91 protein-coding genes, 4 tRNA genes, 1 other RNA gene and 1 pseudogene (2 of these 97 cut by a window edge) are annotated in these 115,343 nt (G+C 69.9%); 47 read left to right on the forward strand and 50 right to left on the reverse strand.

Annotated features, from left to right (window positions below):
- Both Actkin_RS04845 and glnA read right to left on the reverse strand, forming a co-directional pair.
- Nucleotides 1-349: the start of a P-loop NTPase family protein gene (locus Actkin_RS04845; protein WP_189212446.1), read on the reverse strand. It extends 731 nt beyond the left edge of the window; only the first 349 of its 1,080 coding nucleotides appear in the window; it begins with the start codon at nucleotides 347-349; the stop codon falls past the left edge of the window.
- A 192-nt stretch (nucleotides 350-541) separates the two neighbouring features.
- Nucleotides 542-1,966, reverse strand: a complete 1,425-nt coding sequence (gene glnA / locus Actkin_RS04850) for a type I glutamate--ammonia ligase (protein WP_189212445.1) — start codon at nucleotides 1,964-1,966, stop codon at nucleotides 542-544.
- Nucleotides 1,967-2,153: 187 nt separating this feature from the next.
- Here glnA and Actkin_RS04855 point away from each other — a divergent pair, with 187 nt between their 5' ends.
- Complete coding sequence (locus Actkin_RS04855; protein ID WP_189212444.1) at nucleotides 2,154-2,636, forward strand: RDD family protein; 483 nt, start codon at nucleotides 2,154-2,156, stop codon at nucleotides 2,634-2,636.
- Here the strand turns inward: Actkin_RS04855 and Actkin_RS04860 are convergent, their stop codons facing one another.
- Nucleotides 2,637-3,377, reverse strand: coding sequence for a DUF4191 domain-containing protein (locus tag Actkin_RS04860; protein ID WP_189212443.1), 741 nt, complete (start codon nucleotides 3,375-3,377; stop codon nucleotides 2,637-2,639).
- A 62-nt stretch (nucleotides 3,378-3,439) separates the two neighbouring features.
- Here Actkin_RS04860 and Actkin_RS04865 point away from each other — a divergent pair, with 62 nt between their 5' ends.
- The 8 genes from Actkin_RS04865 to Actkin_RS04900 all read left to right on the forward strand — a co-directional run bounded on the left by Actkin_RS04865 (nucleotide 3,440) and on the right by Actkin_RS04900 (nucleotide 9,105).
- The gene (locus tag Actkin_RS04865) at nucleotides 3,440-5,524 is read left to right on the forward strand and encodes an ATP-dependent DNA helicase UvrD2 (protein ID WP_258906113.1); all 2,085 of its coding nucleotides are present in this window, start codon (nucleotides 3,440-3,442) and stop codon (nucleotides 5,522-5,524) included.
- Nucleotides 5,525-5,650: 126 nt separating this feature from the next.
- Nucleotides 5,651-5,851 (forward strand): hypothetical protein, encoded by a 201-nt coding sequence (locus Actkin_RS04870; protein WP_258906115.1) that lies wholly within the window; start codon nucleotides 5,651-5,653, stop codon nucleotides 5,849-5,851.
- Between the two features lie 99 nt (nucleotides 5,852-5,950).
- Nucleotides 5,951-6,340, forward strand: coding sequence for a WhiB family transcriptional regulator (locus tag Actkin_RS04875; RefSeq protein ID WP_373292424.1), 390 nt, complete (start codon nucleotides 5,951-5,953; stop codon nucleotides 6,338-6,340).
- On the forward strand, nucleotides 6,337-6,555 hold the full coding sequence (locus tag Actkin_RS04880) for a hypothetical protein (RefSeq protein ID WP_189212440.1): 219 nt from the start codon (nucleotides 6,337-6,339) through the stop codon (nucleotides 6,553-6,555). The genes Actkin_RS04875 and Actkin_RS04880 overlap by 4 nt, the downstream gene beginning before the upstream one ends.
- Nucleotides 6,556-6,759: 204 nt before the next feature.
- On the forward strand, nucleotides 6,760-6,975 hold the full coding sequence (locus Actkin_RS04885; protein WP_258906116.1) for an alcohol dehydrogenase catalytic domain-containing protein: 216 nt from the start codon (nucleotides 6,760-6,762) through the stop codon (nucleotides 6,973-6,975).
- A 436-nt stretch (nucleotides 6,976-7,411) separates the two neighbouring features.
- Nucleotides 7,412-8,053 (forward strand): DUF742 domain-containing protein, encoded by a 642-nt coding sequence (locus Actkin_RS04890; protein ID WP_258906118.1) that lies wholly within the window; start codon nucleotides 7,412-7,414, stop codon nucleotides 8,051-8,053.
- 18 nt (nucleotides 8,054-8,071) lie between these two features.
- Complete coding sequence (locus Actkin_RS04895; protein WP_189212439.1) at nucleotides 8,072-8,938, forward strand: class I SAM-dependent methyltransferase; 867 nt, start codon at nucleotides 8,072-8,074, stop codon at nucleotides 8,936-8,938.
- Nucleotides 8,935-9,105, forward strand: coding sequence for a hypothetical protein (locus tag Actkin_RS04900; protein ID WP_189212438.1), 171 nt, complete (start codon nucleotides 8,935-8,937; stop codon nucleotides 9,103-9,105). Before Actkin_RS04895 ends, Actkin_RS04900 begins: the two co-directional genes overlap by 4 nt.
- A gap of 10 nt (nucleotides 9,106-9,115) precedes the next feature.
- On the opposite strand, the gene Actkin_RS04905 is transcribed toward Actkin_RS04900, so the two are convergent.
- Nucleotides 9,116-10,420: an ABC1 kinase family protein gene (locus tag Actkin_RS04905; RefSeq protein WP_258907852.1), complete on the reverse strand. Its 1,305-nt coding sequence runs from the start codon at nucleotides 10,418-10,420 to the stop codon at nucleotides 9,116-9,118.
- Nucleotides 10,421-10,794: 374 nt separating this feature from the next.
- Between Actkin_RS04905 and Actkin_RS04910 the strand changes: the two genes are divergently transcribed.
- On the forward strand, nucleotides 10,795-11,322 hold the full coding sequence (locus tag Actkin_RS04910; RefSeq protein ID WP_258906120.1) for a M48 metallopeptidase family protein: 528 nt from the start codon (nucleotides 10,795-10,797) through the stop codon (nucleotides 11,320-11,322).
- Here Actkin_RS04910 and Actkin_RS04915 read toward each other — a convergent pair.
- Both Actkin_RS04915 and Actkin_RS04920 read right to left on the reverse strand, forming a co-directional pair.
- A complete protein-coding gene (locus tag Actkin_RS04915; protein WP_189212437.1) occupies nucleotides 11,309-11,656 on the reverse strand; it encodes a VOC family protein in 348 nt (115 codons plus the stop codon). The genes Actkin_RS04910 and Actkin_RS04915 overlap by 14 nt on opposite strands.
- A complete protein-coding gene (locus tag Actkin_RS04920; RefSeq protein ID WP_258906121.1) occupies nucleotides 11,653-12,933 on the reverse strand; it encodes a zinc-dependent metalloprotease in 1,281 nt (426 codons plus the stop codon). Before Actkin_RS04920 ends, Actkin_RS04915 begins: the two co-directional genes overlap by 4 nt.
- Nucleotides 12,934-13,012: 79 nt before the next feature.
- Between Actkin_RS04920 and Actkin_RS04925 the strand changes: the two genes are divergently transcribed.
- Nucleotides 13,013-14,113, forward strand: a complete 1,101-nt coding sequence (locus Actkin_RS04925) for a YlbL family protein (protein ID WP_229787172.1) — start codon at nucleotides 13,013-13,015, stop codon at nucleotides 14,111-14,113.
- A gap of 11 nt (nucleotides 14,114-14,124) precedes the next feature.
- Here Actkin_RS04925 and Actkin_RS04930 read toward each other — a convergent pair whose 3' ends face one another.
- The gene (locus Actkin_RS04930) at nucleotides 14,125-14,631 is read right to left on the reverse strand and encodes a PPA1309 family protein (protein ID WP_189212435.1); all 507 of its coding nucleotides are present in this window, start codon (nucleotides 14,629-14,631) and stop codon (nucleotides 14,125-14,127) included.
- A gap of 149 nt (nucleotides 14,632-14,780) precedes the next feature.
- On the opposite strand from Actkin_RS04930, the gene Actkin_RS04935 reads away from it, so the two are divergent.
- The 4 genes from Actkin_RS04935 to Actkin_RS04950 all read left to right on the forward strand — a co-directional run bounded on the left by Actkin_RS04935 (nucleotide 14,781) and on the right by Actkin_RS04950 (nucleotide 19,565).
- Complete coding sequence (locus tag Actkin_RS04935) at nucleotides 14,781-17,771, forward strand: UPF0182 family protein (protein ID WP_189212434.1); 2,991 nt, start codon at nucleotides 14,781-14,783, stop codon at nucleotides 17,769-17,771.
- Nucleotides 17,772-17,851: 80 nt separating this feature from the next.
- Nucleotides 17,852-17,925 (forward strand) — tRNA-Met (locus Actkin_RS04940).
- Between the two features lie 943 nt (nucleotides 17,926-18,868).
- Nucleotides 18,869-18,945: transfer RNA gene (locus Actkin_RS04945), tRNA-Met, on the forward strand.
- 86 nt (nucleotides 18,946-19,031) lie between these two features.
- Entirely contained in the window at nucleotides 19,032-19,565 is a 534-nt protein-coding gene (locus Actkin_RS04950; protein WP_258906123.1) for a DUF2087 domain-containing protein, read from the forward strand.
- On the opposite strand, the gene Actkin_RS04955 is transcribed toward Actkin_RS04950, so the two are convergent.
- From Actkin_RS04955 to Actkin_RS04975, 5 genes are read right to left on the reverse strand one after another with little or no spacing between them, the layout of a single operon-like run.
- The gene (locus Actkin_RS04955) at nucleotides 19,562-20,491 is read right to left on the reverse strand and encodes a hypothetical protein (protein WP_258906124.1); all 930 of its coding nucleotides are present in this window, start codon (nucleotides 20,489-20,491) and stop codon (nucleotides 19,562-19,564) included. The two genes, Actkin_RS04950 and Actkin_RS04955, sit on opposite strands and share 4 nt — an antisense overlap.
- Nucleotides 20,492-20,493: 2 nt before the next feature.
- The gene (locus Actkin_RS04960; protein ID WP_258906125.1) at nucleotides 20,494-22,185 is read right to left on the reverse strand and encodes an ABC transporter family substrate-binding protein; all 1,692 of its coding nucleotides are present in this window, start codon (nucleotides 22,183-22,185) and stop codon (nucleotides 20,494-20,496) included.
- A 24-nt stretch (nucleotides 22,186-22,209) separates the two neighbouring features.
- Nucleotides 22,210-24,315, reverse strand: a complete 2,106-nt coding sequence (locus Actkin_RS04965; RefSeq protein WP_258906126.1) for an ABC transporter ATP-binding protein — start codon at nucleotides 24,313-24,315, stop codon at nucleotides 22,210-22,212.
- A complete protein-coding gene (locus tag Actkin_RS04970) occupies nucleotides 24,312-25,271 on the reverse strand; it encodes an ABC transporter permease (RefSeq protein WP_189212431.1) in 960 nt (319 codons plus the stop codon). Before Actkin_RS04970 ends, Actkin_RS04965 begins: the two co-directional genes overlap by 4 nt.
- A 12-nt stretch (nucleotides 25,272-25,283) precedes the next feature.
- Nucleotides 25,284-26,258 (reverse strand): ABC transporter permease, encoded by a 975-nt coding sequence (locus tag Actkin_RS04975; protein ID WP_189212430.1) that lies wholly within the window; start codon nucleotides 26,256-26,258, stop codon nucleotides 25,284-25,286.
- A 454-nt stretch (nucleotides 26,259-26,712) separates the two neighbouring features.
- On the opposite strand from Actkin_RS04975, the gene Actkin_RS04980 reads away from it, so the two are divergent.
- From Actkin_RS04980 to Actkin_RS05015, 8 genes are all read left to right on the forward strand, one after another.
- Nucleotides 26,713-27,213, forward strand: a complete 501-nt coding sequence (locus Actkin_RS04980; RefSeq protein WP_189212429.1) for a PadR family transcriptional regulator — start codon at nucleotides 26,713-26,715, stop codon at nucleotides 27,211-27,213.
- Nucleotides 27,214-27,297: 84 nt separating this feature from the next.
- Complete coding sequence (prfB, locus tag Actkin_RS04985) at nucleotides 27,298-28,395, forward strand: peptide chain release factor 2 (RefSeq protein WP_189212428.1); 1,098 nt, start codon at nucleotides 27,298-27,300, stop codon at nucleotides 28,393-28,395.
- Nucleotides 28,396-28,495: 100 nt separating this feature from the next.
- Nucleotides 28,496-29,185, forward strand: a complete 690-nt coding sequence (ftsE, locus tag Actkin_RS04990) for a cell division ATP-binding protein FtsE (protein ID WP_189212427.1) — start codon at nucleotides 28,496-28,498, stop codon at nucleotides 29,183-29,185.
- Between the two features lie 23 nt (nucleotides 29,186-29,208).
- Entirely contained in the window at nucleotides 29,209-30,111 is a 903-nt protein-coding gene (gene ftsX / locus Actkin_RS04995) for a permease-like cell division protein FtsX (RefSeq protein WP_258906127.1), read from the forward strand.
- Between the two features lie 33 nt (nucleotides 30,112-30,144).
- Nucleotides 30,145-30,633, forward strand: a complete 489-nt coding sequence (gene smpB, locus Actkin_RS05000) for an SsrA-binding protein SmpB (RefSeq protein WP_189212425.1) — start codon at nucleotides 30,145-30,147, stop codon at nucleotides 30,631-30,633.
- Complete coding sequence (locus Actkin_RS05005; protein ID WP_229787168.1) at nucleotides 30,620-31,501, forward strand: amidohydrolase family protein; 882 nt, start codon at nucleotides 30,620-30,622, stop codon at nucleotides 31,499-31,501. The genes smpB and Actkin_RS05005 overlap by 14 nt, the downstream gene beginning before the upstream one ends.
- A gap of 86 nt (nucleotides 31,502-31,587) precedes the next feature.
- Nucleotides 31,588-33,936, forward strand: coding sequence for an endopeptidase La (lon, locus tag Actkin_RS05010; RefSeq protein ID WP_258906128.1), 2,349 nt, complete (start codon nucleotides 31,588-31,590; stop codon nucleotides 33,934-33,936).
- Nucleotides 33,937-34,147: 211 nt separating this feature from the next.
- Nucleotides 34,148-36,598, forward strand: a complete 2,451-nt coding sequence (locus Actkin_RS05015; RefSeq protein WP_258906129.1) for a S8 family peptidase — start codon at nucleotides 34,148-34,150, stop codon at nucleotides 36,596-36,598.
- 56 nt (nucleotides 36,599-36,654) lie between these two features.
- Here Actkin_RS05015 and Actkin_RS05020 read toward each other — a convergent pair whose 3' ends face one another.
- From Actkin_RS05020 to Actkin_RS05030, 3 genes are read right to left on the reverse strand one after another with little or no spacing between them, the layout of a single operon-like run.
- Entirely contained in the window at nucleotides 36,655-37,296 is a 642-nt protein-coding gene (locus Actkin_RS05020; RefSeq protein ID WP_189212423.1) for a response regulator transcription factor, read from the reverse strand.
- Nucleotides 37,284-38,393: a sensor histidine kinase gene (locus tag Actkin_RS05025; protein ID WP_258906130.1), complete on the reverse strand. Its 1,110-nt coding sequence runs from the start codon at nucleotides 38,391-38,393 to the stop codon at nucleotides 37,284-37,286. Before Actkin_RS05025 ends, Actkin_RS05020 begins: the two co-directional genes overlap by 13 nt.
- A complete protein-coding gene (locus tag Actkin_RS05030) occupies nucleotides 38,390-39,046 on the reverse strand; it encodes a sensor domain-containing protein (RefSeq protein ID WP_258906131.1) in 657 nt (218 codons plus the stop codon). The genes Actkin_RS05025 and Actkin_RS05030 overlap by 4 nt, the downstream gene beginning before the upstream one ends.
- Nucleotides 39,047-39,206: 160 nt before the next feature.
- On the opposite strand from Actkin_RS05030, the gene ssrA reads away from it, so the two are divergent.
- Nucleotides 39,207-39,580, forward strand: a transfer-messenger RNA (tmRNA) gene (gene ssrA / locus Actkin_RS05035).
- 474 nt (nucleotides 39,581-40,054) lie between these two features.
- Here the strand turns inward: ssrA and Actkin_RS05040 are convergent.
- Together Actkin_RS05040 and Actkin_RS05045 are read right to left on the reverse strand one after the other, a co-directional pair.
- Nucleotides 40,055-40,972 (reverse strand): hypothetical protein, encoded by a 918-nt coding sequence (locus Actkin_RS05040; protein WP_258906132.1) that lies wholly within the window; start codon nucleotides 40,970-40,972, stop codon nucleotides 40,055-40,057.
- Between the two features lie 93 nt (nucleotides 40,973-41,065).
- Complete coding sequence (locus tag Actkin_RS05045) at nucleotides 41,066-45,310, reverse strand: ExeM/NucH family extracellular endonuclease (RefSeq protein ID WP_258906133.1); 4,245 nt, start codon at nucleotides 45,308-45,310, stop codon at nucleotides 41,066-41,068.
- 330 nt (nucleotides 45,311-45,640) lie between these two features.
- Here Actkin_RS05045 and Actkin_RS05050 point away from each other — a divergent pair, with 330 nt between their 5' ends.
- Complete coding sequence (locus Actkin_RS05050) at nucleotides 45,641-47,167, forward strand: sensor histidine kinase (RefSeq protein WP_189212420.1); 1,527 nt, start codon at nucleotides 45,641-45,643, stop codon at nucleotides 47,165-47,167.
- Nucleotides 47,164-47,820, forward strand: coding sequence for a response regulator (locus Actkin_RS05055; RefSeq protein WP_258906134.1), 657 nt, complete (start codon nucleotides 47,164-47,166; stop codon nucleotides 47,818-47,820). The genes Actkin_RS05050 and Actkin_RS05055 overlap by 4 nt, the downstream gene beginning before the upstream one ends.
- On the opposite strand, the gene Actkin_RS05060 is transcribed toward Actkin_RS05055, so the two are convergent.
- Genes Actkin_RS05060 through Actkin_RS05080 form a run of 5 tightly spaced genes read right to left on the reverse strand, consistent with a single transcriptional unit; the run spans nucleotide 47,817 to nucleotide 51,465 of the window.
- Nucleotides 47,817-48,554 carry an ABC transporter permease gene (locus tag Actkin_RS05060; protein WP_258906135.1) on the reverse strand — a complete coding sequence of 246 codons (738 nt, stop codon included), beginning with the start codon at nucleotides 48,552-48,554 and terminating at the stop codon, nucleotides 47,817-47,819. The two genes, Actkin_RS05055 and Actkin_RS05060, sit on opposite strands and share 4 nt — an antisense overlap.
- Nucleotides 48,551-49,453 (reverse strand): ABC transporter ATP-binding protein, encoded by a 903-nt coding sequence (locus Actkin_RS05065; RefSeq protein ID WP_258906137.1) that lies wholly within the window; start codon nucleotides 49,451-49,453, stop codon nucleotides 48,551-48,553. Before Actkin_RS05065 ends, Actkin_RS05060 begins: the two co-directional genes overlap by 4 nt.
- Nucleotides 49,454-49,507: 54 nt before the next feature.
- On the reverse strand, nucleotides 49,508-49,948 hold the full coding sequence (locus tag Actkin_RS05070; RefSeq protein ID WP_189212416.1) for a DUF2127 domain-containing protein: 441 nt from the start codon (nucleotides 49,946-49,948) through the stop codon (nucleotides 49,508-49,510).
- 9 nt (nucleotides 49,949-49,957) lie between these two features.
- Entirely contained in the window at nucleotides 49,958-50,446 is a 489-nt protein-coding gene (locus Actkin_RS05075) for a GNAT family N-acetyltransferase (RefSeq protein ID WP_396122939.1), read from the reverse strand.
- Nucleotides 50,447-50,487: 41 nt separating this feature from the next.
- Nucleotides 50,488-51,465 carry an aldo/keto reductase gene (locus Actkin_RS05080; protein ID WP_258906138.1) on the reverse strand — a complete coding sequence of 326 codons (978 nt, stop codon included), beginning with the start codon at nucleotides 51,463-51,465 and terminating at the stop codon, nucleotides 50,488-50,490.
- Between the two features lie 566 nt (nucleotides 51,466-52,031).
- On the opposite strand from Actkin_RS05080, the gene Actkin_RS05085 reads away from it, so the two are divergent.
- The 3 genes from Actkin_RS05085 to Actkin_RS05095 all read left to right on the forward strand — a co-directional run bounded on the left by Actkin_RS05085 (nucleotide 52,032) and on the right by Actkin_RS05095 (nucleotide 55,835).
- Nucleotides 52,032-52,322, forward strand: a complete 291-nt coding sequence (locus tag Actkin_RS05085) for a response regulator transcription factor (RefSeq protein ID WP_258906139.1) — start codon at nucleotides 52,032-52,034, stop codon at nucleotides 52,320-52,322.
- A 412-nt stretch (nucleotides 52,323-52,734) separates the two neighbouring features.
- On the forward strand, nucleotides 52,735-53,736 hold the full coding sequence (locus Actkin_RS05090) for a class I SAM-dependent methyltransferase (protein ID WP_258906140.1): 1,002 nt from the start codon (nucleotides 52,735-52,737) through the stop codon (nucleotides 53,734-53,736).
- 377 nt (nucleotides 53,737-54,113) lie between these two features.
- Nucleotides 54,114-55,835, forward strand: coding sequence for an AfsR/SARP family transcriptional regulator (locus Actkin_RS05095; RefSeq protein WP_258906141.1), 1,722 nt, complete (start codon nucleotides 54,114-54,116; stop codon nucleotides 55,833-55,835).
- Here Actkin_RS05095 and Actkin_RS05100 read toward each other — a convergent pair whose 3' ends face one another.
- The 9 genes from Actkin_RS05100 to Actkin_RS05140 form a co-directional block, all read right to left on the reverse strand.
- Entirely contained in the window at nucleotides 55,836-56,498 is a 663-nt protein-coding gene (locus tag Actkin_RS05100) for a GAF domain-containing protein (RefSeq protein WP_189212411.1), read from the reverse strand.
- On the reverse strand, nucleotides 56,428-57,309 hold the full coding sequence (locus Actkin_RS05105) for a S8 family serine peptidase (RefSeq protein ID WP_258906142.1): 882 nt from the start codon (nucleotides 57,307-57,309) through the stop codon (nucleotides 56,428-56,430). The genes Actkin_RS05100 and Actkin_RS05105 overlap by 71 nt, the downstream gene beginning before the upstream one ends.
- The gene (locus tag Actkin_RS05110) at nucleotides 57,306-60,326 is read right to left on the reverse strand and encodes an adenylate/guanylate cyclase domain-containing protein (RefSeq protein WP_258906143.1); all 3,021 of its coding nucleotides are present in this window, start codon (nucleotides 60,324-60,326) and stop codon (nucleotides 57,306-57,308) included. Before Actkin_RS05110 ends, Actkin_RS05105 begins: the two co-directional genes overlap by 4 nt.
- A complete protein-coding gene (locus Actkin_RS05115) occupies nucleotides 60,323-61,705 on the reverse strand; it encodes an MFS transporter (protein WP_258906144.1) in 1,383 nt (460 codons plus the stop codon). The genes Actkin_RS05110 and Actkin_RS05115 overlap by 4 nt, the downstream gene beginning before the upstream one ends.
- Before the next feature lie 4 nt (nucleotides 61,706-61,709).
- The gene (locus tag Actkin_RS05120) at nucleotides 61,710-62,666 is read right to left on the reverse strand and encodes a DUF6895 family protein (RefSeq protein ID WP_258906146.1); all 957 of its coding nucleotides are present in this window, start codon (nucleotides 62,664-62,666) and stop codon (nucleotides 61,710-61,712) included.
- Between the two features lie 21 nt (nucleotides 62,667-62,687).
- On the reverse strand, nucleotides 62,688-63,845 hold the full coding sequence (locus Actkin_RS05125) for a glycosyltransferase (RefSeq protein WP_258906147.1): 1,158 nt from the start codon (nucleotides 63,843-63,845) through the stop codon (nucleotides 62,688-62,690).
- Entirely contained in the window at nucleotides 63,842-65,029 is a 1,188-nt protein-coding gene (locus tag Actkin_RS05130; RefSeq protein WP_258906148.1) for a radical SAM protein, read from the reverse strand. Before Actkin_RS05130 ends, Actkin_RS05125 begins: the two co-directional genes overlap by 4 nt.
- Nucleotides 65,030-65,109: 80 nt before the next feature.
- Complete coding sequence (locus tag Actkin_RS05135; RefSeq protein WP_258906149.1) at nucleotides 65,110-65,232, reverse strand: hypothetical protein; 123 nt, start codon at nucleotides 65,230-65,232, stop codon at nucleotides 65,110-65,112.
- Nucleotides 65,233-65,456: 224 nt separating this feature from the next.
- Complete coding sequence (locus Actkin_RS05140) at nucleotides 65,457-66,473, reverse strand: PucR family transcriptional regulator (protein ID WP_258906150.1); 1,017 nt, start codon at nucleotides 66,471-66,473, stop codon at nucleotides 65,457-65,459.
- 97 nt (nucleotides 66,474-66,570) lie between these two features.
- Between Actkin_RS05140 and Actkin_RS05145 the strand changes: the two genes are divergently transcribed.
- The 5 genes and pseudogenes from Actkin_RS05145 (at nucleotide 66,571) to Actkin_RS05165 (ending at nucleotide 69,330) form a co-directional block, all read left to right on the forward strand.
- Nucleotides 66,571-67,458, forward strand: coding sequence for an alpha/beta hydrolase (locus Actkin_RS05145; RefSeq protein WP_258906151.1), 888 nt, complete (start codon nucleotides 66,571-66,573; stop codon nucleotides 67,456-67,458).
- A 60-nt stretch (nucleotides 67,459-67,518) separates the two neighbouring features.
- Complete coding sequence (locus Actkin_RS05150; protein WP_258906152.1) at nucleotides 67,519-67,857, forward strand: nuclear transport factor 2 family protein; 339 nt, start codon at nucleotides 67,519-67,521, stop codon at nucleotides 67,855-67,857.
- Between the two features lie 35 nt (nucleotides 67,858-67,892).
- Nucleotides 67,893-68,243 (forward strand): hypothetical protein, encoded by a 351-nt coding sequence (locus Actkin_RS05155; protein WP_258906153.1) that lies wholly within the window; start codon nucleotides 67,893-67,895, stop codon nucleotides 68,241-68,243.
- Nucleotides 68,244-68,910: 667 nt separating this feature from the next.
- Nucleotides 68,911-69,141, forward strand: a pseudogene (locus Actkin_RS05160) (amidohydrolase family protein); the annotation flags it as partial.
- 9 nt (nucleotides 69,142-69,150) lie between these two features.
- Nucleotides 69,151-69,330 (forward strand): hypothetical protein, encoded by a 180-nt coding sequence (locus Actkin_RS05165; protein WP_258908101.1) that lies wholly within the window; start codon nucleotides 69,151-69,153, stop codon nucleotides 69,328-69,330.
- A gap of 1,016 nt (nucleotides 69,331-70,346) precedes the next feature.
- On the opposite strand, the gene Actkin_RS05170 is transcribed toward Actkin_RS05165, so the two are convergent.
- The 5 genes from Actkin_RS05170 to Actkin_RS05190 form a co-directional block, all read right to left on the reverse strand.
- Nucleotides 70,347-73,424, reverse strand: a complete 3,078-nt coding sequence (locus Actkin_RS05170) for a type III restriction-modification system endonuclease (protein ID WP_258906154.1) — start codon at nucleotides 73,422-73,424, stop codon at nucleotides 70,347-70,349.
- Between the two features lie 4 nt (nucleotides 73,425-73,428).
- Nucleotides 73,429-75,402: a site-specific DNA-methyltransferase gene (locus Actkin_RS05175; protein WP_258906156.1), complete on the reverse strand. Its 1,974-nt coding sequence runs from the start codon at nucleotides 75,400-75,402 to the stop codon at nucleotides 73,429-73,431.
- Nucleotides 75,403-75,404: 2 nt separating this feature from the next.
- Entirely contained in the window at nucleotides 75,405-76,118 is a 714-nt protein-coding gene (locus Actkin_RS05180) for a DUF4391 domain-containing protein (protein WP_258906158.1), read from the reverse strand.
- On the reverse strand, nucleotides 76,115-79,381 hold the full coding sequence (locus tag Actkin_RS05185) for a helicase-related protein (protein WP_258906160.1): 3,267 nt from the start codon (nucleotides 79,379-79,381) through the stop codon (nucleotides 76,115-76,117). Before Actkin_RS05185 ends, Actkin_RS05180 begins: the two co-directional genes overlap by 4 nt.
- 1,490 nt (nucleotides 79,382-80,871) lie before the next feature.
- Nucleotides 80,872-80,951 (reverse strand) — tRNA-Arg (locus tag Actkin_RS05190).
- 261 nt (nucleotides 80,952-81,212) lie between these two features.
- On the opposite strand from Actkin_RS05190, the gene Actkin_RS05195 reads away from it, so the two are divergent.
- The 4 genes from Actkin_RS05195 to Actkin_RS05210 all read left to right on the forward strand — a co-directional run bounded on the left by Actkin_RS05195 (nucleotide 81,213) and on the right by Actkin_RS05210 (nucleotide 83,760).
- Nucleotides 81,213-81,701, forward strand: a complete 489-nt coding sequence (locus tag Actkin_RS05195; protein ID WP_258906161.1) for a hypothetical protein — start codon at nucleotides 81,213-81,215, stop codon at nucleotides 81,699-81,701.
- A 156-nt stretch (nucleotides 81,702-81,857) separates the two neighbouring features.
- Nucleotides 81,858-82,247 carry a DNA ligase-like domain-containing protein gene (locus Actkin_RS05200; RefSeq protein ID WP_258906162.1) on the forward strand — a complete coding sequence of 130 codons (390 nt, stop codon included), beginning with the start codon at nucleotides 81,858-81,860 and terminating at the stop codon, nucleotides 82,245-82,247.
- Complete coding sequence (locus Actkin_RS05205; RefSeq protein WP_258906163.1) at nucleotides 82,244-83,092, forward strand: ATP-binding protein; 849 nt, start codon at nucleotides 82,244-82,246, stop codon at nucleotides 83,090-83,092. Before Actkin_RS05200 ends, Actkin_RS05205 begins: the two co-directional genes overlap by 4 nt.
- 449 nt (nucleotides 83,093-83,541) lie before the next feature.
- The gene (locus Actkin_RS05210; protein WP_258906164.1) at nucleotides 83,542-83,760 is read left to right on the forward strand and encodes a hypothetical protein; all 219 of its coding nucleotides are present in this window, start codon (nucleotides 83,542-83,544) and stop codon (nucleotides 83,758-83,760) included.
- Nucleotides 83,761-84,064: 304 nt separating this feature from the next.
- Here Actkin_RS05210 and Actkin_RS05215 read toward each other — a convergent pair whose 3' ends face one another.
- The 4 genes from Actkin_RS05215 to Actkin_RS05230 are packed head-to-tail and all read right to left on the reverse strand — an operon-like array spanning nucleotide 84,065 to nucleotide 88,167.
- Nucleotides 84,065-84,805: a hypothetical protein gene (locus Actkin_RS05215; RefSeq protein ID WP_258906165.1), complete on the reverse strand. Its 741-nt coding sequence runs from the start codon at nucleotides 84,803-84,805 to the stop codon at nucleotides 84,065-84,067.
- An 18-nt stretch (nucleotides 84,806-84,823) separates the two neighbouring features.
- On the reverse strand, nucleotides 84,824-85,084 hold the full coding sequence (locus tag Actkin_RS05220) for a hypothetical protein (protein ID WP_258906166.1): 261 nt from the start codon (nucleotides 85,082-85,084) through the stop codon (nucleotides 84,824-84,826).
- A 12-nt stretch (nucleotides 85,085-85,096) separates the two neighbouring features.
- Nucleotides 85,097-85,576 (reverse strand): hypothetical protein, encoded by a 480-nt coding sequence (locus Actkin_RS05225; protein ID WP_258906167.1) that lies wholly within the window; start codon nucleotides 85,574-85,576, stop codon nucleotides 85,097-85,099.
- The gene (locus Actkin_RS05230) at nucleotides 85,573-88,167 is read right to left on the reverse strand and encodes an FtsK/SpoIIIE domain-containing protein (protein WP_258906169.1); all 2,595 of its coding nucleotides are present in this window, start codon (nucleotides 88,165-88,167) and stop codon (nucleotides 85,573-85,575) included. Before Actkin_RS05230 ends, Actkin_RS05225 begins: the two co-directional genes overlap by 4 nt.
- Nucleotides 88,168-89,706: 1,539 nt before the next feature.
- Here Actkin_RS05230 and Actkin_RS05235 point away from each other — a divergent pair.
- Nucleotides 89,707-91,767, forward strand: a complete 2,061-nt coding sequence (locus Actkin_RS05235; protein ID WP_258906171.1) for a GNAT family N-acetyltransferase — start codon at nucleotides 89,707-89,709, stop codon at nucleotides 91,765-91,767.
- Nucleotides 91,768-91,833: 66 nt separating this feature from the next.
- Entirely contained in the window at nucleotides 91,834-92,304 is a 471-nt protein-coding gene (locus Actkin_RS05240) for an ASCH domain-containing protein (protein ID WP_258906172.1), read from the forward strand.
- 106 nt (nucleotides 92,305-92,410) lie between these two features.
- On the opposite strand, the gene Actkin_RS05245 is transcribed toward Actkin_RS05240, so the two are convergent.
- Together Actkin_RS05245 and Actkin_RS05250 are read right to left on the reverse strand one after the other, a co-directional pair.
- Complete coding sequence (locus tag Actkin_RS05245; RefSeq protein WP_258906173.1) at nucleotides 92,411-92,641, reverse strand: hypothetical protein; 231 nt, start codon at nucleotides 92,639-92,641, stop codon at nucleotides 92,411-92,413.
- Between the two features lie 641 nt (nucleotides 92,642-93,282).
- Nucleotides 93,283-93,888 carry an S-4TM family putative pore-forming effector gene (locus Actkin_RS05250; RefSeq protein WP_258906174.1) on the reverse strand — a complete coding sequence of 202 codons (606 nt, stop codon included), beginning with the start codon at nucleotides 93,886-93,888 and terminating at the stop codon, nucleotides 93,283-93,285.
- 15 nt (nucleotides 93,889-93,903) lie between these two features.
- Between Actkin_RS05250 and Actkin_RS05255 the strand changes: the two genes are divergently transcribed.
- Both Actkin_RS05255 and Actkin_RS05260 read left to right on the forward strand, forming a co-directional pair.
- Nucleotides 93,904-94,977: a PP2C family protein-serine/threonine phosphatase gene (locus Actkin_RS05255; protein WP_258907854.1), complete on the forward strand. Its 1,074-nt coding sequence runs from the start codon at nucleotides 93,904-93,906 to the stop codon at nucleotides 94,975-94,977.
- A 929-nt stretch (nucleotides 94,978-95,906) separates the two neighbouring features.
- Complete coding sequence (locus Actkin_RS05260; protein WP_258906175.1) at nucleotides 95,907-96,815, forward strand: hypothetical protein; 909 nt, start codon at nucleotides 95,907-95,909, stop codon at nucleotides 96,813-96,815.
- 488 nt (nucleotides 96,816-97,303) lie between these two features.
- Here the strand turns inward: Actkin_RS05260 and Actkin_RS05265 are convergent, their stop codons facing one another.
- Nucleotides 97,304-97,444: a hypothetical protein gene (locus Actkin_RS05265; RefSeq protein WP_258906176.1), complete on the reverse strand. Its 141-nt coding sequence runs from the start codon at nucleotides 97,442-97,444 to the stop codon at nucleotides 97,304-97,306.
- Between the two features lie 1,294 nt (nucleotides 97,445-98,738).
- Here Actkin_RS05265 and Actkin_RS05270 point away from each other — a divergent pair.
- Together Actkin_RS05270 and Actkin_RS05275 are read left to right on the forward strand one after the other, a co-directional pair.
- Entirely contained in the window at nucleotides 98,739-105,224 is a 6,486-nt protein-coding gene (locus Actkin_RS05270) for a PA14 domain-containing protein (RefSeq protein ID WP_258906177.1), read from the forward strand.
- A 51-nt stretch (nucleotides 105,225-105,275) separates the two neighbouring features.
- Nucleotides 105,276-105,641, forward strand: a complete 366-nt coding sequence (locus Actkin_RS05275; RefSeq protein WP_258906178.1) for a hypothetical protein — start codon at nucleotides 105,276-105,278, stop codon at nucleotides 105,639-105,641.
- Nucleotides 105,642-106,292: 651 nt separating this feature from the next.
- On the opposite strand, the gene Actkin_RS05280 is transcribed toward Actkin_RS05275, so the two are convergent.
- Nucleotides 106,293-107,144, reverse strand: a complete 852-nt coding sequence (locus Actkin_RS05280; RefSeq protein WP_258906180.1) for a DUF4062 domain-containing protein — start codon at nucleotides 107,142-107,144, stop codon at nucleotides 106,293-106,295.
- A gap of 132 nt (nucleotides 107,145-107,276) precedes the next feature.
- On the opposite strand from Actkin_RS05280, the gene Actkin_RS05285 reads away from it, so the two are divergent.
- Nucleotides 107,277-107,444: a hypothetical protein gene (locus Actkin_RS05285; protein ID WP_258906181.1), complete on the forward strand. Its 168-nt coding sequence runs from the start codon at nucleotides 107,277-107,279 to the stop codon at nucleotides 107,442-107,444.
- Nucleotides 107,445-108,501: 1,057 nt separating this feature from the next.
- Here the strand turns inward: Actkin_RS05285 and Actkin_RS05290 are convergent.
- Nucleotides 108,502-108,574 (reverse strand) — tRNA-Ala (locus Actkin_RS05290).
- Between the two features lie 125 nt (nucleotides 108,575-108,699).
- Between Actkin_RS05290 and Actkin_RS05295 the strand changes: the two genes are divergently transcribed.
- Nucleotides 108,700-110,016, forward strand: a complete 1,317-nt coding sequence (locus tag Actkin_RS05295; protein WP_258906182.1) for a phenylacetate--CoA ligase family protein — start codon at nucleotides 108,700-108,702, stop codon at nucleotides 110,014-110,016.
- Here Actkin_RS05295 and Actkin_RS05300 read toward each other — a convergent pair.
- Nucleotides 110,013-110,801: a DsbA family protein gene (locus Actkin_RS05300; protein ID WP_258906183.1), complete on the reverse strand. Its 789-nt coding sequence runs from the start codon at nucleotides 110,799-110,801 to the stop codon at nucleotides 110,013-110,015. The genes Actkin_RS05295 and Actkin_RS05300 overlap by 4 nt on opposite strands.
- Nucleotides 110,802-110,860: 59 nt before the next feature.
- Here Actkin_RS05300 and hrpB point away from each other — a divergent pair, with 59 nt between their 5' ends.
- Entirely contained in the window at nucleotides 110,861-113,212 is a 2,352-nt protein-coding gene (gene hrpB / locus Actkin_RS05305) for an ATP-dependent helicase HrpB (protein WP_258906184.1), read from the forward strand.
- Between the two features lie 353 nt (nucleotides 113,213-113,565).
- Here the strand turns inward: hrpB and Actkin_RS05310 are convergent, their stop codons facing one another.
- The 4 genes in view from Actkin_RS05310 to Actkin_RS05325 are tightly spaced (at most 26 nt apart) and all read right to left on the reverse strand, a layout consistent with a single transcriptional unit that may run on beyond the window.
- The gene (locus Actkin_RS05310; RefSeq protein ID WP_258906185.1) at nucleotides 113,566-113,922 is read right to left on the reverse strand and encodes a 7TM-DISM domain-containing protein; all 357 of its coding nucleotides are present in this window, start codon (nucleotides 113,920-113,922) and stop codon (nucleotides 113,566-113,568) included.
- 26 nt (nucleotides 113,923-113,948) lie between these two features.
- A complete protein-coding gene (locus tag Actkin_RS05315) occupies nucleotides 113,949-114,377 on the reverse strand; it encodes an MmcQ/YjbR family DNA-binding protein (protein ID WP_258906186.1) in 429 nt (142 codons plus the stop codon).
- 10 nt (nucleotides 114,378-114,387) lie between these two features.
- Nucleotides 114,388-115,254 carry a serine hydrolase gene (locus tag Actkin_RS05320; RefSeq protein WP_189212387.1) on the reverse strand — a complete coding sequence of 289 codons (867 nt, stop codon included), beginning with the start codon at nucleotides 115,252-115,254 and terminating at the stop codon, nucleotides 114,388-114,390.
- Nucleotides 115,251-115,343 carry the 3' portion of a LysR family transcriptional regulator gene (locus Actkin_RS05325; protein WP_258906187.1) on the reverse strand. 771 nt of this gene lie beyond the right edge of the window, so 93 of the gene's 864 nt are visible here — the last part of the coding sequence; its start codon lies off the right edge, out of view; its stop codon occupies nucleotides 115,251-115,253. The genes Actkin_RS05320 and Actkin_RS05325 overlap by 4 nt, the downstream gene beginning before the upstream one ends.

Consider the following 115,343-nt stretch of genomic DNA (forward strand, 5'->3'; position numbering starts at 1 on the left):
AGACCGCGGCGTTGCGGCTGCGGACCTTGCCCAGCACCCCGCCCGCCGCGACGAGGTCGCACGCGCCGAGGTCGTCGGGCAGCTCGGCCTCGAAGTGGTCGGGGGCGTAGCGGGCGCCATAGGCGACCAGCACCTCGTCGCCCACGTACAGCCGCGCCTTGCGGCCGTCGGTGAGCTCCAGCAGCTGGTGGTAGCCGACCTTGGTGATCTCCGCCAGGACGACGTCGCCGTGGGTCGGCTGGTGATCGGCGTGGTGGACGAGGGTGAACGAGGCTTCCCGATCGAGATTGCGCACCGCGTAGGCCGTCTTCAGCCGGTCTAGGCGCGCTGGATCTAGGGTTGCGAACATGGCGGGTCCTCGACGATCGCTGGGAAAGATGCGCCCGCCCGAGAGCCGGACGGACTGGTGTGCGCGGGAGCGTACGGCTTTCCGTGCTGTCAAGGGAATGCCACAGCGGGTATCGGTTCGGGAAACCCACTCTTTCGGGTATATGGAAACGGGGCGACGACCCCTGGTCGCCGCCCCGTGGCCCGCTACTGATCAGCAGTCGTAGTACAGGCCGAACTCGTACGGGTGCGGGCGAAGCCGCAGCGGGTCGATCTCGTGCTCGCGCTTGAACGCCACCCAGGTCTCGATGACGTCGGGGGTGAACACGCCGCCCTCGAGCAGGTAGTCGTGGTCGGCCTCCAGCGCGTCGAGCACCTGGTCCAGCGACGCCGGGACCTGCGCGACCTCCTTGGCCTCCTCGGGGGGCAGCTCGTAGAGGTCCTTGTCGATCGGGGCAGGCGGCTCGATCTTGTTCTTCACGCCGTCGAGACCGGCCATGACCATGGCGGCGAAGGCCAGGTACGGGTTGCCGGAGGAGTCCGGGCAGCGGAACTCGACGCGCTTGGCCTTGGCGTTGTTGCCGGTGATCGGGATGCGCACGCAGGCGGAGCGGTTGCGCTGCGAGTACACCAGGCTGACCGGGGCCTCGTAGCCGGGAACCAGGCGGTGGTAGGAGTTCACCGTCGGGTTGGTGAAGGCCAGCAGCGACGGGGCGTGCGCCAGCAGGCCGCCGATGTAGTGGCGGGCGGTGTCCGACAGGCCCGCGTAGCCCGACTCGTCGTGGAACAGCGGCACGCCGTCCTTCCACAGCGACTGGTGGCAGTGCATGCCGGAGCCGTTGTCGCCGAAGAGGGGCTTGGGCATGAAGGTGGCGGACTTGCCCTCCTGCCAGGCCGTGTTCTTGATGATGTACTTGAACAGCTGCAGGTCGTCCGCGGCGTGCAGCAGCGTGTTGAACCGGTAGTTGATCTCGGCCTGGCCGCCGGTGCCGACCTCGTGGTGGGCGCGCTCGACGGTGAAGCCCGCGTTGGCCAGGTTCATGACCATCTTGTCGCGCATGTCGGCGAAGTGGTCGACCGGCGGGACGGGGAAGTAGCCGCCCTTGAAGCGGGTCTTGTAGCCCTTGTTGTTGCCGTTCTCGTCGGCGCCGGTGTTCCACCAGCCCTCGACGGAGTCGAGCTCGTGGAAGGAGCCGTTCTCGGTGTAGTCGAAGCGCACCGAGTCGAAGGTGTAGAACTCCGCCTCGGGGCCGAAGTACGCGGTGTCGGCGATGCCGGACTCGGCGATGTACAGCTCGGCCTTGCGCGCGATGTTGCGCGGGTCGCGGCTGTAGGGCTCCTGGGTGAACGGGTCGTGCACGAAGAAGTTGAGGATCAGCGTCTTCTCGATGCGGAAGGGGTCCAGCCGCGCGGTGTACGGGTCGGGCAGCAGCAGCATGTCCGACTCGTGGATCGACTGGAATCCGCGCACGGAGGAGCCGTCGAAGGCCAGGCCCTCGGTGAAGGCGTCCTCGTCGAAGGCGGACGCCGGGACGGTGAAGTGCTGCATGACGCCGGGCAGGTCGCAGAACCGGACGTCGACGAACTTCACGTCCTCGTCGGCGATGAAGCGCAGGACCTCGTCGGAAGAGTTGAACACGCTGATTGGCTCCTTACTCCTAGCTCTGCTTGACGGGCAGGCTGGCTTCCCCGCTCTGCGTGATGACGCTATGAGGGCGGTGTTGCCCGGCAGTCACCCCGATGTTTCGTCGGTGTTAACGACGGCCGGTTTCGCCCGAAGCATGCCAGTGACGGGCACGCGCGGCACCTCGTCCTACGCTGGTGGGGTGAGCAGATGGAGTGGCACCTGGCTGTCGGGGGCGGGCGCGGCGCTGGAGCCCCGGGAGGGTGACGCGCGCTGGCGCGGCGACCGGCTCGGCCTGCCCGAGCGCGGGCCGGGCTCGGTGGCGGGGACGGGCGCGCGGCTGGTCGCGTTCCTGGTCGACCTGGTGCTGGCGTCGCTGGTGACGTCGCTCTTCGTCGACCGCGACCTCGACGACCTGGCGTCGCAGTGGACGTTCAACCTCGTCGCGGTGGGCGTGTGGCTGGTCATCACCGCGGTCGGCGTCGGGCTGGCGGGGTTCACGCCGGGCAAGCTGCTGCTGGGCCTGCGCGTGGTGCGGATGGACGGCGGGGCGATGGTGGGCCCGCTGCGATCCGTGCCGAGGACGGTCCTGGCGGGCCTGGTCATCCCGGCCGCGATCTGGGACCGCGACGGCCGCGGGTTCCACGACCGGCTGACCGGGACGATCGAGCTGCGGATCCGCTAGCTAGCGCCGCCGGATGGTGCGCTGGACGCTGCGCATCTTGACGCCCTGGGGCATGGGGCCCTTGGGGAGCGCGGCGCCGCGGCTGGCCAGGGCGGCGAGGCGCTTCTCGACGGTGTCGATGTCGTTCGGGCGCAGGTTGTTGGGCAGCTTCATCAGGTGCTTCTGCAGGCCGCGGAGCGGGACCTGGCCGTCCTCGTTGCCCACGATCACGTCGTAGATCGGGGTGTCGCCCACGAGCCGGGAGATGCGCTTCTTCTCCTGGCCGAGCAGGGTCTTGACCCGGTGCGGGGAGCCCTCCGCGACCAGGATGACGCCGGGGCGGCCGATGACCCGGTGCACGGCGTCCAGCTGGGTCGTGCCCGCGACGGTCGGGGTGACGCGCCAGCGGCCGCGCAGGTTCTCCAGTGCCCACGCCGCGGCGCCGGGCTGGCCCTCGGCCTTCCCGTACACCGTCTTCTGGACGCGGCGGCCGAAGACGATGACCGCGGCGAGCAGGCCGAAGGCGATGCCGACCGGCAGCAGGAACCATTCGATGCCCAGCAGCCAGCCGATGCCGAAGACCACGGCCACGACCAGCAGGAACGCGCCGAGCATCCACGGGATGAGGCCCTTGTCCTCCTTGCGCTGCATCTTGAACGCCTGGAAGATCTGCCCGCGCTTGGCCTTCGACTCGGCCTTGCGGGCCGCCTTGGCCTCCTTGGCCGCTGCCTTGGCAGCCGCCTTGTCCTGCTTGTCCGCCATGTTCCCCAGGATACGGGGCGGGCTCGCGCTCTCCACCGGTGCGCTCTGTCAAGATGCTGGGCATGGCCGGCGCGCGGGGATTCTCAGAGGGGCTCGATCCGGACCAGCTGGCCGCCGTGCGGGCCCCGAGGGGGCCGGTGTGCGTGCTCGCGGGCGCCGGGACGGGCAAGACGAGGACGATCGTCAGCCGCATCGCCGCTCTGGTCCACGACGGGCACGTCGCCGCAGGTCAGGTGCTGGCCGTCACGTTCACGACCCGGGCGGCGGGGGAGCTGCGGACCCGGCTTCGGGCGATGGACATCCACGCGGCGCAGGCCCGCACGTTCCACTCCGCCGCGCTGCGCCAGCTGCGGTACTTCTGGCCGCGCGTGGTCGGCGACGAACCGTGGGAACTGATCGACGGCAAGCTGCGTTTGGTGGGTCAGGCGGCTCACCGCGCGGGCGCGGCGACCGAGCGGGAGTCGCTGCGGGACCTCGCGGCCGAGATCGAGTGGGCCAAGGCGACGCTGATCGGGCCGGAGGACTACCCGGCGGCGGTCGCCAGGGCGCACCGGTCCACGCCCGTGTCCGCCGACCTGGTGGCGGCGGTGTACGCGGGCTACGAGGCGCTGAAGAACCGGGCCCGGCTGCTGGACTTCGACGACCTCCTGCTGCACACGGCGGCGGCGCTGGAGGAGCACTCGGCGGTGGCCGAGGAGTTCCGCGACCGGTACCGGTGCTTCGTGGTGGACGAGTACCAGGACGTGACCCCGCTGCAGCAGCGGGTGCTGGACGCGTGGCTGGGCAAGCGCGACGACATCACGGTGGTCGGTGACGCCAACCAGACCATCTACTCGTTCGCGGGCGCCTCGCCGCGGCCGCTGCTGGATTTCAGCAGGCGCTACCCGGACGCGGTGGTGGTGCGGCTGGAGCGGGACTACCGCTCGACCCCGGAGGTCGTGTCGCTGGCCAACCGGGTCATCTCGGCCGCGCGCGACCGGCCTGCCGGGTCGCGGCTGCGGCTGGTCGGGCAGCGGCCGTCGGGGCCGCAGCCGGTGATCGCCGAGTTCGACGACGAGCCCGCCGAGGCCGCCGCGGTGGTCGCGCGGGTCAAGGAGCTGGCCGAGGCGGGCACGCCGCTGCGTGAGATAGCGGTGCTGTTCCGCATCAACGCGCAGTCGGAGGTCTACGAGCAGGCGCTGGCCGAGGCGGGCATCCCCTACCTGGTGCGCGGTGGCGAGCGGTTCTTCGCCCGCCAGGAGATCCGGCAGGCGGTGGCGGCGCTGCGCACGGCCGCCGCCAACCCGCCCACCGGCGATCTGCCCGGGCAGGTGCGGTCGGTGCTGGAGGCGGTCGGGCTGACGGCCGAACCACCCGCGGGCGGCTCGGCGCGGGAGCGGTGGGAGTCGCTGCTGGCGCTGGTCGAGGTGGCCGAGGAGCTGGCGGCTGCGGTGGCCGACGCCGACCTGCGGCGGTTCTGCCACGAGCTGGAGCAGCGCGCGCAGGCCCAGCACCCGCCCTCGGTCGACGGCGTGACGCTGGCGTCGCTGCACGCGGCCAAGGGCCTGGAGTGGGACGCGGTGTTCCTCGTCGGCCTGGTCGAGGGGACGCTGCCGATCCAGCACGCCGACGGCGACGCCGCCGCCGTGGAGGAGGAGCGGCGGCTGCTGTACGTCGGGGTGACGCGCGCCCGCGAGCACCTGTCGCTGTCGTGGTCGCTGGCGCGGACCGAGGGCGGCGGGCGCTACCGCAGGCGCAGCCGGTTCCTCTACGGGCTCATCCCGGACAACCACCCCGCGGCGCGGCTGCCGGTCAAGCGGGAGTCGACGGTCCGGCAGCGGTTCACCGAGAAGTTCTGCCGGGTGTGCGAGGCGCGGCTGGTCGGGGCGCTCGCGGTCAAGCTGGGCCGCTGCGAGGACTGCCCGGCCGAGGTGGACGAGCCGCTGCTCGACCGGCTGCGGGAGTGGCGGCACGAGCGGTCCCGGGCGCTGAAGGTGCCCGCCTACGTGATTTTCACTGACGCGACGCTGATGGCCATCGCCGAACAACGTCCGGTGGATCGGGCCGCGCTCGTGGCGATCTCCGGCATCGGGGCCCAGAAGCTGGAGAAGTTCGGCGCCGAGGTGCTGTCGCTGGTCTCCGGCGGCGACTCGGCCAAACGAGTGTGACCGGCGTCACGCCGAGAAGTGGAAAATCGGTTGCGGCCCCCGCCGTGGGGCCAATAACCTGCAATCACCGGGATCGAACTGCCCGGGAGTTCCGCCCAAACGACAGCGAGTGAGGAGGTGGCCATCGTGGAGAACATCATGATCCAGATGACCCCAGGCTACCTCGCGCTGCCCATGGGCGGAGCTGTGTCTGGGGCTGGGGTCTGCCCGAAGCACGTCCGCGAGCGCGTCGCCGCCTCCGCGAGCGTCGTTTCGGCACGGCAGCGCGCCGAGCGCATCGATTTCACCGCCACTCTCCCGTCCGCCACCTCGGGATGGGTGACTTGACGCCACGTCAACTCACCCAGGCTCCCGAGGCCGCGGACTCCGATACCGGAATCCGCGGCCTTTTTCTTTGCCCAAAACTTCGACCTGGAGCGACACCAGATGTCAACCGCCACTGCTCCGCGCACCGCCGGAGTGCTCCCCGACCTGCTGGACATGTCCAGCACCGGTGTGAGCGAGCTGCTCGACGCGGCTCCGCACGCCGGGCTTGACCTGCCCTGCCGGTCGTCCGACAACCCCGACCTGTGGTTCGCCGACGCGCCCGCCGAGCTCGAGCGCGCCAAGACCCTCTGCGAGGACTGCCCGGTCCGCGCGGCCTGCCTGGCCGCCGCGCTGGCCCGGCACGAGCCGTGGGGCGTCTGGGGCGGCGAGATCTTCGAGCGGGGCGTGGTCATCCCGCGCAAGCGGCCCCGCGGCCGCCCGCGCAAGGAGGACGCCGCCCGCGACGCCGCCGAGCGCGCGGCCCGCGCCCGAAACGAGGTCGCCGCATGAACACGCACCTGATCACCCCGAAGCCGTACGACTACACCCCTGAGGGAAGCACGCAAATGCTGATCTACGAACATCTCGCCAGATCCCGAATGCGGGAGGCGGAGCAGGCGGCGCGCAAGCACCGCCTGGTCCGCGGCCTCCTCCGAGCCAGGCGCTGGGAGCGGGTCTCGCATTGGGCCGCCCAGCGCGCGGAGAGCGCCACGCTCCCGGAGTGAACCGACGATCGGACAACCCCGCCACCACCCGGTGGCGGGGTTGTCCGCGTTCAGCCAGCGCGTCCGCCGACTCCGGTGGGTCCTGCGGGGGTAGGGGGCCGAGGAGGCGGACATGCGCGGAGTGGTCATGCGGGCAGCAGGCGACGTACGCGTGACGGACCGCGAGGAGCCGAGGATGTCGAGCCGACGGACGCGGTCATCCGGGTGACGGCCACCTGCGTCTGCGGGGCCGACCTGTGGCCCTACCGCGGCGTCGAGCCCGCCGACCACCAGGTGATGGGCCACGAGTACGTCGGGGTGGTCGAGGAGGTCGGCGCGGACGTGCGGACCGTCGCGGTCGGCGACTTCGTCGTGGGTCGTTCGTCATCTCCGACAACACCTGCGAGACCTGCCGCGCCGGCTACCAGTCCAAGTGCGTGAACGCCTCGTTCGTGTCGCAGATCGGCACCCAGGCCGAACGCGCCCGCATCCCCTTCGCCGTCGTCGGGGACGGGGCGGTCGGCCTCATGGCGGTCTTGGCCGACCGGCGGGTTGGGCGCGCACAGCGTGGTCGAGGCCGTCGGCGCGCAGGAGTCGACGATGCAGGCGCCGGTTCCTGCCGGAGCTGATCCGGCTCATCTGGGAGCGGAAGATCGATCCCGGGCGGGTCTTCGACCGCACGCTTCCGCTGGAGGAGGCCGCCGAGGGCTACCGGGCGATGGACGAGCGCCGGGCGGTCAAGGTCCTGCTCGCCGACTGACGGCTGGCCTTGCGCCGTTCGAGTGGAGAAACACGAAATAAACGCGCGGGACACCTCGGTGGCCGGTCCCGCCGCTAGCGTGGGGCGCTCTGTCAGACGGAAGCCTTGGGGCAGGCGTTGGTACAGAAGACCGTGGTCGCCCGCAGCACCCAGCGGGCGCGAGGGAATCCCGAAGTCGGCAGCACCGGTGCCCGGTTCGGCCCGCAGGGGCCGCTGCCCGCCGCCGAGGTCGATCCCGTCCTGGCGGAACCGCCCGCCGCGGACTCGCCGATCGGCCTGACCGGGGCGCGATTCGGCCGGACCGGCCGCAAACGCAAGCGCGCGGCGCGGAAAGCGGACCCGGCCCCGGTCGCCGACGCCTGGTGGGACGCCGACACCCCGGTCGAGACGGGGGAGGACCACTGGACCGACGAGTACGCCGACTGGCTGACCCGCCCGGAGTCGCACGCGCTGGTGCGGCCGTACGCGTGGACCCGCGGCCGCACCCGGGCCCGAGGGGACCTGGCGATCGAGGCCCTCGTGCACACCGTCCGGCTGGACGCGCGGACGTCGTGGTCGTCGCGGGCGATCACCGAGCTGTGCCGGACGCCGCGGTCGGTCGCCGAGGTCGCCGCGCTGCTGTCGGTGCCGCTGGGCGTGGCCCGGGTGCTGATCGCGGACCTGGCCGCGGCCGGGGTCGTCCGCGTGCACGCGACGCCGGACGGGGTGCCCGACCTGACGATGTTGAACCGGGTGCTCACGGGACTTCGCCGGCTGTGAGCACTAGTTTCTGCTGACATGGCGCACACGCATGACCGAATCGACTGGACCGAGCGGATCGCCGAGATGCGGCGGACCGACGCGTTGGAGGCCGAGGTCAACGGCCTGGTCGCCCACCGGCTCGTGGACCCGCTGCCCCCGGGCGCCACGGTCGTCGACGTCGGCTCCGGCTCCGGCGGGATGGCCGCGGCCTTCGCCGCCGCGCTGGCGGTGCGCGGCGGCGGCCGCATCGTGCTGGTCGACGCGGTTCCCGAGCTGCAGGCGGCCGCGATCGACGCCGTCCGGGCGGCCGCGGGTGACCGGATCGAGATCGTGCCGGTCGAGTTCGACGCGGCCGACGACGGGCTCGCCGCCGCGGTCCCCGCGGGCGACCTGGTGTGGGCGTCGCGGGTCGTGCACCACCTGCCCGACGAGCGGGCCGGGGTCGCGCGGCTGGCCGGGATCGTCCGGCCGGGCGGGACCCTGGCCCTGGTCGAGGGCGGGCTGACCAAGCGGTGCCTGCCGTGGGACCTGGGCGTGGGCGAGCCCGGCCTTGAGGACCGCCTGCACGCCGCCCGCGCGGAGTGGTTCACCAGGATGCGCGCGGGCATGGAGGGCGTGGTGCGCACCGGGGTCGGCTGGAACCGGCTGCTCGCCGACGCGGGCCTGAGTGACGTCCGGGCGTTCAGCTACCTCGTCGACCTGCCCGCCCCCGGCGCGGAACCCGTCCGCCGCTTCGTCGCCGACTGGCTGGCGTGGCTGTCCGGTGTGGGGGAGGAGTGGCTGTCGGAGTCGGACCGGGAGACCGTCGCCCGCCTCCTGGACGAGAACGGCCCGGACTGGGTCGGCGCCCGCGACGACGTGTTCGTCCTGGCCGCGTCGACCGTGCACCTGGGCACGAAATGACCGAGCGCTGCGCCCGCTGCGGCCGCCCCCGCGACGACGCGGACCCGGCGGCCCGGCTGGCCTGGGTCCGCGACACCGACGAGCGCGGCACGCGGTGGTACTGCCCGGAGTGCGCCCGCGAGCACCTGCGCAGCATCGAGGCCAAGCTGACCTCGGACTGGTGGTGAGCCCGAGCGGTCAGGCGGCCTCGTCGGCGAAGCCGGGCTGCCACCGGGAGATGATCGGGCGCATCGAGAAGTGGGCGTCGAGCTGGCACAGGATGCCGGTCGCGCCCGCCGTCACCCGCTGGATCAGCAGGTACTGCGGCGGCAGGTTGAGCGAGCGGCCGGTCTTGAAGTCCTGGCCGCCGCCCACGCGCTCGGCCTGGCGCTGCATCCAACGGCGGCTGAAGTGGAAGGTCTCGACCGCTGCGGGCTCGGCGAACGGCGCCAGGTAGGCCAGGACGTCCTCGGCGTCGAGCTCCATGCCCGCGCGGACGAAGCCCTCGTCGCGCATGAGGCGGAGCAGGTCGGCCGAGCGGCCCTCGATGGACAGCCGGGTCATCACGCCCAGCGGCCTCGGCAGGCCCTCCGGGAGGCGGGCCACGGCGCCGAAGTCGATCACGCAGAGCCTGCCGTCCGGCGTGATCATGAAGTTGCCCGGGTGCGGGTCCGAGTGGAGCAGCCCCACCCGGGCCGGTGAGGAGAAGTGGAACTCGCACAGCAGCTTCCCCGCGCCGTCGCGTTCGGCGCGGCCGCCAGCGCGGATGATCTCCGACAGCGGCTTGCCCGCCACCCACTCGGTGACCGTGACCTTGGGCGCGCTGGCCACGACGCGCGGGACCAGCACGTGCGGGTCGCCTGCGAACGCCTTGGCGAACGTGCGCTGGTTCTCCGCCTCGGCGCGGTAGTCGAGCTCCTCGACCATCCGGTCGGCGAGCTCGCGCAGCAGCGGCTTGATCTCCATGCCCGGCACCAGCGGCTGGAACAGCTTGCTGAACCGCTGGAGCTGCCGCAGGTCCGACAGCAGCGCCTCGTCCGCGCCCGGGTACTGCACCTTGACGGCCACCTCGCGCCCGTCGTGCCACACCGCCCGGTGCACCTGCCCGATGCTGGCCGCCGCCGCGGGCTGGTCGTCGAACTCGGCGAAGCGCTTGCGCCAACCGCTGCCCAGCTGCTGGGCCAGCACCCGGTGCATGGTGGACGCGCTCATCGGCGGCGCGGCCGACTGCAGCCGGGTCAGCGCCTCCCGGTACGGCTCCGCCAGCTCGTCGGGCACCGCGGCCTCGAACACCGACAGCGCCTGGCCGAACTTCATCGCCCCGCCCTTGAGCTGCCCGAGCACGGCGAACACCTGCTCGGCCGTCCGCGCGGACAGCTCGGCGCTGACCTTGTCCGCGCTCTGCCCGGCCAGCCGCTTCCCCCAGCCGCCGACCGCCCGGCCCGCCACCCCGAGCGGGATGCTGGCGAGCCGCGCCGTCCGCGCGACAGTCTTGCGTGGCATCTCGGTCACGACCCGATTGTTCCCTGCCCGGGCCGCCCCACGCAGCCAGTTCGTGCGTGATACCCGGGACATCCCGCCCGCGCCGCGCCCGCTGGCGTCGGTGCGTGAGGGGTCGTGGGCCGACGGTGGTGGTCGGGGGAGCCGTTCGGCCGATGGCCGCGGCCGGTGGCAGGCCGTGGCGTCGGTCACGCGCGGAACGGCCGGTCGACAGCGGTGCCGATGTCGCCGGAGGCCCTGTGCTGCAACGGAAGGGGGAGCGCGGGTCGGTGTGGTCACGCGTCCAGTCTGCCCGGCTGGGCCGAACGGCCGAGCCGGTTGTCCACAGGTCGAAATGCCGCTCCCGGGATGTCGGTGGGGACCCTTACCGTTGTGCCGTGGCCGAACCCCGCGTCGAGGTGCGCAGGAGCAAGCGTCGCACCCGCACCGTCACCGCGTATCGAGACGGTGACACCCTGATCGTCCAGATCCCTGCCCGACTGTCCAAGAAAGAGGAGGCCCACTGGGTCGCCGAGATGCAGCGCAGGCTGCTGCGCAGCGAGGCCCCGGCGCGTCCGCCCGCGCGGTCGTCGGACGCCACGCTGCTGGCGCGCTGCCAGGAGCTGTCCGCGAAGTACTTCGGCGGCCAGTGCGACCCGGCGTCGGTCCGCTGGGTCCCGCCCATGCGGACCCGCTGGGCCTCCTGCACGCCCATCGACCGCACGATCCGGATCAGCGAGCGGCTGCGCCGGGTCCCGGCCTGGGTGCTCGACTACGTGCTCGTGCACGAGCTCGCCCACCTGCTCGAACCCGGGCACGGCCCGCAGTTCTGGGCGCTGGTGCGCCAGTACCCCAGGACCGACCGGGCCGTCGGCTACCTGGAGGGCCTCTCCGCCGCGGCGGGCTGGGGGCTCACGGAGGACTGACGAAGCAGAACTCGTTGCCCTCCGGGTCGCGCATGACCTGGAAGGACCCCTTGGCGTCGGACATGAGCCCGCCCATCCGCTGCGCGCCGAGGCCGACCGCGGTCTCGGCGGCGGCGCGGATGTCGTCGACCTCGACGTCGAGGTGCAGCCGGTTCTTGGTCGTGCGCGGGTCCGGCACCGGCTGGAAGGCCAGCCGGGGGAAGCCGGGCGGGTCGGTGTGCGACCAGCCGGACGCGCGGTCGACCACGTCGCCGCCGAGCAGCCCGGCCCAGAAGCGGGCCAGGACGGCGGGCTCGAGGCAGTCGATGACGAGCTGGTCGAGCCGGGCCCTCACTCCTCGGTCCCCTCGGTCTTCCTGAGCTCGGCGATCGGGTCGACGTCGGCGTGGCCGAGGCGGTCGGCGAACTCCATCGGGTCGTCGAGGTCGTCGGCGGTGGGCAGCAGGTCGGGGTGGGCCCAGAGGCCGTCGCGGACCTCCATGCCGTGCTGGTCGGTCACCAGCCGCCACAGCGCGGCGGCGGCGCGCAGCCTGCGCGGGCGCAGCTCCAGCCCGACCAGGGTGGCGAAGGTCTGCTCGGCCGGGCCGCCGGAGGCGCGGCGGCGCCGCAGCGTCTCGCGCAGCGCGTCCGCGCCGGGCAGCCGGTCGCCGACCGCGTCGCCGACGACGACGTCCACCCAGCCCTCGACCAGGGCGAGCAGGGTCTCCAGGCGGGCCAGCGCCGCCTTCTGCTCCGGCGTGGTCTGCGGCTCGAGCACGCCGGACTGCATGGCCCGCTCGATCGACTCGGGGTTCATCGGGTCGAACTGGCCCGCGAGCTGCTCCAGCGCGCTGGTGTCGACCTTGATGCCGCCCGCGAACTCCTCGACCGAGGCCAGCATCCGCTGCCGGAGCCACGGCACGTGCGCGAACAGCCGCTGGTGGGCGGCCTCGCGCGCGGCCAGGAACACCATGACCTCGCTGGAGGGCCGCTCCAGGCCCTTGGTGAACGCCTCGATGTTCTCCGGCAGCAGCGCGGCCGTGCCCTCCGGGCCCAGCGGCAGGCCGATGTCGGAGGAGGTCTGCACCTCGGCGGCCAGCTGCGCCAGCGCCTGGCCCAGCTGCGAGCCGAAGGCCATGCCGCCCATCTGGCCGACCACCGCCAGCAGCGGGCCCGCCTGCTGCTTGGCCTCGGCCGGGAGGGCCTCGACCCAGGCGCCGGACATGCGCTGGGCCACCGGGTCGCACAGCCGCCGCCAGGTGGGCAGCGTGGCGTCCACCCAGTCGCGCGCCGTCCACGCCCTGGTGGTGGCCGCGCCCGCGGGCAGCGTGGTGACCGGGTCGAGCCACATCTCGGCGAGGTGGACCGCGTCGGTGACCGCCTTGCCCGAGTCGGCGGCGAAGCCGGGCCTGGCGCCCAGCTTCTGCACGGCTATCTGCTTGGCCAGGTCGTAGTTCACCGGGCCGCTCGACGTGCTCGCCTGGCTCATCATCTGACCCAGCTGGCTGAGCATCTGGCCGAGCTGCCCGAACGCGTCGAACGGGTTCGGTTGCTGCCCGGCCTGGTCCGGGTTCTCGTTCTTGTCCCGGTCGTCGGGGTCCGGCAGGCTGAAGCCGAACTTGAACTCGTTCATAGGTCCACGGTACGCGGCACGCCCGCCTCCGGTACGTCAGGTGATCCGCCATGGGCGAACGCACGTACCCTGTGTGCTCGTGAGCACCGTCGCCGCCCAGGACCCGGTCCCCGCCCCGCCCGACTCCCAGCGCGGGCTGTCCCGGCGCGGCTGGACCGTGCTCGTCGGGTTCGTCCTGGCCTTGGTGTTCGCGGTGCTCGGCGCGACCGTGCCCATCCCGTACGTCTCGCTGGGCCCCGGCCCGACCTACGACACCCTCGGCTCCGTCGACGGCGTGGCGATCGTGCAGGTCGAGGGCGAGCAGACGTACGAGACCACCGGCCAGCTGCGCATGACGACCGTCTCGGTGAACGACGACATCACCCTGTTCGGCGCGCTCGCGCTGTGGGTGAGCGGCCGCTTCGCGCTGGCCCCGCGCGAGGAGTACTTCCCGCCGGGGGAGACCGAGGAGCAGATCGAGCAGCAGAACACCAAGCTGTTCGAGGACTCCCAGAGCAACGCCGAGACCGCCGCCCTGCGCCACCTCGACTACCCGATGAAGGTCATCGCCCAGCAGATCACCACCGGCGCGCCCGCCGACAAGGTGCTCGCCCCCGGCGACGAGATCGCCGAGGTCAACGGCAGGAAGATCGCCCAGGCCGACGACGTGCGCGCCGCGCTGGCGGGCACCCGCCCCGGCGACGCGGTGCCGATCACCTACGTGCGCGGCGGCGTCACCGAGACCGCGACCATCACCCTCGGCGACGCGGCGGCCTTCGGGGCCGACGCCCGCGAGGAGGGCTTCATCGGGCTCGGCGTCGTCGACCAGCCCGAGGTCGACTTCACCACGACGATCACCCTGGAGGACGTGGGCGGTCCGTCGGCCGGGCTGATGTTCTCCCTGGCCATCGTGGACCGGCTGACCGAGGGCGACCTGGCCGACGGGCAGATCATCGCCGGGACCGGCGAGATCACCACCCAGGGCGTGGTCGGCCCGATCGGCGGCATCGCGTTCAAGATGACCGCGGCCGCCGAGGCCGGGGCGACGACGTTCCTGGTGCCCGCTGCCAACTGCGCCGAGGCCGTGGACAACGCGCCCGAGGGCCTGCGGCTGGTCCGCGTGGAGACCCTGGAGGGCGCGGTGCAGTCGCTGAAGGACCTGGAGGCGGGCCGCCAGGTGCCGCTCTGCACGGCAGGCTAGTGGGCGGCCGGTTAGTCGAAGGTCGCCAGCAGGGCGCGGGTCAGGTTCGGCGCCAGCTGCGGGTTCTCGACCAGTTCGTCGATGTCGCGGACGCGGACGACGCACGCCGTCGCGCCCTCGCGCAGCACCGCGGCCACCAGCCGGGCCTCCCTGGCCATCGGGTGCGACGCGGCGACCCTGGCCATGGCGTCCTCGGCGTCGGGCAGGTCCGCCTCGGCGTCCGGGGGCAGCATGACGATCTCCTGCACGAGCGCGCAGCCCGCGACCGCCTCCGGCCACATGATCCCGGCCAGCGCCGCGCCGAGGTCGCCGTCGGGGAGGCTGTCCTGGGCGATGGGGGTCAGCGGGGACTCCGGGTCGACCTGGCCAGCCAGGTCCGGCTGCTCGCGCAGCAGGTGCTCGGTGGGCACCAGGGCGAACAGCTGGGGGCGCTGGTCCCAGCCCCCGGAATGGACGAACTCCTCGACCTCGCGGGCGACCGACGGCAGGGCGGAACTGGGCTCGCTCACGCCGGTCATCCTCGCACCCCCGGCGATCCACAGCCGAATTCCGCACCATTCGGACACCGCCGTGGGAACCTGAACCGGCCCTCGTAGAGTTGAACGGTCAGGGCCAGTCACGACCTGGCCCGGCCAGACGACAAGCAAGCGACCCTGGAGTGTGTCCAGTGGCCACTCGGCCCCCGATCGGCCTGCCGAAGCTGTCCCGGCGCAGCCGCATCCTGCTCATCCTCGGCGCCGCCGTCCTGCTGATCCTGTTGCTGGGCTCCCGGCTGCTGGGGACGTATGTGGACTGGCTGTGGTTCGGTGAGGTCGGGTTCCGCTCGGTGTTCACCACCATGATCATCACGCGGATCGCGCTGTTCTTCATCGTCGGCGCGTTCGTCGGCGGCGTGCTCGCGCTGAGCCTGTGGATCGCCTACCGCACCCGCCCGGTGTTCGTGCCGGTCGGCAGCGCCGACGATCCGCTCGCCCGGTACCGCTCGACCATCGTGCAGCGGGTCCGGCTGTTCGGCATCGGCATCCCGGCCGTCGTGGGCCTGATCGCCGGGTCCGCCGCCCAGGGCGACTGGCAGCGCGTGCAGCTGGCGTTCAACGCCACCTCGTTCGGCACGCTGGACCCGGAGTACCAGATCGACATCGGGTTCTACGCGTTCACGCTGCCGTTCATCACCTGGATCATCAGCTGGCTGTTCGTCGCCGTCGCCCTGGCGTTCTTCGGCGCGCTGATCACCCACTACATCTTCGGCGGCATCCGGCTGGCCGGTAAGGGCGGGCAGCTCGCCGGGCCCGCCCGCATGCAGCTGTCGATCACCGCGGGCGTGTTCGTGCTGGTGTACGCGGTCGACTACTTCTTCGAGCGCTACGAGCTGCTGTTCTCCGAGCGCAACCCGCTCTTCAGCGGCGCGACGTACACCGACCTCAACGCGGTGCTGCCCGCCAAGCTGATCCTGATGTTCATCGCGGGCTTCTGCGCCGTGGCGTTCTTCGTCGGCGCGTTCCTGCGCAACCTGCAGCTGCCCGCGATCGCCACCGCGCTGCTGGTGCTCTCCGGCATCCTCATCGGCGTCGCCTACCCGGCGATCGTGCAGCAGTTCTCGGTCCGGCCGAACGAGAACGCCAAGGAGGCCGAGTCCATCCAGCGCAACATCGCCGCGACCAAGCTCGGCTTCGGCATCACCGACGACAAGGTGAGCACCCTCGACTACCCGGGCGTGAGCACCGCGACGCCCGCCCAGATCCGCCAGCAGGAAGCCAGCGTCAACACCATCTCCAACATCCGGCTGCTGGACCCGAACATCCTGGCCCCGACGTTCACCCAGCGCGCGGGCGCGGAGAACTTCTACGGCTTCCCCACCAAGCTCGACGTCGACCGGTACACCATCGACGGCAAGACGCAGGACTACATCGTCGCCGCGCGCGAGATCAAGACCAGCGGGCTGACCGAGACCCAGGGCACCTGGATCAACCGGCACATGATCTACACGCACGGCAACGGCTTCGTCGCCGCGCCCGCGAACACGATCAACTCCGCGCTGCAGGACGCGGGCGGCGAGGGCGGCTTCCCGGTCTTCAAGATCAGCGACCTGACCCGCGAGGGCCCGTTCGGCCTGACGGAGCCGCGCATCTACTACGGCGAGCTGTCCACCGACACCTACGCCATCGTCGGCGGCCGCAACGACGGCGCGCCCATGGAGTACGACACCGCCTCGCAGACCTACTCCTACGCGGGCAAGGGCGGCGTGCCCATCGACGGGCTGATGAACAAGCTGGCGTTCACGCTGCACTACGGCGAGCGGAACATCCTGTTCTCCAGCCAGATCGTCGACGGCACGCGGATCATGTACAACCGCAACCCGCGCGACCGCGTGGCCAAGGTCGCGCCCTGGCTGACCCTCGACGGCGACCCGTACCCCGCGGTGATCGACGGCCGCATCCAGTGGATCATCGACGGCTACACCACGCTGGAGAACTACCCGTACTCCCAGCGCACCCCACTCGGCGAGGCCACGAGCGACTCCCTGGCGGGCGTGGTGCGCCAGGAGAACCGCACCATCAGCTACATCCGCAACTCGGTGAAGGCCACCGTCGACGCCTTCGACGGCAGCGTGAAGCTGTACGCGATCGACGAGGAGGACCCGGTCCTCAAGGCGTGGATGGGCGTCTTCCCCGGCACGGTGCTGCCCAGCAGCGCGGTGTCCGACGACCTGCGCTCGCACTTCCGCTACCCGGAGGACCTGTTCAAGGTCCAGCGCGAACTGCTGTCGAAGTACCACGTGCAGGACGCCAACGAGTTCTTCTCCCAGAAGAGCTTCTGGAACGTCCCGGTCGACCCGACCGAGGGCGGCGGCACCAACACCGGCACCACCGGCGCCAAGCAGCCGCCGTACTACGTGCTCGCGCAGATCCCCGGCCAGGAGGACGCCACCTTCCAGATCACCAGCGCGCTGACGTTCCTCAACCGCGCGTTCCTGGCCTCGTGGGTGTCGGTGTCGTCGGACCCGGAGAACTACGGGCAGATCAGCGTCCTGAGACTGCCGAGCGCGGGAACGAGCCAGATCGAGGGCCCCGGGCAGGTGCAGAACCGGTTCCTGACGACCCCTGAGGTCACCGAGAACCGGACGCTGATCCAGAACCCGACGGTCGACGTCAAGTTCGGCAACCTGCTGACCCTGCCACTGGCCGAGGGCCTGCTGTTCGTCGAACCGATCTACATCCAGCGCAAGGACGACGACGCCTTCCCGCAGCTGGCCCGCGTGCTGGTGTCGTTCAACAACCGCGTCGGCTTCGCCGCCACGGTCTCCGAGGCCCTGGAGAAGGCCATCGGCGCGGGCACCGGCCAACCGGCCACCCCGCCCGGCGAGGAGGGCGACGACCCGCCGCCGACCACGCCCACCACCCCGCCGCCCACCGGCCCCGGCAACGGCGGAGACGCCAACGCCGACGTGGCCGCCGCGGTGCAGGCGCTGGACGCCGCCCTGGCCAAGCTCAAGGCCGCCCAGCAGTCCGGCGACTTCGCCGCCCAGGGCGAAGCCCTGGCGGAACTGGAAGCCGCCGCCGACCAGTACAACGAGGCGAAGGCCAAGCAGGAACAGACCGGCGGCTCACCCCCCGGCCCGTCGCCGTCACCCACCCCGTCCCCGAACGGCGGCGGCTGATCGAAATCGCCCCCGGGGCCCGCAGCCCCGGGGCCGATTTGCATCCGGACTTCCCCGTAACGTAGAGTTCCCCTTACCGACGCGGGGTGGAGCAGCTCGGTAGCTCGCTGGGCTCATAACCCAGAGGTCGCAGGTTCGAATCCTGTCCCCGCTACAGAGTTGGGAGAGCCCTATCCGCGGAAAGCGCGGATAGGGCTCTTTCGCATTTTGCCTGGGGGCCGAGCCCCCAGACCCCCACGGTGCGGTATCTCGCGAGGGTGGGTGGGCGGGTTTGGGGTGGTCCGTTGTGGTGGGTAAGGGGAGCAGTCGTTGTGGTGGGTGTGGGGGAGTGGTGGGTGAGGGAAGTGGTGTGGGCGAGATGTGGTGGCGTGGGGGATGGGTGAGTGGTGAGGGTGGAAGTGGTTGGGGTGTAAGGGGAGGTGGAAGTCGTTGGGGCGTGGAGTAGCCCGCTGGAAGGGGCCGGGCCGGGAGCGGTTGGTTGGAGTGGAGTGGCCGAGCTTGGGGTCGACGGGTGAAGGGGTGGAGAGGCGAAGGGGTGGAGGACTGATTGGGCGGAGGAGTGAAGGGCGGAGTGGTGAGGGTGGGAGCGGTGAGAGGGCGGGGGAGCGAAGGGGCGGAGAGGTGAGGGGTGAAGGGATGAAGCTCTGGGGTGGAGCGCGGGGAAGCAGCGGGACCACCGGGGAACGGGACGCGCCCCTGGTAACTGTCCGATGGGGTGGACTCGCATTCGTGGGGAGCGAGACGGTGCTACCCTCGCTCGGCGCGGAACGGCTTCGCCGCTCCGCCCTTCTTTCCGCGCCGCGCCGTCTCGCTTAGGGGCCCCGCGAATGCGAGTTCGCCCCATCGGACACCAAGAAGCAACTCGCGAACCACCCACGTGACCGCCGGCCCGGCGCACAACGGAGACTCAGCCGCGAGTGCCGGGGCAAACCTCAAACCACCTGCGGGCGCAGAAACGGCACAGCGAAGCCCAGCGGGGCAAGCACGGCCGCAGCAATCCCTCGAACACCGCGAAAACGCGCTCCACCACCCGATCGACCGCCAGAAGACCCCCCGTGAAAGCCGACCCCGAGGGTGTGTATAGTTGTACTTACCGACGCGGGGTGGAGCAGCTCGGTAGCTCGCTGGGCTCATAACCCAGAGGTCGCAGGTTCGAATCCTGTCCCCGCTACCACCGCGAAAGGCCCGATCCACACCGGATCGGGCCTTTCGCGCGTTATTGGGTTTGGGCCCGGCGCCCGGTTTGGTTGGCTGGGGGCCATGGGTGAGCTTTCGGCGCGGGACGTGGTGGGGCTGTTGGCCGAGGAGGAGCGGCTGCGGGTGTTCGCGGCCCTGGTGCTCGGCGCGGCCGACTCCGGCGAGGTTGAGCGGGTCACCGGGTTGTCGGCGCGGCAGGTGGGGCGCGCGTTGCTGAAGTTGCGCGACGGCGGGCTGGTGTCCGGCATGGCTGTGCGTGCCGAGGTCGTCAAGGCGGCGGCGCGGGGCGCGGCCGAGGAGCCGGAGTCGTTCGGGTACGCCGACCAGCGGGTCGAGGGCGTGGTGCGGGCCTTCGTGCGCGACGGGCGGCTCGTGGGGATGCCCGCGCAGGCGGCCAAGCGGCAGGTGGTGTTGGAGCACGTCGTGCAGGCCTTCGAGCCCGGGGTGCGGTACGGGGAGAAGGAGGTCGACGTGGTGCTGCGGGCCTGGTGCGAGGGCGGCGGGGTCGACTTCGTCACCGTGCGGCGGTACCTGGTGGACGCCGGGCTGCTCAGCCGGGAGGCCGGGGTCTACTGGCGTTCCGGCGGCTACACCTAGGACGGGTCGGAGCCGCGGACGGCCCACACCCAGAAGGCCAGCGCCGCGGTGAGCGCGGTGGCGGCGAGCCAGCCGGGGAAGCCGCTGCTGTCGATGTACGCCCAGAACAGGCCCACCAGGGGCGCCGACAGCGCGGCGGGCGCGTCCACGCGGAACTGCCGGGCCATGCCGGGCACCGACTCGGGGGCGTCCGGGACGGCGGCGTTGTCCGTGCGGCGCCCGGGCGGCTCTGTCGCGCGGACCCGGCCGGACGGGAACAGGGTGACGCCGTCCACCCGGAACGCGACGAAACGGTTGCGTCGGGGGTCGCCGTAGGCCTCGACCACGGTCGGCGTCGGCAGGGTAGGCAGGGCGGGGTCGAAGTAGACCGGGACCCAGCGCCGCGGTCCCGACTCGGTCTCCAGGTACGACCGGGTCAGCAGCCCGCGCTGCACGCGGACCCTGCGCACCGCCAGACGCGTCGGTGAGCGCCGCAGCAGCAGGCTCCGGCTCACTGCCAGCCACACGACGTGCGCGGCCGTCAGGACGGTCACCAGGGCCGTGAACACCACCCCGCCCAGCGCGCGGTCGGCGTCGGCGAAGACCTCGGCGCCCGGGACGACGGCGCGGTGCGGGGCGCGCGGGTCGTAGGCGATCGTGGCGGGCGCCTCGGCGGGCGGCGGGGTCACTGCCAGCGGGATGTCCGCCGAGTGCGCGACGCCGTCCGGCGATGTCCACTCGGCGCGGACCACGGACCCGCCCAGCGGCGTCACGGTGCCCGTGACGACCTCGGACAGCCCCGCCAGCGAGGCGTCGAGAGCGCGGTAGGTGGCTAGCGACATCCCGCCGACCAGGCCGCAGACCAGCACGACGAGCGCGGTGGCCAGGAGAACGTGACGGGCCGCGCGCACCCAGGAGGATGCGCGCGGCCCGGTGGACTCGACCATCGTCAGGCTGCGAAGCCCATGGCGGTGTAGTCCGGGTCAGCGACGCCGAAGGCGCCGAAGTTGACCAGCTTGGCGTCCACGGCGACCGCGCCCGGCACCTGGTACAGCGGCAGGTGGTGGCCCGCCTCCCAGATGAGCTTGTCGGCCTGGTTGGTCAGCTCGACGCGCTTGGCGTCGTCCAGCTCGGCGTTGGCCTGGTCGAGGAGCTTGTTGATCTCCTCGGAGCCGATCCGGCCGAAGTTCTGGTTCACGCTGTTCGGGTCGAGGTAGTAGATGCCCTTGGACGAGCTGATCGGCCAAGGCGTCTGCGACCAGCCGAAGCCGACCATGTCGAAGTTGCCGGTGTTGACGAAGTCGCTGAAGAACGTCGCCGAGGGCTGCGCGTCGATGATGACGTTGACGCCGACCTCCTTGAGCTGCGCCTGGGTCAGCTTGGAGATCTGCTCGGAGATCGGGTTGCCCGCGGTGGACACGATGCGGATGTCCAGCTGCTTGCCGTCCTTCTTGCGGAACTCGCCGTCCATCTTCCAGCCCAGGGCCTCGAGGTCGGCCTTGGCGGCCTCCTTGTCGGCCTTGATCGGGGCGGAGTTGTCCACGTAGTTCGCGGTGCCCTGCAGGAAGAAGTGGTTGCCCAGCGCCTTCGGGTCGGCCACGATCGGGCCGAGGATGCCCTTGGCGTAGACGTTCGGGTCCATGGCCTTCATGACCGCCACACGCAGCTTCTGGTCGGCCAGGATCGAGGTCTCGGCGCCGTTGAAGGTGATGTGGTTGTAGGACTTGCCGGGGGCCTCGCGGACCTCGACGCCCTGCATGGCCTTGGCCCGCTGGAAGTTGTCCACACTGGAGCCGATCTTGTACCAGTCGATGGCGTCGGAGGCCAGCGAGTCGGCCAGCGCGGCGCGCTCGACCACCCGGAAGGTGATCTTGTCCAGCTTGGGCTTGCGGCCCCACCAGTTCGGGTCCGGGACCACGCTGACCAGCTTGGCGGTCTGGTCGATGGTCTCGATCTTGAACGGGCCCGCGGTCGCCTTCGGGCCGTCGATCCAGCCCTCGTTGAAGGTCTTCGGGTCGGCGTTCAGCGACTTCGGGTAGAGCGGGCTGAACAGCGAGGTCCACTCCGCGAACTTCTTCTTGAAGGTGACGACGACCTCGTTGTCGGCCGCGCCCTTCTCCACCTTCTCGATGTCCTCGTAGCCGGTGGTGCCCGCGACCGAGAACTCCTCGTTGGTGCCGTTCAGCGCCTTGAACTGGGCGTCGAAGTCCTCCCAGCCGATCGGCGTGCCGTCACTCCACTTGGCGTTCGGGTTCAGCTTGTAGGTGATGACCTGCGGGTCCGGGGAGGTCAGCGTGGCCGACTCCAGGTAGTCCGGGTTGACGACGATCTTCCCGGCCTTATCCGCGACGTGCAGCTTCGGGATCAGCGCGCTGAGGATGTAGTCGTGGTCGACCAGCGGGCCGTTCAGCTGGTTGTAGTTCCAGTTGTCCGGCAGCGCGTCCAGCGGCCACTTCAGCTCGCCGCCCTGCTTGACCTGGTCGTAGGGCTGCTCGTTGATGGCCCACGAGCCCTGCGCGGCCTGGTCGGTCCCTTGCAGACCGCCGCCTGCCTGGTCGTTGTCGCCGCCGCCGCACGCGGTCAGCACCAAGGCCGCCGCGGTGACGGACGCGGCGACACCGGTCCACTTTCTGCGATTCACGGGGGTAACCCTCCTTCTTGCCCGCTATACGACTGCGCGGGACTCGGCATAGTGACACGCGGCACGGTGGTCCCCCGCGCCGTCGAGGTCCGGTTCCTGGTCGAGGCACAACGCCCGCTGCGCTTCCGGCAGGGCGGCGAACTTGAAGCAGCGGGTGTGGAACCGACACCCCTGCGGCGGATTGGCCGGGCTGGGCAGGTCGCCGGTGAGGATGATCCGCTCCCGGCGCCGCTCGACGACCGGGTCCGGGATCGGGATCGCCGAGAGCAGGGCCTGGGTGTAGGGGTGCTCGGGCGCGCCGAACACCTTCTCCACCGACCCGATCTCGATGATCTTGCCCAGGTACATCACCGCGACCCGGTCGGCGATGTGGCGCACCACCGACAGGTCGTGGGCGACGAACAGGTAGGACAGGCCGAGCTTCGCCTTCAGCTCGTCCAACAGGTTGATCACGCCCGCCTGGATCGAGACGTCCAATGCGGACACCGGCTCGTCGAGCACGATGAGCCGGGGCTCCAGGGCCAGCGCGCGGGCGATGCCGATGCGCTGGCGCTGCCCTCCGGAGAACTCGGCGGGGTAGCGGTCGGCGTGCTCGCGACGCAGGCCGACCAGGTCGAGCAGTTCGGGCACCCGGGCGTCGATCTGCGCCTGCGAATACCCGTGCACCTGCATGGGCTCGGCGAGGATGTCGCTGATGGGCATCCTCGGGTCGAGGGCGGCCATCGGGTCCTGGAACACGACCTGCATGTCCCGCCGGATCGCCTTGCGGGCGGTCCGGTCGAGCGCGGTGGTCTCCTTGCCGAGCACCGCGATGCGGCCGGACTGCAGCTTCTCCAGGCCCAGGATCTCCATGAGCGTGGTGGTCTTGCCGCAGCCGGACTCGCCGACCAGGCCGAGCGTCTCGCCGGTGCGGATGTCGAAGCTGATGCCGTCGACGGCGCGGACGCTGCCGATGGTGCGCTTGAACACCGAGCCCTTGGTCAGCGGGTACGCCTTGACCAGGTCCTGGACCTCCAGCACGGTCTCCCGCTGCTCGCGGGGCACCGCGGCGATCGGGGGCTCCTCGACGACGTCCACGCCGTACACCTCGGCCGCGTCGGCGTCGGTCCCGGCGATCTCGTCGCTGCGGATGCACGCCGCGTGGTGCCCGGGCGCGACCTCGGCCAGCGGCGGCTCCGCGGTGGTGCACGCCTCGACGGCCATGGGGCAGCGCGGGGCGAACGGGCAGCCCGGCGGCAGCTCCACCAGCGACGGCGGCTGGCCCTCGATCGGGACCAGCGGCTGCTTCTCGTCGGCGTCCAGCCGCGGGATGGAGCCGAGCAGACCCAGCGTGTACGGCATGCGCGGGTGCGGGTACACCTCGTCAACCGGGCCGGTCTCCACCGCGCGCCCGGCGTACATGACCATCAGCCGGTCGGCGAACCCGGCGACCACGCCGAGGTCGTGGGTGATGATCACGATGCCCGCGCCGGTGACCTCCTGGGCGGTCTTGAGCACCTCCAGCACCTGCGCCTGCACGGTGACGTCCAGCGCGGTCGTCGGCTCGTCGGCGATGATCAGGTCGGGGTCGTTGGCGATCGCGATGGCGATGACCGCGCGCTGGCGCATGCCGCCGGAGAACTCGTGCGGGAACGCCTTGGCCCGCTGGGCCGCGTTCGGGATGCCGACGAGGTCCAGCAGCTCCACCGCGCGGTTGTTCGCCTGCTGCTTGCTGACCCTGCCCTTGCCGTGGGTCAGCAGCGCCTCGGCGATCTGGTCGCCCACGGTGTAGACCGGGGTCAGCGCGGACAGCGGGTCCTGGAACACCATCGAGATCCGGCGGCCGCGGATGCGCGAGAGCTCGGTGTCGCCGAGGCCGAGCAGCTCCTTGCCGCGGAACCGGATCGACCCCGACACCCGCGCCTGGGCGGGCAGCAGCCCCATCACGGCCAGCGAGGACACCGACTTGCCCGACCCGGACTCGCCCACGATGCCGAGCACCTCGCCGGGCGCGACCTCGTAGCTCAGCCCGCGCACCGCGCGCACGCGGCCGCTCTCGCTGGGGAAGGACACCCGCAGGTCGTCCACCTTCAGCACCGGGCCGTCCACCTCCGGCGTGGGCCCGTCGAACATCAGGTCGGCGGCGGTCACTCCGACTCCTCCTCGCTCTTGGTTGCGCGCTTCCGAGCCCTCGTGGAGCTCGGGTCGAGCGCGTCGCGCAGGCCGTCGCCGAACAGGTTCACCGCGAGCACGAACAGCACGAGGAAGCCCGCGGGCAGGTAGAACAGCCAGGGGTAGGTGATCACCGAGTCGGTGCCGGTGGCGATGAGCGTGCCCAGGGAGACGTCCGGGGGCTGCACGCCGAAGCCGAAGAAGCTCAGGCCGGTCTCCGACAGGACCGCCGCGCCGATGGTGATGGTCGCGTCGATGATCAGCAGCGAGGCCATGTTCGGCACGATGTGCTTGAAGATGATCCGCAGCGGGGACTGGCCCATGAACCGCGCGGCCTTGACGTACTCGCGCTCGCGCAGGGTCAGCGTCATGCCGCGCACGATCCGCGCGGTGATCATCCAGCTGAACGCGGCCAGCAGGGCCACGAACAGCAGCCAGCTCTCGCCCTTGAACGCCGGGCTGAGCACCGCGATGATCAGGAACGACGGCAGCACGAGCAGCAGGTCGACCACCCACATCAGCGTCCGGTCCACCCAGCCGCCGAAGTAGCCTGCCAGCGCGCCGACCAGCGCGGCCACGCTCGTGGAGATCACCCCGACCAGCAGACCGATCGTGAGCGACTTCTGCAGACCGCGCATGACCTGCGCGAACACGTCCTCGCCGATCTTGGTGGTGCCGAACCAGTGCTCGGCGCTCGGCGGCTGCAGGAACGCGGTGTAGTCCGGCTCGGCGTAGCCCCACGGGGAGATCAGCGGGCCGAGGAAGGCCATCAGGTACAGCAGCACGACCACGATCAGGCCGAACACCGCGCCCTTGCGGCGCAGGAACCGCCGCAGGACGAGCCGCGACCGCGTCGCCGACCGCTCGCGCTTGGGCGCCCCGCCGTCGACCGGGCTGGCGCCGGGGGCGGCCGCGTCACTGGTGATAGTCGCCATTTCCAGTCCCCCCTAGACCCGGACTCGCGGGTCGAGCGCGGCGTAGAGCACATCGGACAGCCAGCCGGAGATGAGCACCAGGACCGCGATGAACAGCGTGACGGTGGCCACGACGTTGGTGTCCTGGGCGGTCACGCCGCTGATGAGCCAGTCGCCCATGCCGTACCAGCCGAAGATGCGCTCGGTGAACGTGCCGCCGGTGATGAGCAGGCCGAACCCGAACGCGAACAGGGTCGCCATCGGGATGAGCGCGGTCCGCAGGCCGTGCTTGAACAGCGCGCGGCGCCGGGTGAGGCCCTTGGCCTGGGCGGTGCGCAGGAAGTCGCTGCCGAGCACGTCGAGCATGGCGCTGCGCTGGTAGCGGCTGTAGAAGGCGATCTGGCCGAGGGCGATGGTGAGCGTCGGCACGATCAGGTAGCGCAGCCGGTCGCCCAGGGACTCGAACCAGGTGCCCTGGAAGCCCGGTGTGGCCTCGCCGAGGGTCTGCAGGTAGTTGCTGCCGATGAGGTCGTTGAACGCCTGGGCGGGCTGCTTGAGCAGCGTGCCGAGCACGAAGACCGGAATGGACAGGATGACGAAGGAGAACAGCGTCGCCACGTGGTCGGTCAGCTTGTACTGGCGGATGGCGCTGACCACGCCCAGCACGACGCCGCAGATGACGCCGATGGTGACGCCCAGCAGGAACAGCCGCAGGCTGACCCCGATCCTCCTGCCCAGCTCGTCGGTGATGGGGTGTCCGGCCACGGTCTGGCCGAAGTCGCCCTGGACGACGCCGCCGAGCCAGCTGAGGAACCGCTGGGGGATCGGCTGGTCGAGCATCAGGTCGACGCGTTTGGCCTGGATGACGGCGTCCGGCGGCGGCGGGTTCCGCTGCATGAGGATGCCGATGGGGTCGAACGTCAGCGAGGCGAGGGCGAACGCCAGGAACGTCGCCACCAGGCACAACACGATGTAGTTCGCCAGGCGTCGGACGAGGAATCCGATCACGTCAGAAAGGGCCTTCCGGTACGGCCCGGTCGGGGCCTGCACGCGACAGTCACGAAGATGGGATGTTCGGCCGTGGAGGTCTGGCGAGGAACCTACTTTAGTAGGGAATCCGGTTACAGCTCGGAGACGGAGGCGGCTAGCCCCGTATGGGTGGTTGCTATAGGTGATTCCGGCCACAGGGTCGTGCAGGTCGCAGCGCCATTCGGGTGACTACGTCGAACCGGTCCCGACTGGGCCGATCGGGTAGCCGCGGCGGTCAGTGATCCACTCCATTGGGTGAGCGCCGGGCGGCGGTCCCAAGGGGACCGTCGCGGTTTGCGCCGGACGGGCGGGGTGGCTTGGGCTGTTCGGTCGCGTCCGAACGAGTCGGCGGAGCCCGGCTGTGATCAGCCATTGTGGACTGGGCAGGCCGGCCATTGTGGACAGCGTGCGCGGAACGTGGCACCGTGGACATGTGTCTGATTTGAATGCAACCGCAGCGGCACTGCTCGGCTTGCTGCACGACGGTCCGCAGACCGGCGGGCAGCTCGTCGCGGCGGCCCGCGAGCGCTTCGGCTCGTTCTTCAGTGTCACGCGCAGCCAGGTGTACCGGGAGCTGCCCGCGCTGGCCGACGCCGGACTCGTCCGGCTGGGCAAGCAGGGGCCGCGCTCCAGTCAGCAGTACGTCCTGACCGCGGCGGGCAAGAAGGCGTTCAAGTCGTGGCTGGCCGCCGAGCCTGGCCCCGACCACCTGCGCAGCCCGCTCATCCTGCGCCTGGTGCACGCCGACACGCTGACCGCCAAGCAGCGGACGAACCTGATCGATCAGGCGAAGGTGGCCTACGCGGGCGAGCTGGACGTGGCCAAGGCCGCGTCGAAGTCCGCCGAGGACCCCTACGCCAAGGCGATCGCCGAGTTCGGGGTCGCCCGCGCGAAGGCGGTGCTCAAGCTGCTGGACGCCGTCCCGAAGGCCTAGGCCGACCCGGCCGCGATGGGGCGTGCGACCATCGCGGCCGTCCGCCTGCACGCCGGGCGTGAGGTCCGCGTAACCTTGTACGACGTGAACCCCGACGTCGTGACCGACCTCAAGGACCTCTCCGCCACGCTGGCCAACGTCGAGGCCGTGATCGACCTCGACAGCCTGCGCAACCAGGTCGCGGCGCTGGAGGAGCAGGCGGCCCGGCCGGACCTGTGGGACGACCCGGAGGCCGCCCAGAAGGTGACCAGCCAGCTGGCGCACCGCCAGGGCGAGCTGCGCCGGATCGAGAGCCTGCGGTCGCGGGTGGACGACCTCGGCGTGCTCTACGAGCTGGCCGAGGAGGGCGAGGACGAGGACGCCCGCGCCGAGGCCGACGCCGAGCGGGAGAAGCTGCGCGCCGACATCGCCGCGATGGAGGTCCGCACGCTGCTGTCGGGCGAGTACGACGAGCGGGAGGCGCTGGTCACCATCCGGGCCGAGGCGGGCGGCGTCGACGCCGCCGACTTCGCCGAGATGCTCATGCGCATGTACCTGCGCTGGGCCGAGCGCCACGGCTACCCGACCCAGGTCTACGACACCTCCTACGCCGAGGAGGCGGGCATCAAGTCCGCCACCTTCAAGGTCGAGGCCCCCTACGCCTACGGCACCCTCTCGGTCGAGCAGGGCACGCACCGGCTGGTGCGCATCTCGCCGTTCGACAACCAGGGCCGCAGGCAGACCTCCTTCGCCGCGGTCGAGGTCGTTCCGGTCACCGAGCAGACCGACCACATCGATATCGATGAGAAGGACCTGCGCGTCGACGTCTACCGCTCGTCGGGCCCCGGCGGCCAGGGCGTCAACACCACCGACTCCGCGGTGCGCATCACGCACCTGCCGACCGGCATCGTCGTCTCCTGCCAGAACGAGCGCTCGCAGCTGCAGAACAAGGCCACCGCGATGGCCGTGCTGCAGTCCAAGCTGCTGGAGCGGCGCAGGCAGGAGGAGCAGGCGCGGCTGGACTCGCTGAAGGACTCCTCGTCCGGGTCGTGGGGCAACCAGATGCGCTCCTACGTCCTGCACCCGTACCAGATGGTCAAGGACCTGCGCACCGAGCACGAGGTCGGCACGCCGAGCGCGGTGCTCGACGGCGAGATCGACGGGTTCCTCGAGGCGGGCATCCGCTGGCGGCGCACCCAGTAGTCACGCTCGGGTGGGGCTGGCGCACATAGGGTGAACTGGATAAATCGGATAACCGGGCGAGGCAACGGGTCGATAACGCCCGGGGGTAGACTCGCGCACCGTGATCCGGCTCGAACAGGTTTCCAAGGTCTACAAGACCTCCACGCGACCCGCGCTGGAGAACGTGTCCGTCGAGGTGGACAAGGGTGAGTTCGTCTTCCTGATCGGTGCGTCCGGCTCCGGGAAGTCGACCTTCCTCCGGCTGCTGCTGCGCGAGGAAGTGCCCACCAAGGGCCGGGTCTACGTCGCCAACTTCGACGTCGCCAGGATGGCCAGGCGCCGGGTGCCCCGGCTGCGCCAGTCCATCGGCTGCGTGTTCCAGGACTTCCGCCTGCTGCACAACAAGACCGTCGCCGAGAACGTGGCCTTCGCCCTCGAGGTGATCGGCAAGCCCCGGCACACCATCCGCAAGGTCGTGCCCGAGGTGCTGGAGCTGGTCGGCCTGGAGGGCAAGGCCGAGCGCATGCCCAACGAGCTCTCCGGCGGCGAGCAGCAGCGCGTGGCCATCGCCCGCGCGTTCGTCAACCGGCCGCTCATGCTGCTGGCCGACGAGCCGACCGGGAACCTGGACCCGGACACCAGCCAGGACATCATGCTGCTGCTGGAGCGGATCAACCGCACCGGCACGACCGTGCTGATGGCCACCCACGACCACTCCATCGTGGACTCCATGCGCCGCAGGGTCGTCGAGCTGGACCTCGGCCGCGTGGTCCGCGACGACGCCCGCGGCGTGTACGGCGTCGGCCGCTGACCACCCCGAGAGCCTGAGGAACGATGCGCGCGAGTTTTGTGTTCAGCGAGGTCGTCACCGGCCTGCGCCGGAACATCACGATGACCATCGCCATGATCATCACCACCGCCATCTCGCTGGCCCTGCTCGGCGGCGGCCTGCTGGTCGTGCGGATGATCGACAAGACGCAGACGCTCTACCAGGACAAGGTCGAGGTCAGCGTCTACCTGACCAACGACGTCTCCGAGACCGACCCGGAGTGCGCGGCCGAGCCGTGCGCGGGGCTGCGCGCGGCGCTGGAGGCCGACCCGGCCGTCGAGCAGGTCGACCACGAGAGCCGCGACGAGGCCTACGAGCGGTTCAAGCGGATCTTCGAGGCGCAGCCGGAGCTGGTGAAGCTGGCCCGGCCGGAGGCGCTGCCCGCGTCGTTCCGGATCAAGCTGGTCGACCCCGAGCGCCCCGAGGTGATCGAGCAGACCTACGGCGGGCGCCCGGGCGTGGAGTCGATCGCCGACCAGGGCGAGTTCCTCGACCGGTTCTTCGGCGTGCTCAACAGCCTGCGCAACGGCACCTTCTTCGTCGCGCTCGTCATGGCCATCGCGGCGCTGCTGCTGATCTCCAACACAGTGCAGCTCTCGGCGTTCACCAGGCGCGTGGAAGTCGGCATCATGCGCCTGGTCGGCGCGACCCGCTGGTATACCCAGCTGCCGTTCCTCCTGGAGGCGGTGGTCACCGGCATTGTCGGCGCCCTGGTGGCGATCGGGCTGCTGGTGGTGCTCAAGGTGACCTTCATCGACGACGTGCTCGGCGGGTCGATCCAATCCGGCGTGGTCAGCTCGGTCGACGGCGTGGACATCCTGCTGGTCGCGCCGATCCTGCTGCTCACCGCGCTGGTCATCTCCGGCATCACCGGGTATGTGACGCTGCGGCTGTACGTGCGCACGTAACCCGGTTGTGGGCCTTCCGTAGAGTTGGTTCTCATGGCGAAGGAAACCGGCCAGAAGGTTATCGCGTCGAACCGCAAGGCGCGGCACGACTACACGATCCTGGACACCTACGAGGCCGGGATCGCGCTCATGGGCACCGAGGTCAAGAGCCTGCGCGCGGGGCGGGCGTCGCTGGTGGACTCCTTCGCCACGGTCGACGACGGGGAGATCTGGCTGCGCGGCCTGCACATCCCGGAGTACAGCCACGGCACCTGGACCAACCACGAGCCGCGCCGCACCCGCAAGCTGCTGCTCCACAAGAAGGAGATCCTGCGGCTGATCGGCAAGACCAAGGAGTCCGGGACCTCGCTGGTGCCGCTGTCGATGTACTTCAAGGACGGCAAGGTCAAGGTCGAGCTGGCCCTGGCCCGGGGCAAGAAGGCGCACGACAAGCGCCAGTCGCTGGCCAAGCGCGACGCCGAGCGGGAGATCCAGAAGGTGATGGGCCGGGCGGCGAAGAGAGGCGCCGGTGCGCGACGCTGACGTCGCGGCCTGGGTGCGCGGCCTCGGCGTGCCCGGCCTGGTCGACATCCACGTGCACTTCCTGCCCGACGCCGTCCAGCGCAAGGTCTGGGCGTACTTCGACCAGGCCGGGGCCAACTACGGCACCGAGTGGCCGATCCAGTACCGGCTGCCGGCAGCCGAGCGGGTCGAGGTCCTGCGGTCGCTGGGCGTGGTGGCGTTCGCGCCGCTGGTCTACCCGCACAAGCCCGGCATGGCCGAGTGGCTGACCGACTGGGTGCGCGACTTCGCCGCCGACACCCCGGGCGCCGTGCCGACGGCGACCCTCTACCCGGAACCGTCGGTCACGTCCTACCTCGACGCGGCGCTGCGCACGGGCATCCGGTGCGTGAAGGCGCACGTGCAGGTGGGCGCGTACGACCCGCGCTCGGAGCTGCTCGACGCGGCGTGGGGCATGCTGGCCGACGCCGGGGTGCCGGTGGTGGTCCATTGTGGCCACGGCCCGCTGCGCGGCGAGCACACCGGGCTGGACGTGTTCAACGAGGTGCTGGTGCGCCACCCCCGGCTGACGGCGGTGCTCGCGCACGCGGGCATGCCGGAGATCTCGCAGGCGTTGGACCTGGTGGCGGCGTACCCGAACGTCCATATCGACACGACCATGGTGGGCGTCGGGTTCACGACCCGGATGTCGCCGCTGCCGACCGACTGGCTCGACCGGCTGGCGGCCTACCCGGACCGGGTCGCGTTCGGTACGGACTTCCCGTCGATCCCGTACGCCTACGCCGAGCAGGTCGCCGCGGTCGCGTCCTGGGCGCAGGACCGCAGGCTGGGTGAGCCGTTCCTGCGCGCGGTGCTGCACGACACGCCCGCCCGGCTGCTCCGGCTGTAGTTCACCCTGGGCGAACGGTCGGGGGAAACAAACCCCGGCTCAGGGAGGTTGAGTTGGTCAGACTCAACTTCTCGAGGGGTGATCCCATGTCGGAGGCTCTGACGCTGCCGGTGCTGCCGCTGGACGACACGGTCCTGCTGCCCGGCATGGTCGTGCCCGTGTCGCTGACCAGCGAGGCCCGCGCGGCGGTCGAGGCGGCCCGCGCGCTGGGGGAAAAGCAGGACCGGGTGGCCCTGGTCCCCAGGCTGGACGGCAAGTACGCCTCGGTGGGCACCGTCGCCGTGGTCGAGCAGGTCGGGCGGCTGCCCGGCGGCGAGCTGGCCGCGGTGGTGCGCGGCACCGGCCGGGTCCGGCTGGGCGCGGGGACGACCGGGCCGGGCGCGGCGCTGTGGGTGCACGTCGACGTCGTCGACGAGACCGTGCCCGAGCGCGCCGTCGAGCTGGCCAGGGAGTACAAGCGCCTGGTCGTGACCATCCTCCAGCAGCGCAACGCCTGGCAGACGATCGACGCGGTGACCGCGCTGGACGACCCGTCCGCGCTCGCCGACCTCGCCGGGTACGCGCCGTACCTGTCCGACGAGCGCAAGGTGTGGCTGCTGGAGACCACGGACGTGGCCGAGCGGCTGGAGAAGCTGGTCGAGTGGGCCCGCGAGCACCTGGCCGAGTTGGACGTCGCCGAGACCATCCGCAAGGACGTGCAGGAGGGCGTGGAGAAGCAGCAGCGGGAGTTCCTGCTGCGCCAGCAGCTCTCCGCCATCCGCAAGGAGCTGGCCGAGCTGGAGGGCAAGCCCGCCTCCGACGAGCAGGACTACCGCGCCCGGGTGGAGGCGGCCGACCTGCCGGAGAAGGTGCGCGCGGCCGCGTTGTCCGAAGTGGACAAGCTGGAACGGGCCAGCGAGTCGTCGCCGGAGGTGGGCTGGATCCGCACGTGGCTGGACACGGTGCTGGAGCTGCCGTGGACCGAGCGCACCGAGGACGCCTACGACATCGCGGGCGCGCGGGCCGTGCTCGACGCCGACCACGCCGGGCTCGACGACGTGAAGGAGCGCATCGTCGAGTACCTGGCCGTGCGCAAGCGGCGGGCGGACCGGGGGCTCGGCGTCGTCGAGGGCAGGCGCAGCGGCGCCGTGCTGGCCCTGGCCGGGCCGCCCGGGGTGGGCAAGACGTCGCTGGGCGAGTCGGTGGCGCGGGCCATGGGGCGCAAGTTCGTCCGGGTCGCGCTGGGCGGCGTGCGCGACGAGGCGGAGATCCGGGGGCACCGGCGCACGTACGTCGGCGCGCTGCCGGGCCGGATCGTGCGGGCGGTCAAGGAGGCCGGGTCGATGAACCCGGTCGTGCTGCTCGACGAGATCGACAAGGTGGGCGCCGACTACCGGGGCGACCCGACGGCGGCGCTGCTGGAGGTGCTGGACCCGGCGCAGAACCACACGTTCCGCGACCACTACCTCGAGGTGGAGCTGGACCTGTCGGACGTGGTGTTCCTGGCCACGGCCAACGTCGTCGACGCCATCCCCGGGCCGCTGCTTGACCGCATGGAGCTGGTGCGCCTCGACGGCTACACCGAGGACGAGAAGGTCACCATCGCGCGTGACCACCTGCTGCCGAGGCAGCTCGACCGGGCCGGGCTGTCCGCTGACGAGGCCGCGATCTCCGACGACGCCCTGCGGGCGCTGGCCGGGGAGTACACGCGGGAAGCCGGTGTGCGGGAGCTGGAGCGCTCGATCGCGCGCGTGCTGCGGAAGGTCACCGCGCGCGTGGCGCTCGGCGACGACGCCCTCCCGGTCCGGGTCGGCGCCGAGGACCTGCGCGGCTACCTCGGTCGGCCGAGGCACACGCCGGAGTCGGCCGAGCGGACGTCGGCTCCCGGCGTGGCCACCGGTCTCGCGGTGACCGGGGCGGGCGGCGACGTGCTGTTCGTCGAGGCGTCCCTGGCGGACAAGGACACCGGCTCGTCCGGCGTGACGCTCACCGGGCAGCTGGGCGAGGTGATGAAGGAGTCGGCGCAGATCGCGTTGTCCTACCTGCGGTCGCACGGCCCCGGGCTCGGGCTGCCGGTCGGCTCGCTCGGCGAGCGCGGTGTGCACATCCACGTGCCCGCGGGCGCGGTGCCCAAGGACGGGCCGAGCGCGGGCGTCACCATGACCACGGCGCTGGCGTCGCTGCTGTCCGGGCGGCCGGTGCGCGCCGACGTGGCGATGACCGGCGAGGTGTCGCTGACCGGGCGGGTGCTGCCGATCGGCGGGGTCAAGCAGAAGCTGCTGGCCGCGCACCGGGCGGGCATCACGACCGTGCTGCTGCCCAGCCGCAACGAGCCCGATCTCGACGACGTGCCCGAGTCGGTGCGCTCGGCGCTGACCGTGCACCTGGTCGGCGATGTCCGCGAGGTGCTGGCGGTCGCGCTGGCCCCGGAGGTCGCGGGCGCGGTGGCCGCTTGACCTTATGACTGTCTCTTATGTCCACTATGGCGACCGGGGGCCGTCCGCGCTTCACCGCATAGCGCGAGCGGCCCCCGGGCCATAGCTTCTCCCCTGTTCAGCCGAACCTCCGGTTCAGCCCTGGCGCGGTGGGGCGAATGTCGGCTTATCTCGGACCTACGTTCGCGCGGACGTCCCTGCATTTACCCTGCGTTGAGGGAGATTGACCGCGATGAGACACGTCCGCGTGGCTCGGGTGCTGACCGCACCCGTCGCCGCGGCCGCCGTCACCTTGTCCCTGGTGATGGCCACTGCGACCCCGGCCGCCGCAGCCGAGGGCGCCATCCTCGGGGCAGGCGCCCCGGGAGCGATCGACGGCAGCTACATCGTCGTCCTGAAGAACGGCGTCGTGGCGGCGCAGTCGGCGAACTCGCTGGCCGCCAAGCACGGCGCGACCGTCAAGGCGACCTGGAGCCGGGCGGTCAACGGGTTCGCCGCCCGGATGACCGAGCGCCAGGCGCGCAAGCTGGCCGCCGACCCCGCTGTCGCCTACGTCGAGCAGGACGGTGTGGTGCGGGTGGCCGGAACCCAGCCCAACCCGCCGTCCTGGGGGCTGGACCGCATCGACCAGCGCAACCTGCCGCTGGACAACAGCTACACCTATCCCAACACGGCGTCCAATGTGACGGCGTACATCATCGACACCGGCATCCGCACCACGCACAACGACTTCGGCGGTCGTGCGACGTGGGGCACCAACACCGCCGGGGACGGCAACAACACCGACTGCAACGGCCACGGCACGCACGTGGCGGGCACGGTCGGCGGCACCGCGTACGGCGTCGCCAAGGACGTCAAGCTCGTCGCGGTGAAGGTGCTGGGCTGTGACGGCTCCGGCAGCTTCGCCGGGGTGATCAGCGGCATCGAGTGGGTGACGCAGAACGCGCGCAAGCCCGCCGTGGCCAACATGAGCCTGGGCGGCGGCGCGAACACCTCTGTGGACACCGCGGTGCGCAACTCGATCAGCTCCGGCGTCGTCTACTCGCTGGCTTCGGCCAACGACAACCGCGACGCCTGCAACACCTCGCCCGCCCGGGTGGCCGAGGGGATCACGGTCAACGCGTCCGACCGCAACGACGCGCGCGCCTCGTTCTCCAACTTCGGCCGCTGCACCGACATCTTCGCCCCGGGCGTCAGCATCACCGCGCCCTGGTACACCAGCGACTCGGCGACCAACACCATCAGCGGAACCTCGATGGCCGCGCCGCACGTCGCGGGCGTCGCCGCGCTGCGGCTCTCGGCGCACCCGAACGAGACGCCGAGCCAGGTCGGCGACGCGCTGCTCGCGGCGTCCACTCCGGACAAGATCACCAACCCGGGCGCGGGCTCGCCGAACAAGCTGCTGTACGTCGAGCAGGCGGTGTCCACGCCGGTCGAGGTCCAGGACCCGGGCGCGCAGACGAGCGCGGTCGGCGCCGCGGTGACCTTGCGGCTGACCGCGACCGGCGGCACCCCGCCGTACCAGTGGTCCGCTGTGGACCTCCCGCCCGGTCTGTCGATCAACGCTTCCACCGGCGTGATCTCCGGAACGCCGACGACCGCGGGCTCCTTCGAGGCGCACGTGTCCGTCTCCGACGCCGCCGACGGCTCCGCGCGCCTGTCGATCCCGTGGACGGTGACCGAGGACGGCGGCGGCGACCTGACGCTGCCGAACCCGGGTCAGCAGAGCGGGACCGTCGGCCAGGAGGCCGCGCTGAAGCTGGTCGTCTCCGGCGGCACCGGCCCGTACGGCTGGACGGCGACCGGCCTGCCCCCGGGCATCACCGCGCTGGACAGCGACACCGACACCGTGACGCTGGTCGGCGTCCCGACGGCGGGCGGCACCTACCGCGTCACCGTCACGGTCACCGCCACCGAGGGCGGCTCGGCGACGACCTCGTTCGACTGGGTCATCGGCGGCGGCTCCGACGTCGTCGTGCCCAGCCCCGGCGACCAGACCAACGAGGTCGGCGACGCGGTGGACCTGACGCTGACCGCCTCCGGCGGCACCGCGCCGTACACCTTCGCGGCCACCGGTCTGCCGCCGGGCGCGCAGCTGTCCGGCAACCGGATCACCGGCACCCTGACCGCGGTGGGCAACCACACGGTGACCATCACCGCGCGGGACTCGGCGGGCGCCAGCGGCAGCGCGACCTTCCGCTGGACGGTCACCCCCGGCTCGGGCTGCCCCGGCGGGCAGAAGCTGGCCAACCCCGGCTTCGAGTCCGGCTCGGCGAGCTGGACGGCCACGGCCAACGTGATCGGCCAGCACGGCTCCTACGGCCAGCCGCCGCGCACCGGCTCGTGGAACGCCTGGCTCAACGGCTGGGGCCGCACCCGCACCGACTCGCTGGCCCAGTCGGTGGCGATCCCGGCGGGCTGCTCGGCCAGCCTGTCGTTCCACCTGCACATCGACACCGACGAGTACACGTCCTCGGTGGCCTACGACAAGCTGACCGTCCAGGTCGGCACGACCACCGTGAAGACGTTCTCGAACCTGGACGCCGCCAACGGCTACCGACTGCACACCGTCGACGTGTCGCAGTTCGCGGGCCAGACGGTGACGGTCAAGTTCACCGGCGTGGAGGACGCCAGCCTGCAGACGTCCTTCGTCCTCGATGACCTTGCCCTCACGGCGAGCTGACGGGGGATAGGTGGGTGACGCGGCCCGGCCCCGGCGACGGGGTCGGGCCGCACTCGTCACCGCTCCAGGTACGCCAGCACGGCCCGCACCCGCCGGTGCTCCTCGCCGCTGGGCTCCAGCCCCAGCTTGGTGAAGATGTTGCCGATGTGCTTCTCGACCGCGCCGTCGGAGACCACCAGCGACCGGGCGATCGCCACGTTCGACAGGCCCTGGGCCATCAGCCCGAGCACCTCCCGCTCGCGCGGGGTGAGCGCGTCCACCGGGTTCCTCCGCTTTCGGGCCATGAGCTGCGCGATCACCTCCTGGTCAATGCACGTGCCACCCCGGGCGACCCGGTGGACGGCGTCGATGAACTCGGCCACGTCGGCCACCCGCTCCTTCAGCAGGTAGCCGACGCCGCCCCGGCCGTCGGCCAGCAGGTCGGCGGCATAGCGCTCCTCGACGTACTGGGAGAGCACCAGCACCGGCAGGTCCGGCACGGCGGCGCGGGCGGCCAGCGCAGCGCGCAGCCCCTCGTCGGTGAACGTCGGCGGCATCCGCACGTCGACGATCGCCAGGTCGGGCCGGTGCTCGGTGACCGCGCCCAGCAGGTCGTCGCCGTTCTCCACGGCCGCGGCCGTCTCGATGCCCTCGTCGGCCAGCAGCCGGAGGACGCCCATGCGCAGCAGGACGGAGTCCTCGGCGATCACCACTCGCACGGCAGGTCCGCCCGGATCACAGTCGGCCCGCCGAGCGGGCTCACCACGGTCATCACGCCGTCGATCGTCGCAGCCCGGTCGGCCAGGCCGGACAGGCCGCCCCCGGGGCGCACCTGCGCGCCGCCGACGCCGTCGTCGGTCACCTCGACGACAACGCGGTCGTCCTCGCGCCACGCGCGGACCAGGGCGTTGTTCGCCTGGGCGTGCTTGGCGAGATTGGTGAGGGTCTCGCTGACGATGAAGTACGCGGTGCTCTCCACCGCGGCGGGCGGGCGTGGGTCGACGTCCACGTGCACCTCGACCGGCACCGGGCAGCGCGCCGCCAGCGACGACAGCGCCGCGTCCAGGCCGCGGTCGGCCAGGACCGCCGGGTAGATGCCGCGGGCGAGGTCGCGCAGCTCGGCGACGGCCAGCTTGGCGTCGGCGTGCGCCTCGTCCAGCAGGGCGCGGGCGGCGACCGGGTCGGCGTCGAGCTTGGTCTTGGCCCGGCCCAGGCCCATCGCCACGGCGACGAGCCGCTGCTGGGCGCCGTCGTGCAGGTCGCGCTCGATGCGGCGGCGCTCGGCCTCGGCGGCGTCCACGCCCCGGGCCCGCGAGGCCTGCAGCCGCTGGGCGCGCTCGGTCAGCGCCGCCGTGGGGTCCTTGCTGAGCAGGGCCACCGCCAGCTGCGCCTGCAGCCAGGCGAACCGGGGCGCCACCCACAGGGCCAGCGGCACCAGCGGGACGCTGACCACGCCGAGGGCGAAGCCGAGCACGGCCAGCGGGAAGTTCAGCAGGACGAAGGCCAGGTCCCGCCAGGTCCGCCGGGCGGTGAACAGCACCGGCCACTGCCGCAGCCCGCTCTGGTCAGTCGGCTCCAGCACCGGCCTGCTCGGCAGGTCCGGGCAGATCAGCCGGGTCCAGGCCACGTGCGCGTTGCCCAGGGCCCGGGTGGCGATGATGCTGCCCACCAGGATCGGCACGCCGATCCAGACGACCACGGTGGCGAAGCCGACGAGCCAGCCGATGACGCCGACGACGAAGGTGACCAGGGCCAGCGGGAACCCGCCGAGCAGGTACAGGATCGCCTTGGCCGGGTGCGGGTACCGCCGGTTCACCTGCCCACCGCCGTGGTCAGCACCGGGCCGAGCAGGGCGCGGGCGAACCGGGCGTGCACCCGGGCCAGCCAGCGGGTCGTCACCAGGGTGACGGCCAGCACCAGCACGCCCAGCGCGGTGAACGGCAGCGCCTCCACGGTCGAGTCGATGACGAGCACCGGGCGGTCCCAGTCCCACAGCCGGTAGCTGCCCGTGGGCAGGAACCGGAAGTAGACGGGCAGGAACAGCAGGCCGAGCGAGCTGGCCCAGAGCGCCACCATCATCGTGAACTCGACGATGCCGATGGGCAGGAGCAGCAGGAAGTACGCCAGGGACCGCCAGGTGCCGCCATCCCGGAACCGCGCCTTCCACCGCCCCGTCTCCGGCAGCGGCGAGTGCGGCGCCGCGATGTAGGTGTCGAGCAGGGCGTACACCCTGGCCCGCTCCACCTGCGCGCCGCCCCGGCAGAGGAGCACGGCCAGCGCGAGCACGGGCAACCCGACCCAGATGATCGCCGTGCCCAGCCCGACGGCGAACAGCGTCACCAGCGTCACGAACCCCGCGATGCCCACCCCGAGGTTCATCACCAGGTACACCACCGACCCGGCCAACGGCGGCCGCGGCGTGGTGCCGTCGTGCTGGAAGCCCTGGTCAGGCTGGATAGCCGTAGTCATGTCGTCCCCTGTCGTAGTGCTGGGACCAGCATGCCGCGCCGCAGGTCGCGGGCACATCCGGGAAACCTCCGAGCCCGAGGTAGGGCTGTCCCCACCCTTCCCGGTAACCGGGATGATCCGGGCGGCGTCGCGCGTTAGACTGGGTGCAGGTACCCAACAAGGGGGTGAACGGTTTCGACTCTGGACGTTGAGTCAAGGGAAGCGTGCAGGTGCAGGCGTACGACCACCTTAAGCGTCGAACGCAAAAAAATAAGCGCCAAGACTAACAGTCGCGCTGACTACGAACTCGCTGCCTAAGCGAGTATCGGGTCTGTCGGCCCAGGGGTGCCTCCGCCCTGGCTCGCCGGCATCAGCTAGGAGGCTTACCGCCAGGCCCGGTCACGGGGCCTGATCGGGAAACCCACAGTGACTGGGCCCGTCATACCGACTAGTTCGCGTGATCGGTAGGGCCAAGCAGAGACACAGCGAACTGCGCACGGAGAAGCCTTGTCAAGGCGACAGAGGACCCGGGTTCGATTCCCGGCACCTCCACTCGAGGCGACCCGTGTCCGCGGAGAGCGCGGACCGGGTCGTTTCGGCATTTCCCGTGGGGGCCGAGCCCCCACACCCCCACGGTGCGGGAGCCTGCGTTGGCGGGGTGGTTCCTGCTTGGGGTGGGTCCCGCGTTTATCCCCCCGGTCCTGCTGACACCCGGCAGGGGTGGGCTAGGGCCAATCGAACGACCTCAGTCGATCGAGGTCACCGGCCTCGATGCGCAACGCGACCAGTTCGCCGTTCCGCGACGGCCGGGGTATCTCGATTCGCTCGATGTCCCCGCACTGGATGGCGGCTCGGGCTGTCGGGTCGTGGGCGGCCATGCGAGTCCTCTCAATGCCTGAGCGGAGATGACCGACCCGAGCCAGGACGCCCGGGAGGGCCCGAGCGTCGCGGCTAGATCGCATGGCTTCCGATAGCTGTTCATCCCGTGACGCTTGCCTGCGCCCGCTCGCCTTATGTGCGGAGCTGACTTCATTCGCAGGCGATGCCGTCGCTGTCGCGGTCGAGGTCGTAGATGTCGGTGCCGATGACTCGGATGGGGCCTCGGACGTAGGCGGGGCCGTTGCCGCTGCCGCCTGCGCAGTCGACGTCGCTGGCGATGGGGACGCAGCCGGAGTAGTTGGGGTCGCAGGCGGGGGCGGGCTCGGGTTTGGGGGCGGGTTGCGCGGGGGGCTTGGGGCGGGTCGTCGTCGTGGTGGGCTTTGGGCGGGTGGTGGTGGGGCGGGGGGTTGTGGTCGTGGGGCGTGGGGTGGTGGTGGTCGTTGTTGTCGTGGTGGTCGTAGTCGTTGTGGTTGGGGGAAGGGTGGTGGGGGGCGGGGTGTAGGTGGAGGTGATCGTGAGGTCGGTGCTGTTGGCGGTGGGTGTCTCCTCGCCGGTGCTGGCGATGGCGGAGATCAGGCCGACCATGCCGACCACCGCGCCCGCGAAGGCGATGGGGACGCGGGAGCGCTTGGGTTTCGTGGCCGGGAGGGGCGCGTACGTCGTCGGTTGGGGGACGTACGGGGGTGGGCTCGCGACGAGCGGCGGGGTGCCCGCGCGCGGGAGGTGGAGTTGGATCTGCAGGCCGCGGTCGCCGCTGGTGATGGTGGCTTCGCAGCCGGGGCGCTGGCCGGTGGCGATGACCGTGTCGACCGTGGGCGCGTAGCGCTCGGACATGGTGTGGGTCAGTTCGCCGACGCGGTCGCCGTCGAGGAGGACCTCGATGGCGCGGGCGCCTCGGTGCTTGCCGGACCGGATCGTGCACCAGCCCAGTTCGACCGCGACGCGGCGGGAGAGGCCGGGGGTGGCGGGGTAGCGGGCCAGGGTGTGCTGGTGGTGCTCCTCGCCGGTGACGGTCACCGAGACGACGGAGTCCAGCAGGTAGAGGCCGGCGGGCGAGTTCTCGAGCACGCCCCTTCATCGGGCGGGGGCGCGCGGTGTTATCCGCCGAACGGGTGAGGCCCGCTCGGTCGTTATAACCGAGCGGGCCTCACTATTGACCGGTTACAGGTCGCGGCACTGTCCGGCGGCCGGGCCGCGGACGGTGTTCGGGCGGTCCTCGTTCACCGGCGCGGGCGTGTTGCCCGAGCAGGCCAGCGGACCGTTGACCGTGTTCCCGGCGACGACCACGCCGCCGGTGTTGCCGGTCAGCGCGACCGGGCCGGACACGTGCGCGTCCTCGATCGAGACCGCGCCGGTGGCGCCGCTGACCGAGACCGTGCCCGCGACCCGGGTGCCGTCCAGGACGAACGACTCCGGCCGCACGGCCGCGACCGGGCCCGCGATCCGCCCGCCGGTCGCCACCAGCGACGCGCCCGGCCGCACCACGACCGGGCCGAGGATCTCGGCGCCGTCGAGGCAGGTCAGGCCGGAGGAGACCACCAGCGGGCCGGTGCGCCGCCCGGTGATCGTCTCGTCGCAGACCGGCGCCGGGACGCCCACGGCCGAGCGCGGGGCGGTGTCGGCGGTGATCGGCGAGTTCGCGGCGAAGTAGTCGACCAGCATCGTCAGGTCGTTGTTGCCGGTCGTCGCCCGGTCGGTGCCGCCAGCCAGCGTGCGGAAGTTGTCACCGCCGGAGGCCAGGAACGAGTTCACCGTGACCCGGTACGTGCCCGCCGGGTCGATCGGCTGGTCGTTGAGCCACATGCCGGTGATCCGCGAGCCCTGCGGGTTCTCCGGCAGGTACAGGTACCGGAAACCCTTCGACACGCCCAGCCACAGCACCGGACGGGACGCGCCCGCTGGCTGCCACTGCTCCTCCAGCACCTGCTTGATCTCCGCGCCCGTGTAGGTCTTGGTGACCACGTCGTTGGCGAACGGCTGGACCGCGAACGCCTCCGCGTACGTCACCACGCCGTCCGGGGCGTGGATCAGGTCGGAGCGCAGGCCGCCCGGGTTCATGAACGCGATCTGCGCGCCGCCGCGACCCGGCTCGGCGGTGCCCGCGAGCTGGACGTCGGCGATGAAGTTGCCGAGCACCGACTCCTTGCCCCGGTCCTCGTTGCCGCTCTCGGTGTAGGCCCGCTTGATGTCGGCGGTGATCGAGCCCAGCGGCTGCTTGCCCAGCTCCTCGGCGCGCTTCTTGGCGTCGGCGACGAGCTGCGCGACGGCGGCGTCCTCCGGCGCGCCGACGACGTCCACCAGGTTCGAGCCCGCGCCCACGATGTCCTTCGACGCCAGGTCGACGGTCAGCGTGGCGCGGCCGACCAGCTTGCCGTAGTCGCCCGCCTGCACGACCGGGCGCTGCCCGTCGACGAAGGCGTACGGCTGGTGGGTGTGGCCGCTGAAGATCACATCCACGTCGCCGCCGAGGTTCATGAAGTCCTTGAACACATCGTCGGACTTGAGCTCATCGATGGAGCCGATGTTCTCCGTGGCCGCGCCCTCGTGCGCGAGCAGCACCACCACGTCGGCCTCGCCGTTGGCGGCGTCGCCGTCCTTGAGCTGACCGGCCACCGCGGCGGCCTCGGCCGCCGGGTCGCGGAAGGTCAGGCCCGCGATGCCGTCCGGGCTGACCAGCGACGCGGTCTGCTCGGTCACCACGCCGACGATGCCGACCTTGACGCCGGAGACGTCCTTGACCTCGTAGGCGGGCAGCGCGCGCTCGTCGCCGCGGTAGACGTTGGCGCCCAGCAGCGGGAACTCAGCGCGCGGCACGACACGGCCGGTCAGGTCGGCCATGCCCTTGTCGAACTCGTGGTTGCCGACCGCGGAGGCGTCGAGGCCCATCAGGTTGAGCGCGTCGATCGTCGGGTTGTCGTTGTCGATCGCCGAGACGAACGTCGACGCGCCGATGTTGTCGCCCGCGGAGAGGAACAGCGTGTTCGGGTTCTGCGCGCGCAGCGTGTCGACCAGCCCGGCGAGCTGCGCCGCGCCGCCGATGGGCTTGCCGTCGGCGGTCTTGCCCGGCGACTCCAGCCTGCCGTGGAAGTCGTTGATGGACAGCAGTTGCAGCTCGACGGTGCCCGAGGTCTCCAGACCCAGCACGATCGGGTTGTGGTCGCTGGCCCGGTACGGGTCCGGCGCGTAGAACTCGGCGAGGCCGTTGTACTGGAACGCGTAGGACTCGTGCGAGTTGATCTGCCAGACGTCGACGCCGGTCACGACCTCGCGCAGGCCGGATCCGGCCAGGCCGTGGTCGAGCGAGCCGGACTCGCCGCCGAAGACGTAGGTGGCCTCGCTGTCCGCGTTGAGGTCGGTGTAGCCGGCCTCGTAGAAGACCTGCATCGGGTCTTCGGCGGTGTAGGAGTTGAAGTCGCCGAGCAGGATCGGGTTCTCCAGGCCGGACGCGAACTGCACCAGCGCCCGCGCCTGACGGGTGCGGTCGCCGTTGTAGGCGCCCTGGCCGTCACCGGTGTCGACGTTGTCGCCGGTCGCGCCGCCCGCGCTCTTGGACTTGAGGTGGTTGGCCACGACGGTGAACGTCAGCGCGTCCGAGCGGAACGTCTGCGCGATCGGCTCGCGCGCGTTGAACCACACCGACTCGTCGTTGACCGACTTCGCCGCGCCGACCGGGGTGACCGCGCCGGGCTTGAAGATGATCGCCGTGGTGATGACGTCCTGCTGCTCGGGGGCGGGCAGCTCGGCGGGCGTGCGCACGTAGTCCCACGTGCCCGCGCCCTCGGTCGCGTTCAGCGCGGCGACCAGGCGCTTGAGCGCCTTCTGCGGGTCGGCCGCGTCGAAGCGCACCGAGTTCTCGATCTCCTGCAGCGCCACGACCTCCGCGCCCAGCGCGGTGATCGCCGAGACGATCTTCGCCTCCTGCCTGGCCAGCCCGGCCTCGTCCTCGGCGCCGCGGGCCTCGCCACCGAAGTGGACGAAGTAGTTCAGCACGTTGAACGCCGCGACCTGGATGTCGCCGCCGACCGCCTCCGGCGCCGGGGTGCGCGGGTTGGCCTGCTTGAAGGTGGTGCGGCCGATGGCCGGGGTGCTCGCGTCGACCGGGCGGGTCGGCTGCAGGCGCCACTCGTCGAAGCCGTAGGACAGCACGCTGGGCGCGAACGCCTCGACCGCGTCGCCGACGCGCAGCGGGGCGTCGGGGTAGACGTACGGCGGCGCGACGCCCGCGTTGGCCAGGTTCCGGCTGGAGCCGTCGTCGACCAGCAGGCGGCCCGCCTTGTTGGCCGCGGCCAGCGCCTGCGCCTCCGGGGTGCCCGGGCGGTGCAGGTCGGTCGGGATGCGCGCGGCCTGGTCACCGGCTGCCAGCACGACCTCGCCGAAGCGGTTGGTGTTGTAGACCTCGGACACGGTGAACGCGCCGAGCGGGGCCACCAGCATCGACTCGGCCGACTCCCGGGCCGCCGCGTCCATCGGCAGGCTCAGCGGCACGGCGGCGGGCAGCGGCGCGTCGTGCGCGCACACCTGCACGGACGTGCTGGTGATCTGGGTGAGGCCGAAGTACTCGCTGACGCCGCCGCGCACCCGCACCCGGTCGCCGATGGCGACGTCGGGGTGGTTGGCCGGGTTGCTGGTCAGGAACACGAACAGGCCGTCGGAGGCGGTGCCAGCCGAGGGGGCGCGGTCGCCGGAGCCCTCGGTCTGCACGTAGATGCCGTTGTAGCCGCCGGTGCGGTGGTCCGCGGTGACGACGCCCTCGACGGTGACCGTGGTGCCGACCAGCGGCGACGCCGCGCCGGTGCCCTGCACCTCGGCGATCGTGCGGTCGACGGGGACGTCGCAGCCGATCGGGTCCGGGTCGGGGTCGGGCGAGCCGCCGCCGTTGCGCGCGCCGAAGGTGTGCGCGGCCGGGGCCTGCCAGGCACCGTCGACCTTCTGCAGCGAGTGGCCCACCGGGGTGTCCGCGGTCTCGGCGACGCCGATGTCGGTGCCCGCCATGCCGTTGGCGGGGCCGCCGCTGGCGGTGAACGAGCCCTCGTAGGTCAGGAACTCCGCGACGGTGCCGTCCGGGCGGACCAGGGCGACGCCGTCGGGGGAGCCGTTCTGCACGCCGTTGGCCGGGTAGGTCTCGACGACCACGCCCGCGGCGGGGACGGTCCCGGTCAGCGCGCGCGTGTCGTAGGCCGCGCCGCCGCTGCCGTTGTAGAGGACGATCTGCCAGCCCGCGAGGTCGAAGCCCGGTGGGGCGTCGATCTCGATGGCCTCGCCGGTGTCGGTGCCAGCGTTGTCGTAGTGGATCTCACTGATCGAGGGTCCGGTCGGGTCGGCTAACGCCGGGACCACGCCCACCGCCGCCGCGGTGGCCATGACGGCGACCCCCGCGACGAGTCTGGCGCTGCTGCTGTTGCGCATTGATCATGCCTCCAACGGCTTTCCACAGAAATCCGCCGCAGCCTAGGTCGCTTCGGTGTCCGAGACAAAGCGCATGGGTGTACGAAAGGTCGCCCGGCAATCTCGATCGCGAGCGCAAGATTCCCCCGAACGGTTGATCTGGCTGGGCTGGCTCTCTACTGTGTGCCCATTCCATACCCCCGGGAGGTGGCATGTGCTCACCCGGTTGTTGGTCGTGCTCCTGGTCGTCGGGTCCCTGATGGTGGCCGCGCCGAGAGCCGCGGGCGCCGTGCCCCGGCCCTTACTTTCGTCAGTGTCGGCGGCGTACTGACGGCTTGTACCGTCGGCCGCGTGCGGGATCGCGGCAGGTGGGCGCTGGATGTCGCCCTGGGTGTTGTCCTCGCGGCCGCGTACGGGGCCGAGGCGCTGGGCAATCTGCGCGGCGACATGGTGTTCGCGTGGTACGCGGTGCCGTTCGTCGCGTCGCTGGCGCTCGTCGGCGTGGTCTCCCGGCGCTGGCCGCTGGCCGGTCTGGTCGTCACGGCGGCCGGGACGGCCGGGCTGGCGCTGATCGGGCTGGTGTCCACCGTGTACCTCGTGGCGACCATGGTCACCGCGTTCCTCGCGGGCAGGCGGCTGGCGGCCGTGCGTCCCGCGGTGCTCGCCTTCGCAGGCTTCGCCGCGGCGGGCTTGGTGTACGCGCTGGCGATGTCGGTGTCCCAGGGGCGCGTCGACCACCAGCTGATGCAGTGGTTCTGGGCGGTGCTCGCGCTGCTGTTCCTGGTGGTCTTCCCCTGGTTCGGCGGCAGGCACCTGCGGCAGCGGGCCGAGCTGGTGGCCGCGGGCTGGCAGCGGGCCGAGCAGCTCGAACGCGAGCAGCGCATCGTCGCCGAGCGGGAGCGGCTGCGGGAGCGGGCGCGCATCGCCGAGGACATGCACGACTCGCTCGGCCACGAGCTGACCCTGATCGCGCTGCGGGCCGCCGGGCTGGAGGTGTCCGCGCAGCTCGGCGACGACCAGCGGCGGGCAGCGGGAGAGCTGCGCGAGCTGGCGGGCGCGGCCACCGAGCGGCTGCGCGACATCATCGGCCTGCTCCGCGAGGACGGCAGGCCCGCGCCGACCACCCCGGGGCGCGACGCGGTGGAGGACCTGGTCGCGCGTGCGGCCGCGTCCGGCATGGCGGTGACCCTGGAGGGCGCGGTGCCCGATGCCGTGGAGCGCCCGGCCTACCGGGTGGTGCAGGAGGCGCTGACCAACGCGGCCAAGCACGCGCCGGGCGCGGCGGTGTCCGTCCGGATCACGACCGACGGCGACGAGACGACGGTCGCGGTGGTCAACGGGCCGCCGTCGGAGCCTGCCGAGGCGGTCGGCGGCGGAACGGGCCTGATCGGGCTGCGCGAGCGGGTCCGGCTGGCGGGCGGCACGCTGGCCGCGGGTCCCGCCGACGGCGGGTTCGCCGTCACCGCGCGGCTCCCGCACGCCGGTGTCCCCGTGGTGACCGCGGCCGACGAGTACGCCGCCGCCCGGCGCAGCGCGCGGCGCGGGATGGTCGCCGCGGTGCTCGTGCCCGCGGCCCTCGCGGCCGGGCTGATCGCCATCATGGTCGGCTTCTACGCCTTCTCGGTGACCAACTCCGTGCTCGATCCCCGGCTCTACGGCGAACTGCGCGTCGGGCAGCCCAAGGCCGAGGTCGAGGCGCTGCTGCCGGACATGGAGATGATGGACGCGCCGCGCCTGCCGAACCCGCCGGGCGCGGGGTGCCGGTACTACCGGGGCAACGCGGAGCTGTTCGACTTCCGCGTGCCGGTGTTCCGGGTGTGTTTCGACGAGGAGCGATTGGTGGCGAAGGACTTGGTGCCCAAGGACGTGACCGGGTGATCCGGGTGCTGCTGGCCGACGACGAGGCGATGGTGCGCGCCGGGGTCGGCGCGATCCTGGCCGCCGACCCCGGCATCGACGTGGTCGCCGAGGCCGCCGACGGGCGCGAGGCCGTCGCCATGGCCCAGGCGCACCGGCCGGACGTGGCGCTGCTCGACATCCGGATGCCCCGGCTGGACGGCCTGGCCGCGGGCGCGGAGATCCGCAGGACGGTCCCGGAGACCGGGGTCGTGATGCTGACGACGTTCGCCGAGGACGAGTACATCGCCCGCGCGCTCGGCGACGGCGCGGGCGGGTTCCTGCTCAAGTCCGGCGACCCGCGCGAGCTGCTGGCCGGGATCCGGGCGGTGGCCGACGGCGCGGCGTACCTCTCGCCCAAGGTGGCCTCCCGGGTGATCGCCGAGCTGGCGGACGGGCCGAGCGGGCTGCTGGGCCGCAGGACGCGGGCCAGGGAGCGGGTGGCCGCGCTGACCGGGCGCGAGCGCGAGGTGCTGGCGCTGGTGGGCGCCGGGCTGGCCAACGCCGAGATCGGCCGCCGCCTGCACCTGGTCGAGGGCACCGTGAAGGCCCACGTGAGCACCATCCTCGGACGGCTTGAGGTGCGCAACCGGGTGCAGGCGGCGATCGTCGCCTATGAGGCCGGGCTGGTCTAGGCGTCCCGCTTGCGCAGGACGACCATGCCCGTGATCATCGCCGCGGCCGCCCACGCGATGAGGACCAGCGCGCCGCGGAGGGCGTGCGTGCCCTCCATCAGGTCGATGCCCGCGATGCCGGGCACGTAGTGCGACAGGTCGCGGAAGGTCTGGCTGATCTGCATGACCACGGGCAGCACCATCAGCAGCGTGAACAGGACCAGCAGGGTCGCGGCGATGTGCCGCAGCGCGGTGGCGATCCCGATGGTGAGCACGCCGACCAGCGCCAGGTAGAGGCCCACGGTCAGCAGGGTGTGGACGACGTCGCCGCCGGTGTAGGGCGCGCCGTGCTCGGCCAGGGTGACGTCGGCCAGCCAGATCGCGGGCGCGGCGAGCAGGACGCCGCAGGCGAACAGGGCCGCCGCCGTGACGACGGCCTTCGCCGCGGGCACCCGCCAGCGGACCGGGACGGCCTGCAGGGTCGGCAGGATGCCGCGGTGGGCGTACTCCCCGGTGACGGCGAGCGCGGCGATGGCGGCCATCGCGAACTGGACGAGGTAGATCGTGGCCTCCACCGGCATCTCGGTCGCGGCGGTCGGCGTCAGGCCGGGCAGGTTGTCGTCGTGCTGGCCGTTGATGGCGATGCCGTTGGCGGCGACCATCGCCGCCATCAGGCCTGCGGCGGCGATCAGGCACCACGTGGTGGCGCGCACGGACCACAGCTTGGTCCACTCGGCGGCGATCGCGTTCTTCATCGGGTCACTCCGAATTCGACACTGTCGGTGGTGAGGTCGAGGTAGGCCTGTTCCAGTGAGGCCTGCTCGGTGGTGAGGCCGTGGACGCGGACGCCGGTGGCGTGGGCGATGTCGCCGACCCGCTCGGCGGACACGCCGGTGACCGCCAGCTCGTGCGGCCCTGTCCTGCGGACGTCCGCGCCCGCCCCGGCCAGCGCCGCGTGCAGGGCGGCCGGATCGGGGGTGCGGACCAGCACGGCCGCGCCGGAGCGGGCGATGACCTCGGCCATCGACGCGTCGGCGATCAGCCTGCCCCGGCCGATCACCAGCAGGCGGTCGGCGATCAGCTCCAGCTCGCTCATCAGGTGGCTGGAGATGAACACGGTGCGGCCCTCGTCGGCCAGGCCGCGCAGCAGCGCCCTGATCCAGCGGACGCCGTCGACGTCGAGGCCGTTGACCGGCTCGTCGAGGATCAGCACGGCGGGGTCGCCCAGCAGCGCGGCGGCGATGCCGAGGCGCTGCGCCATGCCGAGGGAGAACGTGCCAGCGCGCTTGCCCGCGACGTCGGTGAGGCCGACGCGGTCCAGCACGGCGTCGACGGTGCGGACGGGCAGCCCGGTGGCCCGGGCCAGCGCGGTGAGGTGGGCGCGGGCGGAGCGGCCGGGGTGGCCAGCGCGGGCGTCGAGCAGGGCGCCGACGGTGCGCAGCGGGTGCCGGATGCGGTCGTAGCGGACCCCGTTGATCGTGGCGGTCCCGCTCGTGGGCTCGTCGAGGCCGAGGATCATCCGCATGGTGGTGGACTTGCCCGCGCCGTTCGGGCCGAGGAAGCCGGTGACGAGTCCGGAGTGGACGGTGCAGTCGACGCCGTCGACCGCCACGGTGTGTTTGTACCGCTTGGTGAGGTTCCGCAGTTCGATCATGTCGGCGACGGTATGGCCGCCGGGGCGGCCGTCTCGTCTGCCGATGGGAAGCGGCTACCCCTGACGAAAGTCGGGTCGCCGGACGAGCTCGCGCGCGACGGCGACCACCACGACGACATCGATCACGGCCAGCACGGCCAGCGCCACCGACCCCGTGCGGACCGCGCGGGCGGCCTCGAACACGATGAACGCCGCCAGCACCACGCACGCGACCGGGTACACCGCGAGCCTGCCGCGCAGCAGGGCGAAGGCGAGGGCGATCTTGACCGCGCCGTGCGCGAGCAGGTAGGCGACGGCGAAGCCGCGGCCGGTGGCGAAGTGCTGGGTGAGCCGGTGGGCGATGCCGCCGTCGAGGTCGCCGAGGAGGTCGCGGGTGAGCACGGCGTTGGCGAGGCCGGTGAGCGCCGCGGGCGGCACGACGGCGAGCAGGAGCGCGGCGAGGAGCTGTCCGGCGCCGTCGACGCCCTTGAGCGTGGCCGCCAGCCGCAAGACCATCGCCGCCCCCTACGGTCGCATTTCCAGCACCTGCCCCGGCCAGTCCTTGACGGTGAAGGTGACGGACGGGGTGAAGCCCTGGCTCACGTAGTAATCCACCAGGCGGCCATTGTTGCCCGCCCAGCAGTCCACGCGCAGCAGTTTGCCCCGACTGCTCTCCTTCGCGAGGTCGAGCAGGCCGCTGCCGACCTTCCGCCCGGCGAACCGGCGGGAGGTCACCAGCAGCCGCACGTAGAGCTCCGGCTCGTCGACCCGGGGGATCCACTCGTCCGGCTCGGCGGCGACGACCATCGCCCCGGCGGGCTCACCGTCCAGCTCGGCGATCCACAGGCCGTTCTCGACCAGCTTGGTGATCCGCTCCACCCGCTTCGGCTGCTCGGACCAGGGCTGGGTTCCCCACTGGCCGGTCTGCCCGCGTTCGACCATCCATGCCACGGCCTCGTCGAGGAAGCCCAACACCGTCGGCGCGTCCGCCGGTCCACCAGCCCTGATCCGCATGCCGCCGATTCAACGACGAAATCGTTCGCGATGCAAACGGCTTACCGCTCGATGAGCTGCTTCTGGTGCTCGTCGATGTGCTCGCCCGCGGCGGGCGGCAGGCTGTCGAGCCGGGCGATCTGCTCGGCGGACAGCTCGACGTCGTCGGCGCCCGCGTTCTCGACCACCCTGGCGACCCGCCGGGTGCCGGGGATCGGGGCCACGTCGTCGCCCTTGGCCAGCAGCCAGGCCAGCGCCACCTGGGCGGGCGTCGCGCCGACCTCGGCGGCGACGGCGGCCACCTCATCGGCGATGCGCAGGTTCTGCCGGATGTTCTCGTCGGTGAAGCGCGGGTTGAACGCGCGGAAGTCGCCCGCGTCGAACTGGTCTGTCGAGCGGACGGTGCCGGTCAGGAACCCGCGGCCCAGCGGCGAGTAGGGGACGAAGCCGATGCCCAGCTCGCGCAGCAGCGGGAGCACCTCGGCCTCCAGGTCGCGCGTCCACAGGGAGTACTCCGACTGCAGCGCGGTGATCGGGTGCACGGCGTTGGCGCGGCGGATGGTGTTCACGCCCGCCTCGGACAGGCCGATGTGGCGGATCTTGCCCTCGTCGACCAGCTCGGCGAGCGCGCCGACGGTCTCCTCGATCGGCGTGTTCGGGTCGACGCGGTGCTGGTAGCACAGGTCGATGTGGTCAGCGCCGAGGCGCACCAGCGAGCCCTCGACGGCGGTGCGGATGTTCGCCGGGCTGCTGTCGGGCACGCCGATGCCGTCGGTGGCGTGGGAGATCATGCCGACCTTGGTGGCGAGCACGACCTCGTCGCGCCTGCCCTTGATCGCCCGCCCGATCAGCTCCTCGTTGGCGTACGGGCCGTAGACCTCGGCGGTGTCGATGAGCGTCACGCCCAACTCCATCGCCCGGTGGATCGCCCGGATGGACTCGTCGTCGTCGCTGCCCGCGCCGGTGTACCCGAACGTCATCCCCATGGCCCCCAGGCCGATCCGGGAGACGTCCAGATCCCGCAACTTGATGTGCCGCACAGCTTCTCCTCCAGTGCCTGGCGGTTCCCCGGGCGCAACCGCTTTTCCGCTTGCCGCTTATTGTCCACCCTGCGATTCGGTGCGCTTTCTTCGAGCGTGCTCGGTTTGGTGGATTTGCTTGACATATGGTGAATTCGGGATTGGGCCCTGGGGTTCTTGGGGTCTGTGCCGACGGGACTTCGCCGTGTCGGCGATCGTTCTGGTTATGGCCCCTTGCGCTGCTTAACTGAGTTCCTCGACCGCCCTGGTGGTGTCCCGCTCCGATTGTCCATAGTGGAGTGTCGGTCACTCGTTCGGAGGTACTGTGCCGGTGACAGTGCCGGTTGGCCGGGTGCGGTTGCTTCGGGCGGGGTGGGCGGGTGTTTGGGGTGGTGGGTACGCCGTTCGTGCCCCGATGTACCGGAATCGCACCGCGATCAAACCGGTGGGATACCGCGCGGACGCAGCATTTCAGCATGGTCGTTCATCCTGGTGCACCAACGGTTCCGGCTACCGACCGTAGTCAGGGAGCCGTCCGGGCTTGCGTGTCGTGCCCCTCCCGAAGCGCCCGGCTGAGCGGTGCGCGGGTGCCCCTACCCCGGCCGATCGCCGCGGCACTCCCACTGGCCCCGTCACTGACCGCACGGGAGTTGGCCGCGTTCAAGCTGCTGGGCCTCGGCTACGACAACCGCTCGATAGCCCGCCACCTCTCCATCAGCGAACGAACGGCAAAGCGGCACGTGACCGCGATCCTGGAGAAGCTGGGCCTGGAGTCCCGCCTACAGGCAGGCCTGGCAGCCATGGCAATGAACCTGACCACCCAAACTGACCCGCCCCCCACCTGGCCCGAGGACCGCCCCGTCGACCCCCACGCCTGACCAGTCCAAATGCCCACACCATCTGAAACAACCCAGATGTCCCGATCATCTGAACTGCCGCCCCACCGAATGACGAGACCATCCGAAAGGTGAGATCACATGGTCTGGGCATCGGGCGCACTTCGGATGATCAGGGCGTCTGCGATGCTAGATGATCTGATCATCTGACTCTTGTTTCGAATGATCGCGCCATCTGCTCGACGGTTCAGATGATCGCGCCATCTGATCCGCGGTTCGGATGGTCGGGGCATCCAGTGGGCGGTTCGGATGGTCGGGGCATTTGGGATTCGGATGATCAGAGCATGTGATCGCATCATCTGAGGGGTGGGGCTTGGTGGGTGGGTGGAAGTGGCAGGTCGCCGCCAACTATGCGGTTGCTGAACCCAGGTGGGTGGTTCGGGCGCATCGGCCGGTGGCGCAGGCGTTGGTGCGGGAATTGGGGGTTCAGGCGGGGGATCGGGTGTTGGACCTGGGGGCGGGAACCGGAGTGGCGGCGGGGTTGGTGGCGGCGCAGGGCGGGCACGCGGTCGCCCTCGACTTCTCGGAAGCGCAGGTTCGAGCGGGAAGGGCGACTCTTCCGGCGGCGCAGGTTCGGGCGGGACAGGTGGCCGTTCCGGTGGCGCAGGCTCGAGTGGGGGAGACGACCGTTCCGGCGGCGCAAGTGCGGTCGGGGGAGTTGACCGTTCCGGTGGCGCAGGCTCGGGCCGTTCCGGCGGTGCAGGCTCGGCTGGGACAGGCGACCGTTCCGGCGGCGCAGGCTCGGGTAGGGCAGGCGACCGTTCCGGTGGCGCAGGCTCGGGCGGGACAGGCGACCGTTCCGGTGGCGCAGATGTGGGCGGGGCAGGCGACCGTTCCGGCGGTGCAGATGTGGGCGGGGCAGGCGACCGTTCCGGCGGTGCAGTGGGTGGTGGGGGACGTGGAGGGGCTTCCCTTCCGGGATGGGGTCTTCAGGCATGCGGTGTCCAACCTGGGAGTGATCTACTCACCCGCCCCGCGGTTGGTCCTGCGCGAGATCTGGCGCGTGCTCACTCCAGGCGGACGCTTGGCGTTCAGTGCGCATGTGGCGCACGGGTTCGGCATGAGGGCGGCTGCCTTGGTCAACGCGCACATGGGGGTTGCGGCCGTGGTCCCGGAGGGCGTGCGGCAGTGGGCCGATCCGTCGGCGTTGCAGGCGCTGTGGCCTGGCGAGGTCAGGACACGCTCGATCGTGGTGCACGAAGAACACGCGTCAGTTGAGGCGTTTTGGGACTTCTCGGTGCGGGAGCGGCGGCATGTGCGGCAGGTGGTGCGCATGCTTGCGCCGGACGGAGTCGAGGCGTTTCGGCGGGAGTTCCTTGACCTGGCCTCCCGCTACACCGGGCCGGACGGGTTTCGGGTCGCGCATGAGCATCTGCTGGTCATCGTTGACAAGTGAGTGGCATACCGCATTCAAACCGGGCGCGCCTACCCTGGCCGGACACTGCCAGCGGGGAGGTCGCTATGTCGGAGACTCGACCGGAAGACGAGCTCGAGACGCCTGAGGAAGAGGACGAGACCGAGGTTGTCGCGCACGCTGAACCTGGGACGCCCTGGTGTGTCGGGTGTTTCGGTTGAGCTGAAGGGGCGCAGGGGCGCGCCCGAACGGCGCGAAACCGGCATTTCTGCCGGTCCAATGCCTCTTTCTCCCGCGGTGACCTCGACGGTTTCGGGAACAATGCTCAGCTATGCGGGTTCCCGGGCCGGTCGGGGTCGGGTGGTGGGTACGGAGGGCAGTCCGTGGGTGACGGGGCGAGCTCGGGCCTGAGGTTCGGTGTGCTGGGGCCGCTCGACGTGCGGGACGGGGCCGGGGCTGTCGATCCGGGGCCGTACAAGCAACGGGTGCTGCTCGGCGTGCTTCTCCTGCGCGCCAACATGGTCGTGCCCGTCGACCAGCTCGTGCAGGCCGTCTGGCCGGAGGGCCTGCCGCGGACCGCGCGCAAGAACCTGCAGGTCTACGTCTCCGCCCTGCGCAAGATCATCGGTGACCGCATCCACCACGCGTCCTACGGGTACGTGCTCGACGCCGTGCCCGACGAGGTGGACGCGCTGCGGTTCGACACCCTGGCCAATTCCGGTTACGCCGCCTACCACTCCGGGAACCTGCACGAGACGCGGAAGCTGCTCGGGGAGGCCGTCGCCCTGTGGCGCGACGAGGTGCTGGCCGACCTCGCGGGCAACCCCGTCATCGCCGCCGAGGCCGACCAGCTCGGGCAGCGCTACCTGGCCGTCTACGAGGACTGGGTGGACCTGGAGATCGACGCGGGCCGCCACCTCGCGGTCCTCGGGCCGCTCGCCCGGCTGGCCCGCAGGCACCCGTTCCGCGAGCGCCTGACCGCGGCCACGATCACCGCGCTCTACCGGGCCGGACGACGGCGCGAGGCGCTGGCCACCTACGAGGTGCACCGCCAGCTGATCGCCAGGGAACTCGGCATCGCGCCCAGCCTGGTCCTCCAACAGCTCTACCAGTCGATGCTGGCCGACGCGTCGAACCGCTCCCTGACGCTCGCCCCTGCGGGCCGGGGACGCGTGCGGCCCGCGCAGCTGCCGCGCGACGTGCCCGATCTCGTCGGTCGGGCGGACCAGGTCGACGATCTCGTCGGCGCGCTGACCGGCCCGGAGAGCTCCGACGTCGCCGTCATCACCGGCGCGGTCGGCACCGGAAAGACCGCGCTCGCCGTCCGCGTGGGGCACCGGGTGGCCGAGGCGTTCGAGGACGGCCAGGTCTTCGTGTCGCTGCGCGTCCCCGACGGACGCCCCAAGGCCACGCGCGACGTCGTCACCGAGCTGATGCGCGCCACCGGCCTCGATGTGCCGGTGCCGCGCGACGACGGCGAGGCGCTGGCGGTGTGGCGGTCGTGGATCGCCGACCGCGCCTTCCTCGTCATCCTCGACAGCGCGGTCAGCGAGCGGCAGGTCAGGGGACTGCTGCCGGGGAAGGGCCGCAACCGGACGGTGGTCACCAGCTCGCACCGGCTCAGCGGGCTGGAGTCGGTGCACCGCGTCGAGGTCGGGGAGATTTCCGAGGAGGAGGCGGGCGAGCTGGTGGGCCGCGCGGTCGGACCCGGCCGCGTGCTGGGCTCGGCGCTGCGCCGCATCATCGGCCGGTGCGGCAGCACCCCGCTGGTGGTCAGGGCGGTGGCGGCGAAGCTCGACTCGCTGCGGCATCTGTCCATGGTGGACTACGCGGACCGGCTGGAGTCGGCGCAGTCCGTCCTCTGTGAACTCGTCGCGGGCGGCACGCCGGTGCGCGAGCGGGTGGCCCGGGTGTACTCCGACCTCGCGCCGCCGCAGCGGCAGGCGGTGCGCGCCCTGGGCGGGCTGCCGGGCGGGCCGGTCGGCGCCGCCGAGCTCGCCGAGGCGTTCGCCGCGCTGCCCGAGCCCGCGACGCGCATCATCGACCGGCTGGTCGAGGCCAACATCGTCGGCGCGCCCGACGCCGCCCACTACGCGGTCCCCGCGCTCGTGCGGCACTTCGCGGCCGACCTGGCGCGCTGATCAGCGCGCCATCCCCGCCAGCATCCCGTGCAGCGACTCGATCAGCGCGACGCCCCGGCCGCGCTGCTCGTCGTCCATGTCGGCCAGCAGGGCGGCGATCTTGGCCAGGGTGTCGTACTCGGCCCCCTCGCGGCGCAGACCCGCGCGGGCGGCGCGGTTGCGCAGCAGGATGTGCAGCGACAGCGCGGCCTGGTTGGCGAACATCGCGAGCAGGTCGAGGTCGGCGACGCTGTAGCGGGACTGCGGGTGCGGGTCGAGGACCTGCAGCACGCCGATGGGCGCCATCCGGTGCACGATCGGCGCGGCCATGATCGAGTCGGGGACGTAGCCGGTGCTCTCCGCCAGATCCCTGGCGAACACCTGGCTGGTGGTCAGCTCGGTGGCCGACATGGCCTGCCCGGTGGTGATGACCCAGCCCGCGATGCCCCGGTCCGCCGGGAACCGGGTGCCGACCAGGAAGCCCTCGCCCTCGCCGGAGACGGCCTCGAAGACCAGCTCGTCGGCCTCGGCGTCGAACAGGAACACCGAGCTGGCCGCCGCGCCGAAGATCGACCGGGCCACCCGCACGATCGAGGTGAGCAGCTCGCTGTCCTCAGTGGCCGCCTCGGCCAAGGCGTTCGAGACCGCCGCCCCGCTCGCCGTCGGATCCGTGGTGTGACTCATCGGTTCGCCCTCCTCGCACGTTGGCTGCCGTCAGGTAAAGGACCGTCTTGAGCTGGAACACCGTCAGTCCTGGGTGCTTGCCGACGATCAGCGCGCACCGGCCCGCGACGTGCGGTGTGGCGAAGCTGTTGCCGGAGTTGCGGCTCACGCTGCCGCGCAGGCCCGCCACCGGGACCGCCTGGCCGCGGGCGAAGAACTCCACCGGCGGGTTCGGGTTGTAGAGGACCCGGTCCGGGTCGGCGCTGGTGTGGCTGCCCACCGAGATCACCGAGGAGAACCGCCACGGGAAGCTCTCGATCTGCGAGTTGTGCGCCGAGGCCACGATCACCGACCCGGCGAAGTACGCCTCGTCGACGAGTTCGCGCAGCGCCTGGTTGAACTCCGGGCGGGCCGTCGACAGGCTCATGTTGATCACCTTGAAGCGCTGGCGGATGGCCCATTCGAGCCCGGCGAGCAGCGCCCGGCCGGTGCCGCCGCCGCGCTCGCCGAGCACCCGCACGCTGTGGATCCGGCAGGCGGGCGCGATCTGGCGGACGATGCCAGCGCAGGCGGTGCCGTGGCCGAAGGAGTCGGCGGCCTCGACCTCCTCCACCTCGTGCTTCCCGTCGCGCTTCACCACCGCGTGCGAGCTGGCCACCGGCCCGACCAGCGGGTGCCCCGGCTCGATCCCGCCGTCCACCACGCACACGTCGACGCCATCGCCGGTCGCGCCGCCCCACGCCCACTCCGGGGTGATCAGGCTCGGCTCGCCGAGGTCGACCTCGATGGCGCTCTCGTCGGGGTCGAGCAGCCGCCAGGTCAGTCCGGTCATCGCGGGCGCCCCCCGAGTTCGCTGATCATCCGCCGGGCCCGCGCCGACCCGACCGCGTGGCCCTTGGCGGCGAAGCGGCGTTCGGCGGCGCGGGCGGCCGACAGCGCCGGGACCGGCCTGCCCAGCCGGGCGTGGGTGTGGGCGAGGTCGAGCAGGGCGCGCCCGTGGTCGGCGGGGGAGTCGGTGCGCCGGGCGGTCGCCACGGCCCGGCGGGCCAACTCGGTGGCGCGTCCGGGGTCCGGCTCGACGCGCGCGGCGACGCCGAGCAGGTTGGCGAGGTCGGCCGAGTCGTCGACGGTCAGCCCGCGCACCAGTTCGCCTGCGGCGCCGGTGTCGTCCTCGGCCAGGTGGACCCGGGCGAGTTCCAGCCGGGTCTGCCGGACGAGCGAGTCGGCGCGCACCGCGCTCGCCGCGCTCAGCGCTTCCCGCAGCTGCCAGCGCGCCTGGTCCCAGTCGGCGCCGTGGGCGGCCACCAGCGCGCCGAGCAGCGGCCGGAAGAACCGCGACTCGGCGTACGACATCGCCGCCATGGCCTCCTGGGCGTCGGCCAGCGCCGCGGCCGTCTCCGCCGTCCTGGCCTGGATGGCGTGCAGCATGGTCAGCGCGAACCCGAGCGTGGCCTGCACGGCACCGCGGTCGCGGTGGGCGGCCAGCAGCGCGCGGCACTGCTCGGTGGCCCGTGCCGCGGGCAGCGGGCCGTGCCACAGCGACAGCCCGATCGCGCCGAGCGCATTAGCTACCTCGCGGTCCGCCGCCGCGGCCAGCGCGTGCCGCAGCGCGGGCTCCAGGACGTTCAGCGCCCGGCCCTGCTCGCCCCGCCGCTGGTGGGAGCGGGCCAGGACGCAGCGCACGCGCGACAGCCCGAGGTCGTCGCCGTGGGCGTGGAAGACGTCGAACTCCTCGGCCGCGACCCGGTCCAGCTCGGCCATGTCCTGGCGGAGCATGGCCAGGTGCAGGCGGGCGTGCGCGGCGGTGACGGGCCGGTCGGCCTCGGCGGCCGCGGTGGTGAACGCCTCCCGCGCCTGCTCGTGCCTGCCGAGGGTCAGGTGGACCTCGCCCAGCCGCTGCAGGCACTCCGGCCTGCCCGGGTCGCCCGCGGTGGTGAGGTCGGCGGCCTGTTCCAGGAGGGTGAGCGCCCACGGCAGGTCGACCCGGCGCAGGGCCTCCGCGCCCGCCCGGTCGAGGTGGCCGAACGCGCGCGAGCGCAACGTGTCGGCCGGGAGACCGACAGCGGACTGGTAGCGGTGCGCTTGGGCGAGATGGGTGCCGATGAGCGCGTCCGACGCGGCGCGCGCCGCCAGGTGCTCGGCGTACCGCTCATGCAGCTCGCCCCTGCGCCGCTTGGTCAGCCCGCGGTAGGCGACCTGGCTGGTGATGCCGTTGGCGATGCGGTAGCGGCCGTCGGCCACGGGCTCGACCAGCTTGCGCCGCACCAGCTCGCGCAGCGCCCGGTCGTGGTCGCCGCCGTCGGCCAGCGCGGCGAGGTCGGCCGCGGCGAAACCGTCGCCGTCGGGGTCGACCACCGCGCCGAGGCGCAGGGTCGCGCGCTCGGCGTCGCCGAGCCGGTCGATGCGGGCGGCGACCAGCGCCTGCAGGCTGAGCGGGAGCCCGCCCGCGGTCGCGTCGTCGTGCTCGACCGCGGCCACGAGCTGTTCGAGGTACAGCGGGTTGCCGCCCGCCTGGCCGACGATCCACTCGGTGGTCGCGGTGTCGTGCGTGCTGACGTCGGCGAAGTGCGCGGCCAGCCGGGCGGAGTCCGGCGCGGACAGCCTGCCGACGACGGCCGTCTCCGCGCTGGGCCAGGTGGTCTCCCAGTCGGGGAAGGCGTCGAGCAGGTCCGGGCGGGCCACGCACACCAGCAGGACCGGCAGCGCGCCCAGCCCGGCGAGCAGCCGGTCCAGCACGGCGACCAGGGAGGGCTGGGCCCACTGGCAGTCGTCGATCACCAGCAGCACGGGCCGGGTCCCGGCGACCGCGGCGAGCAGCCGCGCCACGGCGGCCGCGGTCGCGTCGAGCGACGGCGCGGGCGTCCCGTCGCGCAGCAGGCCGCGGCGCAGCAGCGCGAGCGCGGGCTCGACGGACGCGACGCGCTCCACCTCGTACACCAGCGGCGCGACGCACTCGGCCAGCGCGGTGAGGGTGCCGCCGTCGCCGACCGGCCTGCACCGGCCGATCACCACCGATCCGGTGTCGCGGCGCAGCCACTCGGCGACCAGCCGCGTCTTGCCGATCCCCGGCTCGCCCACCAGGGTCAGCAGCCGCGCGGCGCCCTCGTCGACCACCCGGCGCCACGCGGCGTCCAGCGCGGCGAGGTCGGCCTCCCGGCCGATGAACGGCACGTCGAAGCGGCGCGTGCGCTCGGGGTCGGCGGGCGGCACGTCGACCAGCCGGAACACCTCGACCGGCTCGGCGACGCCCTTGAGCGACACCCTGCGCGGGTCGGCCACGGTGACCGCGCCCGCCGCCGAGCGCGCCGCCGCGCTGACCAGCACCTCGCCCGGCCCGGCCGCCTGCTCCAGCCGCGCGGTGATGTTCACCACCTCCCCGGAGACGAACGCCTGGCGCTCGCCCGGGTCCGGCAGCGCCACGACCTCCCCGGTGTGCACGCCGATCCGGACCCGCAGCCGCACGCCGTGGTCCCGGCGCAGCTCGGCGTCGAACCCGGCCGCCGCCTCGGTCATGCCCAGCGCGGCGACGAGCGCGCGGCGGGCGTCGTCCTCGCGGGTCTCGGTGAGGCCGAAGACCGCCATCACCGCGTCGCCGATGAACTTCTCCACGACCCCGCCGTTGGCGGCGATCACGCCGGACATCAGCTCGTAGTAGCGCAGCAGGACCGTCCGCAGCAGCTCCGGGTCGAGCGCCCCGGACATCTCGGTGGACCCGGCGAGGTCGCAGAAGACGACCGACACCACCTTGCGCTCCTCCGCCCCCTTCGGGCGGACCACGACCGCGGTCCCGCAACGCGAGCAGAACCGGGCGTCGGCGGCGAGGTCGGCGGCGCAGGATGCACAGGTCATCGCGGCTGCTCCCGGTCCGGGGACGGCTGATCCCGTTCCCGCAGGCTACTTCCGGCGGTTGCGGATCGGTTTGCCGTCGGCATGGCGGCGGGCTCGCCGTGCGGCAGGCGCACGCGCGCGTACAGCCCGGCGAGCACCAGCAGGACTGCGGACACGGCGAACACCGTATCGATCTGCCCGAACCGCACGCCCGCGACGGACGCGCTGAAGTCGACCGGCACCACGCTGGCGAACCAGCCCGCCGCCGTCGCCGCGACGACCGACGCGAGCCGGGTGACCGGGTAGAACACCGCGAACACCCGCCCGGTGTACTCCTGCGGGGCCGCGGCCAGCAGCAGCGGCGACATCGCGGTGTTGAGGATCGTGATCGGCAGGATCGTGGCGAACAGCGCGACGACGCCGAAGGCGAACCCCGTCTGTCTGGAGTAGACGAACAGCAGGACGCCGCCGATGATGAGCCCGACCCAGGTCGTGGTGCGCGCGCCGATCCACTGCACGACCCGGCCCGCGCACAGCGCGCCGACGATCCCGCCGATGCCCAGCGTCGCGCCGAGGAAGCCGTACAGGCCCGCGGGCGAGTCCAGGTTCCCGGTCAGGAAGAACAGGTTCAGCGTGTTCACCGCGCCCACGCCCAGCTGGCCGATCACCGCGATGGCCAGCAGCGCCACCAGGAACGGGCTGCCCGCGAACACCTTCAGGCCCGCGGCGAACTCCGCGCGCAGGCCCGGCCGCGCCGCCCGGGCGGCCCGCTCGACGACGACCTCGTGGCGCACCGAGCGGATCGCGGCGTAGGAAACGGCGTAGGACACCGCGTTGAGGACCAGCGCCCACTGGAACCCGATGCCGAACATCAGCGGCGCGGCCAGCGGCGGCCCGGCGATCGTCACCGTCGCCGCGGTCGCCTGGGCGATCCCGGCCGCCCGCGCGCGGTCCGCCTCCCCGGGCACGGTCTCCCGGATGGTGGCGAACCGCGCGGGCGCGAAGAACTGGCCGGTGGCGGTGAGCCCGAACACGACGACGTAGAGCAGCGCGAGCCACGCCCAGACCGGCAGCGCGTCCCTGGGCAGCAGGGACACCGCCGTCAGCAGCGCCACCAGCCCGCCGCGCACCACCTCGGTGCCGAGCATCGTGCGCAGCGGGTCCCAGCGGTCGACGAACACCCCGGCCAGCGGCCCGAACACCAGCACGGCCGCGCCCACCGACAGCTGGATGCCCCCCACGGCGGCGGGCGCCCACGACCGGCCCTCGGCCAGGTCGGTGGCCACCCAGAGCACCAGGGTCGTGCTGAACACGAAGTCGCCCAGGGTCGAGGTGGCCTGCCCGAACCACAGCCGGGAGTAGGTGCGGTTGATCAGGAACCGGCGCCGCGCCGTGGCCACGGGGCTATCCGCCGCAGGCGGTGGACGGCGGGATCATCGAGGCCAGCGCCGTGACGAGCGTGGTGTGGTAGGCCTTGCGGAACAGCTCGACCGAGGTGGCCGTGTCCGGCGGGCGCTGCGCGGCGAAGCGCGCGGGGATGGCGCCGTCGGGCTTCTGCACGTTCAGCAGGGCGTCGATCGCTGCCTGGCCGGACGCGGTGTGCCGGGGGTCGAGGCCCAGGCAGGACTGGGTGAGGATGAACTCGGCGATGAGGTCCCAGTACTCGATCGCGATGAAGTGGTGCGTCAGCTGCTCGGCGACGTCGCGGATGCGCATCAGCTCCTCCGGCGGCACGCCCATGTCGCGCACGCCGAAGTCGGTGATGTGGAAGACGGTGTGGGTGATCCGGTAGGCCGTCTCGATGTCCATCGGCAGGACGTCGGTCAGGTTGGCGAGGATGCTGTCGGCGTAGAGCCGGTCGTACGGCTCGACGTCGTGGTCCAGTCCGGCCAGTTCGGCGTAGTAGCGCAGTTCGAGGCGACCGGACGGCGACTTCTTCGCGATGTCGACGTGCCCGTCCGGCGCCAGCCGCGCGAGCGTCGCCGGGTGTGTCGAGCCGGTCAGCCCGGCCGGGGCGAGCGCGCTGTAGATGAGCGCGAAACCGCGGGTGTAGGCGGGATTGTCGGCGAACTGCTCGGGGAAGTCCGGATCGCGCCAGATCTCGGCGACGGCGTCGCGGATAGCGGCTAACTCGGGGTCGTCCGGGCGGACCCGGCTCCAGAGCCGGTTCAGCAGCCCGATCTCCATGCACGCCTTGGCCCTCGGCGTCACCGGCAGGTCGGCGGCCGACGGGCGCAGGTAGCCCACGTTGGCGCTCATCCAGCGGCGCGCGCCCGAGGACAGCCGCTCCATGCCGAGGAACGCCGCCGCGGCGCCGTCGGCGCTCATGACGGCCGTGGGGTGCGGGGATGCGTCGTCCATCGTCGGCTCCTTGTCGGGTCTCTAGTTCAGTGCCGGAAGCAACACGCCCGAGCGCTCGACGACGTCGGCCGCGCGGGCGGCGCTGTCGGCCGCGGCCAGCACGCTGCCCAGCCGCGCCGCCCGGTCGCGCGGGCCGGGGTCGTCCCAGGCCGCGCGCAGGGCGGCGGCCGGGTCGTCGTCGGTGAGCAGCGGGGTCCCGACGCCCGCGCGGACGCAGGCCGCGCTGAGCACCGGCTGCTCCGAGCCGTTGGGGGACAGGCCCAGCGGCTTCCCGGCCAGCAGGGCGGCCAGCACCGGCGCGGACGTGCCGCTGGTCAGCACGAGCCCGGCGCGGTCGAGGAACGGGCGCATCCACGGCTTGCGCACCAGCAGGATGTCCGCCCCGGGCACGGGATCGGGGTTGGTGGAGCGGCCCTGCTCGACCACGGCCTGGAACGGGCCGCCGGTGAACGCTGCGTTGAGCCGGGGCCACTGCGTCCGCCCGCCGAAGAAGCGGCCGAGGTGCACGTAGACGACCGGCTTGCCCACCTCGTCCAGCCGGGCGAGTTCGGCGTCGGCGCCCCGGCCCGGCGTCGGCTCCCAGGCCAGCGGGCCGACGTGCCGCACGCGGTCGGGCAGGACCGTGCCGGGGTACTCCAGCGACGGGTGGCCGCGCAGCAGCAGGGCCGTGCCGTGCAGCGGGTCCGCCGACAGCGGGCGTCTGCGGGCCGGGAGCCCGGTGTGGGCGCGCAGGTCGTCGTAGATCCGCAGGGTGTCGCGGGTCCGCACGGCCCGGGTGGTGGCGGGCTGCGGCTCGTCGTCGCCGCCCGAGCGGTAGTTCCACAGGTACGTGGTCAGGCCGAGCACGAAGACCGGGAGGTCGAGGATCTCGCCCGCCAGCAGGGCGCCGTGGCACAGCACCGAGGTGACGAGCACGTCGGCGCCGACCTCGCGGGCGGCCTCGCGGGTCGCCTCGACCTGCGCCGCGCCGCCGTCGCGCCACCGCACGACCGAGAACCCGCCCGCGCCGCCGCGCTCCTCGGCGGCCAGGAACGGCAGCCCGGCGTGCGCGGCGACCGGGGCGGCAGCGGCGCGGCCCAGCACGTGCACGGTGTGGCCCCTGCGGACCAGCTCGCGGCCGAGCGCGATGGCCGGGTACAGGTAGCCCGCGTCGCTCAGCGGGCACAGCAGGATGTTCACAGCCTGCCGGTCGCGTCGAGGTAGTCCAGCAGCGCGGAATCGACGCCGTCGCGGAAGGCGGCCAGCACGTCCGCGCCGTCGGTCTGCCGGTAGGAGTCGCCGCAGCCGATCCAGCGGTCCCGCGTCTGCTCGGCGGGCAGGTAGCCGGTGTCGACGGTGCCGACCTCCCAGCCCGGCTTCCCGGCCGTCTCCCAGCAGCTGGCGAGGGTCCCGTCGGCGTTGACCACGCCGCCTCGGCTGCCGTCGCCCGGGCCGCAGGTCGCGCACAGCGCCTTGGGGCCGGGCCGGTTCACCGTGAACCCGCGGTCGAGGGCGGCGCGCTGCCAGCGGACGAACCGGGCGATGAGCTCGTCGGTGTGGGTCAGCCGGTTGGCGTACCCGATCCCGATGTCGCCGACCTGCGCGAAGTAGATGGCGCAGCGGGCGGGGTCGACGGCGTCGGCCAGCCGGTCGATCATCGCGTCGATGCCGTGGTGGTTGTGGTGGGAGACGTTGACCCGCAGCGTCCACCGGATGTCGGTGACCTCGGTGGCCCGCACGATGTTGCGCACGATGGTGTCGAACGTGCCGCCGGTGGAGCGGCGCACGCGGATGCGGTCGTGCTCGGCGCGGTCGCCGTCGAAGGTGACCTGGATGTGCTTGAGCTTCAGCTCCGCGAGCTGGGCGGCCAGCTGGGGCGAGAGCAGCGTCAGGTTGGAGACCATTCGCGCCGAGGTCAGCCCGTGGTCGGCGGCGCGGGCCAGCAGTTCGATGCAGCCCCTGGGGTTGAGCAGCGGTTCGCCGCCGAACAGCAGGATCCGCAGGTCGTCCAGGCCGCTCGCGGCCATCTGGCGGTCGGTGAACGCCAGGATGGAGGTGATCGTGTCGGAGGTCAGCCGGGCGTGGGCGATGCGCGGCGGCCTGCTGCCGCCGCCGGTGTCCTGGCTGGTGTTCTGGAAGCAGTACCCGCACCCGAGGTTGCAGTCGGTGCTGGTCAGCACGGTGAGCGAGTAGGAGTTGTCGGCCTTGGCGGTCATGAGGCCGCTCTCGTCGAGCCGCCGCAGCGCCTCCGGCCGCACCGTGCCGTCCTCGGCGATGTGCCGCTCGCGCAGCCGGGCGATCCCGCCGGGGCCGAGGAACCACCAGTTCCGCTCGCCCCTGAGGATCCGATCCCCACCCGCCCGACTGATCTGGCCCAGGCTCACCGCGACCTCCGTGTGCGTAGGGAATGGCGGGCATCCGGCCCCCCGAGCGGGAGCCGGACGCCCTGCGCAACCGCCTGGCGTCAGAGCGCCTGGCTGTTGTTGACGACGCACCAGTCCTCGGCGTCCGCGCCGTGCGCGACGACCTCGACGTCCTCGGCGGTCTCCTCGGTCTGGGGGGTCTCGGGGCTCTTGTCCTCGGACATGCAGTCTCCTCGTGGTGTCGCGCCGCCCCACCGCTTGTCCGGCGGTTCGGCAGGATTGCCGGGGGTTTCTCCAGTCTTGCCCGGTTCCGGAAGCGGCTTCCATGCGACCTTCGGGCAGTAGACGCGCGCCACGGGAAGCTATTAAGCTCAACGGTTTCGCGCGTCGCCACTAGCCCATTCGCTGTATGCGCGGCTGGGCGGATCGACTGTCCACTTCGGATCGACTACTGGTCGAGGAGACGCCAGGTGGTGAGGGCGATCCGGGCGCGCAGGAGGCCCGCCGGGTCGGTGAGGGGGATGGCGACGGTCCTGCCGATCTGGTCGAGCCTGCGGACGACACTGCTGTGGTGCAAGTGGAGGACGTCGGCTGCCCGGCGCGCCGAGCCCTCGGCGCAGTAGGCGTCCAGGGTTTCCAGGTCGTCGCTGGCCAATCCGGCGATGGCGGCGACGTCGGGGTTGTCGCGCGCGGTGTCGCGGGGGACCTGGGCGAGCAGGGCCAGCGCGCCGAGGTCGTCGTGGTGGACGACCGGCTGGCGCGGCGTGGTGAAGCGCAAGGCGGTGCGGGCCTGCGACCAGGACCGGTCGGGGCGGTCGGCGGCGCCGATGCCCGCGCGGACGCCCGCGGGGAACGCGGCCGCGTCGACGGTGGCGGCGAGGATGACGCCCACGTCGCCCAGCGGCGCGGCCTTCACCGGGCGAGCGGGGCAGATCAGGCCGCCGACCCGGTCGAGGGGGAGGGGCGACCGCAGGGCGACCACGCGGACCGGCAGGTCGGCGGGGAACCCCAGCAGCCGCAGCGCGCGGACTCGGGCGGCGTCGTCGTCGGCGCTGATCGCGAGTTCGACGAGGGCCGGGTCGGCCATGGTGGTGCGGGCCGGGCCGTAGCGCTCCACGACCGCGGCCGCGGCGATGGCGAGCCGGTCGAGCAGCAGGTCGTCGAGCGGGCCCCGCGGGCGCTCCAGCCACACCGTGCCGATCTCCTCGTCGTCGAGGGTGATCGGTGTGGTCGTCGCCGGGGACGGCGGTGTGGTCGCCGCGCTGCCGTCGGGGGAGAACCGGACGGTCCGGCCCGCGCCGTGCAGCCGGATGCCGACCACGCACTCGGCCAGGCCCGCGGACGCCCGGGCGAGCGCGGGGAGGTCCACCCGCCTGCGCATCAGGGTGTCGTAGAACATGACGAGGCGGATCGCGCCCTCGGCGTGCGAGTCCAGGTGCGACAGCCGTTCGACCAGTGCCTCCATGCCTGGAGGATAGGCGCGCCGACCGGTGCGGGATCGGCCCGGGACGCGCGACGGTCGGCGGGTGATCGCGGGGCGGTTGGTGGCGAGGATGGTCGTCATGGATCCCGAACTCGAAGCGTTCGTCCCGCTGTTCCCCCACGTCGATCTGAACGACCCGGTCGGTGCTCGCGCGAGCCTCGCCGCGCTGTCGGCCTCCGCGCCCGCGCCGGACCTGACCGGCATCGACGTCGAGGACCGGATGGCGGGTGACGTGCCGGTGCGCGTGTACCGCCCGCATGAGGCCCAGGGCGGCATCGTCTGGGTGCACGGCGGCGGGTTCGTCATGGGCGACTTGGACACCGAGCACCCCTGGACCGCGCGGCTCGCCGCGGCGGCAGGCGCGGTCGTGGTCTCGGTGGACTACCGCAGGGCGCCCGAGAACAGATTCCCCGCCGCCCTCGACGACGCCTACGCCGCACTGGTCTGGACCACCTCGCACGCCGAGGACCTCGGTGTCGCCCCGGACCGGATCGCCGTCGGCGGGCACAGCGCGGGCGCCGGGCTCGCTGCCGCCGTGGCCCTGCGCGCCCGCGACGAGCAGGGCCCGCCGATCCGTCACCAGCTGCTCAACCAGCCCCAGCTGGACGACCGGCAGGAGACCTGGTCGGCCAGGACCTTCACCGACACCCCCTGGATGACCCGCGACAAGATCGCCACCGCCTGGCGGCACTACCTGCCGGGCGCCCCCGCGTCGCCATACGCCGCCCCAGCCCGCGCCGAGGACCTGTCCGACCTCCCACCCGCCTACATCGCCACCGCCGAATTCGACCCACTGCGCGACGAGGGCATCACCTACGCCCTACGCCTGCTGCAGGCGGGCGTGCCGGTCGAACTGCACCAGTGGCCGGGCACCTTCCACGGCTCCCAAGCCATCCCGACCGCCGAGGTGTCCCAACGCCAGGTCACCGAACTCGTCGCCGCCCTACGCCGCGCCCTGGCCGCGTGAGTGGCCCGTTGCCGGGGCGGACGGCGGTACTGTCGGTCGACCCTGAGACCGAGGAGCACCGTGTCCCCCGAGGATGTCGTGGCCGAGCAACTGGCCGCCTACAACGCCCGCGACCTCAACTGCTTCCTGGCCTGCTACATCGAGGACGTCCCGGTCTACGCGTTCCCGTCGGGCGTGGAACTGACCGACCGCTCCGGGCCCCGCTTCCGCGAGCGGTACGAGGCGCTCTTCGCCTCCAGCCCCAACCTCCACGCCGAACTCGTGTCGCGAGTGGTCCACGGCCGCATCGTCATCGACCGGGAACTCGTCACCGGCTTCAACAACACCGAGACCCGCGCGGCGGCGGCCATGTACGAGGTCGTCGACGACAAGATCACTCGAGTCTGGTTCATCGAGTGATATCCGCTTGACGGCGAAATGGTGTGGATATGGGAATGTTCAACCTCGTCCTGGACCCGGTGCCCCGGGAATGCCCCAGCTGCGCGACCGCGACACAGCGCTGGGTCCAGTACAAGTACGGCGCGTTGAGAATGAGCCGCCACCAGGTGGGCGACCACATCCACCACGACGAGTTCGACGAGGGCGCACCCGGCCACGACCGTGTTGGAGTCGAAGGGCTCGGCGCCCCCTGCCCGAATTGCGGCCACGACGACGACCTCGTGTACGACATCGTCATCGAGTCCGACGTGATCTCCTCGGTGGCACTCACGTCCGGGGAGATCGATTACCTCGAACAGGGGAATGCCTACTGGGTCCTGCTCCCGGGCTCGCAACGACCCACCTGACCCCCACTACTCGATAAGTGATCGCCTAAAGACCGGCTGAAGCCAGCGCTGTCTAAGGGAAGGGCGTCGTGGCCGCAACGACGATCATCAACGCGAAGGTGTTCGACGGGGCGAGGTCGCGGGAGTGGACCTCGATCCGATTCGCCGACGGGCTGATCACCGAGTGCTCGGCGACCTCAACCGCCCGAGAAGGCGACGTCGTGATCGACGCGGGTGGTGGGACTGTGCTTCCCGGTCTGATCGACACCCACGTGCACCTCCTCCCCGGCGCTCTCGGGCAATCGCTGGCCTTCGGCGTCACCACCGTCCTCGACATGTTCAGCAAGCCCGAGATGGTGGCCGCGGCCAAGGAGCAAGCAGGCTCCCGCCCGGACGTGGCCGACGTGCGCTCCTCGGGGGTCGGCGCCACCGCCCCCGGCGGGCACCCGTCGATGCTCTACGCGCCGATCCCGACCGTGACCGCCGCCTGCCAGGCCGAGCAGTTCGTCGCGGACCGCGTCGCGGAGGGCTCGGACTACCTGAAGATCATCTCCGGTGTCGGGGGCTTCTGGCCGTCGCTGGACTCCGGCACCATCTCGCCGAGGCCGGAATCGCGGTCGGCCCGACGCTGGCCACCATCGAGAACACCCTCGGCGACGCCCGGCCCTACTCGCGCGCCGAGGCCACCGTGCGCCGCCTGGCCGACGCGGGCGTCACCCTCCTGGCAGGCACCGACGCCCCGAACCCGGGAACAGTGTTCGGAGCGAGCCTCCACCGCGAACTGGAACTCCTTGTCCGCTGCGGCATCACCCCGGCACAGGCCCTGTCCGCCGCCACAACCAATCCGGCCCGAGTGTTCCCCCTCCCAGACCGAGGCCGCATCGCCACCGGCCACCGCGCGGACCTGATCCTCGTCTCCGGAGACCCCTTGGCCGACATCTCCGCAACACGCGAGATCAAACAGATCTGGCGCGCAGGCACCCCCTGCACTCCCCACGCGTTCGTCCCCAGCGCGGCCGAGACCGAACACCTCACCGCCTTCAACGCCCAGATCGCCAAGGCCGTGGCAGCCGTGCGCCAACGCTGGTCCCCGAGGAAGGCCCCCTGACCGCGGACTCCGCACAGACCAAGACAAATCACCCACCGCAGCCGCTGGAGCAGAGGGGGCGCCTGGGCGCCGCTCGTCACCGCGATCGAGCACGGCTACAAAGACGAGGTCGCCGAGTACACCAACGGACTCTACTGCCGGAACTGGCTGCACGAAGCATGGCTGCTGCTGGACGACCACGTCCTGCAACTCTGGAGTCCACGGGTCGAAGACCTCGACAACCGGTACAGAAACGCGACCGTCTACGACGACGGCCAAGCACTGGACCACTTCCACCGGATCCCCGGCCCCGATCTGTGGTGGTGGCGTCGCCACCCCCGCATCCTCACCGGAGATCTCGGCCGATCACTGCGCTCAGCAGGCGCCGTCACAACCAGTCCGCACACGACCTGACATCCCCAGATGCCGACCGCTTGGCAACATGAAACACGCGCACATGCCGACGAGCGCGCGTCAACCAAGTCGGCGGCTTGGGTCGTCATCTCGACCGAGAAACGCAGAAACCCGCCTGACCAGCAGAAACTGCATGTTCAGACGGGTTGATCCACGGGTGGAGCTGAGGGGACTCGAACCCCTGACGCTCACACTGCCAGCATGGTCAGACCGTTTCCCCTGACCAGCTCAAACAGAGAACCAGCACGTCAGCCGGTTCCGTCTACCACCGTTCGGACCCCTTGCACGTCGTTCGACTCCGCCGCCTGCTCCAGATTTGCTCCACACACAGCGGTGTGCACGGCGGCAGAACCCAACCGCCTAACATGCGATCCACGCACCCGGTGCAAGACTCGATCCGTACTCGCAGGACCGCAGGTAACTGCTTACCCCGTCCGCACGGAGACTGTGCCATTCGTCGAGTGAGCAGCCGAGTGTGCCTCCGCACGGCATCACGCCTTCGACGCCCGAGCCACCGTTGGTGAGATTAGCTACTGCCCGCGCTGAGATCTTGAACAAAGTTCAGCGCTTGCCCTGCCCAACCGGGCCGAAACCGGTAGTAGTTTTGAGGAACTTACCCCTAGTTACGCCCCCACGAGCTGGAGCAGGTTCTCGAACGTGTCGACTACGTCGTAGGTGACGTTCTCGGTGCCTGCTTTCTCGTTGAGCGACCTGAAGAACTTCCGAGCGCACTCTATCTTTGCTTCCTCGATCCCCTTGAGCTGGAGCGTGGACATCGTGCCCTTGGTCTCGGCGACGAAGTAGACGTGCTTGACCTTGCCTTCGCGGAAGGCAATCGCCCAGTCTGGGTTGTAGTCGCCGACTGGGGTCGGGATGAAGAATCCGCGCGGCAGCTTGGAGTAGACGACTACCTCGTCGCTGACGTCGAGCTTCTCGACGAACAACCGCTCGACCTTTGAGTCGGTGACCACGTACTCGTAGACGCTCTTCTTGAGCTTGTCACCGGCTTTCGAGAGGTCTTGCGCGGTCTGATTCTCGGTGAAGATCGAGGAGTCGTAGCGGCCATCGAGCGGGTCGTAGCTGAGGTGCTCGACGATCACCGTAGCCTTCTGCTCGTTGATGAGCCGGGCCGCCTCGGTGATGAACTGCTCGGGGTTCTGCTTGAACTTCGCGAAAGTGCCGGGGTTGATGCCCGTAAGGATTGCCGCGCAGGTCCGGCGGGTGAGCTGGGTCTTCTCCGCGATTTCGCCGAGCAGGTCGTACTTCACTGTGGAGCTTGCGGAGACGGCTGAGTGCTCGACCTTCGTCTCCGACACCTTGAACCCGGTCCCTGCTTTGAGCTGCTCGACTTCGAGTCCCACGACCTGCTTGCCCGCCTCGACGAGGTACTGCATGACTGTCACGTTGAGCGACTTGTCGAGCGTGTGGACGCAGTTCTTGATTAGTTCGGAGGAGTCGAACTCGACCTGGTAGACGGACTTGTGGTTGATGCGGCTCCACAGCTCTTGGAACTCGCGCTTCTTGAAGTTCGCCTCGTTGAACGGGATCTTCTTCGGCTTGCGGCCGTCGGTCGGCTTGGGTATGTCGAGGTACAGCGCGTCGACGAGCGGCCACACGAAGTCGATGACAGGCCTGAGCACTTCGGCCACGGGTGCGGCGAGCGTTCCATCGGCGCGGGCGTTCCTGTATGCCTCCGTGACCAGGCCGTCGTCGTCGATGTAGTCGTTACGGATCAGGTGGTTGTAAAGCGCTTGCGCGAGCGTCTTCTCCAGCGCGGTGGTGGAGCCGTCGGCGAGCTTGATTTGCTTGCCGATGAAGTAGTCGACGGTCGCCGTGCGCGGACGGGCCGACAGCGACTCGATGATCTCCTTCTGGAGGGCGGTGACGAAGTCGGTGTACGACTCGTCGGTGACGACGGTTAGCTCGTTGATGTCGTGGACGATGACGGGGTTGTCCATCCGCTCGCCGTGCTGGTCGACCGACAGGCGCAGGCCTCGGCCGATCTCCTGTCGCCGCGTGGTGGTGTTGTCGCTCTTCTTGAGCATGCCCATGACGAACACATTTGGGTTGTCCCAGCCCTCGCGCAGGGCCGAGTGCGACCAGATGAACCGCACCGGCTCCTCGAACGACAGAAGCCGCTCCTTGTCCTTGAGGATCAGGTCGTAGGCATCAACGTCGTCCGACTGGCCTGCGAAGTCGCCACGCGCGGCGATCTTGCCGTCGATGGAGCGGCCGGTCTTCTTGTCGATCGAGAAGTAGCCCTCGTGCGTCGAGCGCACCGGGATCGCCTCGACATGCGCGCGGTACCGCTCCGCGGCCTCGTCAAGGTCGAGCTGGCCTAAGTAGTCATTGAGAACCGCCTCGTACTCCTCCTCGAACACGCGGGCGTACTCGCCCAGCGTGTCCTCGCGGTCGTAGTCGCGGTATTTGGCGACCTCGTCGATGAAGAACAGCGACAGTACCTTGATGCCTTGCGCGAACAGCTCACGCTCTTTGTCGAGGTGGGCGCGGATGACTTCCCGGATCTGGATGCGGCGCTTCGCGTCGTCGGTCACATCCTGAGTGACCTCACCGGCGCCGATGATGTCGCCGTTGCTCAGCTCGACGATGTCGCGGTTCGCATCGACATCCCGGATGAACAGGCCCCTGTACGCCTCGATACCGCCGGAGACGTCGTGCAGATTCATGCCCTGGCTCAGCCGCTTCACCTGCCGCCTGATGCCCTGGGCGGTCTGCACTTCCAGTTCGACCCGAGCCTTCGGGAAGTCCGTACCTTTGCCGACCTCCAGCCCGTCCACATACAGGTAGGCGGTGCTGCCAGCCAGGTGCTTGACCGTGATGCCGCGCACCGCGATCTTCTTCACCAGCTTCTGGTTGTACGCATCCACAGCGTCCAAGCGGTACACCTTGGTGCGCTCGATCTTGTGGGTCGCCGAGTAGCGTAAAGCGAACAGCGCCCTGAACAACCCGAGCGCCTCCAGCGATTTCGACGGCTTCTTCCCATCGCCCTCGATCTTCTGCGGCTCATCGATGATCAGAATCGGACGGTTCGCCGCGATCACGTCGATCGGCCTTCGCGACTGGAAGTCGTCGAGCACCTCGTAGATGCGGCGGGCGTCCTTGCCGGTGGCGTTGAACGCCTGGATGTTGATGATCATCACCTGCACGCCCGAGTCGGAGGAGAATCGCTCCAGCTCGTGCAGCCGCGAGGAATTGTAGACAAACGTGCGAGGCTTGGTGCCGTAGAGCTGCTGAAAGTGCTCGGCAGTGATGTCGAAGGACTTCTTCACGCCCTCGCGTATCGCAATCGACGGCACGACCACGATGTACTTCGACCACCCGTACCGCTTGTGCAGCTCCATGATCGTCTTGATGTACACGTAGGTCTTGCCCGTACCGGTTTCCATCTCGACGTCAAGATTGATCGGGGCCGCTGACTTCTTGACGGGGTCCTTGAGGTCCTTCGACTGCTCCAGCCCGCGCGCCTGTTGCACCCGGTGCACGTTTGCCAGTAGCTGTGGGGGAGTCAGAGCGATCTCCGCGTTGCGCAGACCGGCGTCCTCCAAAAAGGCTTGCGCAGCGTCCTTGCCGGGGTCGATGCGGTACTTCACGCCGTCGGCGTACGGCTGCCCGGTGAACACGTCGACAACGGCATCGACGGCCTCGGTCTGATACTGCTGGACCTTGAACTGGAGCTTCATCGCGTCAGATCGCCCTTACCTCTGTCTCGGGTGAAACCTCGCGGAAAACCTGTTCAGCGTTGATGCGCGCCGCGTCGCTGGCGAAGCCCGCGTCGAGGAACACGGCGCGCAGCGGATGCCGTACGGCTATGGCCCTTACGACTGCGTCGTTCACGGTGTTCGAGAAGCATGCGATGAGAGCATCGTTCGCGACGGTAAAGACGTCTTGGCCAGCGATCTCCTGGACGGTGATGGGCTCAGAGAGATCCAATCCCCAGTCGAGCAGAACCTGGAAGAGCACGTCTTCATCCGTGCGATCTGGCTTCACGCTGCCCACAACGTCAGAGAGCGTGGGTTGGACAAGCTCGTCGGCCGTCGAGAGTGTGTCAGCCATGCTTGTGCTGTCCACGCGGAGTGCTCGGAACCCGACGTCCAGCGTGTCACCCATGAGACCGGCCTCGGCACGCAACTTCGTTCCCGCACGACGGAGCCTCTCGCGGGCGATCTGAGCAATCGTCTCATACCCCTCTTGCCTGGCGACCGATTCGGCAGCAACGGGTTCGTCTAGCTGCACGATCACAAACCGACGCTGGCCACCATCGACTCGATTCAGCTCCATAACAGCGTGCCCGGTCGCTCCTGACCCTCCGAAGAAGTCAAGGACAACCGCGTCAGGCTTTGCGCCCGTCACGGCGTTGATCCATTTGCCGAGAACTCCTGTGTCCTTCGGGTTATCGAAGACAACAGCACCCATAAGGCTCGCCACCGCAGACGTGGCGCTCGCTCGTTCATGGACAACCAGCGAGCGGATGGCCTGATCCTCCTGCTCATCGAGGAACACCTTGCGGCGAGGCGCTGTGTTCTCGTCCGGCCCGAAGATAATTCGGCCATCGGAAATCATCTGCTTCATGGTTTCCTTTGAGTACCTCCATCCGTTCGGATGCATCGGCACAGGCTTACCGGTCACGGGGTGGGCCAGGTCGTACTGAAGGTTGGCCCGCGGGTTCGGGCTGGCGAGAGGACCGCGTAGGAATGCTCGGCCGTCCTCGTCGATCTCGGTGTACGACTGCAAGCCCTTCTCCGTGTCCGGCTTCGTCCGCCACCATTCGCGCAACAAGGCCGTCGCTCGCTCCGCGTCGTGGCCAGACGTCGCCCACGCATCGCGAACTGCGGACACCACGAGGCCGTAGCCGCTCTTGGGCTCCTTCCAGCGGACGTCGTCAGCGATCAAGCGGTTGCGGTTGCGGGCGTATACGAGCATGTAGTCCAGGCCGCCAGCCGAGAACCGTGCGTCGTTCTTTGCCCTGCCCTGCCATACCACATTCGAGAGAAAGTTCTGAGCTCCAAATACCTGGTCGAGAATTTGCTTCAATCCTGAGTGCTCACCATCATCGATGGCCACGATCAGTACGCCCGAGTCGCTCAGGAGATTGCGTGCGAGCTTGAGCCGCGGGTACATCATGCTGAGCCAGTCCGAGTGGAATCTTCCGTTGGCCTCAGTGTTGGCAATGAGGCGTCCTCCTGCCGAATCGTGCTGGCCCGATCGCGAGAGGTAGCCACTCGTCGTCTCTACGAAATCGTCGTTATAGACCCAGTCAGCGCCCGAGTTGTAGGGCGGGTCGATATAGATGGCATCCACTCGTCCGAGCAGAGACTCTTGGAGAAGCTTCAGCGCTTCGAGGTTGTCGCCCTCGATGAAGATGTTCTTGGTGGTGTCGAAGTCGACCGACTCCTCGCGCACGGGGCGCAGCGTCTTCGCGATTGGTGTGTTGGCGGCGAAGGCTGCGGCGCGCTTGCCGGGCCAGTCGAGCTGGTAGCGCTCCTGCGGCCCTTCAACGATGTGGTCGGAGAGTTCCTGGCGCAGCAGATCGAAGTCGACGGCGCGCACCGGCTTGCCACTGGAGTCGAGAGTCTCGGTGACGACCGTGGGGAACAACTCGGCGATGGCATCGATGTTGCGCTGGGTGAGGTCTGGCGAGTGCATCTTGAGCTTGTCCACTGTCATTCCTTGTTGTTCGGGGTGAGGTCAATCAGCTCGGTGAGCACTGCGGTGCGTTCCTTGATCTGCTTGCGGAGTTCGATCTTGCGGTTGAGCTGTGGTTCGATGCGCAGCTTCTTGTTCAGTGCGGCGATCTCACGCTCGAGCTTGCGGGCGCGGCACAGTCTTTCGGTTGCCTGTGACACCGTCTCGCCGACGCGCGTCGTGACCGGTAGTAGCGATGTGAATATCGCTTCGTACAGGCCTGGCAGATTGAGCGCCGTGGGTAGAGGTCGGCGGGGCGCGTCAGAGGGTTGCCAGTCGGTCGTAAAGTACGGTCCGATCTTTGGCACTCTGCCGTCGAGCGCCTTCTGGGCTGCGACCGTGCGCAGACCGTCGTTACTAGCGACTTCGAAGATGATTGGGAAGTGCACAGATCTGTCGATGGCGGTCAGCACCTCGTCGGAGACATCCTCGCCCTTGGTCTCGACGGTGAAGATCTGGATCTCGGGCACCGCAGTCGTGCCGCGCAGGTGGATGGTGTCGTCGGCGAGCTTGTAGGCCCAGGTGATCCGCTGAATGTCATTGACGAATTTCTCGCGCACTGCGGTGCGGACGTTGCCATGCTCGTAGAACTTTGTCTTCGGGACGGTGCGGCCGAACGCGGCTTTCGGGGGCCAGCGGTATAGGACCGGGGTGGTTCCGACAGATTCGACCGCTGGCGAGGCGTCAATCATTTGATGGGCTCCTCGACGATGGCGAGGAAGGCGATAAGCTCGAAGTCATCGAGCCCGGCAATGGTCTGCGCGAGCGCAGTCGTGTGGCCGGGACTGAACAGGCTATCGACGTCGCGCTCGTCGGTGAGGTCGATCATCGAGCGGATCGCATCGGTGAGCAGGCGACTGTACGTGCCCATTTCGGCCCCGTCGCGAGTGACAGCGTTGAAAATGCGGCACACCTCCCATGCGGGCTCGTCACGGTTCCGGCATCCGGCGCGGATCAGGTCGAGCAGGTGCTTGACCTCGGTGTGATCGGCGATCACCTGTCCGTCGTCGTCGAGGTAGACGAGGTAGTGCGGGTGCAGCCGGTTGCCACGGTTGAGATGCTGGTCGGCGTTGATGTTGCGCAGCACGAAGATCGCGCCGGGCTTAAGCCCTTTTTCGGGGTGGGCGGGAACGACCGCGTGCAGTCCCTTCGGGGTGCCGGCCAGGTCGCCGTACTGCTTGAGGTAGCCGAGCAAGTCCATGCGGAAGTCGTTCAGGCCGAGGTCGGTGATCGACACGCCGGTGCGAACGTCTTCGAGTTCGATTACTTCGTCTTGAAGCTTGCGGAGCTGTTCCTTGCGGAATGCGGCATCGCTGGCCTCCGGGTCGAGAATGTTGTCGTCGCCTGTTCCGCCGAGGTTGGCGGCGACCATGCGGTTCTCGACGCGCTCCTTGAGGTTGATATATTCGTCCAGCGAGATGTCTGGCCAGAAGTTCACAAGCTGGATGCGCTCGTTGGTCGAGCCGATACGATCGATTCGGCCAAATCGCTGGATAATTCGCACAGGGTTCCAGTGGATGTCGTAATTGACCAGGAAGTCGCAGTCCTGGAGATTCTGGCCCTCACTGATGCAGTCGGTGCCGACTAGTAGGTCGATCTCCGAGGTCTCCTGCGGCATCACCAGGTGGCGCTGCTTCGACTGAGGGGAAAACAGGGTGAGGATCTGCTGGAAGCTGTATCCCTTGCCGACCGTGGTCGACGGGTTGCCTTGGCCGGTGACGAGGGCGCTGTGGTAACCGTGCTGCTTCAGCGCTGGGGCGAGGTTCTTGTAGAGGTACTCGGCCGTGTCGGCGAACGCGGAAAAGATCAGAACCTTGCGGTTGTCGGGGTTCAGTGGCTGCTGGAACTTGGCGTCGAGCCGCTCGAGCAGCGCGCGAAGCTTGGAATCGTGCTCAGGCGTGATGCCGCTGACCGAGCGCAGCAGGTTCTGGATCACCGTGCCGTCGTGGGTGAGGTCGCGACTCCACGACTCGACGTCCATGTCGGTCAGGTCGATCTGCACCTTCCGGCCGACCGTGCCGCTGGTGGGGAACTCGAAGTCGTCATCGTTGGTGTCCACGTCGGTGAACGCGGAGACGATGTCGGCGATGTTCGCGGCGTGGTTGTCTACAGCTTCGATGGCGTCGGCGACCGCGCGCTCCAGCCGATTAAGGGTCAGACGGAACGCCTCGATGCTGCTCTCCAACCGCTTGAGCAGATTCACCGTCATCAGCTTGCGGATGCCCTGCTCGCGGTTCGCCGCACCAAGGTTCGCGTTTTCACCACCCATGTAGTTCTGGCCCGCACCTGCCCCGTAGATCTGCTCGTACTTGTCTCGGCGGCTTTCGAACACGTACGCCAGCGGCGTGTAGACCGCCAGAGTCAGGAGCTGAAGCTGTTCGAAGATCTCATTGAATGTCGGGGCGCCCGCCAGGTCCGTCAGTGGCGGCCGCAGGGATTCCGGCTTCATCCGCTCTGGGAACGCGCCAATGTCGGCGGTGTCATAGAACGCCTGGATGTGTTTGCGCGAGCGGGCGATCGTCACGGCGTCCAGCAACTCGAAGAAGTCGAAGTCCAGCCGGGCGAGGATGGCGTCAGTTGTGCGCAGCTCCGGCGGTAGGTCGGACCACTCGTTGAAGACGCGCTGGGCTTGCCGGAACACCTCCTCGATCGATTGGATGTTGAGTTTTGTGGCGAGCTGCGTCGAATCCCCCGCGTAGGTGAGGGCCAGCTGATTACGCAGATCATTGAAGCGGTTGTTGACCGGGGTCGCGGAGAGCATTAACACCTTTGTCTTCACGCCTGCGCGGATGACCTTGCGCATCAGCCGCTGGTAGCGGGTCTCCCGCTGGGCGATGATGTCGGCATTGCGGAAGTTGTGAGATTCGTCGATCACCACCAGGTCATAGTTGCCCCAGTTAATCAGGTCCAGCCGCTTGCCAAGGGATTCGCCACCGTCGCGCGACAGGTCGGTGTGGGCGAGAACGTCGTAGTTGAAGCGGTCTTTCGTGAAGATATTCGTTGTGTAGTTTGAGTTGTAATTCGTCCAGTTTTCAGTGAGCTTCTTCGGCGCCAGTACGAGTACGGTCTTATTGCGCAGCTCGTAGTACTTGATCACTGCCAGCGCTGTGAAGGTCTTCCCGAGTCCAACACTGTCGGCGAGGATGCAACCGTTGTAGGTCTCCAACTTGTTGATCACGCCGGTCGCGGCGTCCTTCTGGAAGTTGTAGAGCGCCTTCCAGATCTCGGTGCCCTGATATCCGGTGCGGTCGTTCGGCAGCACGTCTTCGCTGATGTCTTCGAGGAACTCGTTGAAGAGGTTGTAGAGGATCAGGAAGTACACCCGCTGTGGCGAGTTCTCGGCATATACGCTCGCGATGTGCTCTCGGACCGCCTCGGTCACGTCGTCGAGTTGGTCCGGGTTGTGCCAGATCTGGTCGAAGAGCTGCATGTACTGGCGCGTTGCTAGCTTGTCGTCGATCTTGTGGACCATGTTCGACACCGCGGGGCCGCGCTCATATCCGAGGTCGGCGGTCGTGAAGCCGTGGAGGGGTGCGTATGCGGCGATGTCGTCGACTACAGCGAAAGACTGCATTGGCGCGCCTGTGTGGTTCGAGCGGAACGTGACCTTCTGCCGCACCCACTCAGCGCATTCACGTGCGATGGCCCGTTGGGTCAGCTTGTTGCGCAGCCGAATCTCGAACTCTGTGCCGTACAGTGCCGCATCCTGGCGCTTGTCGTTCGGAATGAAGAACTGCCGTTTCTCCTGCGCGGGTTTGTCGGTCGCCTTCGTCGTTGTGAACGATGGGGCGGTGAAGATGAACTCAAGCTCCTTGATCGACTGAAGTTCACGCCTCAGTGCTTCGAATGCGAAGATCGAGAACGTGCTCGCCGCGATACGCAGCTTGGAGCCAGACTTGATCGAAGCCTTTAGATCGTCGCCGAAGAACTCATTGAGGTTGTCGATGATGCGCACTCAGGCGTCACCTCCCTTCGGTCTGGAGCCAGGTGACGCTCCGCCTCTACGTATCTGGTTGTCGACAACCTCGCTGATTTTGAACTTCGGGACGTTGATGAGGGGCCGGGCCCGCGGCCGCTTGTCATGACTGGCCGTGTAGTGAATTTTCGAGCCGCTTGCCTCCAACACGAAGGGAAACCGGCCGTTTACCGTTGACACCCTAGGCCGAACCTCAGGCAGGAAGTAGCAGGCGCGCATGGCCGATGGCCGTGCCACTCGGGGCAACGTCGTACCCACCGGCCTGAGGTCGTCTGTCACCTAGCCATCGCCCCCAGCATCGTTGTTGAGCGTCAGAACCATCTTCCATTATGGGTGCGACAACACCGATCGCCCAACTGGCCACTCCGGCACAGGTCAGCGCTCCGCCTGACCAATGCTGGCGACGAGGCGAAACAAGCCGGACATCGTCGGAACCTGTCGGTTGTCCGCCCGCCGCCCTCGGCGGAAGCGGGGCCAAGTCTCATATGCCCCGGTCAGTGCTATCTCACCCACTGCCAGCCCTCCACGGCGCCGTCCTGAACGGTCGGCCACGACCGTCGCTCGATGTAGAGCGGCGTGAGTAACGCGGCCTCCTGGGTGCGGTGGCGACCGACACGGCATACCTGCAGGCGGTCGACGTGGTCACCTTCGCGTGCCTCTCCAACTCCCGGCCTTCTGATGACGCCGATCAGGCTAGCGGCTGACTCTGACAGGTACAGCCAGTTGGTCGGTGTGCCTCGTTACGGCCAGATTATGGGAGCTTCGGAACGGGCCGGTAACTACTAAACCGGCGATGTCTGGGGTCGCCAGCCCCGGGGTGAAACGGGCCACCGGCACTTCGGTCCGTTGTGCACACAACCTTGTTGTGGCGACGTGAGGTCGCGCCACTTGGATCGGACACCTTGATCCGAGACAGCGGTCCGGGGAAAGATGTTCCCGGTGTCAGGCAAGTCGAAGTACCCCGAGCAGTTCCGCAGGGACGCCATCGAGCTGACTCGCTTCTCGGACCGGCCGTTGCGACAGGTCGCCCGCTAGCTGGGCGTCAACCACGTGACCCTGCCCAACTGGGTCCGTACCGCCGAACAGGACCGAAGCGGGCCCGTTGACACGGCGGCCTCGATGGACCAGGCGGAGCTGCGGGCGCTGCGCAAGCGCGGCTACGCAGTTCACAGTAGACTGAAGACAAGATCGCCCGTTGCCTGCATCACCGCAGGTCAACGGGCGAATAAGCCAAGCTATTAACTTGTGGAGCTGAGGGGACTCGAACCCCTGACCCTCACACTGCCAGTTCGGACCGTCCAGCGCCCTGACCGGGCAAAACGGAGAACACGCACGTCGCAGGACGTCGAACGAGACCGTTGGCTGTGGTTCACCGCAGTTGAGCCCGGTTCGGTAGGCGCGCGTGCTCCACATTCGCTCCACCTACCCCAGTGTGAACCGGACATGGGCTCGCTGTCACGTGCGCAGGTTGGAGCCCTGGGCAGGATTCGAACCTGCGCTCCCGCCTCCGGAGGGCGAGATGGACCGACCCCAGCTTCTCTACCAGCACTTTTGTCACCACTGAGACCTCGATAGTACCGGCCTACACTCCTGAACCTGCAGATTCCATGGCACGTACGTGGCACGCGCTGTCAACGCTCCGACGCGAGTGCCGTCCCCCAGGAAGGAGCAGGCGTGCCGGATACCGAGAACACCCGACCATCACGCCACCGGCGAGCGAACGCGCCCCCCAGCTCGTCGGCATGCCGCCCGCCGCGGACCACGGCGCCGCCGAGACCGCGCAGTACCGCACGAGGTGCACAGGCCCAGGTTGCGACTGGACCGCCGAAGGCACCCGGCCGACATCGACGCGGCGATCGCGCGGCACAAGGCCGACCACCAGGCCGCCCGCCCCAGGACGATCCGGTGCTCCCTGCGCGGCTGCGACTGGACCACCCGCGGCGATCAGGCATGGGCCCGGGCCGCCGGGAACCGCCACCGCGCCGAGCACGCCGCCGACGCTGACGCCCGGGAAGCCCGCCGCGCCACCCGCTACCGGTGGCGGGACACCCCCAGCCCCACCCAGCTCCGCCTCCTGCGCGCCGTGGCCGCAGGCGACGTGCAGGCGTCCGCGTGCCGCGGCGAGCACCACGTCCGCTGGTACCCGATCGGGCCCCCGCGCGAGAGGCCTTGTGATGGCCCGCCCTTGTCGACGGCGAGCTGGTCCGCCCACGCCCCACCTTCCGCCGCGGCGACGCCCAGCAAGGGGGTGTGGCGGCTGACCGACGCGGGCCGCGACGTTCTGACGGGCGCGACCTGACCGGCTCGCGTCCGGCCGAGCGTGGCCGTGCCCGCTGATCCACGAGCGTCTCTCACCATCCGGGCTTACCATCCCCAGAGGACAAAGGGCCTGGGGGTCGGTCGTGGCGGTGCTGGTCCCCCCACCGCGTTCGCGCTCGCGGAGACCGCGCGCGAGGTGCCCGCCGCCGCGCCCGGCGTGGTGTTCCAGTCCAAGCTGGACGGCTGGCGTACGGCCGTTTCCGCGTTGGAGGTGATCCAGACCCGAGGCGACCGCGACGTCGCCGCGCGGTTCCCGGAGATCGCGGCCGCGCTCGGCGACGTCGTGCTCCACGGCGAGCTGGGCGCGCTGCGTGCCGGGCATACCTTCCGGTACCCGATGTTCGTGTGCGTGACCGCGCCGGACCTCGACCGGCTGCGGCGAGCGGTGTCGTCGGTGCGGCGGCGACTGACCCGGATCAAGTGCTCGGCCATGCCGCTCTACGGCGAGCAGGACCAGGCGTTCTTCGCCGCCGCGCTCCCGCTGGCCCGCGGGTTGTCGCCGATGCGCGGGCTGACCGGATCATGAGGATCGACCGGCACGGGGCGCGCGGCGTGGGCGCGGGTCGCCTGGCGCACCGGATGCGGCTGCCCGCGCACACCGCGTCCTCGGAGGTGCTCAAGACCTGGTACCCGTGGGTGATGGACCCCGGCCTGGCGGTCCCCGGCGCTTACGCCGGCGTCGACCTCTACAGCCAGGCGTCGTTCCTGTTCGACCCGTGGGCCCTCTACGCCGCGGGCGCGATCACCAGCCCGAACGGACTGATCATCGGCGAGATCGGGTCGGGGAAGTCGTCGCTGATGAAGTGCCTGATCCTGCGGTTCCTCGCCGCGGGGATCCCGTTCAGCTGGGTCGACGTCAAGGACGAGTGCAGCGACCTGGCGCGCGCGGTCGGGGTGGAGCCGCTGCGGCTGGGCCCGGGGCTAAGGGTGCGGCTCAACCCGCTGGCCGGGCACCGCCGCCACATCTCCCAGACCGACGCCGAGTGGCGGGCCGCGGTCAAGACCCGGCGGCTGTCGCTGCTCGAAGGGCCCGTCCCACGTCCGACTCGACCGGCCGTTGACGATGACCGAGCGCACCGCGCTCGAACTCGCCCTCGACTCCAGCACCGGCCAACTCCGCGGCAGCGCATGCGACCGGCTCGCCCCCGCCTCGCTGCCCGGGGTCGTCGCTCACCTGACCGCCACCGACGCGTGGGGCGACGAGCTGCGCGAGCGCGGCATCGCCGAGCGACGCTGTCGTCCCCGCGCGAGCGGGGCTGGTCCCGGTGGCGTGCGCGGGCCTTTACATCGTCCCCGCCCAAGCGGGGCTACGCGCGCAACTCGGGACGCTCAACGGGTGCCACTCCTCGGAGCGGCCCGAGCGACGTCTAGACACGATCATCGAGGGCATCACGTGCCCCCTCCATCGGCGACGCCTGGTTCGAACAGGCCACCTTCAGCGGCTCCGCTCAATTCGCCGGAGCGATCTTCACCCGCTTCGCGATGTTCGAGTCGACCACCATGCCAAGCACCCGCCACGAAGGCGACCTACCACACCGGTGCCGTGGACCGACTTCCCACACCCGCCACCTAAGGAACATCCCCACAGAGCTTGTTCGGTTCACCTCGGCAAGCATCCGGCCCGACTGAGCTCGAAGCCGAACCGTCGAGCCACGGCGCCTGGTCGGAGCCGATGCGCTCCGACGCAGGCAGCACGCCGACCGCAGCCATGCGTGAGATTCGACGACGAGTTCGCGGGGGCAGGCAACGGCGACATCAGGGTTCGCGATGATCGTCGCGGGATAGGGCGCGAGCGTGGTGGATCGGGTAGGTGGCGGCCAGTGCTGGCGATCGTGGCGCCGGTCGTGCTGGCCACCACCGCCGCGGTGCTGGTGTTGACTCGCCTGTTGGATGTGGCGAGTTCGCAAGGCCGGTTGAAGATGATCCGCACCGCGCTGGGCCGTGGGCGCGGGCACCAGCGTGGTGATGACGCTCGTGCTGGCGTGGCGTCGGCAGCAACTCGGTCGGACAAAGCCGCCGTCCGACACGGCGCGCTCTAACCTCCTTCCAACTGCCGCCCCGACTTTCAGATGACCTCATCGAAGAAGGGCACAAGCGCAGCTTCCGGGTGCCCAAACGGCACAAGCACAGCAGCATCAGGCGCCTCTGCACGAGACACCCTGATGCCGCGAAGGCAGTTGTCACACCAGAATTGCAGATAGCCGATCCTAGTGGCCGGATCACCGATGTAACGAAGTTGCAGTGCGGGCACACGACACGAAGGGCACGACGACCGCACTGGACCTGGCAAAGCTCCGATCGCTTCCACCGAGGCTTTCATCCAACGTTCACGTTCACGCCCCATTAGAACTTCCCGCGCAAGTAGTCAAGCCATTGGTACTCAGTAGCATACGCGCCGTCCTCCCGACGGGAGAGGTCATCGGAGCTTCGACACGGGCCGTAAAGCTGAACTTGACTCACATGCGTGCGCTCATGACCGAGGGTGACCGCGAGAGCCTCGATGCTGGAGAACGCGTCTGGGTAGAGAACCATCTGACCACCCCCCGGCGGGGTGTAGCCATAGAACTTGGAGCCGATCATGTCAGGGTTACGGTCAATCGTGATCTTCACCCCCGCGAGCCCGACACCAGCAGCGGCCGCGACCTGGTAGACGACTCGCTTCTGCATCGGCACGGGCAAGCCCGCGAAGGGTCCGGTATTTGCTTCTTTGCGACACATGCCAACGGAGGCGGGATCGCTACCACCAGACCCCCATGCACCTGCACCGCACGTCCACGCCAGAGATTCCGCCCCGGTCGTGTCATTACCGAGCGAGCCTCCGCAGTTAGTGTTGATGTAGTGCTGTGCGTGTTGGTTGGTTCGCAGGAGGTGCGTTACGGCGGCTTTGCAGGCGCGGGCGGCTGCCTCAAATGCTTGTGCGGCCTGTTGTCCGGCGTGTGCGGCCTTCGTGTCTTTGGTTACCGTGCGGGCGCGAGCGGCCGCAGCCGCCAACGCTTGCTGTTTGGCTTGAATCTGCTGGGCGACGTTCTGGGTGTCGCGCCGGATCTCCTCCAGCGCGGCGCACAGGTCCTGAAGGCTGGACACGTGGGCGAGTGGCTCACGTTAGAGAGATTTTGAATACTGGTTCGCCGCTGCGGCGGCGGCCAGCAATGCCTGCACGGCGGCATCGACCTGTTTCTCGGCGACCTGTAGGGCGGCGATCATGTTCTTGTCCACGTGCTGCGCGCTTCCGCCGATGGCGGCGTTGACCTGCTTCACCGCAGACGAGAGTTTCGACTTGTAGCTCGCCAGCCCACCGGCCGTGGCCTTGGCGTCCTGCCCGATGGCGTCGATCTGGCCTTTGAGCTGATCCAACCGCGACATGTGGCCAATCTCCTATTTCATATAGAGGACAGTGATCACGATTCCGAGGACGAGGAATATGGTCGCGACCGCACGAGCGATGATCATTCGGCGGAGCCGCGCGTGGCGTTGTGATTCAGCTTGGTGGACTTGCCACACCGCGCGCTGGTAGTCGTCGACGGCTTGCTGGAGGTCTTGAACTGATTTTTGCTGCGCTTCAAGCATTGTGGCGAGTTCCGACTCCGTGCAGGGAGCGCGGCGGGTCGCGGCAGGTGTGGCAGGCAACAGATCGGCGTATCCGATGCGTTTCAGCGTCTCGATCGCGTACGAGTATCGGTTCACCACCGATGGCTTGAGTCGTTGAGCACGTTGGGAGCCTTCCCGCCGCTGTACGTCGATCTGTCGCAGTTGGGCGTCGCGCCGGCGTTTCGCGGCGAGCACGCCAGCGGTGAGGTCGTGTTCGAGGTTGGTCAGTCTGGTGATGGCGTCGAGGTAGTCGGTGTAGCTCGTCATGTGGCGTCCCAGTCGGTACGTAGGAGCAGGTCGCGGGTGGCCTGATCGAGGGGTGCCATGGGGACTATCGGGACTGGTGCGGGGAACTGCGTGCGGTCGAAGAGGAGTCCGCGGTTGTCGCGGGGCGACCACGTGACGTTGTAGCCCATGAGCTCAGTGATGTCACGCTGCTCGACTCGAAGCGCGAGTATCGCGTCCATCGTGGTCGTGGTCTCGTATCCGAGATGTGCCTGCAGCACGCCGACGCTGGACCACCAGCCGAGCAGGTGGGTACGGCGAACCGGTCCGTCTCGCAGGATCGTGCGAAGTCTGTCGACGGGGGCGGTGAATTCGGCGTCTTGTTGGTCGAGCGATCCGGCGCGGTCGATGGCGAAGGCGAGCACGTAGTGCGCCATGGCGTGATCGAGTCCGCGGTCACCGAGCTGGGAGGCTATTTCCTGCAGCCGAGACGTCGCGTCTTGTTTGGTGTGGACGATCGGTGCGAAGCCGAGCCGTTCGAGGACGTCAGTGAGGTGGGGTATGCCTGATGCTTCGGCTTCGCGCTCGGTGAGGTAGCTGAGGATGGTGAACTCCGCGTCGCCGGCGGGGTGTTGCAGGGCAAGCGATAGCGCCGCGGCCTGTATCGCTCCGATGGCGAGGTTGGGGTCGGTATTCTGCGGTTCGCCGAAGTGTTGGCTGCCTTTGCCAGCACCGGCCACGGCCAGATGGCGACCTGGGGTCGCAGAAAGGGACACGCCGATCGGTGACCGGGTGACCGCGATCGGGGCTCCGAGTACGCCCATGCGTTGATCGAGTCCCTGCTTTGCTCTGGCTCGAAGCAGGCGGAGTTCAGGAATGACGGAGGACAAGGTGCCTGCCCTGCTCCCATTGAAGACGGCCGGTGGGGTGTCTTCAAGGCTTCGCTGATTCCAGCATCTGTGCCGAATCTCGGCAAGTTCCCTGTCGTCGGCGACGGCGATGACCGCGCGACGATTGCCCTCGACTTGGCCGAAGTCCTGGTTGACGATGGCTTCGCCGCGGAAGCGGAGTTTGGCGGCACCGGTGTTGTTGGCGTCCAGGATCGCCCGTGACTCGCTGACGGAATTTTTCAGTGCGACGCGGATGGGGAACTGGGAATAGATCCCGCCCTCTTTTGGTATCAGCGCTGTTATTCCGGAGATCGTTTGCGATGCCAGGACGAGGTGGATGCCGTAGGCGCGGCCCCGGCGGGACAGGCGTTCGAGGAGTTGGACGGCGCGGTCCGTGGTCGGGTCGTCCTCTTCGAACAACACATGAAACTCGTCGATGACGGCGACGATTCGTGGCATGTGCGCGTCCGGTGCCCGCTCGCGGAAGGACGCGATGTTGTCGCCGTACGGTTTGATCAACCGTGCACGCCGGTCGAACTCGGAGAACAAGTGCTCAAGAACCGTGACCCCGTACGGCCGGTCGCTCTCCACTCCGATCACCTTGGCATGCGGGAGCCAGTCGGGCGAGGTCGCGCTGGGCGCGAGGGGAAAGAAGGTCACACCGTCCTTGAAGTCGAGCAGGTAGAACTCCAACTCGCGCGGGCTGTAGCGGACGGCCATGCTGTGGATGAGAACCTTCAGGAAGTTCGACTTTCCTTGTCCGACCGCACCCGTCACCAGCAGGTTGTGGCGCTGCTCCTTCTCATCACCGAGAGTCAGAGTGACCGTTTCGTGGCCGCAGCGTCCGATCGCGGCCGTGATGCCAGAAGCGGTCGAGTCGGACCACAGATTCGTTGACTGTTGAATCGAGGAGAACTCGATCCGCGGTGCCTCGACGTTGCGCGCTGCGGCTGCGACGGCGGCGACCGCCTGTTCAAGCTGCCGAGCCGAGGGCCGATCTACGGAGACGGCGATCTGCTCGACATTTGTCCATGTGCAGCCACTATCCCCGATGAACAGGGAGTGGGCATGCTGATCGAGATTGACCCCGGAGGAGTACCCGCTTCGCGCCGCCGGGTCATGGTGGATCAAGAAGCTGATGCCGTGCGCCGGTCCAGTGCGAAGGAGGTCAGAGAGGATGTCGGCGCTTCGCTCGCCCAGACCGCGTGGATAGTCCAGTAGGACGACCATCTGGTAGGTCTCTATGGGTTGCCCGGTACTCCGCCGCAAGGTTCCCAGCGTCCCTGCGTTCCCGCGAGCCAGGTCCGCCACACGCCGCACGTGATGCACAAGCTCATACAGCAGTGCCTCCAAGTCCTCCGCGCGAACGCCCGGTGCCGGGAACAACTCGTTGCTGACCTCACGCAGTGGCGTGAACGGCGCCAAGTGCCCCCGCAAAGCGGGATCGAAGACCCGCAAGACGAGCTGGCCGGGACCCGTGCCGACAAGCGCACGCCCAACAAGGTTCTGGACGACATTCCGCACATCGGATCGCTCGGGTGCGGACCTGACGACGACATTGCCCTGATCAAGCAGCGGCACAATCAGCGGAGCCGAGAACTGTTCATTCACACCGAGCGCGGTTGCTGCGATAGTGAACGTCCCGACTTTGACGTGGCCAGCCGTGTCGAGCGGATCGGACACCACAGGAAGTCCCGCCGGTGACCAGTCGACCGAGCACCCATCCGGCGCCAGCACCGACACCGCCGCCACGATACGGTCCCGACACTCCACCACGACCTGAGCTGACCGGCGCCGCAGGACTGCCACCTCACGATCGACACTCGCGTGCGCCCGGTGCTCCAGCTCCCGAACTCCGTCATCGTCGCTTGGCGGCGACGCAAGAGCGCCAAGCGCGTTGCCGGTAGCTGATCGCACCTCTCGAACGGACGCTCGAAGGCGTCGCAACGCATGCTGGAACCGGGCCACCGATTCAGTCCGACCAGTGGAAGCTCCTCCCGTGGCACGAACCGGGCGCGGCGAATCGGTCACAGCGCGGGCTCTCTCGTTGTGTTGTTCGAGGAAAGGCGAACCGTCGGGTCAGGCCGAGTGACCCTACTGAGTCGGAAGCCCGGACATCGTCGTTCGACGACGCACCCATGGTCACTGGCCGCCGCGACTGAAGACGGCTCAGTGCCTTCATGCTTGCGCTGATCGAAGGGCATCCCGAGGAAGTCGTCCCCCCGGACTTTCCCGCGGTTGAGGATGCCGAGGAGTTCCCGACAGGCAGATCGACGAACGCCGCCTCCCCGTTTGCCCAGCGCATCGCGCCTGGGCGCCGCCGACAAGGTCAGCCTGAGAAGGACCCCAACGGTCAACCCCAACATCCACCCTTTCGTCACCCTCCCGACTCCACCGGAACAGTAGCGAAGCGAACACTCTCCGCACCACACTTTCCGGCGATACGGGGAGTCCGCGGAGGGCACCGTCCGTCATAGGCGCGATGTTGACGTCAGGGTGGTACAAGCGCAGGCGCTGGCCGAATTCGCCAGGTGGCGCAGAGTAGTGTCATGGAACAGCAGCTCTAACGCCAGCACGTCCGCTCATGCCGCGATGCGGATGGGTTCAGGCACCACGGTGCAGGGCTGTCCGCTGCCCACGGTTGTGGGGTCATCAGCACCGGTGACCGCAAGGCGTGCGACGGAGCTGGCGAGGCGGACGCCGCCCACGGTTGGTGATCACTTGCCACAGCCCTCCATACGTCGAGAGCCGTCGGAGCCGGACACCGGCTGATGAACGGGCCCCTTCAACAGTCAACGGCTGGCGCTCACACCGGGTAGATGTCTTCGAGCACCAGCCGTCCGGCTGTTGATGTTGCCCTTGTTTGTGGTGCCCCCGGCGGGAGTAGCGAAGGACGGGACGGGGCTGACGTGCAGAGTCGTACCGGCAGTTGGTTGTGGAGGCGCGCTTCGCGCTGGCGCGGCCGGCTTGTCAGGAAGTCGCGGAAGCTAGGTGCTGGCCCGCTCGGCAGGAACGCTCGTTACGGACAGTCCTTGGCTCTGCGTGCGGCGTGGACTTCTGCCGGGATAGTTGCCGGAGACGTCAAGGACGTGCCGTTCGAGTAGGCGACCTCCGGACAACCGAGCGCCCCACCTGGTGGGCCGCGGGCGAGCAGCGTGTAGCTTCGAGGGATATGCCGGGCACGAGGGTGGGTGAAGTGCCGCCTGTCCGGTCGGCGCGGCTTCAGATGGCGACGCCCGGTCTGGCCCCCGAGTCTTGCGGCTCCGGTAAGATCATCCGTCTATGGTTGCCATCACTGCGGGTGTCGTCGGTGCGGATGACCCGGTCGTTGACGAGCTGGTCATGATGGGCAAGCGGTACAGCCGGACGTTGGGCATGATGCCTGCGGGCGCATTCAAGGAGGCGGCATACCGCGGCTGCTTGATCGCCGCATGGGATGGGGACAAGCCGGTCGGCTACGCGCTGTTCCGGCTGCCGCGGAACAACCAGGTGATGCTCTCCCACCTGTGCGTGGAGACGGCCGCACGGGGTAAGGGCGTGGCCCGCGTGCTGGTGGAGACGATCAAGAACGAGCATTCGGCACAACTGGGTATCCGCGCCAAGTGCAGAGACGACTACGGCCTCAACCCGCTGTGGTCCGCTCTGGGCTTTCAAGCGCTCGGCGCAGCGGTCGGGCGTGGCAAGGATCGCAGTCCGATGACCGTGTGGTGGTTGGATCACGGCCATCCGGACCTGTTCAGCGCACTCACCGAGCCGGACTTCGTCGACGATGAGCCAGACCTGCTCGAAGCGGCTCTCGACCTGAACATTCTGATGGACCTGCACTCGCGCTCGGACAAGCCGGTCGCCGAGCGATCGCAGGTGTTGCTAGCCGATCACCTGATCGGCAGGCTCCGTCTGGTCGTCACCGACGGCGTGGAGCACGAGCTCGGCCGACGGTGCCATGACCGGCCCACGGCGCTGACAGAAGCCCTCGGTGAGTACCCCCGTCGGGTTGGTGCGCCTGCGCAGACTGAGGCGTTGTACGAACAGTTGGTCGCGGCGTCACACGGGCTTGTGTTGTCCGAGCAGGATCTCGGCGATCTGCGGCAGATCGCGGCGGTGGTCTCCGCGGGCGTGGGCGTGTTGTTGACCTGGGATGACGGACTTCGGGCGCGCTTCGAGAAGTTGAGGCGGGCCGTGCCCGCGATCGCTGCGGTCCACGTGCTGAATCCCGACCTGGTCGTCACCCATCTCGACGAACTGGCCAGGGCGTGGGCCTATCAACCTGCCAGGTTGCAGAACAGCGAGTACGACCAGGTCCGCGCGGGCGCGGACGACGAGTCCGACTTGCTGGCCTTCCTGGCCCAGCCGTCCGGCGAGACCCGCGGCGATCTGCGTGACCTGCTGCGCAGACTCGCCCGCGAGGAGGTGCCGCGCTTCCTGATCAGGTCCGGGGATGAGCCTCCGGTCGCCTGCTACGCCGCCCACCTGGATGGCCAGATCCTCCGGGTGCCGCTGTTGCGGACCGGCAACCACCAGTTGTCCGATACCCTCGCGCGTCAGCTGCTGTGGTTGCTGCGCAGGGACGCCCGAGAACACCGCGCTTTGACGATCGAGGTCTCTGATCGGCACGTGGGCGGAGTCCTGACCAGGGCGTTGGCGGCCGAACCGTTCCACAACGTCGGTGACCGTTGGTTCGCCTGGGTGGTCCCTGTGTGCGGCACGAGCGAGGAAGTCAACCGTGTGGCGAACAAGGCGCGTGCGCTCGTCCGCGTCGGTCCTGGCCCTCTTTTGCGGCCCGGGCTCGCGCCGCGCGCGGCGGTCGAGGTCGAAAGGTCGCTTTGGCCTGCCAAGCTCACCGACAGCACCCTGCAGCACTTCGTCTTGCCCATCCAGCCGAGATGGAGCGGGGAACTCCTCGGCTACCCGGCGCATCTGACCACGCGCCCCGTCGAACTCGCCCTCGGGCGCGCACAGGTCTACTACCGGACCGCAGACAAGCTGCTGACGGCACCCGCGCGAATCGTGTGGCGAGCCAGTCAGGGCAAAAGAGGGCGAAGCGCGCCAGGCTACATCGGCACATCCTTCCTGGACGCGATCGAGGTAGACGAGTTGGAGCGGCTTCACGAGTCCCTCAAGCACTACGGCGTCCTCGACCTCCCCGCGCTGCGCGAACTGGCCGACGGCAAACCCACCCTCCAGGCCCTACGCTTCTCCGACACCGAGTTGTTCGACCGCCCCGTGTCGGAGAGCACCTACCAGCGACTGCGGGCAACGCACGACGGACCCCGGAAGTTCTACGGCCCCCAGAAGATCAGTCCCGGACTATTCGCCGACCTGTACAGGACCGCCACCATGTAGCCGCAGTCACACGATCGAGATCGCGTCGAACCTGTGTTTGACAGTAGAGCTGGATAGAGTCCACGCGTGATCACGACACCGGCAACCGACAGTGAAGGTGCCCCAGCCCCACGTCCGCTGCTGATGTCGCTGCGTCCCAGATTCGTCCAGGCCATCCTGGACGGCTCAAAGACCGTAGAACTGAGGCGCGCCCGCGTCTCCGCGCCCCCCGGGACACCGATCGTCCTCTACGCCAGCTCACCGGTCATGGCCGTCCTCGGCCTGGCCACCCTCGCCGACCGCCACACCGCAAGTCCCACGACGATCTGGCGGAAACATCGCGCGAACGTGGGCATCTCCCGCGCCGAGTTTCTCGACTACTTCGCGGGCGCCACCCAAGCCACCGCGCTCACCATCGCCGATCCGCAACCGTTGGCTGCCCCGTTGACCCTCGCCCTACTCCGCAGTCACGCCGAGTTCCAGCCGCCCCAGAGCTACCGTTACATCACCACAACGGACCCTGCCCCGCTCCGCGAGCTCACCGCCTCGCTGGTCTGACCAGACCGCGGCCTGTCGTCCCCGGGTCACGACTGCCCGATCTCACGCACGTACACACTGAAGCCGTTGTACGTTGTTTCAACATCCGCTTCTGCCGAGGAGCGCATCAAGTGTTGTTGTGCTGGCGGTCCAAGTGCATCCCAAGGAGCTTGATCGCCAGATCGTGGTGGTAGTCCTCTGCCACCTCTATAGGGCTTCTGCCCATGGGGTCGAGCAGGGAGGGGTTGGCGCCGAAGGCGAGTAGGACTGCAGTGAGGTGGACTTCGAGAGGGGTTCCGTTTTGGGCAGCGGCGTCGCCCTCGGCGTCGATGGCGTGGGTCAGTAGCGTCATGTCCACGAAGACCTCGTCAGGGTCGCCGCCAGTAGCCAGCAGGCGGGCCAGTCCTGGTGCGTCGCGGTGTTCAACCGCGTGGTGGGCGGGGGCCAATACACGTCACTCACGTGGAGCAGTGAACCAGAATCTTAATGAACGCACGCTCTTGTCGCGAGGCGCGCGTGCGAACCCTTCGAATGCTCGTGCAGTGAGAGCGGGCCAATGTGCGACCAGAGCCTCGGAGATCAACGGGCTGGAACTTGCTGGCAGCGACATGACCGGTGCGCACGTTCGGCCGCCTCGTGGCCTGCCTCGGCTTGAACTCCGGCCGGTTCCTCGATCCCCGACCGGGCGAAGAGCGCAGCTCGTGTGGATGCGTTGCCGCGCCATTCAACGGAGTTCGGGGGCATCGGAGGCCAATGGCGGTGGTATTGCCTCCTGTCGGTTGGTGATCGCGGTGGGTGCCGTCTGGCCGGACCCAGGGGAGGCGGCACCTCCGCGAGATCCTCGTGCGGAGGGCCGAACCTCGGGCGGGAGTATCAAAAGGATGGAACAGGGCTGACCAGCGGTTTCGCATCGGCAGCCTGGTGGTGGAGGGCCGTCGAGCTGACTCCACTTGGTTGAAGCGGTTCGCTGGGCGGGCTTGGTGCATTCCGCCCAGCGCACTATGTGGGTGGGGCTTGGGCGAGGCGGGCGCGGTGGCCTTCTGCGGTGTCGCCGAAGTCGCGTTCGTCGTCGTTGCGGAAGCGTTTGTAGAACCATTCGGGGACTCGGGCGGGGTCCAGGCGGGTGCGGAGGACGCCGTCCTGTACGTCGCGGGCCACGTTGCGTAGGCGGTGCCATTCGGTGTCGGGCACTGGGCCGGGGTGTCCGTTGTTCAGTTCGGTGTTGACGATTTTGGCGAGTCGTTCGCGTTCGTCGGCGACTTTGCGTTGGCTGGACCAGATTTCGTAGGCGATTTGGTAGGCGGCCAGGGATGGGACGAAGAAGCTGAGGAGGGTGTCGAGCAGTGTGGCGTTCGCGACCGCGAGACCGACGACCAGGCCGATGGCGGTCCACAGGAATGCGGCGGCGGCGATGAGGTGGCTGTAGCGGCGGCGTAGACGGGCGTCCCAGGAGAGGTTCTGTTCCTGGGCGATGAAGACGTCGTAGGGGTGGTGGACGTCGTGGGTGGGGTCGTACCAGCCGTCGGTATCGAGCAGGAGCTGAGATCCAGCCCGCCGCACGCCCTGCTCGCCACCCTCCGATCCAAGCTGCGCGCCGAGCACCACATCACGGCCGTGGACATGCTCTTCGCCGACTACCAGCTCAGCGTGCTCCAGCCGGTGACCCGTCTGCCCCACACCGCGGAGCCGATGGCGATACGCACCACCACAGCGGGCCGGGCGTTCATCGCCCAGCAGCCGATCGTGGAACCCGGCCGCCAAGCGGACGCCGTGGCGTACCTGCCGGTGACCGTGCGCGGAGACCGCCTCGGCGTCCTCGCGGTCACCTTCTCCCGCTCACCCGCCGACACGGTCCTGGCCGAGCTGGCGGAACTGGCCACCGCGCTCGGCCACGAGGTGATCGTCGCCGAGCGCGACACCGACCTGTACCTGCAGGCCCGCAGGCGGGAGCGGCTCAGCCTGGCGGCCGAGATGCAATGGCAGCTCCTCCCCGGACGAGGCTGCGCGCGACCGGAGTACTCCCTGGGCGGACAGCTCGAACCCGCGTACACGATCAACGGCGACAACTTCGACTGGTGCGCCTCCGAAGACGATCTGATCGTCACCGTGTCCAACGGCATGGGCGGCGGCATCCAGGCCGCGCTGCTCACCAACCTCGCCATCAACGCCCTGCGCAACGCCCGCCGCGCCGGCCTGCCCCTCACCGACCAGGCATGCCTGGCCGACCAGGCGATCTACGCCCAGTACGGCGGCGCGCAGCACGTCGCCACCCTGATGCTGCGCTTTGAGCTGTCCAGCGACCGGGTCGAGGTCGTCGACGCAGGCTCGCCGCGGATGCTGCGGCTGCGCGACGGCAGCGTCGACCTGATCAAGTTCGACGCGCAGCTCCCGCTCGGCATGTTCGACGGCACCGAGTACGAATCCGAGTCGTTCGACGTCGTCCCGGGCGACCGCCTGATCATCGTCAGCGACGGCGTGCACGCGGCGAAATCCCCACACGGCAGCGAATACGGCTCCACCAACCTCGATCACATCATCCGTGACTCCCAGCACCTCGCCGCGCCGGAAGCCGCCCGGGCGATCATCACCGAACTACTCGACTACCACGAAGGCACACACCTACTCGACGACGCCGTCGTCGTCTGTCTCGACTGGAAACCCGGCACCACCAACGACAAGAGCGTCTCCGGATAGCCGCCTCCACCCTACTGCATTCTCCGCCATCCGTTTAGCTCGAAAGCGCAGGGTGCGACGGGCTTGCTAGGTGTAAGCCCCAAAGCGCGACTGACTACGGATGGCGGCGCCCTGCTCTCCGAGACCGCCTCGATCACGGCCGCTTCGATGCGACATGACGACGCCCTCGGCGAGTCGCAGCAGGACGCTAAGGGCCGCAGCTGCTTTCAGCCACGCGATGAGCGTCAGAGGGACGTTCTTTCGCTGCGGTTGCGATGGCTTCTCGCCGTGCAGTCCGCCGTCCCGAACCGCACCGCGTAGCCCCTGCGGGGCGATGGCGTTCGATGAGGCGGCCGGGGCGGAGGACCAACCCCGCGTGCGCGGGGCGACCCGGTGTAGACGCGGATGCAGGCGGTGTCGCCGGGACCAGTCCCGCGTGCGCGGAAACGACTTCACCTCCTCGACGCGGGGCAGCCACGCCCGGGGATCATCCCCGCGTGCGCGGGGACGACGGCAGCGATCCGCTCGACGTCCTGAACGAGCTGGGACCAGCCCCGCGTGCGAGGGGACGACTCGAACGTGCTGACCTACACCCCCGCTGAGAAGGGACCAACCCCGCATGCGCGGGGACGACCGGAGCGAGCGGCACCCGCCGGTCGCGGTCGCCGGACCAGCCCCGCGTGCGCGGGGACGACATGACCGGCCTGCCCCTGTTCAACCGTCCCGCCGGACCAGCCCCGCGTGCGCGGGGACGACGAGGCGTCGTCGGCGCGGAACTCGCGGCCATTCTGGGGACCGGGGTGTCCGCCGGGGTCGTGGCCGCCCTCCGCGGCGCCAGGCTGCCCCTGCCCCAGCCGTGGCTGGCCGGGGGCGGTGTCCGCCCGATGAGCCGCCCGTTGAGCGCTCCTCGACTCCGTCCACACGACGGCGTTGCCAGGCCCCCGGGCACCGTGGCCGCAGTCATCGAGGGCAAGCCAGTCCTGCTCAGAGATCCCGCCGCGTCGCCCGTAGCCGTGCTGAACGAGGTGGTGCGGCACTGGGTGGACAAGGCCGTGAACAGCCCGCAGGCATGGAAGCTGGCAAACCACAGCATCCTGACCGGTCGAATCCTCCAACAACTCTCCGGTGATGCGCCTGACCGGCTGCTGTCCTGGGAGGTGTACGCGGCGATCCTCGAACTCGCCGGCGCCTCGGAAGCCGACGTCCTGCGAACCCGGTTGATTTGGCGAAACGCTCAACGCCGCCAGGCGCCCACCTCCGTCGTGATGACCAAGGGTGAGACACCGCTCGAGGATGTCCTGCTGAGGATGCAGCTGGGAGCCGTCTCGCTGACCAGCGAGACGGCGTTCATGGAGTGGCTGCGCGACCTCTACCGGAAGTCCGAGATGACGCTGCGCAAATGCGTAGCGGCGATGCAGACGGTCTCGCCCAAGGACGCGATCGGCCGAAGCACCCTCAACGACTGGCTGCACACCACCCGCATCCCCGGCAACTACGCGGGCCTGGCCGTGCTGCTGCGGGTCATCCTCCCCGGAACACCCACCCCAGAGCTGATCGAGCGCTACATCGTCATCGCCCGCCACCTCCGGACCCAACAGGTCCCGCCCGAGCCCGAACAGCCCCGTCCTGAACCCGACCCCGTCCTCGCCAGCCCTGACCTCGAACCCGACCTCGCAGGCAACGACCCCGAGATCGACCCCGACCCCACGGTCGTTGATCCCACGCCCGACCCGGAGGATGAGCAGGCACCGGACAGAAGCCGGCCCGGCCGACCTCTGGCTGTCTACATCGCGGCGGTGAGCATCATCCTCAACGTCGTCCTCCTTGTGCTGCTGCTCAGTGTGCTGCTGGTCAGATAGATGTCGATATCAGGAGGGACGCGGGCGGGTGTTCAGTGATCGGCCGTAATTGAACGGCGGCCCTCCGCGTGAGGGGAGGCCACGGGTACCGCCGGAAGGAGCTGGCCGCTCGCAGACCCCCGGTACCGGTCGGTGCGAGCCGCCGAACCACGTTTCCGCAGGTGGGACCGGCCTACCGTTACCGGTATGTCGGTCCCACCTGCGGGTTCGCCACGTATACGGCACGTGCCCCGCCGCACCACGATCACCAGCACCGGCCGCACCCAACCCTGCCCACCGCGCCGACGTCTCACGACGCGACGATCATCGCTGACCGGCGGCCGACCGTTCCGCGTGCTGAGGCCAGCGTCGCGGCTGACTCACGTCAGGATTCGCGTGGGTGGCTCGATGACCCACACCGCAGCCGGGGGCAAGCAGGATGTTGCCCGCCAAGGCCCGGTTGCGGCGCCCACCGAGTGGACCGGGGACGCCGCAACCGGAGCGGCTTGTCAGGGTGAGCGTTCCAAGCCGACAGGCCCGAGCTGGAAGCCGCCGAGGTCCAGGGCGAGTACGACGACGATCACGAGCACGGCGAGCACGCCGGTGTGGTCGGTGCCGTTGGAGGCATATCCGCCGGTGCGTGGGCTCACGGTGTAAACCTGTACTGATCCAACAGGGGGGAGCACAGGCATGGCAAGGCGGTATGGCGGCAGGAAACCCGATGCCACCACTGTAGGAATCGTCGCTGTCGGGGGAGTGGTGGCTGTCGGCATGGTCGCAGCAGTGGTGATCGGCGGTACGAGGCGGCCATCCGCCGACGGCCAGGCCGCTCCCAGCTCGGTGACCTTGTCCACGACCACAACCGTGCCGGCGCCGGTGTCCACGACCCCGGCGTCGCCGGTCCCCCGCGATGTCTATCCGGAGGATCCCACCGAGGTCAGGGTCGGAGACTGCGTGGTGAATCTCGGCACCGACGAGGCCCCCCGCATGGAAAAGGTGTCGTGCTCCTCAAAACACACCGCGATGTCAACCGTGCTCAGCATCGATGTGAAGAGCGGGGCGGAGGGGAGGCACTCTGGACTCGACGCCTGTCAGTCCACCCGGGAACCACGCACTACTACATCGAGAACGAATACGGCGATGGCGGTTATGACTTCTCCACCCTCTGGTGCCTGCGGCAGCGGCAGTAGAGCAGAACCTCACCATCCGCCGGCTGCTGGAGCACGTCCTGCTCCCGAAGGGTTCAGGCGGAACCGACACTTCTTACTCGTTGCCCCGGCGCGGGTCACCGCGGTTGACCGGCGCCAGAGGACGAGGGTCCTACGCGGGTTCGGCGTCGGGGCCTGGTGCGTCCAGTTGGGCGCCTAAGACGGCGCGGTCATGGACGGCGCACAGCAGGCGAGTCCTGCTGCGGCGTCCGGGTAGTCGTTACTCCCGCCACCGCGGTGTGTCCGCAGATCCAGCAGCGGCCGCCCGAGCCGCCGGGCCCGCGCTGCACGCCCACCTCCCGACCCATCACCCGATCCCGGGCGCCTGGGCGGGCGCACGTCCGGATGCGGTTGGGCACCCGCGCCATGCAATTTCTGGACGCAGAAGCCGAGAACGACTGGCGCACGGTGGCGAGCATCGCGCGGGCGGCGAGTGCGGAGTTCGCCCACTGTGACGACGCTGTGCTGCCTGTCCCGACCGACAGCGCGTGTTGATTCGGGCTGCGGTGTCGACGCTGCCCGGATGGCGGACGTGTCGATGGGTACTTGTTCACCAAATCTTGGACTATATGGTAGTGGGTGGTTGTTGTTGTCAGGCATCTGTTGCGCCCGTTCGGCGTATTGCTGAGCTGCCTCCCGATGCCGCAGAGTAGCGCCGTTTGTGCACGCAGCCAGTGGGGCTGTGTGTCCGGCTTCTGGGGGCTTCATGTCGCGGGTGCATGCTGGGCTGCGCTGGGTGCGTGGGCTGGTCGCGGTGTTGGTGGCGGTTCTTGTGGCGTCGCTGATGTCGGCGTTGGCGCAGCCTGCCGTGGCCGAGGAGGTGCCGTCGCCTGCGGTGGATCCTCGGGATCTGCCCGCGTTGGCGAGTCAGCGGCCCGCGCCGTCGCCTGCGGTGAGACCGGATCCCGGTGCGGATTTCGAGCCGGTGGGCAGGATCGGGGAGGTTCGGGGGAGTTCGTTCGACCCGGAGCGGTCTCGGTTGGTGTCGGCGTCGATGTTCGTCGAGGAGTACGAGAACCCGGACGGGACGCGGACCCTCAAGCAGTCCAGCCAACCGCTGAACGTGCAGACCGAGCGCGGGCTGTGGGTGCCGGTGGACACGTCCCTGCGCGCGGACCAGGCGAGTGGGCGGACGAGGACCGGTAGGCACCCGCTCAACCCGTCCTTCGCGGCGAACGCTGCCGATTCGGCTGTGGTGAAGGTCGACGTGTGGGGCAAGTCGGTCGCGTTGGGCATGGAGCGCGCGGCAGACAAGCCGGTGCGGGCCGAGGGCGCGAACGCCGAGTACCTCGATGTGCTGCCGGACACCGATCTGAAGTACGAGGTCACCCCCGGTTCGGTGAAGGAGACCATCGTCCTGCGGCGCCCGCCCGCGACGGCGTCGTGGCGGTTCACGCTCGACACCAAGGGATTGACGCCTCGCCTGGCCGAGGGCGGGGTCGTGGAGCTGGTCGACACGGCCGGTGACGTTCTGATCGTGATGCCGCCGGTGGAGGCGTGGGACTCCGCGCCCGAGGAGCGGCGCACGTTGGCGGGCGGCAGCTACGGCCTGGAGAAGCGTGGCCAGCGCTGGATCCTGACCGTGTCGGTGGACGAGGAGTGGCTGCGCGCGCCGGAGCGGGTGTACCCGGTGAGCGTGGACCCGACGTTCCAGCTCGGCGTGACGGACTCGCGGGTCTACCGTTCGGACGGTTACACCTGTCAGAACTGTGGCATCAAGTTCGGCAACAGCCTGGCCAACGGCGACTCGATCAACCGCACGGTCTTCAAGTTCGACTACTCGCCGCTGTTCGGCAAGAACGTCGTCAGCGCGCGGATCGACATGGCGAGGATCGGCACGGAGGGCTTCTTCCGGGCGTGGAACGCCAACCTGTACCACGCCACCTCCTTGAGCTACAGCGGCATCGGCCAGCACCTGGCCACCGCCGTGGTCGGTGACGTGGGTCAGTTCAGCGACAGCAGGCTGAGCACGTTCCTGCGCAACGAGGTCAACGCGAGCCGCAACACCGCGTACTTCATGGTGCGCGGCACTGAGCAGACTGGCACCTACACGTACAAGAACATGTCGGCCACGATGTTGGTCGACACCGGCAGCGCCCCGCCGGTGCCCACGCAGACCGCGCCCGCGGACCACGCGGTCCTGTCGACCCTGACGCCGACGCTGTCGGTGAACCCGGTGACCGACCCGGACGGGGACGCGGTCAAGTACTGCTTCACCGTCGCCACCGGCTCCGACGGCAAGTCCGGCATGGTCGTGGACTCCGGCTGCCAGACGAGCACGTCCTGGACGATCCCCGAGGGCGTGCTCACCGACGGCGCCGCCTACACCTGGCTGGCCAGCAGCTACAGCGGATCGACCCTGACGCAGGGCACGACCGTGCGCCACTTCAAGGTCGACCAGCGCATCGGCGACCGCGGCCCCTCCCCGGTCGACTCGATGGGCCCGGTCGAGGTGAACCTGGCCAACGGCAACCTCACCACCAGCGCCTCGTCACCGACCTTCACCACCGTCGGCGGCACCGCCGGGCTGACGCTCACCTACAACTCGCAGCAGCCGGAGATCAAGGGGCTCAAGGCCTCCTACTTCGACGACCCCTCGCACGCCGGACTGATCAACGACGCGATCCAGAAGCCCGTCCTGGTCCGACACGAGCCGCAGGTCAACGTCGACTGGGGCGCCGCGTCCCCGCACCCGCCCGCCCTGGGCCCGGACTGGTGGCTGGTGCGCTGGGAGGGCTACTTCGTCCCGCCGGTGACCGGCACCTACCAGTTCGCCGGTGTCCACGACGACGGCCCGGTCATCTGGATCAACAACAACATCGTCTACGACGTCGCCAACACCCGCAGCAGCCCGGACTGGACCCAGTCCACCGGGGTCGCCCTCACCGCGGGCCAGGCGGTGCCGATCAAGATCGAGCTGCAGGAGATGGCGGGCAACGCCCGCATGAAGCTCTACACCCGCACCACCGCGGGCGCCTCGGTCCCCTCCCAGATCGTCCCCTCCGACTGGCTGACCACAGTGGAATCGCCGTCGCTGCCGAAGGGCTGGACCCTCTCGGCCGACCTCGACGGCTCGGGCGCGGTCTACACCGAGGCCAAGGTCGTCGACCAGACCATCGTGATCACCGACGCCACCGGCGCCAAGCACACCTGGACCAAGAAGTCGACCGGCGGCTACGCCCCGCCGGAGGACGAGGACGGCGTCCTCGCCTTCGACACCACCGGCCGCATCACCCTCACCGAGGGCTCGGACGTCTACGTCTTCCACACCGACGGCAAACTCGACTCGCTCAGCAGCGTCCTGGACTCCCGCAAGCCCGCGGCCCTGCAGAACATCTACTCCGGCACCCCGTCGCGGTTGACCCAGATCAAGGACCCGGTCTCCGGCCGCGCGCACACGCTCACCTACAACCGGCCCGGCGAGAACTGCTACGGCGCCACACCGGTCCCACCGGGCTTCGACGCACTGCCGCCGGTGCGGATGCTCTGCCGCATCACCTACTGGGACGGCACCGAGACCCGCTACTGGTACACCCAGGGCCGCCTCGCACGCATCGAGGACCCCGGCAGCGAACTCACCGACTACGCCTACGACGCCGCCGGCCTGCTCACCGGAGTGCGCGACAACCTCGGCGCCGACTGGGTCGCAGCAAACCCCACCACCAACCCCGCAGCCGACGCCACCACCCTCATCTCCTACACCACCGTCAACGGCAAACCCGCCGTCACCGCGATCAGCAGCCCCGTCCCCACACCGGGGCAGGACCGTCCGCAGCGCGGCTACCGCTACGAGCCTGCAAACCGCACCACCTATGTGGATGTCGCGGGACTGACCCCGGCCAGCGGGTTCTACTCCAAGATCACCTACGACGCCAGCGACCGGCTCCTGACCACCACCGACGCGACCGGGCGCACCACCTCCCAGACGTGGAGCGTCAAGGACCAGCAACTCACCTCCACCGACGCGGCCGGACGGGTCTCGACCACCGTCTATGACGCCCAGGACCGGCCGACCGACAAGTACGGCCCAGGCCCGGCGTCCTGCTTCGCAGGCCAAACCCCCACCGCGGCCTGCGCGGAGACCGTCCCGCACACCCGGACCGCCTACGACGAAGGCATCAACGGCCTCGCCGCGAGCCTCTACGCCAATAAGACCCTCACCGGCATGCCCAAGGTCCACCAGACCGGACTGGGCCTGGCCGACGGGCGTATCCGATCCGACTGGACCAGCACCCAGTCCCCGGACCCCGACATCCCCGCCGCGACCTTCTCCATCCGTCTCACCGGGCAGATCACGTTCCCCGTCGCGGGCACCTACACCCTGGAAACCCACGTCGACGACGGCGTCCGACTCTTCATCGACGACAAACTCATCGCCGAGTCCTGGATTCCCGGAGCGGCGCGCCCCATCTCCGGCACCTTCACCGCCACCGCCGGGGCCACCCACCGCATCCGCATCGACTACTACAACGACCGCGGTGCCGGTCAACTGCACCTCAACTGGCGCAAACCCCCGTCCGGCACCTACGAAGCAATCCCCGGCCAATACCTCAAGCCCGGCTACGGCCTCACCACCTCCAGCACGGAGTTCGAGTCCGACGGTGTGCCAAACCAGGTGGGCACTACCGACTACACCGGGCTTGACCCCATCTTCGGCCTCGCCACCACGACGACCACCGGAGGGCTAAGCACCACGAGCACGCACGAACCACCCGCCACCGGCTACCTGCGTGCCACAGCCAGAACTCTTCCCGCCGGAACACAGACCACCTACCAGTACTACGGCGATACCGAAGCACGCACCAACCCGTGCGTTCCCGGAAGTCCCGCTATCAACCAGGGTGGGCTGGCCAAACTGACGACCCACCCCACGCCCGCGAACGGACCCGCCCGCGTTGACGAACAGGTCTACGACGCTTCCGGCCGAGTGATCGCCGAGTCCGTCGCAGGGGACTGGACGTGCATCACCTACGACGCGCGCGATCGAGTCGTGCAAACTGTGTACCCGGCGTCTGCTGCGGCGGGCGTGCGCACCGTGACGACAGACCACTCTGTGGGCGGTGACCCTCTGACGACCTCGATCACTGATCACAACGGAAGTGTCACCACCACGGTCGACCTGCTCGGTCGAGTTGTGTCGTACACCGATATCCACGGCGTGCGTACTGACACCACCTTCGACCGCGTGGGCCGTGTAATCGAGGAGAAGGTCGATCTGCCTCACTCAGCGGATTCGGTCCAGGTGATGACCTTCACCTACGACGACGCCGGTCGTGTTCTCACTACAAGCCTCGGGGCGACGGTGCTGGCTACCGTCAGCTACGACGATGCAGGAGAACTGTTCGCCGCCGCCTACTCCAACGGTACCGGCCTCGCTTCGATCACTAAGGACGGGAATGGTCAGGTCACGTCGGTGACTTGGCGCCTGTCGAACGGGCAAGACATCGTCTCGGCGTTGTCCCGTAGCCGGGCAGGCACCATCATCGACGAATCGCTTGGCGGGGCCGACGCTCGCCCCGAAGGCCCCAACTACACCTACGACGACGCAGGGCGACTCACACAGAGTTGGACCGGCGGGCACCACCGAACCTACGACTATACCTCGGCCGCTCCCTCTGGTTGCCCGACCGGCAGTCGAACCAACTCGGGCACGAACACGAACCGCGTCAGGCTGGTCGACGTGACGTCGGCCGCCACGGTCGAGACCGGGTACTGCTACGACGACGCCGATCGACTGCTCACCACCACAGGCGGTACTCCGGAAACCGCTGTATCGGCTATCGAATACGACGACCACGGCAACACCCTGCAGTACACCATCGGAGGGTCGACAACCCATCTCGGTTGGGACGGCACTGACCGCAACGTCAGCGCTGCGACCGTGGGTCTGGACCCCGTCGCGGTGAACTACGGCCGAGACGCGACCAACCGCCTCATCCGCCGTACCGTGGTAGACGCTGCCAGCGACGAGGTCGTCCTGTACGGTTACACCACCGAAGGGGACAACGCCGACTTCGCATTGGCGGAAGACAAGAAGGTCCTTTCTCGCACAATCCAACTGCCCGGCGGTGTCATCCAGACCATCGACGGTGGAGGCGACGCTGTCGACCCCACTTGGGATCACCCGACCGTCCGAGGTGACCTGTCGTTGACAACCGATCCCGCTGGGCTGCAGGCGGGCGGGCTGCGGACATTTGGCGCGTTCGGCGAACCGCTGGGCGGCGGTGGCACCACCGATCCCGATAACGTCCCGGACAACCAGCCCGGCGAGATGGACTTCGGCTGGCTCGGACAACACCTGCGTCCCTATGAGCATGGCGGCGCGCTATCTCTTGTACAGATGGGCGCACGTCCGTACAGCCCGCTTACCGGCCGGTTCCTCTCCGTCGACCCCGAGGAAGGCGGCTCCTCGAACGACTACGAGTACACGGCGGGCAACCCGATCAACACCACAGACCTGGACGGACGCGCCATCTGGGTGCCACTGATCGCCGCCTGCGTCCGCTGGTGCGCCAGGGCCTACCGTGCAGTCCGCAGCTTCCGCTCGGTCGGTGGCCGCTTCCGAACCGGCGGAGTATTCCAGCGACTGAAAAACTGCTTGCGGAACTCCTTTACCCCCGACACGCCCGTACTGATGGGCGATGGAACATATCAGCCAATCGCCGATATCGAGGTCGGTGATGTTGTGCTGGTCACGGACCCCGCAACGGGTATGACACGAGGTGAACCCGTCACCCACGTCATCGCTGGCCAAGGCCAGAAGGTGATTGTCGATGTCGGAATCGACACTGACGACGATGGTGTATCGGACGATGTCAAAGCTACCGATGGCCACCCCTTCTACGTCATCGGCCAAGGGTGGACAGACGCTCAGGACCTGCAAGTCGGCGACGGTCTTCGCACGCCCACCGGAACGGCTGTCATCACCCGGATTGCTGTGCACACTGCTAACACCAGCGTGCGAAACCTCTCAGTGGGTGTCACGCACACGTACTACGTGGGTGTCGATAACCAAGCCGTGCTTGTTCACAACTGCAGACAACCTCGTGGCCACAAGACAAAGACCTACAAAACCCGCAAGGCTGCATACGGGGCAGCGAAGCGAGTCGCAAAGCGGAGCAGGTGCGGAACGTTTCGTGGTTTTTGCTCAAGCAGAGATCACTACCATGTCGACTTCAGGAACGGGGCCGTCATCCATTTCCGATGGAGGCACCCGAGCTAGTAGACTCGACCCAGTCGTGGATCAACCGAGGCAGCGGAGCACCCAACCCCCATGAAGCTCTTCAGGCGTCGTCGCAGAGACCATCTCAATCCATCGACAGACCTGTCGAGTAGCGGCGGGCCTGCGCGCATCAGTGTTACCGCCAGGTGGGACTTCCATGTGGCGGATCCAGAAGCAGCGATACAGGCGATCCGTGCCCACCTTCAGGAGCGGACAGATCGTCCCTCGAGTGAGATTGCTGCACACACCCGCGATATAAGTATGGCCCTCTTGGCTCTCTTCGAGGAAGAAGGATGGGACACCTCCGCCTACGAAAGGCTCGGGCTTGAGGACGGGGGCTCGGGAGCGAACTCGGAAGCCGTTGGCAAGACTCTATACGAGATGGACGACGACGAGCGCATGGATTCGGACTTCTAGGCAGGCACCTACTTGAAATTCTGATCATAGTCAGTGTTTCATAAAAGGTGCGCTGCGACTGGTGGTCGCCGAGGTGGAATCTGCAGGAGAAGGCGAATTGCTCCCGTGGTACAAGAGGTGACCGCCGTAATGTGGCGGCTGAGGTGCGGGTGGTACCTGGTCGCGCGAGGGCTGCGCTGTGAGCAGCTGAACCTGCTCACAGCGCAGCAATCCAATGCTGCGGTGATGCCCGTTGATGACCAATTCGGTTTCCCTAACACCGAGCGCGGTCGGGCCGTGCGGTTAGTGCTACGCGCGGCTAAGAGACAGCGCCGAACACGGCTCGCCTGGATGGACTGCCTTGGGGAGATTGCGCTGTGATCGCTCCGATCGAAGCATCATCTGGAGCGAACGCGAGGGTGCGAACTGCTGGGCCGGTAGTGCCTGCCTGCCGCTCGGGAATCGCTACCTGCTCGAACGCTTTGCTGGCCTTATCTTCGGGCGACCAGGTTCTGCCTCCAGTGGGGGAAGCTGACCAGGTCGAGGCACGATGATGTCGTCGACGCCGAGTAATGCGTTGATAGTGACGTCGCGCACCTCGCCGTCGCCGTGCACCTGGCTTGTCGGTCTCCGACGACGGCGACACCCCTTGGGCTGCGGGTTCGAGACGAGCTAGCCGATGTGGAACTCGCGCTGCTGCTGTTGGCCGTTCTCGGTCCAGGTGATCCGCACCTTGGGGTCGTCGTTCCCGCCCGATACCAGCGCGTAGTTGAACGTCCGCGTTTGGCCGGAGTGGATGATCGTGGGGTTCTCGGTGCCGACCACGTGCAGGCCTGCGTTGCCGACGGGCTCGATGCGAAGGTCCTCGGCGTCCGCCGAGCCCTGATTGGTGATCTCGAGCCACCGCCGGGTGCGGTAGTTCGACTTCCCCTTGGCATTGACCGAGGCGAGCTCGCGTTCCTGTCGTGGCTGGACGAGGAGGTCCACGCCGGTCTTGGGTGTGAGGACGGGGACGCCCAGGTCGAACTGGGTGACGTCGTGTTCGATCGCCTTCCACACCTCGTGGCCGAGTTGGTTGGGATTGCTGAACTCTCCCAGCAGTCCGCGGCTCTGGATCTCCCGCTTGAACTCCCGGAGCCCTTCGAGTTGGGTGGTGTCGACGTCGTGTGGCAGCGGCGCGGTGGAGAAGTAGAGGTGGACGGGCTTTCCCTGCTCGACCGCTCGCTTGATCTCCTCGACCGTGCCCGACACCGCGGCCGCGGTGGGGGACCCGAGCCTGCTGCCGAACAGCGCGAACACGATGTCGGACTCGTCGACCGCCTGGGCGTTGATCAGCTCCTGCGCAGGCTTGCCGAGCATCGGGACCGCCGCGGACTCCCAGCGCCACGGCTGCAGGATGATCTGCTTGTTCCGGGCGTTGGCGCCGTTCCAGCTGTGGATGGCCTCCTCGACCGCGTCCCGCGCGTCGGGGATGTCGTTCGGCGAGGCGATCAACACGCGAAGGACCTGTGCCGTGTAACTCATACGGGAACACTAGTCGGCGGCCAGGCGCGAAGCGGTCACCACGGCAGACGCGTGTCGAGGGAGTGATCGTAGGACCACGACTGCGGGGCCGGGGCCGCCCGGTCCACCCCGCACAAGCGCGGGGACCTAGTCGTGGTTGCCGTCGACGACACCGAGGACCCGCAGCTGGTGGAGCTGCTGCTGGAGACCATCAACGACCTGGTCGACGAACTGATCACCAAGCCGAAGACCGTGGCCGGTGTCCGGGATCGGTTACCGGAGGCGCTGCGGAACAAGCTCACGAGCGCGTCGGGCACCTAGACCACCTGAAGGCCTCGTCCACACCCTAGCAACCCGCCCCCTGATCTTGATGTGAAGGCTGGCCATGACAAACGAGAGCCCCGAGTCCGGCGAGCGCGGCAGCGCGGAGGTCGACGCGGCCACCGCGAGCGAGGCGCTGGAGGACTATTCGGGCTTCTGACTGCGCCGGGGCAGGGGTGGTCAGCGCGGTGTCCTTCGATGCCGAGGTAGGTCATACGCCAGGCGGGGTGCATCGGGACGGAGTGGCGTTCCCGTCGAAGCGCAACCGCGCGTACGCGCCGGTGATGACGCCGGGCTGACCGCCGAAGACGACGCGGCCGCCGCGTTTGGCGGGCACTTGATAGTGGGAGCGGACGTAGTCGCCGTTCATCCTTCCTCCGAAGCGGGGTCAGGTCGCGGCCCTTCGTCGTCGCAGGGCTACTCGTTCCCGTGGTCGTCGGTGTCGCACACGGAGACGAACAGGTCGGCCATCTGGGCGTTGATCAGGCCGAGGCGGGCGGCGGTGTCGCCGAGTTTGGCCTGGTACTCCTCAACTTCGCGTGGCCATCGTCACCGATTCGCAGGTCGGCGACGAACAGGTCGGTGGGTTGATCCGGGGCGAGCGGATCAAGTGACCGCGGCTGCAGTCGGCGATCCGCGCAGGCCGCGCCACGATTGGCGCACGACAACATCGACGGGCGGTACTGCTGACCGGCTCTTGTAGTGCCCCTGGAGAAGACCCGACTGCTGACGCCTGCCCCGCTGCGGGCTCATCCGCCCCCTCCGGCTACGGTCGCCGCCACTCCTGTGCGCACCGCGACCACCAACCCTGCTCCCTGGTTGAACCCGCGGACCCTACCTAGGGCATCGAGAGCGGCGAGACGAAGCCGGTACCCGACTTCACCCAATCGGGCCACCGAACCTGGAGCAAACCCGTGACCCTGTTTCGCCTCGATAGAGGCGCTGCTCCAGTTTTGCTCCAGCTAGGTGCACCGGTGTCCACACCAGACACAAAACAAGATCACCCACCATGCCTGTTGTTGCAGGCCAGGTGGGTGATCTGACTAATCTTCACTTGTGGAGCTGAGGGGACTCGAACCCCTGACCCTCACACTGCCAGTGTGATGCGCTACCAGCTGCGCCACAGCCCCGGGTCAGTCACGCTGGAGTGCTCCCCGGCGTGCTGCGCATACGCTACACGACGGGGTGGGTGGGGGTGAAATCGGGGGGTCGGGGGCTTCCCTCGCTGGTCATCGGGGTGCTAGACCAAGTGACCGTGACCACACACTGCGACGAGGCGTTGATGGTGTCCCCTGAGGTCGAGGGGATGGCACCCGAGCGGCGGCGGGGGGTGCAGGAGGGGCGGTTGCGGGGGCTGGTGGACCGGCTGCTCGCGGCTGGTGGGCTGCAGGCCGCGCGGCTGCGGGACTGTGGGGTGCGGTCTGGCCTCGACGTCTCGTTGGAGGACATCCACCGGTTGCCGATGGTGCGCAAGTTCGATCTCTGGGAGCACTACCCGCACGGGCTCAGGGCGGTCGACGCCGAGGAGGTCGTGTGTGTCCACGGGTCCTCCGGGACCGGTGGGCGGCCCACGTTGGTGCCCTACACCGCCGGTGACCTGGAGATCTGGGCCGAGGTGATGGCGCGGGCGCTGGCGGCGGCCGGGGCGACGGCGCGCAGTGTCGTGCACAACGCCTACGGGTACGGGCTGTTCACCGGCGGGCTCGGGGTGCACCACGGGGCGATCCGGCTGGGCGCGACCGTCGTGCCGCTGTCCGGCGGGATGACCGAACGGCAGGTAGCGCTGATCAGGGATCTGCGTCCGGACGTGCTGACCTGCACCCCGTCCTACGCCGTCCACCTCGGTGAGGCGTGCGCGGCGGCGGGGGTGGAGCCGACCAGTCTCAAGGTGGGGGTGCACGGCGCCGAGCCGTGGACCGCGGAGCTCAAGGGGCAGATCGAGCGGCTGCTGGGGATCAGGGCCTACGACATCTACGGGCTCTCCGAGATCATCGGCCCCGGCGTCGCCTGCGAGTCGGCCGACTCCGGCGGGATGCTCACCATCGCCGAGGACCACTTCTACCCCGAGTGCGTCGACGCCGACGGCAACCCGGTGCCCGACGGGACGCCGGGCGAGCTGGTGTTCACCACGCTCACCAAGACCGGCATGCCGCTGCTGCGCTACCGCACGGGCGACGTCGCCACGCTGGCCGACGCCGTGCCAGGCTCGCCGAGGACGATGCGGCGGATGTCGAAGGTGCTCGGCCGCACCGACGACATGCTGATCGTGCGCGGCGTCAACGTCTACCCGACCGAGATCGAGGCCGTGGTGCTCGGCGACGACCGGGTCGGCCCCCACTACCTGATCATCGAGGACCGCCGCGCCGCGCGCACCGAGCTGCGGGTGGCGGTCGAGGCGGTCGTCGAGGCTGCCGGTCTGGGCGGCGACCTCGCGCACGCGCTGCACGAGCGGCTCGGGGTCGGCTGCGACGTGCGGGTGCTGCCCCCGGGCAGCGTGCCGCGCACGGAGGCGGGCAAGGCCAGGCGCGTGGTGCGCTGGACCGAGGGGCCCGCGCCGCTGCCGGGCTTCTAGCCGAGCAGCTTGGCCAGCCAGGCGTCGTCGGCGGTGTCGACGAGGACACCGTCGGCGGCGACCGTGGGGGTGGCGAAGAGGCGCTCGCCGCCGCGGTCGCGCAGCAGGGAGTCGGTGGTGCGGGCGCGCTCGTACTCCGCGGCCACGACGTCGCCGAGCGCGCCGGACCGCACACCGTCGGCGAACGCGGGGTCGGTGGCGCCGAGCGCGGCGCCCAGGGCGATGAGCTGCTCGCGGTCCCAGCCGCGGGCGTCCTCGTCGGGCTGCGCGGCGAAGAGGCTCTTGTGGAACGCCGGGAACACGCCCGCGTCGGCGGCCAGCAGGGCGGCGGTGGCCGCGTCGGTGGAGTAGCCGGGCGGGTCGGAGCGCTCGGCGAGCAGGTTGATCAGGTGGTAGCGGACCCGGGCGTCGCCATCGGCGACTGCGCGCTCGATGTCGTCGCCGTGCTCCTCCTCGAAGGAGCGGCACGCGGGGCAGAGGAAGTCCTCGTAGACGTCGATGGTCACCCGGGCGTCGTCCCGCCCGACGGTGACGACCGCGCCGTCGCGGGAGACCGGGACATCCAGCGTGGACGGCACCACGGCGATGGACTCGCCCTCCGTGGCGTTCTTCACGCTGTCGCTGTAGACGAAGCCCGCGATGATCGCGCCGACCGCGATGACCACGGCGACGGCGATGGCGATGCGCTTGCCGTCGACCGGCGCCTTGCGCGCGGTCGCGACCGGCGGCGGCGCGGCCTGCTGTGCCTGCCTGCGCTTGCGCTGGTTCCGCTCGGCTCCACCCACGTGTTCTTCCCTTTCGTCCGCTTCGAGGCTACCGGCCGCCACCTGAGAGGCTGGTGCGCATGTCCGACCTGCCCGTCAGCGCCGCCCTCCCGGAGATCGCCGCCGCGCTGGCCGCGCACGGCACGGCGGTGCTCGTCGCCCCGCCCGGCACGGGCAAGACGACGCTGGTGCCGCCCGCGCTGCCCGGCCGGGTGGTGGTCGCCGAGCCGCGCCGGATCGCCGCGCGGGCCGCGGCGGCGCGGATGGCGGCGCTGGCGGGGGAGCCGGTCGGCGCGAGCGTCGGGTACGCGGTGCGCGGCGACCGGAAGGTGTCGAAGGACACCCGGATCGAGGTGGTCACCTCCGGGCTGCTGGTGCGCCGCCTGCAGTCCGATCCGGAACTGTCCGGGGTGGACACCGTCGTGCTGGACGAGTGCCACGAGCGCCATCTCGACGCCGACCTGCTGCTGGCGCTGCTGCTCGACGCCCGCGACGGCCTGCGGCCCGACCTGCGCATCCTGGCGACCAGCGCGACCGTCGCCGCGGACCGCCTGGCCGTGCTGCTCGGCGACGCCCCGGTGATCCAGGTGCCGGGCGTCGCGCACCCGGTGTCGGTCGCCTACGTCCCGCCGGTGCGGGGGGAGCGGCTGGACGGCGTCGTGGCGCGGGCGGTGCGCCGCGCGTTGTCCGAAGGGGACGGTGACGTGCTGGTCTTCCTGCCCGGCGCCAAGGAGATCCGGTGGGTGGCCGCCGCGCTGGACGTGGACGCCGACGTGGTCGTGCTGCACGGACGGCTGCCCGCGGGCGAACAGGACGCCGCGCTGCGGCCCGGCGCGCGGCGGCGCGTGGTGCTGGCGACGGCGGTCGCCGAGTCCAGCCTGACGGTGCCCGGGGTGCGGGCGGTGGTGGACGCGGGCCAGGCGCGGGTGCCGAGGGTCGACCACGGGCGCGGCCTGTCCGGCCTGGTGACGGTCCGGGTGTCGGCCGCGGTGGCCGAGCAGCGCGCGGGCCGCGCGGGACGGGAGGCGCCGGGCCGGGTGTACCGGTGCTGGCCGGAGCACGAGCAGTCGACGCTGCCGCGCTACCCCGAGCCGGAGATCCGCACGGCCGACCTGACCGGCCTCGCGCTCGAACTGGCCTGCTGGGGCACCCCGGACGGCGCCGCCCTGCGCTGGTGGGACGCGCCGCCGCCGGGTCCGCTGGCCGCCGCCCGGGCCACCCTCACCGCGCTCGGCGCCCTCCGCGACGGCGAGGTGACCGCGCGCGGCCGGGAGATGTCCCGCCTCGGCGTGCACCCCCGCCTGGCCCGCGCGCTGGTGGACTGTCCGGGCTCGGCGGAGGTGGTCGCGGTCCTGGACGACGACACCCTCGCCGCGGGCATCGACCTCGCAGGCGCCCTGCGTGCGCTGCGGCGCGGGTCGCCCAACACCCAGCGCTGGCGCCGCGAGGTCCGGCGGCTGGGCGGGAGGGAGAGCGGCAGGGACGTCGACCCGGCGCTGGTGACCGGGCTGGCGTTCCCGGAGCGGTTGGCGCGGCGGCGGGCGGTTGGGTCGCGGTCGTACCTGATGGCGGGCGGCACGGCCGTGGACCTGCCGGACGGGCTCGGCGAGCCGGAATGGCTCGCGGTGGCGTCGGCGGACTGGACCGGGCGGGTCGGGGTCGTGCGGCTGGCGGCCGTGGCCGACGAGGAGACCGCGGTCCGGGCCGCGCCCGCGCTGCTCGTCGAGGAGGACGAGGTGCGCTGGGCCGACGGCGACGTGGTCGCCCGGCGGGTGCGGCGGCTGGGCGCGATCGTGCTGCGGGAGCGGCCGCTGGCGGACCCGCCGTCGGCGGCGGTGCGGGCGGCGGTGCGGGATGGGCTGGCCAAGGAGGGTCTTGCCCTGGTGCGGATGAGCGACCAGGCGAAGTCGGTGCGGGCCCGCCTGGCGCTGCTGCACCGCGTCCTCGGCGACCCGTGGCCCGCGATGGACGACGCCGCGGTGCTCGCCGCGGCCGAGACCTGGGCGGCGGGCGCCCGCAACGCGGCCGACCTGCGCGGCCTGGACATGGCCTCGGCCCTGCGCTCGCTGGTCCCGTGGCCGGAGGCGGGCCGGTTCGACGAGCTGGCGCCCGAGCGGATCACCGTGCCGTCCGGCTCCCACGTCCGCGTCGACTACACCGCCGACCCGCCCGCGCTGCCGGTGAAGATCCAGGAGGTGTTCGGCTGGACCGCGAGCCCCACGGTGGCCGACGGCCGCGTGCCGGTGGTTTTGCACCTGCTGTCCCCTGCGGGCAGGCCCGCCGCGGTGACCGGGGACCTGGCCGGATTCTGGCGCACGGGCTACCGACAGGTCCGCGCCGAACTCCGCGGCCGCTACCCCCGCCACCGCTGGCCGGAGGACCCGACCGCCGCCGAGCCCACCCGGCACACGATCCAACGGCCGAGGCGGTAGGTCAGGAGGGTGTTGGAGCTGGTTGAGGGTGCTCTGGGGGAGGGGCCAGCCGTCGCGGAGCCGATGGGCGCGTGGTGCGGTGACTGGGTCAGCGGGCTGGTGTGATCGGCACGGCTGGGCGGGTTGCTGGGGAGGCGATGCCGCGTGGGGTGCGGTAGCTGAGGCGGGTGGGTCGGTGTCGGTGTGATCGGCAGGGCTGGGTGATGCGGGCGTGTGCTGTGGAGCTGGTGCCGCGCGTGCGGTGGCTTGGGTGGTGGGTCGGTTGCGGTGGAGGGCGATACCGCGCGGGGAGCGGTGGCTAAGTGGTCGGGGCGGGCCCATCGGGGGGTGGGCGGTAGGGCGGGGCGAGGGGGTCAGTGGGTGAACCAGCGGTCGGCGGCGGGGCGGGTCTGCAGGACTACCGCGGTCGCCACCAGGAGCGCGGGCCACACGGTGATGCAGCCGAGCAGGCCGACCACGAGCAGGCCCGTGCGGGCGTCGGCGCCGCGGCCTAGCCAGAGGCCGCGGCGCCAGAGGTAGACCCCGGCGGAGGCCAGCAGGATGGGGAGCACGAGCTCGAACAGCAGGCCCGCCCAGATCCGCTGGGAGAACAGGGCCAGGCCGATGAGGATCAGGAGGACGCCGCTGGCGATCCACAGCGCGCCCGCGGCGCGCAGGCAGCGGGGTGGGTAGTGGTATTCGTCCAGTTCGGGGGCTTGGGGAAGGTTCACGGCCCCCACGGTGGCAGCCGGGCGGGTCAGTCGGCCGCCGATGGCCGGTTGCTGCCCGCCAACCAGGCATGAGCCCGCGCCGGGGACGCCTGGGACAGCCACGCGTCCTGGACGACCTCCGTCAGCTCGTCCACCGTCAGCTCGCCGATGCGGCTCTCGCGCAGCAGGACCGAGCGGTGGCCGTCGAAGTGCGGGGTGGTGAAGAACGGGCTGGACTCGTCCTGCACGAGCGCCTGCTTCTCGTGCTCGGACGCCACCCAGAAGACGATCACGTCCGGGTACCGCTCGCCGGTGTCGGGGTCGACCGCGTCCGGGCGGGGGTTGCGGAAGAAGACGAACGACTTCCTGCCGACCTGGTAGACGGCCTTGCCGTTCGCCGCGTGGGTCACGGTGACGTGCGGCATGGCGGCGGCGATGCGGTGCACGTCCGCCACCCTGGCTCGGCGTGGTGCCATGCGCGGCAGTCTAGAACCGCAGGTGGTCGCGCAGCGCCCGGGCGACGCGGGCCATGACCGCGTCCGCGCCCGGCTGCGCGGCCGCGGGCACCCGGGACTCGGTCAGCGCCGCCACCGCGAACGCCTGGCCGTCGGCGTGCTCGACCACGCCGATCTCGTGGCGCAGGTTCAGCAGCGTGCCCGTCTTGGACGACCACGTCGTGGCGTCGGAGGTGAAGTCCGGGGCCAGCCGGTGGCGCAGCACGTTCGCGCCCATCAGCTCGCGCACGCGCGCGGCGACCTCCGGTGTGACGCGGGAGGGCGTCCACAGCGCCGCCAACAGGTCCACGAACGCGCGGGCCGTCCCCGAACTGCCCCTGGTCACGTCGAGCTGGGGGACAGGGTGGCCGCCGCCCGCCGTGCCCGCGCCGATCGCCAGCGAGTGCGCCAGCGGGCCGGGCAGCCGGTCGGCCGGGGTCTCGCTCAGCTCCTGGATCGGATGCCGCACGGTGATGCCGCGCAGGCCGCGCTCACGCAGCAGGCCGGTCACCCGCTCGGGCGGGGTGAGCTCGAACAGCGCGTCGGCGGCGGTGCCGTCGCTGATGGCGACGCACAGGTAGACCAGGTCGTCGACGGCGATGCGGGCGGGGTGCCGGAACTGGCTGAGACCGGGCGTGCGGTCCCGCCCCGGCCGCACGAGCAGCTGCGCCGCGCCGTCGAGTTCGCCCGCGTGGACGCGCTCGAGGGTGGCGATCGCCAGCGGCACCTTGACCAGGGACGCCGAGGGCAGCTCCCGGTCGGGCTCGATGCCGATCTCCTCGCCGGAGCGCAGGTCGCGCACCAGGAACGAGCCGCGCAGGCCCGCGTCGTCGAGTTCGGCGCGCAGGTCGTCGATCACTGGGCCCCCTCCGCGCCGAGGCAGCGCGCGATGGCGTCGGACAGGTGCGTGTGGACGGTCCCGGTGGGGTCGACCAGGTCGTAGCCCCG

The sequence above is a fragment of the Actinokineospora sp. UTMC 2448 genome (assembly GCF_024760565.1).
Taxonomy (GTDB): Bacteria; Actinomycetota; Actinomycetes; order Mycobacteriales; family Pseudonocardiaceae; genus Actinokineospora; species Actinokineospora fastidiosa.

What these genes read in the sequence shown, in the direction of transcription:
- Actkin_RS05145 (WP_258906151.1), top strand. Translation starts at nt 66,571, where the DNA reads ATGGATCCCGAACTCGAAGCGTTCGTCCCGCTGTTCCCCCACGTCGAT.
- Actkin_RS04930 (WP_189212435.1), bottom strand. Translation starts at nt 14,631, where the DNA reads ATGACCGGCGTGAGCGAGCCCAGTTCCGCCCTGCCGTCGGTCGCCCGC.
- Actkin_RS05275 (WP_258906178.1), top strand. Translation starts at nt 105,276, where the DNA reads ATGAAGCTCTTCAGGCGTCGTCGCAGAGACCATCTCAATCCATCGACA.
- Actkin_RS04955 (WP_258906124.1), bottom strand. Translation starts at nt 20,491, where the DNA reads ATGGTCGAGTCCACCGGGCCGCGCGCATCCTCCTGGGTGCGCGCGGCC.
- Actkin_RS04865 (WP_258906113.1), top strand. Translation starts at nt 3,440, where the DNA reads ATGGCCGGCGCGCGGGGATTCTCAGAGGGGCTCGATCCGGACCAGCTG.
- Actkin_RS05070 (WP_189212416.1), bottom strand. Translation starts at nt 49,948, where the DNA reads ATGGTCTTGCGGCTGGCGGCCACGCTCAAGGGCGTCGACGGCGCCGGA.
- Actkin_RS05255 (WP_258907854.1), top strand. Translation starts at nt 93,904, where the DNA reads ATGCTCTTCGCCGACTACCAGCTCAGCGTGCTCCAGCCGGTGACCCGT.
- Actkin_RS04900 (WP_189212438.1), top strand. Translation starts at nt 8,935, where the DNA reads ATGACCGAGCGCTGCGCCCGCTGCGGCCGCCCCCGCGACGACGCGGAC.
- Actkin_RS05180 (WP_258906158.1), bottom strand. Translation starts at nt 76,118, where the DNA reads ATGATTGACGCCTCGCCAGCGGTCGAATCTGTCGGAACCACCCCGGTC.
- Actkin_RS05280 (WP_258906180.1), bottom strand. Translation starts at nt 107,144, where the DNA reads ATGAGTTACACGGCACAGGTCCTTCGCGTGTTGATCGCCTCGCCGAAC.
- Actkin_RS05075 (WP_396122939.1), bottom strand. Translation starts at nt 50,446, where the DNA reads ATGCGGATCAGGGCTGGTGGACCGGCGGACGCGCCGACGGTGTTGGGC.
- Actkin_RS05140 (WP_258906150.1), bottom strand. Translation starts at nt 66,473, where the DNA reads ATGGAGGCACTGGTCGAACGGCTGTCGCACCTGGACTCGCACGCCGAG.
- Actkin_RS05030 (WP_258906131.1), bottom strand. Translation starts at nt 39,046, where the DNA reads ATGACTACGGCTATCCAGCCTGACCAGGGCTTCCAGCACGACGGCACC.
- Actkin_RS05045 (WP_258906133.1), bottom strand. Translation starts at nt 45,310, where the DNA reads ATGCGCAACAGCAGCAGCGCCAGACTCGTCGCGGGGGTCGCCGTCATG.
- Actkin_RS04875 (WP_373292424.1), top strand. Translation starts at nt 5,951, where the DNA reads ATGTCAACCGCCACTGCTCCGCGCACCGCCGGAGTGCTCCCCGACCTG.
- Actkin_RS05170 (WP_258906154.1), bottom strand. Translation starts at nt 73,424, where the DNA reads ATGAAGCTCCAGTTCAAGGTCCAGCAGTATCAGACCGAGGCCGTCGAT.
- lon (WP_258906128.1), top strand. Translation starts at nt 31,588, where the DNA reads ATGTCGGAGGCTCTGACGCTGCCGGTGCTGCCGCTGGACGACACGGTC.
- Actkin_RS05220 (WP_258906166.1), bottom strand. Translation starts at nt 85,084, where the DNA reads ATGTCGCGGTTGGATCAGCTCAAAGGCCAGATCGACGCCATCGGGCAG.
- Actkin_RS04895 (WP_189212439.1), top strand. Translation starts at nt 8,072, where the DNA reads ATGGCGCACACGCATGACCGAATCGACTGGACCGAGCGGATCGCCGAG.
- Actkin_RS05105 (WP_258906142.1), bottom strand. Translation starts at nt 57,309, where the DNA reads ATGACCGGACTGACCTGGCGGCTGCTCGACCCCGACGAGAGCGCCATC.
- Actkin_RS04860 (WP_189212443.1), bottom strand. Translation starts at nt 3,377, where the DNA reads ATGGCGGACAAGCAGGACAAGGCGGCTGCCAAGGCAGCGGCCAAGGAG.
- hrpB (WP_258906184.1), top strand. Translation starts at nt 110,861, where the DNA reads ATGTCCGACCTGCCCGTCAGCGCCGCCCTCCCGGAGATCGCCGCCGCG.
- Actkin_RS04920 (WP_258906121.1), bottom strand. Translation starts at nt 12,933, where the DNA reads ATGAACGAGTTCAAGTTCGGCTTCAGCCTGCCGGACCCCGACGACCGG.
- Actkin_RS05155 (WP_258906153.1), top strand. Translation starts at nt 67,893, where the DNA reads ATGTTCAACCTCGTCCTGGACCCGGTGCCCCGGGAATGCCCCAGCTGC.
- Actkin_RS05015 (WP_258906129.1), top strand. Translation starts at nt 34,148, where the DNA reads ATGAGACACGTCCGCGTGGCTCGGGTGCTGACCGCACCCGTCGCCGCG.
- smpB (WP_189212425.1), top strand. Translation starts at nt 30,145, where the DNA reads ATGGCGAAGGAAACCGGCCAGAAGGTTATCGCGTCGAACCGCAAGGCG.
- Actkin_RS04950 (WP_258906123.1), top strand. Translation starts at nt 19,032, where the DNA reads ATGGGTGAGCTTTCGGCGCGGGACGTGGTGGGGCTGTTGGCCGAGGAG.
- Actkin_RS04880 (WP_189212440.1), top strand. Translation starts at nt 6,337, where the DNA reads ATGAACACGCACCTGATCACCCCGAAGCCGTACGACTACACCCCTGAG.
- Actkin_RS05315 (WP_258906186.1), bottom strand. Translation starts at nt 114,377, where the DNA reads ATGGCACCACGCCGAGCCAGGGTGGCGGACGTGCACCGCATCGCCGCC.
- Actkin_RS05120 (WP_258906146.1), bottom strand. Translation starts at nt 62,666, where the DNA reads ATGGACGACGCATCCCCGCACCCCACGGCCGTCATGAGCGCCGACGGC.
- Actkin_RS05135 (WP_258906149.1), bottom strand. Translation starts at nt 65,232, where the DNA reads ATGTCCGAGGACAAGAGCCCCGAGACCCCCCAGACCGAGGAGACCGCC.
- Actkin_RS05225 (WP_258906167.1), bottom strand. Translation starts at nt 85,576, where the DNA reads ATGACGAGCTACACCGACTACCTCGACGCCATCACCAGACTGACCAAC.
- Actkin_RS05235 (WP_258906171.1), top strand. Translation starts at nt 89,707, where the DNA reads ATGGTTGCCATCACTGCGGGTGTCGTCGGTGCGGATGACCCGGTCGTT.
- Actkin_RS05065 (WP_258906137.1), bottom strand. Translation starts at nt 49,453, where the DNA reads ATGATCGAACTGCGGAACCTCACCAAGCGGTACAAACACACCGTGGCG.
- Actkin_RS05110 (WP_258906143.1), bottom strand. Translation starts at nt 60,326, where the DNA reads ATGACCTGTGCATCCTGCGCCGCCGACCTCGCCGCCGACGCCCGGTTC.
- Actkin_RS04970 (WP_189212431.1), bottom strand. Translation starts at nt 25,271, where the DNA reads ATGGCGACTATCACCAGTGACGCGGCCGCCCCCGGCGCCAGCCCGGTC.
- Actkin_RS04905 (WP_258907852.1), bottom strand. Translation starts at nt 10,420, where the DNA reads ATGCCACGCAAGACTGTCGCGCGGACGGCGCGGCTCGCCAGCATCCCG.
- Actkin_RS05060 (WP_258906135.1), bottom strand. Translation starts at nt 48,554, where the DNA reads ATGAAGAACGCGATCGCCGCCGAGTGGACCAAGCTGTGGTCCGTGCGC.
- Actkin_RS05205 (WP_258906163.1), top strand. Translation starts at nt 82,244, where the DNA reads ATGAGGATCGACCGGCACGGGGCGCGCGGCGTGGGCGCGGGTCGCCTG.
- Actkin_RS05100 (WP_189212411.1), bottom strand. Translation starts at nt 56,498, where the DNA reads ATGAGTCACACCACGGATCCGACGGCGAGCGGGGCGGCGGTCTCGAAC.
- ftsX (WP_258906127.1), top strand. Translation starts at nt 29,209, where the DNA reads ATGCGCGCGAGTTTTGTGTTCAGCGAGGTCGTCACCGGCCTGCGCCGG.